Below are 104,617 nucleotides of genomic sequence, written 5' to 3'. Positions count from 1 at the left end.
GGAGCCGCACGTGCTGGTGTCGGCGCTGCCACGCTGGCCATATGCATGCGCTCATTGGCCACCGGTGCCGCTGAACGCGGCGCCGGCGCGGCTGGGCGAGGTGCGCTGCTTGCGGCCGGACGTTCCGCATGGGAGGAACCGCCGCCATCGGCGGGACGGAATGCCAGCATGCGCAGCATGGCCATTTCGAAACCGGTGCGCGCATCGGGCGCCAGCGTGAGATCGCGGCGACCCGTGGTGGCGATCTGGTAGTAGAGCTGCACGTCTTCCGGCGCCAGCTGTTGCGCAAGCTCGACCAGCTCGCTGTCATCGCTGCCGTTTTCTTCCGGACGATAGCCCGGCACGAGCTGGATCAACTGGATGCGATGGAGCACGCTGGAAAGATCGTCCAGCACGCCACCGAAATCCGGCGAGAAGGAGGCGATGCGCGTGCATTCCGCCATCAGCGATTCGCCATTGCCTTCGGCCAGCGCCTGCAACAACCCCAGCACCTGACCGCGCGCCACGCTGCCCAGCATGGCGCGCACGTCATCCACCTTCAGCGAGCCACCGCCATAGGCGATGGCCTGGTCGAGCAGCGACAAGCCATCGCGCAACGAACCATCGGCGCCGCGCGCCAGCTCGGTGATGGCGGCGTCTTCGTACGAAATGTTTTCCGCGCCCAGGATGTGGCGCATCTGTCCGGAGATCTGCTCCGGCAGCAGGCGCTTGAGATTGAACTTCAGGCAGCGCGACAGCACCGTCACCGGCAGCTTTTGCGGGTCGGTGGTGGCAAGCAAAAATTTGACGTGCGGCGGCGGCTCTTCCAGCGTCTTGAGCAAGGCGTTGAACGCCGGCTTGGAAAGCATGTGCACCTCGTCGACCAGGTACACCTTGAAGCGGCCGCGGGCCGGCGCGTACTGCGCGTTCTCGATCACCTCGCGCACGTCGTCCACGCCGGTGTTGCTGGCCGCGTCGATTTCCAGCAGATCCACGAAGCGGCCCTGGTCGACCGCCGTGCAGACAGCGCACTCGCCGCAGGGATCGGCCGACTCGCCGCGCTCGCAGTTGAGCGACTTGGCGAAGATGCGCGCAATGGTGGTCTTGCCTACGCCACGCGTACCGGTGAACAGGTAAGCGTGGTGCATGCGACCGGTGTCGAGTGCATTGGTGAGCGCGCGCACGACGTGCTCCTGCCCGACCAGTTCGGCGAACTTGCGGGGGCGCCACTTACGCGCGAGTACCTGATAAGACATACCGTGCCTATCTTTGGGCGAATGTCGATTGTGCCAAGTCACCGACGGCAAGTCAGTAACGCGCGGCTCATCCTGCAGTATGACGCGGGGCGGCGCCGCAGCGAGGCCCGAAAAGGCGGCGGCCCTGCCAGCCACACCCCGGCACCCGAATCATTCGCTACCGTTGCTCCCTTCCGGGCCTGGCGGAGTTTACGAACTATCGTCGCGGGGGGACCGACAGGGCCACCATAGAGACGTACATTGTGCGTCGGCTCAAGGCCGGCGCCCGGTTTCACTCACTGGCGGAGAGGGCGGGATTCGAACCCGCGATACGGGGATAAGCCGTATACACACTTTCCAGGCGTGCTCCTTCAACCACTCGGACACCTCTCCGCAATGGTGAAACCGCTTGCCAGGCCATCAGGCCCCGGCAAAGAGGCGAAAGGATAGCGGGACGGGGCCTTTCACACAAGATAGCCGCCCCCCGCCGGGCTTATTCCTGCGGCACGTCCCGCAGGAAAACCGGCAGGTCCGTGGCCGGCGGCTTCACCGGCACCTGATAGAACATGTCCGCCACGAAACCGCGGTGATAGGTGGCGTGATTGACCACGTGCAGCACCATCTCCTCGCGGCTCATACACCCTTCCCCGCCACCAATGAACTGGAAGTCGACCATCTCGGCGGCCTGCTCCGGCGTGAGCGCGCTGGCGTATGCCAGGTACCACGCATTCATGGCCTGCTGGCGCGTCCACAACTCATCGAAGGACAACGGCTCGGGCGTGATGCGACTGGCGTAACCATGCGCTCGCCCTTGCAGATGGGCCTGGAAGATGTCGTCGACCACCCAGCTATGGGTGAGCGTGCCCAGCATGTTGCCGAAGATGGTGGCGTGCGGCGCCGTCGAGGCGCCTTCCGGCAGGGCGGCGACCGCGTCGTAGATCCGCTGATCGGCCCAGGCGCGATAGCGCAGCAGCTTGCGAAGATGGAGCGTGGACATGAATCGTCAATCCAGAAGTAGCTATCAACCGGCGTCGGGGCGCGTCGGCGTGGGCCGTGGCAGCGCGATGCGTTCGCCCGTGCGCGCCACGGTGTAGCCCCGCGATACCAGTGCCTGTCCATCCGTTTCGCTGCCGTAGTGATAGAGCCGCAGGCGGGAGCGCCAGGCTTGCGGATATTCGCGCTCGATGTCGTCGATACCGGTATGCGAGGGGTTACCTACCAGACCGCAATCGTGGGCGATGAGTTCCGCGCCATCGGCCACGCGCGCAAGCACTTCGGGTATCGGCCGCGTGTCGCCGGTGTAGGCAAAGCTGCCTGCCAGAGCCACGCCGTAAGAAGTACCGGCCATGTGGTGGCGCGTACCGAATACGTCGAACCACAGGCCATCCAGCCAGAAGCCGCGCGTGCACGGCACCAGCCGGAACGCTTCCCAGAAATTGACGCCGCCCTCGGCCAGCACGTTCGGATAATCCGCCACGCGCGCCTGCAACCACGGCAGCAGGCCGGCATGCACGAACACCTGCGTGCGTCCGCGCCACTGCTCGTCGAACCACAGGCGGAAGAACAGGCGCTCCATGCCGCCGATGTGATCCATGTGCGTATGCGTGATGTACAGCGCACGTGGCGGCTCGCCGTACGCGGCGACGTAGCGATCCAAAGTGTCGGGGCCGCAATCGATCAGCAGCAACGGCTTGCCGTCGCGCTCGAGCACGACGGCCGAGGAACCCAGTTCCACGGCATGCGCCGCACCCACACCCAGGAAATGCAGGGACCAGTTCATGCTCTCAGCGTACGCTCGTAGCGATAGACAAGGGGTTTCCAGAGGCTCTCTTCGAATGCGGCCTCGCCTTGCGCGGCCGCGCCGAGCTTTACCAGCGAACGGCGCAGACGCAGCAGATTGGCCTGCTGCCAGCCGTCGGCAGGATCGCGTTGACGGCCGCGGTCGAAATCGATCAGGTAAAGCTCGTCGTTCGTCACCAGCACGTTGTGGGCGTTGAGATCCGCATGCCAAATGCCCGCCCGATGAAAACGCGCCACCAGCGCGCCCACCAGCTCGGCCATCTCGCCATCGAGTTGCCCCGACGCCAGGCATTCGGCCAGCGTCTGCGCGTTAGCGATGCGGCGCGTGATCAAATCAGCCGTGTAGAACAACCCCTGGCGAACGTAACGACAGGCCACGGGCGGCGCACTGGGCAGGCCCAGCGAGGCGATAAGCGCCAATAGGCGGAATTCGGCGAAGCTGCGCGTGTGGTCAGCGCCGCTCCAGAGATAGTGGTCGCCCATCAGCTTGGCCACCATGCCACCGCGTCGGTAATGGCGCAGCACACACACTCCGGCCGGCGTGTCGATGATGGCCACGCCGCCACGACCACCCGATTGCTGGCGCAATGCACCGCGTTCGCGCCACGCTTCGGGCTCGAACCAGTCATCCTCGACTTGTGGCGACACCGCGGCGTCGAACAGAATCGCACCAGCGGCGCCTTCGCGAATTCGTTCCTGCATCGCCATCGTTGCTTCAGACGCCCGCCCAGAGCCCTCAGTTTGGTGATTCTAGCCTAATGCCCACGCCTGCCTCGATCTGCCTGCTGCGCACCTCCGCCATCGGCGACGTCACCCATGTCGTGCCGCTGGTACGCACGCTGCAAGCCGCGTGGCCGCAAACCCGCCTGACGTGGATCGTAGGAAAACTCGAACGCAAGCTTGTGGGCGACTTGCCCGAGGTGAATTTCGTGACCTTCGACAAGGGCGCGGGCTTCGCCGGCATGCGCGCCGTGGGCGACGCACTGAAGGGCCAACGCTTCGATGCGCTGCTGCAGATGCAGGTCGCCTTGCGCTCCAACCTGCTCAGCCTGTTCATCAAGGCCGACCAACGCATTGGTTATGACAAGGCCCGCGCCAAGGACGGACACCGTCTGGTCGTGAACCAACGCATCCCGGCGCGCACCGGCGAACATGTGCTCGACGCCATGGGCAGCTTCTGCGAACCGCTGGGCCTGAAGCAAACGCAGGTGCGCTGGGACATTCCCATTCCCGATGAAGCCCATGCCTGGGCCGCCGAACAATTGCCGGGCGAGCAGCCGACGCTGCTGGTCAGCCCTACCTCCAGCCACGTGCTGCGCAACTGGCGACCGGAACGCTATGCCGCCGTGATGGACCACGCCGCGACGCGAGGTTGGCGCGTGGTGCTGGTCGGCGGGCCGTCGGAACTGGAGCGCCGCCTGGCGGACGCCGTCATCGCGGCCTGTCGCCATGCGCCGCTCGACCTGACCGGCAAGGACACGCTGAAGAAGATGATGGCCATGCTGGTGCGTGCGCCGATGCTGCTCACGCCCGACTCCGGCCCCATGCACATGGCCAACACGGTGGGCTGCAAAGTGCTGGGCCTGCACGCCGCCAGCAATCCGAACCGGTCAGGCCCCTACTCCGACCGCCGCTGGTGCGTGGACAAATACGACGAAGCGTCGCTGAAATACCTGGGCAAGCCCGCAAGCGAGATTCCGTGGGGCAGCAAGATCGAAAGACCCGGCGTGATGGACCTGATCCCGGTCGATGAGGTGATCGATCGCTTCGAGGCCTGCGCCGCGCACCTGGGCCTGGCCTAAGCCGTCACGCGGAAGCGCAACACCGCGCTCCCGCGTGACCCGGCGCGGGATTACTTCGCGCGGTAATCCTGGTACGACTTCTCTTCCACCAGCTGCGAGCCGAGCTTCACGTTGATCTCGCGCTTCACCGCCGCACGCTCGTCGTTCTGGAAGTACACCGAACGGGCCAGTTCGATGAACTCGGCGTCGAAGGCCTGCGCCTTTTCCTTGAGGCGGATGCGGTCCTCGATGTCCCACAGCGCTTCGTTCACGGCCAACAGGCGCGCACGCTCGGCGGCAATGTCGGTCTTCGATGCCGGATGACCGGCCCAGGTGGCGTTGAGCAGGTCCAACTCGGTGCGCACGTTGGCCACCTTGGCGGCGTCGGTGATCTGCTTGGACTTGATCTCCAGGATGGTGATCTTGTCGATCAGCTCGCCGTAGGAAACCGGAACTTGGATGAGGCTCATGACAACTCCGAGGGCTTGGCCTTCGCATCGTGCCGGAACGGTCACGGTGGCTGGCCGGAAAAGTGCACATGATAGAGCGTCTTTGGCGGATCATTCAGTCCGCCATTCAGTCTGCCTCGCTAGACTGGTAGCGCAACATTTCCCAATGGAGAGAGAGTCCATGTTCACCCCCCGTATTGCCGTGTTGTCCCTGGCAGCCCTGCTGGCTATCAGCCCCTTTGCCGCCAGCGCCCAGCAGGCGTCGCGCAACGGCGTGCTGGTCCGCAACGACGGCATCTACCTCCGCTGTGACCAGTGCGGCACGGTGGAATCCATCGACCAGAACATCACCCAGGGCAACGACCACAGCATGGCCGGCACCATCATCGGCGGCATCGCCGGCGGCGTGCTGGGCAACCAGGTCGGCAAGGGCAAGGGCAACACCCTCGCCACGGTGGCCGGCGCCGTAGGCGGCGGTTACGCGGGCAACCGCATCGGCGCCAACAGCGGCCGTCCCACGGCCAGCTATAGCTTGCGCATCCGCATGGGCAACGGCGCCTACAGCAACGTAACGGTGCCGGACGCCAGCGCCATCCGCACCGGCGACCTGGTCCAGATCGACCCGCAGGGCAACATCGTCCGCATCCAATAATTGGCGGACCTGAGGTTCAAAGAAAAAAGCCGACCTGCGAGGGTCGGCTTTTTTCGTGGCGAGATCAGCGCTTCGCGCGCTGCACGCGCGCTTCGACATCGTCAAAGAATGCCGGCGGCAACATGGCCCGAACTGGCACTGACCACCAATGCGGCTGGGCCAGCGCACGGCATTTCACGGCGTCCTTCTCGGTCATCAGCACCGGCTTGCCGTCGTTGAACGAGAGATCGCTCGCCACGAAAGCGTGATGGTCGGGAAAGGGATGCTCGATCACCTGCAGCCCTTGCGCGCGCAGGCTCGCAAAGAATCGCAGCGGGTTTCCAATGGCGGCGACCGCGTGCACGGCTTGCCCGGCGAAATCGGCCAGCGGCTGGGTGTGGTCATCGACCAGCGCTCGCACCGTGCCGCCTTTCAGCTCCATCGGAATATCGCCCGGCGCCACCACGCCGCCGTTGCACACGCGGTAGTCGACCTTCTGCAGGCGGGACATGGGTTCGCGCAGCGGACCGGCCGGCAGCAGTCTGCCGTTGCCGAAACGGCGAACACCGTCGATCACGCAAATTTCCAGATCGCGCGCGAGTGCGTAATGCTGCAGGCCGTCGTCGGCGATCACGACATCGCAACCTGCCTCAATCAGTAGCTTCGCCGCAGCCGGCCGGTCGCGCCCCACCGCCACCGGCACGCCGCTGGCGCGAATCAGGCAAGGCTCGTCGCCGACCAATGCGGGATCGGGCGATGCATCCAGCAGCACGGGAAGCTTTTGCGTGCCGCCATAACCGCGGCTCACCACGCCTGGCGTGTAACCGCGCAGGCGCAGCCCTTCGGCCAACGCAATGGTCAACGGTGTCTTGCCGGTGCCGCCCACGCTCAGGTTGCCGATCACGATCACCGGCGTCGACAAACGCACGCTGCGCAAAACGCCCATGCGATACAACAAGCGTCGCAACGCGATAACGGCGCCGTAGAGCCACGAGAGCGGCCCCGTCCACCACGGCGCGCGTGCCATGCCGTACCACGCCGATTCGAGGCGTTGGGCCAGCGTCATGCCGCGGCCTCAGTCACTGGCCTGGCTGTGGAACTGCATGCGGTGAAGCGCCGCGTAGTGGCCGCCCACGGCGAGCAGCTCGGCGTGCGTGCCGCGCTCGACGATGCGGCCCTGGTCCATCACGGCAATCTGGTCGGCGTGTTCGATGGTGGACAGGCGATGCGCGATCACCAGCGTGGTGCGGTCCTTCATCAAGCCCTGCAGGGCCTGCTGGATCAGCCGTTCGGATTCGGTATCGAGCGCACTGGTGGCTTCGTCCAGCACCAGGATGGGTGCGTTCTTGAGGATGGCGCGCGCGATCGCCAAGCGCTGGCGCTGGCCGCCCGACAGCAGGTTGCCGCCCTGGCCGATGACGCTGTGGATGCCCTGCGGCATCTTCTGGATGAACTCCCACGCGTTCGCCGCCTTCGCTGCGGCGATCACGTCGGCCTCATTGGCACCGGCGAGTTCGCCATAGGCGATGTTTTCCGCCACGGTACCGTCGAACAGCACCACGCTCTGCCCCACCCACGCAATCTGCCGGCGCAACGACGCCAGCGTGAAGCTCTCGTAGTTGGCACCGTCGACCAGAATGCTTCCGCTGGTGGGTTCGTTGAAGCGCGGCAGCAGGCTGACCAGGCTGCTCTTGCCGCTGCCCGAGCGGCCGACGAGCGCGGTCACCGTGCCTGGCGCGCAATGAAGGCTGATGTCGCGCAACGCTTCGAACTCGCCCCGCGGATACACCAGGCCCACATGCTCGAAACGGATGTCACCCTGCGCCCTTTCCAGCACGCGTTCGCCCGCATCCACCTCGGGCGACGTATCGATGATCTCGAACAGATTCTCCGCCGCCGAGATGCCGCTCTGGATATTCGACTGGATATTCGCCAGGCGCCGCAGCGACGGCATCATGCCACCCATCGCCGTGAGCACGGTGACGAACGTACCGGCCGACATGTGCTGGATCTCGAACGGTCGCGTCGCCAGGAACACCATCACCGCCAGCGCCAGCGCGGCGACCGTCTGGATGGCCGTACTGGATTGTGCGTTGGTGGAGGCAATCTTCAGGTTGAGGCGACGGGTGTTGTCGGTCACGTCCTTGAAGCGCGCTGCGGCCTGCACCTGTCCGCCATAGACGCGGATCTCGCGGTGCGCCTGCACGGATTCCTCCACCGTGCCGGTCACCGACCCCATGGTGCCCTGGATGCGCCGGCTGATGCTGCGATAGCGGCGACTGACGACGCTGGCGATCAGCGCGATCAGCGGCACCATCACGAACAGCGCCAGCGTCAGGTAGGGGCTGGTATTGAGCATCACGTAAAGCATGCCGATGACGGTCACGCCTTCGGTGACCACCACCTTGATCGCATCGGTCGACGCCACCGCCACCTGTTCGCTGGTGTAGGTGATGCGCGAGACCTGGTGGCCCGAATGTTCGCTGCCGAAAAACGTCGCCGGCAAACGCAGGTAGGCGGCGAACACGTCGCGCTGGAGCGCATTGACGACGTTGCGGCCGATGTAGGCCACGCCATAGCTGCTTGCAAACGTGCCCACGCCACGCACGAGAAACACCAGGATGATCCAGATCGGCATCCAGAAGATCAGCACCGGATCTTTCTCGACGAACAGCTTGTCGATCATGGGCCGGAGCAGCTGCGTGAAAACCGCCAGGCCACCGCCATCGATGATCATGCCCACGATGGCCACGACGCCGACCACCCAGAATCGCTTGGTGTAGTTGAGCAGTCGCTTGTAGACCCGGAGCGTCTGCGCGTCCCAGATCTTTACCTTGCCGTTGCTCACTGGGCGTTGTCCGCCTGACTGGGCGTCGTAGCGATGGACAGCTTGGTGAAGCCGAGCTGGCCCAGTGCGTCCATCGCAGTAACCACGTTCTGGTGCGGCGTCATCGCATCCGCGCGAATGGTGACCTGACGCTCGCGGTCGTCGCCGGCGACATTGGCGATGGCCTGCTTCAAAGGCTCGACGCCTTCGCCGCGCACTTCATCGCTGCCCACGAAGAAATGGCCGTCGCGATCCACCACCACGGTGAGCGCGGGCGCCTGCATGTCGCGTTCTTCCGCGCTGGCCTTGGGCAGCGTCACCTGCATCCGCGAGTGCTGGATGAAGGTGGTGGTAAGCACGAAGAACATCAGCAGGGTAAGCAGCACGTCGATCAGCGAGATCACGTTGATCTCGAAGTCGTCTTGCCGACGGTCGTTGCCGATACGCATGCGTCAGCTCGCGCTCGACTCGGTGGTGGCGGCCGTCGCACGCGGCGCGCGGGTGCGCGGGGCTGGCGCGGGCTGGTTCACGGTCAGCTCGTCGAGCAGCTCGGTGGCCTGCTTCTCCATCGCCACGCAATAGCCAGCCACCTTGGAACGGAAGTAGCGATGCAGCACGTACGCAGGAATGGCCACGATCAAGCCGGTGGCGGTACAGATCAGCGCTTCGCCGATGCCGCCGGCCATCTTCATGGGATCGCCCACGCCGCCGCGCATCACTTCCATGAACATGCGGATCAGGCCGATCACCGTGCCCAGCAGGCCGAGCAGCGGACCGATCAGCGCGATGGTGCCGAGCGTGTTGAGGTAGCGCTCCATGCGATGGACGACATGGCGGCCGGTATCCTCGATGCGCTCCTTGATGAGCTCACGCGGACGGTTGCGCACGGCCAGCGCCGAGGCCAGCAGTTCGCCCAGCGGCGAACCGTTCGCCAGGGTGTTCAGATGGTTCGGATCGAGCTGGCCCGAACGCGCCCAGTTGCGCACTTCCTCGCCTAGGCCGGGCGGCAGCACCGAGCTACGGCGCAGGGTCCAGCAACGCTCAAGCACGATCGCCAGTGCGACCGCCGAACAGATCAGGATGGGCAGCATCGCCCAGCCACCAGCCATCAAGATATCCAGCACAACGACTCCGAGCCACTTCGATCGTCAGGGAGGCCGCATCATAACAGTCTCGCCCGGTCGTTCCGCGGCACCGGTGGCAGTTGCGGAACGCACCTGCCGGGGCCGCGAACGGCGTCCGGCAAGGCCCCTAGTCTCATTCGCGCCAGTAGCGAGACTGGCGTTGGCGCCAGGTGGCCGCCACATGGGGCGGCCGGTCCGGTGGCGCGTCGATCTGGATGGCACCGGTGACCGCGGTATTCAGCCATGGCACGCCGGCCTCCTCATAGCGCTTCATCACGAGCGCGCTTGGATGATGGAAGCGATTGCGCCAGCCCGCGGACACGAGCGCCAACGCGGGCAGGCTCGACTGGATGAAGATGGTGCTGGACGACGTCTTGCTGCCGTGATGGGGAACGGACAGCACCAGCGGCGGCCCCGGTGACAAGGCCGCTGCCACCGTCGGCTCGACGGCCGCCGTGATGTCGCCCGTCAGCAGCGCGCGGCCACCCGTGCCTTCCACCAGCAACACGCACGAGCGGTCGTTGGCCGGCCCGTCTGCCGGGCCAGAAGGCAGCACGCGCACGGTCACGCCATCCCATTGCCATGTCTTGCCGGTCTCACACGCCGCCATCGCGATGGGCAATCGTTCCGGCTCGCCCGAGATGCGTTCTGCTTCCGGAAACATGGCGGCAACGGCGGGTGTGCCGCCTGCATGGTCGTTGTCGGCATGACTGGCGACGAGCAGGTCGAGATGTTCGATGCCGAGCGCGTGCAACGAGGGAAGTACGGCCGCCTCGCCCAAGTCAAAATCCGATGGGTAGCGCGCACCCGCGTCGTAGACCAGCGCGTGATGCCGGGTGCGCACCACCATCGACAAACCCTGCCCCACATCCAGCATCCACAATTGAAAGCCGCCCTGCGCGGGCAGATCGCGCGACGGAAAAAGCAGCGGCAGGAACAAGAGGCCGCCCAGCCAACGCATGGGCACGCCGCGCGGCGCGAACAGCCACAGCGCGCCGCAGGTAGCCAACCCCAGCGCCCACCACGTGACTTCGGGCAGATACCAGTGCGCGCCCGGCCAAGTAGCCATCCTTTCCAGCAGCCACCATTGCGCATGCGCCAGCCACGCCGCGCACCAGAACACCGGCTGCGCCAGCGGCGGACAGACTCCCAGCAGGATCATGCCGACCAGCGTGACAGGCACGATCACGAAGCTCACGAATGGCACCGCGATCAAATTCGAGAGCGCGCCCACCAAGGACGATTCGCCGAAGAACCAGATCGTCAACGGCAACAAGGAAAGCGTCATCACCAGCTGACCCGCGCTCAGCTCATGCAGAAAGCCACGCAGCCCTTTGCCCCGCGTCGTCATGCACACCATCAGGAATGCCACGCCGATGAAAGACAGCCAGAATCCCGCCGACAACACCGACAAGGGATCGACCAACAGCACTGCAAGCAGCGCCAGCGAGAGTGTCTGCGTTCCCGACGGATGCCGCCGCGAGCAATGCGCCAGCGCCACGATGGCGATCATCAGCAAGGTGCGCACGGTCGGCAGTCCAAAGCCGGCCAGCGCGCTGTACACACCAGCCACCACCAGGGCCGCCATGGCTTGCGCCAGTTCCCTGGGAAGTCGCCATCCCAGTCGCGGAAACAGCAGGTAGATGAGTCGGGCGAGCCACACGCCAAACAAGGCCGCCACGCCCACATGGAAACCCGAGATGGCGATGAGATGCGGAATGCCGTTGGCCCGCGCCACCTCCCAATCGTGCTGGCGCAGTCCACGCGTGTCGCCCACGGAAAACGCCTGCAGCAAGGCGGCATCGTGCGGATCGCTCACACGCGCAGCAACGCCGCGACTGATCGCCGCTCGAACGGCGTTGATGCAAAAACCCGCGCTTCCAAGCGGCACATTACCCGCGCCATCACGCACATAGCCTACGGCCACGATGCCGCGTTCGAGCGCGCTGCGTTCGCTGTCCGCGCCGCCGGGATTGATCATTCCGCGCGGACGCCTGAGGCGCAGGGTGAGTTGCCAGCGGCTGCATGGCAATACATCAGCGGCGCCGTTGTACCAGCTCACCCGCACGCGCCCGTGCAAGGGCACCGGCGTCCGGCCGAACGAAGCGTGCTCGATGCTGAGCAGAAAACCGGTGGCGTCCTCGCGCGTTTGCGGCAGATCGCTCACGCGGCCGACGACAGTGATGTCCTGCCCTTCGCGTTCACGCGGCAGGCGCGCATCCATCGCGGCGCCGCCGCGCCAGCACGCCCAGGCGATGCCCAAAAGACACCACGCCAACGCACGCCCGTACCTGCCAAGGCAAAGCACGACACAGGCGACCGCAACGAGCACGCCGCAGGCCCACGCCGGCGGCAGCACCACCAGCCATTGCACGGCGAGCACGCCGAGCAGCAGCATGATCGCCGGCACGAGTGCACCGTCCTTGCGCACGTTCCGTTCCCTTCCCTGCGGAAAGCCAACAGGTTAGTGCGAGCGACACAACGACGACGCCGAAAAACGTGTAGGCATGAACGAGAAAGGCCGCCTTGCGGCGGCCTTCGTCATCACGCGTGGATTTTCTCTATGAGGCTGCCGTTGTGCAGCTCGAGCGTGCGATCCATGCGCTTGGCCAGTCGGTTGTCGTGCGTGACCAGGATGAAGCTGGTGCCGATCTCCTGGTTGAGTTCAATCATCAAGTCGTAGACCTGCGCTGCATTGGTCTCGTCGAGATTGCCGGTGGGTTCGTCGCCCAGCACCACGGCCGGACGCGTCACCAGCGCACGCGCCACGGCACTGCGCTGGCGCTCGCCACCGGAGAGTTCCGCCGGCTTGTGATGCAGGCGCTGCGCGAGCCCCACGCGACCGAGCAGCGCTGTCGCCTGACGCTCCGCCTCGCCGATGGACACGCCACGTATCAGCAGCGGCATGCACACGTTTTCCAACGCGGTGAACTCCGGCAGCAGATGGTGGAACTGGTAGATGAAACCCATCGAGCGGTTGCGCACACGGCCGCGCTCGGCATCGGAAAGGCTGGACAGGTTGCGTCCCTCCACTTCCACTTCGCCACGCGTCAGCGTGTCCAGGCCACCGAGGATGTGCAGCAGCGTGCTCTTGCCCGAACCGGAGGCGCCCACGATGGCCAGCGTCTCGCCGCGATTCAGCGTGAAACTGACGTCGGAGAGCACATCCGTCTTCAAGTCGCCTTCTTCGTACGTCTTGGCGATATGGCTGGCACGCATCACCACGCCGTTGGCGGAATTGTTCGGCTTATTCATAACGCAGCGCCTGCGCGGGCTGGGTGCGCGACGCGCGCCAAGCGGGATAAAGGGTGGCCAGCAGCGAGAAGATGAAGGTGACCAGCGCCACCCAACCCACATCGCCCGCGTCGAGTTTGCTCGGCAGCTCGCTGATGTAATAGACGTCCGGCGACAGGAAGGTCACGCCCGTGACGTGTTCGATCCACTTCACGATGCCGGGCAACTTCCACGACAGCAGCGAACCCAGGCCCACGCCGAAGCCGATGCCCACGAAGCCCACCAGCACGCCCTGCACCATGAACATGCCCATGATGCTGCGTGGCGTGGAACCCAGCGTGCGCAGGATGGCGATGTCGGCCTGCTTGTCCGTCACCAGCATCATCAGCATCGAGATGAGGTTGATCACGGCCACGAGAATGATCAGCGAGAGGATGATGAACATCACCTTCTTCTCCATCGAAATGGCGGAGAAGAAATTGGCGTGGCTATCCATCCAGGTGTCCACGCGATAGACCTGGCCCAATTGATCGGCCAGCTCGCGCGCCACTTCGCGCGCGTTGAACATGTCGTCGAGCTTCAGGCGAATGCCCGTGGGCCCGCCAAGGCGATTGAGTCGTTCGGCATCGGTCATGTTGACCAGCGCAAGACCCGAATCGAATTCCTGCATGCCCATCTCGAACACGCCCGACACGGTAAAGGTTCGCAGGCTCGGGACGCTGCCGGTAATCGGCGACGACTGGAACGATGGCACCGCGACGATGACCTTGTCGCCCACCGCCACGCCCAACTGCATGGCAAGCTCACGGCCCAGCACGATGTTCCAGCTACCCGGCACCAGCGTGCCGAGCTTGCCTTCGACCATGTGCTGGTCGATGTCCGACACCTTCGGCTCTTCCGCCGGTTCGATGCCCCGCAGCAAGCCGCCGGTCGAGCGGCGCGCCTGCAGGAAAGCCTCGCTCTCGACGTACGGCGCGGCGCCCAGCACATGCTTGTTGGCACCGGCAATCTTCACCGCGCGCGGCCAGTCCTGCACGGCCTCGCCCGGCATGCCGGAAACCGTGGCGTGCGAAATGGCGCCGAGGATGCGCGAGCGCAGCTCGTCATCGAAACCGTTCATCACTGACATCACCGTGATCAGCGCAGTCACGCTGATGGCGATGCACACGATGGAAACCGTGGAGATGAAGGAGATGAACTGGTTGCGACGCTTGGCGCGGGTATATCGCAGGCCGATGAAAAGCTCTAGCGGTCGGAACATTAGGGCGGTCGCTTGTGGGATCGAAGGGGCTGGCCGCCCGAATGGCGTGGATTATCGCCTGTAACGCGGCTAAACCGTAGGACCGCGTTCAGCGGCCAGAGTGCCCGAGGCCTGCACCTGCGCCAGCCGCATGCGCAACCGGCGGCGGATATCGGCGTCACTGTTGTCCGGCGCCAGCAGCAGCGCGACAGCACCACGCCCAGGAATCGACAGGCGCAGCCACAGGGCGCTCTCCCCGATCACACGGAACGACGCCAGCGTAGCCGACGCGTCTTCACCTGCCCGCATCCGCAGGCTCCAGCCGCCATCGCGGCCCCAGCCCGCCGCTTGCACTGGCGTGCTCGACCAGCGAGCAAGCGTCCGCCACAAGGCGATCAGCATGATGATGGTGACGACAAGCTTGGCCAGCCACGGAATCGCACTTACCCAAACAGCGATCGCGGCCAGCAAGGAAACGAGCAGCAGCAGGCGGCCCAGCCAGCGCGAAGGCCGGTATTCAAAGCCGATGGCGGGCGCGGATGTCATCGATGATGGCCTGCCAGTCCGGGCGGGTTGCCTTGGCGTGACCCATCACCCAGTCCCACAGGTCCGGGTCCTGCACATCGAGCAATTCATCGAAGGCCTGGCGCTGGGCCTCGTCGGCGCTGGCGAAGCGTTCGTCGAGCCAGCCGCCGAACAAGGCGTCCAGCTCGCGGGTGCCGCGGCGGGTGCGCCAGCGGAGGCGCTTGATGCGGGCTTCGTCCATTGCGACACGCCTCCTGGCTTCTACTTCCTCTCCCCTCCGGGGAGAGGATTGAGGCATTGCCACCTTTACGGTGGTGAGGGGTCAATCTTGCCTCAGTTTATCTAGAGCGAGATTGGAAGTTCTTTCTCGAGCACCCCCCCCTCGCCCGACCCTCTCCCCAGAGGGGAGAGGGAAAAGGGAGCGTCAGGTCCGACGCTCGACGATCAACTTCTTGATCTCCGCAATCGCCTTCGCCGGGTTCAGACCCTTCGGGCAAGTACGCGCGCAGTTCATGATCGTATGGCAGCGGTAGAGCTTGAACGGATCTTCCAGATCGTCCAGGCGCGCACCGGTGTCTTCGTCACGGCTGTCGATGATCCAGCGATAGGCCTGCAGCAGGATCGCGGGGCCGAGGTAACGATCACCGTTCCACCAGTAGCTCGGGCAGCTGGTCGAACAGCACGCGCACAGGATGCACTCGTAGAGACCGTCGAGCTTCTTGCGGTCTTCCGGCGACTGCAGGCGCTCCTTGTCGGCCGGTGCCGGGCTCTGCGTGCGCAGCCAGGGCTTGATCGAGGCGAACTGGGCATAGAAGTGCGTGAGATCGGGCACCAGATCCTTCACCACCGGCATGTGCGGCAGCGGATAGATCTTCACGTCGCCCGAGGCGCAATCCTCGATCGCCTTGGTGCAGGCCAGCGTATTGGTACCGTCGATGTTCATCGCGCACGAACCGCAGATGCCTTCGCGGCACGAACGGCGCAGCGTGAGCGTCGAGTCGATCTCGTTCTTGATCTTCAGCAGCGCGTCCAGAACCATCGGACCGCACGACGCCATGTCGACTTCGTACGTATCGATGCGCGGGTTCTGGCCGTCGTCCGGGCTCCAGCGATAAATGCGGAACGTGCGCGGCTTCTTTGCGTCCTTGGCCGGAAAGTGCTTGCCCGGCTGGACCTTGGAATTCTTGGGTAGCGAAAACTCAGCCACGTTTGCCTCACTGATCTCGTGCTTGTCTCAACAGCTCGTCTAGCGAGCGCCGGTACAACAATGAAAGAACCTCTCGGGCACAGGGCCCGATCAGTAAGTGCGCTTCTTCGGCGGCACGACGTCGACGTCTTTCGTCATGGTGTACATGTGCACCGGACGGAAGTCGAAGTTGGCCTTGCCGTTCTCGTCGACAGAAACCATGGTGTGCTTCTGCCAGGTGGTGTCGTCGCGATCCGGGAAGTCTTCACGCGCGTGCGCGCCGCGGCTCTCGTGACGCTGCTCGGCCGAGTACATGGTGGCCACGGCCTGGTCGAGCAGGTTCGCCAGTTCCAGCGTTTCGATCAGGTCGGAGTTCCACACCAGCGAACGATCGCTGACGCCCACGTCCTTGAACGACTCGCGCACCTTGGAGATCTTCTCGCAACCTTCCTTCAGCGACTCGCCGGTGCGGAACACGGCCGCGTCGGACTGCATGGTGCGCTGCATTTCGGCGCGGATCTTCGCGGTCGGCAGGCTGCCCTTGGCATTGCGCAGGCCGTCGAAGCGGGCCAGTGCCTTGTCCAGCACGCTGGCCGGCAGATCCTTGTGCGGCGTATCCGGCTTGACGATCTCGGCGCAGCGGTGCGCCACGGCGCGACCGAACACCACCAGGTCGAGCAGCGAATTGGAGCCCAAGCGGTTGGCGCCGTGCACCGACACGCAGGCCGCTTCGCCGATGGCGAACAGGCCCGGCACGACGGCGTCGACGTTGTCGCCGCGCTTCTGCACCACTTCGCCGTGATAGTTGGTGGGGATGCCGCCCATGTTGTAGTGGACGGTCGGGATCACCGGGATCGGCTCCTTCGTCACGTCCACGCCGGCGAAGATGCGCGCCGACTCGGCGATGCCCGGCAGGCGTTCGTGGATCACATCCGCGCCCAGGTGCATCAGGTTGATGTGGATGTGGTCCTTGTGTTCGCCCACGCCGCGGCCTTCGCGGATTTCCATCGTCATGGCGCGGCTGACCACGTCGCGCGAAGCGAGATCCTTGGCGTTCGGCGCATAGCGCTCCATGAAGCGCTCGCCGTTGGAGTTGGTGAGGTAACCGCCTTCGCCACGCACGCCTTCGGTGATCAGGCAACCCGAGCCGTAGATGCCGGTGGGATGGAACTGCACGAACTCCATGTCCTGCAACGCGAGGCCCGCGCGCAGCACCATGCCGCCACCGTCGCCGGTGCAGGTATGCGCCGAGGTGGCGCTGAAGTACGCACGGCCGTAACCGCCGGTGGCGAGCACCACCGAGTGGCCACGGAAGAAGTGCAAGGTGCCTTCATTCATGTCCAGCGCGAGCACGCCGCGGCACACACCTTCTTCGTCGAAGATGAGGTCGATGGCGAAGTACTCGATGAAGAACGTGGCGTCATGCGCCAGCGCCTGCTGGTACAGCGTGTGCAGGATGGCGTGGCCGGTACGGTCGGCCGCGGCGCAGGTGCGCTGCGCGGTGCCTTGGCCGTAGTGCGTGGTCATGCCGCCGAACGGACGCTGGTAGATCTTGCCTTCCTCGGTACGCGAGAACGGCACGCCGTAGTGTTCCAGCTCGATGATGGCCGGAATCGCCTCGCGGCACATGTATTCGATCGCATCCTGGTCGCCGAGCCAGTCGGAACCCTTGATCGTGTCGTAGAAGTGGAAGCGCCAGTCGTCCTCGCCCATGTTGCCGAGCGCCGCCGAGATGCCACCCTGCGCCGCCACCGTGTGCGAACGCGTGGGGAACACCTTGGTGATGCACGCGGCCTTGAGGCCCTTCTCGGCCAGGCCGAAGGTGGCGCGCAGGCCCGCGCCACCGGCGCCGACCACGATCACGTCGTATTTATGCTGTTGGATCTTGTAGCTTTCCATCGAATCAGGCTCCCAGCGCCACGCGCAGCACGGCCATCAAGGTGGCCAACGTGCCGAGAACTGCAATGAACTTCACCAGCACCAGGAGGGATACCTCCACCCAGCGGGTATGCACGTAATCTTCGATCACCACCTGCAGGCCCAGCACCGCGTGCCAGCACATGGCGAGCACGAAGGCCACCAGCAGCAGCGCGTTCCACGGCTTGGCGACGATGGCGCGCGCGGTGGCGTAGTCGGCATGCAGTGCGCCCAGCACCGTCACGACGAACCAGATGCTGAGGAACACCAGCGCCGTCGCGGTGACGCGCTGCGTCCACCAATGGCCGACACCGGACTGCGCCGAGCCAAGGCCACGGGCGCGCTTCAGGGGGTTGCGCAACTCCTTGCGCACGTCGTACTGCGGACCGTTGGCGCTCATGCGGCACCTCCGGCGGTCAACACATAGGCCCACACGATGATGGTCAGCACGACGCTGCCGATGATCGAGGCCCAGCTGGAACGGATGAACTGCGGAATGGCGTAGCCCATGCCGCCGTCCTGGAACAGATGACGGATGCCGTTGCACAGGTGATAGAAGAGCGACCAGCTCCAGCCCAGCATGAGGATCATGCCGATCGGGCTGCCCATGCAGATCTTGAACTGGTTGTAGCTGTCTTCGCCGCTGGCGAGGGAGAACACACCCCACAACACGAGCAAGGTTCCGACGGAAAGGGCAATGCCGGTAGCGCGGTGCACGATGGAGGTCACCATCTGCACTTGCCACTTATATATGCCCATGTGGGGAGAGAGCGGTCGTTGCGTGTCTGCCATGGCGGCTATCCTGGGTGGAATCGCTGATGCCCTTTACCGCCCTTCCCGTTTCCGACGACGCCGGCGCAAGCTGCCGGCGCGGCGAATCAGAAGTCGATACAGCGCCCGTTCTTTTCCCAATCGCCGTAGCGCGTGGGGTCGGGGGCCGGCCGCTCCGTCGAAGTCTTTTCCGTTTTTGCCGGAACGGCAGGCACGGGAACCTGCTCCGTGGGAACGGAAGCGGGCGTGGACTCAGTTTGGGAGGACGTATCGGACATGGTGTATGAAAGCCGTAAAAGCGTAATACCTGCGTTAATGCAGTACAACCTTGACGACAGTGCGCTCGTCTGCCAGTAGGGCCCGGCCGCACTTGCAACCCGTTCGCCCCGCCCCCAACTCCCTTCCCTTATGACGACAGACCACCCGGCCCAGATCCTGTTGCTCGAAGGCACTGACGCCATCGCGTTTGCGCAAGCCCAGTTCAGCAGCAACGTCCCGTCGCTCGCCGTCGGCACATGGCAGTTCGGCGCATGGCTCGATGCACAAGGCCGAGTGCTTGCCGTGTTCCATCTTGCGCGACTCGCCGATGACACGCTTGCATTGCTGTTGCGTGGCGGCGAAGCCAGCGCCATGGCGCAATCGCTGCAACGATTCGTGTTCCGTTCCAAGGTCAAGTTGACCGTGCCCGAATCGCTTCCCCTCGGCACGGGCGACGCCGTGGAGACTTACGCCGCCTATCGTGAAGGTGACGCCTACGTGTTCGGCTGCGGCGACCACAGCATGATCGCTGGCGCTGCACACGCCGACGATGCATGGCGACTGCCGCAAGTGCGCGCGGGATGGCCGTGGCTTCCGAACCATGCGCTTGGTGCATTGCTTGCGCCCGCGATATCGCTCGAACGACTGCAGGCGGTTTCGTTCGACAAGGGTTGTTATCCGGGACAAGAGATCGTTGCGCGGCTGCACTATCGCGGTGGGCTCAAGCGGCATATGCATTGCGTCGTATTGTCGCAGCACATCGCCGGGGGCACCGTGCTGCACCGTAACGGTGATAGCAACATTCAGTTGCTCGACGTCGTGCATGGCGATGCAACCTTTCAGGCGCTCGCAGTCATAGACGATGGTCTAATGAATTCGCTTGAAGACGCATCACGCATCGACACGGATGAAGGCATTGCATTACACGTGACACAAAGCTGGTCAGCGTGATGAAACAAAACAACGCAAAGATTCACGATGCGAGACGGCAATGTGAGCGTGACGTGAACCTGAACCGCCAGGCACTTGCCAGATCGTAAATGCGCCACTAGTCTCGCCAGCCAATTCGACGACACCACCGAGCCCACAGGTGTCGACATACGCGACGAACCGGAGGGGTCCGGATCGGCGCGACCCGACAGAGATGTCGGTGTACACACCGCCCCTTGGCGCGGTTGAAGTTGCAGGCATGCGGTCGTAGTACCCGAGCAATGCCTTTGCAGCACACAAGTTTTGAGCGGCACCGGATCAGCCGTTCGACTGGCCACAATCCCGTGGCAAACCGCCTGACCACAAGTTTCGGTCGCGGCGATCAATCCAGGTGGAACGGCCTGCCCGCCCGTCCACCGCAACGGCGCGCGAAGTCAGCAGTAACGACCTCACGCGTACAGCACGTTGGAGGCAGACTCAATGAAACTTTCCATGCTGTTGTGGTTAGCGTCCGTGCTACCCCAGCCCCTCGCGGACCAGACCTGCCTGGCCACGACGGTGTATCTCGAGGCACGCAGTGAATCGACCATCGGCCAGTACGCCGTGGCCGAAGTTGCTCTTCGTCGTCGCGACCGCGGCACCTGGGGCGATAGCGTTTGCGAAGTGGTGACGTCGCCGCGTCAATTCGCGTTGACCACCACCGCAAGCACATTCGAAGTGACCGATCTCAACTCCTGGACCAAGGCGTGGAAGATTGCTGGCGATTCGATCAGCAATTGGAGCCTGCCGAAGGGAGAGCGCACCGTGTACGTGCCGCAAGCAGATCATTTCGCCACGCTGGCCGTAACCACCACATGGTCGACGAAGCGCGTAAGAACCATCGGTGAACACGCGTTCTACGCCGTCAGCAACTAACCCACACCCACCCCATAAAAAAGGCCCTCTTTCGAGGGCCTTTTCATTTGGACGTCCAGACGTCTTTACGTCAGAGACGATACACAAGGTTGTTGCGAATCTGCACGTAGTCGCCAGGACGAACCTGCGGATCGGCCGCCTGCGTCACCGTGGCATAGCGGCCATCGTCGAGCTTGACGGTGACCTGCCATGCGACATCGGGGCCACTATTGTTCTTGCCGACCTGGTTGCCAATGGCGCCACCCGCCACCGCACCAGCCACGGTGGTGAGGGCCTTGCCGCTGCCACCACCGAACTGGTTGCCGATCACGCCACCGGCAATGCCGCCGATGACCATGCCCAGCGGCGATGAATCCTTCTGCGTCTGAATCTGACGGACGTCACTGACCACGCCACACTGTTCACAACGATTGGAAGCGCCGCTGTAAACCACCTGGCGCTGCGGTGGCGTTTCGCAACCGGAAAGTAGCGCTACAGCGGAAACAAGTCCTACGACAGCCAAATGTCTAAGCAGTGTTTGCATGGCGTGAATCCTCAGTGAGCGTCGGAAACGGCTACCACACCTTCCTGTACCTGCAGCCTGTCACCCGGATCGTGATCCATTCGTACAGTGCGGGTCACGCCGTTGTACTCGTAACTCACATCGTACGCCACCACCTTGTCGCCGCCATTGCCGGCCACGGTTTGGCAGCGACGCTGCGTGCTTTGCTGGGTCGCGTTCTCCTGGTGGTTCTTCTGGATTTCATGGCCCGCATAACCACCGCCCACGGCACCGGCGACCGTTGCCAGCGTGCGCCCCTTGCCGCCGCCGACCTGATTGCCCAGCAGACCGCCGGCCACGGCACCAATGGCCGTGCCAGCGATCTGGTGCGTGTCCTGCACCGGCTTGTGCGTGGTCACGACCTCGTCATGGCACACCTGCTGCGGTGCGCTGGCGGCCTCACGGACGGGCGTGACGCTCACGACGCGCGCGTACTTCGCTCCATCCGAAGAAGCCCCTTGCTGCTGCGCGGCAGCGCCCACGCCACCGTCGGCGTTCGCGTCCCGATTGCACGCCGAAAGACCCAAAACCAATGCACCGGCGAAACCGACATGCAGCGCCGAAACGACCAACCTGTTCATAATGCTCTCCTGTCTGGATCAGGGGAGCGCCCCCGCTCCCGCTTGAATTCGATCTCAGCGCAATCATTGAACCTCTAGATCACTGAATATTCGCTTAGACCGAAGCCAGCCATTTTTCCAAATTCAGGATGCCCAATACTGTGCTCGAACTCACCGACAGCCACGCGCACATCGATGATGCGAGCTTTGCGTCCGACCGCGAGGCCATGTTCCGGCGTGCGCGTGAGGCAGGGATACGGCACATTGTGGTACCGGCGATCGACCAGGCATCCTGGCCAGGCATTGCCGAACTTTGCGCCGATCACACCCAAGCCCTTCCCGCTTACGGCATGCATCCGATCTACATCGACCAGCATCGCCCGGAACATATCCAACAGCTCGTCGCGTGGCTGAAAACGCATCGCGCCGTGGCCGTCGGCGAGATCGGCCTGGATTATTTCCTGCCCGAACTCGATGTCGAACGGCAGCGCGAATATTTCCTGCAGCAATTGCACGTAGCCCGCGATTTCGACCTTCCCGTGATCGTTCACGCACGACGGGCCATGGACGAAGTCACCTCCACCATGCGCCGCATCGGCGGCCTGCGCGGCGTGGTGCACAGCTTCTCGGGCAGCCTTCAGCAGGCAGAGCGCTTATGGGAGATGGGCTTTCATCTCGGTATCGGCGGGCCCGTCACGTATGAGCGCGCGCAACGTCTTCGCCACATCGTCGCGACCATGCCTATCGAGCGACTGCTGCTGGAAACCGATGCGCCGGACCAGCCTGGCGCCTGTCATCGCGGCGAACGCAACGAGCCTTCGAACATCGTCGAAGTGCTCAACGTGATCGCCGAGCTTCGCGGCGAAAGCCCCGAGGCCATCGCCGCAGCCACCACGCGTAACGCCCGGACACTGTTCCGGTTCGACTGACCCTTGCAGGCCGTTCGAGACCAGTGCTAGCCTAATTACTTCACTGGCGAACTATTCTTTGGTGAAATGAAGCGCATGCACGAATGCCTCGACCACATGGACGAGGGAATTGGCCGCGTCAGCGAAAACTTCCCGGAGCTGCCCCTCCAGGAAGTGGTGCTCACGCGCCTGTTGTTGCTGGTGGGCGGAACCCTGCTGAGCGAGCTCGAACGCCATCTCAAGCCGCATGGCTTGAACGACAGCGACTTCCGCACGCTGATGATGATCTACAGCAGCCCCACCGGCAGCGCCACGCCCACCGAGTTGTGCGAATACGCGCAGCAAGGCGCGACCAACATGACGCGCATTGCCAATGTCCTTGTGAAGGCTGGCCTGGTGACGCGCGCCACCAGCGCGGAAGACCGTCGCCGCATCGTGTTGACCATCACCACCGCCGGCAAGCGGCTGGTGCGAAAGATTCTTCCACCCCTGTTTCCGAACGTGCACGGCGCATTCGCATCGCTCAGTGCCACTGACAAGCGCACGCTCGATCGCCTGCTGCGCCAGGTCGCCGTCAACATCGATTCGCTCACCCAGCAGGACGCCCGTCCATGACCCCACGCCCTCCCTTCCGCAGCGGACTCGGCCGTCGTGCATTGCTCGCCTGCGCGGTCGCCATCGCCGTGGCGGGCTGCTCGATCCCTGCCAAATTGAATCGCCCACCGGTTCGCGACGACGTGCCGCTTGCCGGCCTCGATACCGGCCATCGCGCCGGCTGGCCCGACGCCGCGTGGTGGAAGCAATACAACGATCCGCAGCTCGATCAACTGATCGAACTGGCAACGAAGGATTCGCCGGATATCGCACAAGCCAGTGCGCGCGTGGATTCGGCCCAGCAGAACATTCGCGCGGCAACAGCGCAGGCGGGCCTGAGCGTCAACGGCAGTGCGCAGGTCGCACGCCAGCGACTGAGCGAAACCGGCTTGATCCCCCCGAAATTCCTCGGCTTCACCTGGTACAACCAGGGCGATATCGGCGTGCAGGCGCAGTACGACTTCGACTGGTGGGGCAAGAAGCGCAACTCCATCGAGGCAGCGGTTGACCAGGCACATGCGGCGGAAGCCCAGCACAGCGCCGCAGCGCTCGCCATCCAGAGCAATGTGGCAGACACCTATTTCGGCTGGCTGGCGGACGAGTCGCGCATCGCCATCGCCAAACAGGCCGTGCAAACCGCTGAGCAGCTTGAACAGATCGCGCAACTGCGCGTGAAGCAAGGCGTCGATCGTCCCGACACGTTGCAGTCCGCCAAGGCGCAAACCGCGTCCGCACGACAGATGCTGGTGACCATCGAAAGCTCCGCACGCATTCGCCTGGCTGCGCTCGCCAGCTTGTGCGGCGTGGCGCCGGCCCAGTTGCCAGCCTTGCAGCCGCGCGCATTGCCGGACGTCACCACGGGCCTACCGGACAACGTCGGCGTCGACCTGATCGCGCGCCGCCCCGACATCGCTGCCAGTCTCTGGCAGGTCGAGTCCGCGTTGCGCCAGACCGACGTGGCTCGCGCAGAGTACTTCCCCGACGTGAGCATCAGTGCGATGGCGGGCTTGTCGAGTATCGATCTGGACAAGATGTTCAATGCAGGCAGCCGCGTGTTCGGCCTGACGCCGGCCATCCATCTGCCGATCTTCACCGGTGGCCTGCTCGATGCGAACTACGGCGTGAGCAAGGCGCAACTGGGCGCCGCCGTGGCGCAGTACAACAGCACCATACTCAGTGCCGCACGTGACGTATCCACGCAAAGCCTCACCGCCGACCAGATCCAGGGCCGGCGCAAGGAACAGGCCCGCGAAATCGCCGCCAACCAGCAGCTGCTCGCCAATGCGCAATCGCGCGCGCAGCGCGGCGTAAGCGATCGTCGCGAAACGCTCGGCGCACAGGCGCAGTTGCTGCAGGAACAGGACAGCGACGTGAGCCTGCAGGCGCAGGCGCTATCCACCGATGTCGCGCTGATCAAGGCCCTGGGCGGCGGCTATCGCACCAGCACGCCGGAACAGGCTTCCACTGACCACCCCTCTTCCCCTTTGAACCTTTCCGGAGACGCCTCGAATGAGCGCCACTGAGTCCGACGTCAAGAAGAACAACAACGACGATAGCGGCATGGCAGCGAAGGATCCGGCCAAGCGCCGCCGCGCACTGTTCATCGTCACGGCCGCGTTCGTGCTGGCAGCGGTCGCATGGCTGCTGCTGTGGCTGTTCGTGTTCTCCAGCCGCGAGAAGACCGACAACGCCTATGTGGGCGGCAACCAGGTGGCCATTTCCGCCCAGGTGCCCGGCATCGTCACATCGATCCTTGCCGACGACACCCAGCGCGTGGAAGCCGGCCAGGTGTTGGTGAAGCTGGACAACACCGATGCCGACGTCCGCCTGCAGCAGATGAGCAGCGCACTCGCACAGACGGTGCGCCAGGTGCGCCAGCAGACCGAATCGGCCACCAGCGCGGATGCCCAGGTTGCCAAGGCCCGCGTGGACCTGAAGAAGGCGCAGGCGGATCTTGCCCGTCGCGCACCGCTGGTCGCCGCCCAGGCCGAAGCACCGGAGACGGTGCAGCACCTGCGTGATGCCGTGGATCAGGCGCAGGCGTCGCTCGATGCCGCGCAGGCACAGGCGGCCGCGTCGCATGCCGCCATCGAAGGCACGCAGATTGCTACCAATCCGGCGGTGGAACAGGCGCGCGCCAATTTCCGCTCAGCCTGGATCGCGGCACAGCGCAACAACATCTACGCACCGGTGACCGGTTACGTGGCGCAGCGCAGCGTGCAGGTAGGCAACAGCGTGCAGCCCGGCCAGCAGCTGATGGCGGTCGTGCCGCTGCACGACCTGTGGGTGGATGCGAACTTCAAGGAAAACCAGCTGCGCCACATTCGCGTGGGCCAGCCGGCCAAGATCGAGGCTGACGTCTATGGCGGCAGCGTCGAATTCCACGGCAAGGTGATCGGCCTGGGCGCCGGCACCGGCAGCGTGTTCTCGCTGCTGCCGGCGCAGAACGCCACGGGCAACTGGATCAAGGTGGTGCAGCGCGTGCCGGTGCGCATTGCGCTCGACGACAAGGAACTCGACCAGCATCCGCTGCGCGTGGGCCTGTCCACCGACGTCACGGTCGACATTTCCGATGACAAGGGCGCCATGAACGCGGCGCCAGGCAATGGCCAGCCGATCGCGCAAACCTCGGTCTACGACCAGATGGCCAGCAAGGCCGACGAGGAAGCCGAGAAGATCATCAAGGCCAACCTCAGCCAGCACGACGCGAACTGACGAACCCGCCCATGGCCAATCCCACCGAAGACAAGCCGCTACCGCCGTTGCACGGTACGGCGCTGGTCCTGCTGACCATCGCCGTCGCCTTCAGCACCTTCATGGAAGTGCTGGACATGACCATCGTCAACGTGGCCGTGCCGCATATCGCGGGCAGCCTGGGCGTGAGCGCGAGCGAAGGCACCTGGACGATCAGTTCGTACTCGCTCGCCAGCGCGATCATGCAGCCTCTCACCGGCTGGATCGCGCGACGTTTCGGCGAAGTGAAAACCTTCGTCGTCTCCGTGGGTCTGTTCGTGGTGTTCTCCATGATGTGCGGCCTCGCCACCTCGATGCCGATGCTGGTGTTCGCGCGGCTGATGCAGGGCGCCGGCTCCGGCCCGATGGTGGCGTTGTCGCTGACCCTGTTGCTGGCGAGTTATCCGAAAACCAAGCAAGGCATCGCGCTCGCGCTATGGGCGATGACCGTGGTGGTGGCGCCGATCTTCGGCCCCATCCTCGGCGGCTGGCTCACCGACAACTTCTCGTGGCCGTGGATTTTCTACATCAACCTGCCGGTGGGCATCCTGGCCGGCGTGATCACCTGGACCCTGCTGCGCAAGCGCGAAACCAAGACCTTCCAGTCGCCCATCGACGTGATCGGCCTGGTACTGCTGGTGGTCGGCGTGGGCTCCCTGCAGTTCATGCTGGACAACGGCAACGACCACGACTGGTTCTCCTCGCCGATGATCATCACGCTGGGCCTGATCGCGCTGATCTGCCTGGTGTTCCTGGTGGTGTGGGAACTGCACGCCAAGCACCCGGTGGTGGAGCTGGGCCTATTCAAGGAGCGCAACTTCACCGCGGGCGTGGTGGCGCTGTCGCTGGGCATGTTCGCCTTCTTCGGCATCAACGTGGTGTTCCCGCTATGGCTGCAGACCACGCTGGGCTACACCGCGACCTGGGCGGGCCTGGCGACGGCACCGGTGGGCATTCTCGCCTTCCTGCTCTCGCCCATCCTCGGCCGCAACATGCACAGGCTGGAACTGCGCGCGGTGGTGACGTTCGCCTTCGTGGTGTTCGCCGCCACCTCGTACTGGTTCTCCACCTACGACAGCTCGGCCTCGTTCAATTCGCTGGTGTGGCCGCGCTTCGTGATGGGCATTGCCATCCCCTGCTTCTTCATCCCGCTCAACCAGATCTACCTCGCGGGTCTGCCTGCGCACGAAATTGCCAGCGCCAGCGGCCTGGCCAATTTCTTCCGAACCCTGGGCTCGAGCGTGTCGACGGCGGTCACCGTGACGCTGTGGCAGCACCGCGGCATCCTGCACCACGCCACGCTGACCGAGAACGTGACCAGCGCCAGCCAGCCGGCCACGCAGGTCCTTTCGCAGCTGACGCATGGCGGCAGCAGCCAGACGCAGGCGCTGGGCATCGTAGATCAGCTGGTGAACCGGGAGGCGCTCACCCTGGCCGTGAACGACATCTTCCTGCTCTGCGCCATCCTGTTCATCGTGCTGATCCCGGTGATCTGGCTGGCCAAGCCGCCGTTTGGCTCCGCAGGAGGCGCCGCCGGGCATTGACCCTGTGCCGGAACGTTTCCAATCCGGCACAAACCGGCAACAACAAGCAGGTATTTGATCTAACAGGAATTGCTGCAACTGGCCAGTGCAGCAATTAATACCACTTGGGCGACTGGTGCGCCGCAATACCTTCTGTTAGTTTGTGTGCATGGCACAAACGATCCGCACCATCAAGAAGTATCCGAACCGTCGGCTCTACGACACGGAAATCTCCAGCTACATCACGCTGGAGGAAGTCCGTCAGTTGGTGCTGGACGGCGAAACCTTCGAAGTCCGCGACGCCAAGAGCGGTGAGGATCTCACCCGCTCGGTCCTGTTGCAGATCATCTCCGAGCACGAGGAGAAGGGGCAGCCGATGCTCTCTCCCCAACTGCTCAGCCAGATCATCCGCTTCTATGGCGACTCGCTGCAGGGTTTCATGGGCCCCTATCTGGAGCGCAGCCTGCAGGTCTTCCTCGACCAGCAGCAGCAATTCCGCACCCAGCTCAACAGCCTGCTGGGCCAGACGCCCTGGTCCATGCTCAATGATCTGACCGAGCGCAACATGGATGCCTGGCGCAACATGCAGCGCGGCCTGATCGACGCCGCCACGCAGGGCCAGCCGCCGCGCGCCGGCACCACCAGCCCCAAGAAGCCGGGCTGATCCCGTCCGGCCGGCGTTCGCACGCCGGCCACCCTTACGTCTCATCCGCCGCTGCAGCACAACACGTGCTGCCCTGCGGCATGTGCACGAGTCCTTCACATGAATTCGCAGCATCGCACTCCACGCGTCGCCATCGTCACGGGCGGCATTGGCGGTCTCGGTACCGAAATCTGCCGCCAGCTGGCCCAGGCCGGTCGGCAGGTCATCGCGGTTGACCTGTCAGGACGCGAAGAAAGGCTGCACGCGTTCCAGCGGGAACTGGCCGATCTCAATGGTGCGGTGAAGTTCGAACACGCGGACGTCAGTCAGTTCGACAGTTGCGCCGAGCTGATCGGCCGCGTCGAGCAGCAGCACGGCAGCGTGGACATCCTGGTGAACGCCGCCGGCATCACCCGCGACACCAGCCTGCGCAAGATGACGCCGCAGCAATGGCATGAGCTGATGCGCGTGAACCTGGACGGCGTCTTCAACATGTGCCGCAACGTGGTGGAAGGCATGAGCACGCGCGGCTTCGGCCGCATCGTGAACCTGAGCTCGGTCAACGGCCAGACCGGGCAGTTCGGCCAGACCAACTATTCCGCCGCGAAGGCCGGCGTGCACGGCTTCGGCATGGCGCTGGCGCGCGAAACCGCGCGCAAGGGCGTGACCGTGAACACCGTGTCGCCCGGCTATTGCGATACCGCGCTCGTGGCTGCCGTGCCGCAGGACATCCGCGACCAGATCATCTCGGACATTCCCGTGGGCCGCCTCGGTTCGCCGGGCGACATCGCCCGCGCGGTGACCTTCCTCACCGCCGACGATGCCGGCTACATCACGGGCGCCAACCTGCCGGTCAACGGCGGGTATTTCATGAGTTTTTAGGGTGCTGTTCGGCCCTCCCCTGCTCGTCATTCCGGCGCATGCCGGAATCCAGTAGCGATCACGTTGGGTTTTCGCGGCGGGGCGTCCATGTGTAATGCCTCGCGAAAACCCAAAACCGCGTCTACTGGATTCCGGCATGCGCCGGAATGACGGAAAGGCTGACGCCACCACCTGCGCCGCTAATGCACCAAACGTTGCCGCACTGCGCATCGCCCGCCTCCCTTGGACCCGCTACTCTTGGCGTTTTACGCGGTTGCCACTCACAGCGGGACTCCATGGCGAAGCACATCACTCTTATCGGCGGCGGCCTGGTCGGCGCCTTGCTGGCGCAGCAATTGGCGGGACGCGGTTTCGCTGTCGACGTCTACGAAAAACGCCCTGACCCGCGCATCGCCGGCTTCACCGGCGGCCGCTCCATCAATCTCGCGCTGGCCGAACGCGGCCTGCAGGCGCTGCGCAAGGCCGGACTCGCGGACGATGTGCTGCAGCGTGCGGTGATGATGCGTGGCCGCATGGTGCACACGCGCGACGGTCGCTCCGGCCTGCAGCGCTATGGCGTGGACGACAGCGAGGTGATCTGGTCCGTCTCGCGCGGCGCGCTCAACATGTTGCTGCTGGATGCGGCGGAAGCGGCGGGCGTGAACTTCCATTTCGGGCAGTCGCTGGACCATGCGGATTTCGATCGCCAGCGCATTCGCCTGGTCGACGAAGATGGCGTATCACGCGAAATCGACGCGCCCATCGTGATCGGCGCCGACGGCGCGGGCTCCTCGCTGCGGGCCGCGATGAACGCGTACTCGCCGCTGGGCGAGCGCGTGGAATCGCTGGGCCATGCGTACAAGGAGCTGGAAATTCCGCCGGCCAGCGGGCTGGCTGCGGAACTGATCCAGCGCAGCGGCGGCCACGACCAGTTCGCGCTGGAGCCGCACGCGCTGCACATCTGGCCGCGCGGCGGCTACATGTGCATCGCCTTGCCCAACACCGAGGGCAGCTTCACCGTCACCCTGTTCCTGCCGGCGCAGGGGCCTCATCCCAGCTTTGCCACGCTGGGTGATGCCAGCCACGCGCGGGCGTTCTTCCAGGAAGATTTCCCCGACCTGCTGCCGCTGATTCCCGATTTTGCCAGCGACTACGACGGCCACCCGGTCGGCACGTTGTCGACGCTCTATCTGCAACGCTGGCATCTGGATGGTCGCGCACTGCTGATCGGCGACGCCGCGCACGCCATCGTGCCGTTCCACGGCCAGGGCATGAACTGTGGTTTCGAAGACACCGTGGTGCTCGCCTCGCTGCTGGCCGAATCGCCGGACGACACGGCCGACGTGTTCTCCGAATTCCAGCGTATCCGCCAGCCGAACAGCGACGCCATCGCGGCGATGGCGCTGGAAAACTACGTGGAAATGCGCGACTCCGTGGCCGACCCGCACTACCTCGCCAAGCGTGCGCTGGGCGCCCTGCTGGCCGAACGCGCGCCCGAGCATTTCATGGCGCGCTATCGCATGGTCACCTTTACCCATCTGCCCTACGCGTATGCGTTCGAGCGTGGCCGCGCGCAAGACGTGCTGCTCGAACAATTGCTGCGCGGTTCGGCCGACGCCACCTCCGTCGACCTGACCGCGGCCGTCGACGCCTTGCGCGCCACACTGCCCGCCCTGCCCGACCTGCGGCATGGATGAGGCGCTGCTCGCCGCGTACCGGGCCACCGAGTATCGGGTGCGCCTGGCGCGCGGCGGCTGGGCTGTTATCCACGTCGATCAACCGCTGCCGGTGGAACTTCACCCGCTGGCGCAAACGTTGCCGTGGGGCTTCATCACGGCCTGGAACCCTCGATCCGAACTCGCGCCGCGCGCGACGAACCGGCAGGCTCAACACGCATTGCTAGCCCACCTGCGCGCCTTGCCCGAAACCATGGCCATACGGCCGGGCGTGGGCGTGAGCGGCGACGGCGGTTGGAAGGAACCGAGTTTCTGGGTAGTCGGACCCACCGCCGCAACACTCGATCCACTGGCTCGCCGCTTTGGGCAGCTTGGCTATGTGCATGGCGAAGGCGCCTCGCCGGCGCAGCTGCGGCTCACCCCGGCCACCTGAGCTGCACATGCCCGGAACGGATCTACCCACTCGCCAACCACCTGTTTCGACTGGCGGCACAGCGCCGCATGGACAAGCCCGTCGGGCTTTGCGGACAATCGGGAAATGACTGCCTCCATCGCCGTCGCCCCACCTCTTCTGGAGGCCCGGGCGCTCACGTTTTACCGCCAGGACGAACCCGTGTTCGGTCCGCTGGACTTCTGCCTCCACGAAGGCGAAGTGGCGCTGGTGGAGGGCGACAACGGCAGCGGCAAGACGACCTTGCTGCGCATCCTCGCCGGTTTGCTGCACATCGACGAGGGCTCGCTGGATTGGCGCGGCCAGCCATGGCGGCGCGACGATCATCTCGGCGACACGCTGTTCCTGGGCCATCACCTCGGTCTCAAGGCCGATCTCAGTGCGCGGGAGAACCTGGCGGTCGCCGCCGGCCTTTACGGCGCGCGCGACGGTTACACGGTGGATGGCGTGCTGACCGATGTCGGTCTCGCCGGCTACGAAGACGAACCCGTGCGACGGCTCTCCGCGGGCCAGAAAAAGCGCGCCGCGCTCGCGCGCCTGCTGCTGTTGCCGGCCACCTTGTGGCTGCTCGACGAACCGTACGCCAACCTCGATCGCACCGGCATCGAACTGGTCAACCGCCTGCTCGCCCAACACGCCGCCCACGGCGGCGCCGCGCTCGTCACCAGCCATGGCGCCGTGAGCTTCCTCAACGGCGAGCCGAAACGGGTGCGCATGCACGCATGAATCACGCGCCGCTCGGTTCCGCCTGCGTCGCCGTGCTGCGCCGCGATCTCACCCTGGCCTGGCGTCGCCGTGGCGACATCGTCATGCCGGTGCTTTACGCGCTGATCGTCATCACCCTGTTCCCGTTCGCGCTGGGGCCGGAGGAGGCGCTGCTCCAGCGCATTGCCGGCGGCGCGGTGCTGGTGACCATGCTGCTGGCCATGCTGCTGGCGCTCGATGCGATGTTCCGCAGCGATATCGAAGACGGATCGCTCGAACAACTCATCCTTTCACCCCAGCCGCTGGCACTCATGCTTGGCATGAAAATACTTGCGCACTGGATCACCACGGCTTTGCCGCTCATCGTCATCGCGCCGCTGCTGGCGGGGATGCTGCATTTGCCGACCGCGGTGATGCCCGTGCTGGTGTACGCCTTGCTGCTGTCTACTCCGCTGCTGAGCCTGCTTGGCGCCGTGCTGGTGGCGCTGACGGCCGGTACGCGACGCTCTGGTATGCTGCTGGCGCTGATGCTGCTGCCGCTGTGCGTACCCGTGGTGATCTTTGCCGCAGGCGCTGTCGCCGCGGCTCAACAAGGGCTGCCGTGGCTCGCGCCCATCGCCTGGCTCGGTGCCGCGCTGGTCATGGCGCTGGTGCTGGCTCCGCTGGCTTGCGCCACCGCCCTCCGCATAGCCTTGGACGCATAAGACGATGGCCAATTGGATCCCACTCTGGGTTCACAAGCTCAGCTCGCCACCGAATTTCTATCGCTTCGCCGGCGCGGTTCGTCCCTGGGCCCTGGGCTTCGCGCTGTTGCTTGGTGCCATCGCGCTGTACGGCGGCCTGGTGCTGGCGCCCGCCGATTACCAGCAGGGCGATGCGTATCGCATCATCTTCATCCACGTGCCATGCGCTTGGATGAGCCTGTTCGTCTATGGCCTGATGGCGGTCGCTTCCTTCATTTCGCTGGTGTGGCGCATCAAGCTCGCCGAAGTGGTGGCGATGGAATCGGCACCCATCGGCGCCGCTTTCACCTTCGTGACGCTGGTGACCGGTTCGCTATGGGGCAAGCCGATGTGGGGCACCTGGTGGACCTGGGATGCCCGTCTCACCTCCGAGCTGGTGCTGCTGTTTCTGTATCTCGGCGTGATCGGCCTTTATCACTCGTTCGAAGACCGTCGCCAGGGTGCGCGCGCCGCGGCGTTCCTCGCCATCATCGGCATCATCAACGTGCCGATCGTGCATTTCTCGGTGAACTGGTGGAACACGCTGCACCAGGGTTCCACCATCCGCATCCTCGGCCCGTCGAAGATCAGCGGCGCCATGCTGTGGCCGCTGCTCACCATGATGGTCGCCACCAAGTTCTATTACGTTGCCAGCCTGTTTGGCCGCGTGCGCACCGATCTGTTGTCGATGGAAAGCGGCAAGGACTGGGTGCGCCAGATTGCGGAGAAGGAGAGCCGCCCATGAACGCGGAACACTTCTTCGCCATGGGTGGATACGCCATGTACGTGTGGCCGGCCTACGCGGTGTTCTTCATCGTGCTGATCGCCGACTACGTCAATCCGTGGCTGCGTCGCCGCCGCAACCTGCGCGAGTTGCGCGGGCGCATGGCGCGCCAGGCGGCACGGCAGCAACGCAACCCTTCGGCACCGTAAGGCGCACTTACGCGAATGAGCATGAACCCCACCCGCAAGCGCAGGCTCACCATCGTTCTTCTCGTCGTCGCCGCAGCCGTGGTCGCGATTGGCCTGATCGTGTTCGCCCTGCAGCAGAACATGAACTACCTGTTCACGCCGAGCCAGGTACAGACGGGGCAAGCGAGCAGCTACAAGACGTTCCGTCTCGGCGGCATGGTGAAGTCCGGCTCCATCCAGCGCAGCAACGATACGCTGAAGGTCACTTTCACCGTGGTCGACGCCAGCGGCTCGATGCCGGTGGAATACAACGGCATCCTGCCGGACCTGTTCCGCGACAACCAATCCGTGATCGCCACCGGGCACATGGACAACGCGCGCTTCATCGCCACCGAAGTGCTGGCCAAGCATGACGAAACCTACATGCCCAAAGAGCTGAAGGACGCCATGGCCAAGGCCCACCAAGGCAAGAACGTGAACGAGGAAGCCGGACAGGACAAGCCGCAATGACACCCGAACTTGGCCAACTCGCGCTGATCCTCGCCCTGCTGCTCGCGCTTGCGCAGGGCGTGCTGCCGCTCATCGGCGCGTGGAGCGGCAATCGTGCACTGATGTCCATCGCCCGCCCCGCCGCCGCGGGACAGGCCGTGTTCGTCACGCTCGCCTTTGCCTTGCTGACCTGGGCGTTCCTGTCGTTCGATTTCTCGGTGCAGTACGTCGCCGACAATTCCAACCTCGCGTTGCCGTGGTACTACCGCATCGCCGCCGTGTGGGGCGCGCACGAAGGTTCGCTGCTGTTGTGGATCTTCATCCTCAACCTCTGGACGCTCACGCTCGCCACCTTCAGCCGCAACTTGCCGGAAGTCTTCGTGGCCCGTGTGCTGGGCGTGCTCGGGCTGGTGGCGCTGGGCTTTCTCGCTTTCATCATCTTCACCTCCAATCCGTTTGCCCGCCTGTTGCCGATGCCGCCCGATGGCGGCGATCTGAACCCGGTGCTGCAAGACCCGGGCATGACCTTCCATCCGCCCGTGCTCTACATGGGCTACGTCGGTTTCTCCGTGGCGTTCGCGTTCTCCATCGCGGCATTGCTGGGCGGCGAGCTGGAACAGGCCTGGGTACGCTGGGCACGGCCGTGGACGAACGTGGCGTGGGCGTTTCTCTCCGCCGGCATCGTCGCGGGCAGTTGGTGGGCCTATGCGGAACTCGGCTGGGGCGGCTGGTGGTTCTGGGATCCGGTCGAGAACGCGAGCTTCATGCCGTGGCTGGTTGGCGCGGCGCTGATTCACGCACAAGCCGTGACGGAGAAGCGTGGCGGCCTGCGCGCGTGGACCATCCTGCTTTCCATCTTCGCGTTCTCGCTGTCGCTGCTGGGCACGTTCCTGGTGCGCTCGGGCGTGCTTACGTCGGTGCATGCGTTTGCCTCTGATCCGCGCCGCGGCCTCTTCATTCTCTGCTTCCTTGCTGTGGTGGTCGGTGGCTCGCTGCTGCTGTACGCCTTGCGTGCACCGAAGGTGGCGGGTGGCAAGCCGTTCGCGGTGGTGTCGCGCGAAACAGCCATCCTCATCGGCAACCTGATGCTCACCGTGGCCGCGGCCATGGTGTTGCTCGGCACGCTGTTCCCGCTGCTGGGCGATGCGCTGAACCTCGGCAAGATTTCGGTGGGCCCGCCGTACTTCGGTTTCCTGTTCACGCTGCTGATGATGCCGGTGGTGCTGCTGTTGCCGTTTGGCCCGTATCTGCGCTGGGGCAAGAGCGATGTGCCGGTGCTGAAGAAAGTGATGTGGCGTGCCGGTCTTGCGGCAGTCGCCTGCGCCATCGTCGCAGCGCTCGTCACCAGCGGCGAAACCAAGGCCATTGCCGGCACGGCCGCCGCCGTGTGGTGCGGTTTCGGCACCCTGCTCTACGTGTTCAAGCGTTGGCGCGAGATGCCGGCGGGCCGGCGCTATCCCGCCGAGATGGCCGGCATGTTGCTTGCGCATTTCGGCGTGGGCGTGTTCCTTGCCGGCGTGCTGCTCACCAATGCGCTCAGCGTCGAACGCGACGTGCGCGTGGCGCCGGGCGAGACGCAAAGCATCGGCGGCTACGACTTCCGCTTCGATGGCGTGCAGCACACGCAAGGCCCGAACTGGCAAGGCGACCAGGGCACGGTAGTCGTCATGCGTAACGGCAGTGAGGTTGCCGTTATGCATCCGCAGAAGCGCACTTATCTGCGTGGCCAGGTGCAGACGGAATCGGCGATCAACCCCGGCCTGTTCCGCGATCTCTACGTGGCACTCGGCGAACCGATGGATGCGAAGCAGCCGGAAGGTGCGTGGGCACTGCGTCTCTACGACAAGCCCTTCGTGCGCTGGATCTGGGCGGGCGGCCTGCTCATGATGTTGGGCGGGTTCTTTGCCGCCGCCGATCGCCGCTTCCGCACGAAGCGCGTGGCCGATGCGGAAACGCTGCCAGCCACCGCGCTGCAGGAGTCGCGTGCATGAGCCGCCTGCTTCCCTTCTTCGGTTTCCTGCTGCTGGTGGCGTTGTTCGGCTTCGGCATCTGGTGGAACACGCAGCACGATCAGCGTGAAGTGCCGTCGCCGCTGATCAACAAGCCGGCGCCGGCGTTCGTGCTGCCGAAGCTGGATGATCCCGCGCAAACCGTGAGCCGCGACGCGCTGCTCGGCAAGCCTTATCTCATCAACGTGTTCGCCAGCTGGTGCATTGCCTGCGGCGAGGAACACCCCGTGCTGATGAGCCAAGGCAAATCCATCGGCGTGCCGGTGATCGGTTACAACTACAAGGATGCGCCGGACGATGCCAAGGACTGGCTCGCCAAGCACGGCAACCCGTACGACATGATCATCGTGGATCGCGAAGGCCGCACCGCCATCGACTTTGGCGTGTATGGCGCGCCGGAAAGCTTCCTGGTCGATGGCAAGGGCGTGATCCGCTACAAGCGCATCGGCCCGCTCACGCCCGAAGCGATCGAGAAGGAACTGAAGCCAGCCATCGCCGCGCTGGCGAAGGAGTCGCCATGAAGCGCGCGCTTCTTCTCGCCTCGCTGTTCCTGTTCGCGTGCATCGCCTTTGCGCAGGCCATCGATCCGCTGCCGTTCAAGGATCACGCGCAGGAAGTGCGTTTCCAGAACCTTACGCGCGAGCTGCGCTGCCTGGTCTGCCAGAACGAGAACCTTGCCGATTCCAACGCCGACCTGGCGCGCGACCTGCGGCACGAAGTGTTCAACCTGATGCAGCAGGGCAAGAGCGACGAGCAGATCAAGCAATACCTCGTCGACCGCTATTCCGATTTCGTCTTGTACGACCCGCCGGTGAAATCGAGCACCATGCTGCTGTGGTTCGGGCCTCTATTGATCTTGCTGGCCGGCGCGGCGGTGGTGGTAGTGACGGTGCGTCGACGCGGTCGCGCGGCGGTGGGTGTAGCCAACGAAAAGCCGACCGATGAAGGGGATGACTGGTGAGGCTGGCTTTTTATCTGATCGCCGCAGCGATGATCATTGCGGCGCTGCTCCTGGTATTGCTGCCGCTGGTTCGCCATGGACGCCAACAAGGGCGTCCACGCGGCGTATTTTTGCTGGCGATGATTGTCGCGTTCTGCCTGCCGCTGGCCGCCATCGGGCTGTATCTCGCCGTGGGTACGCCGGTGGTGCTCGATGGCGTGCCCAAGTCCGACGCGGGCATGAGCATCGACCAGGCCGTGGATGAGTTGAACGCACACCTCGTGCAGAAGCCCGATGATCTCCAGGGCTGGATGCTGCTGGGTCAGACCTACAGCGTGATGCATCGCGCCGCCGATGCGCGTCATGCGTATGACGAAGCCTTGCGCATCGACCCGGACAACAGCGTCGCCATGGTGGGCTGGGCCGAATCCGATTCCCTGCTGCGCGACGACCATCGCATCGACGGTCGTGCGCAGGAACTGCTCGAACGCGCCGTGAAAATCGACCCGCAAAGCCAGCGCGGCCTGTGGCTGCTCGGCATCAGCCAATTCCAGCACGACGACTACGCGAAAGCGGCTGCCACCTGGCGCCAACTGCAACCGCAGCTCGATCCGGATTCCAACGTGGCCAAGGCCGTGGCCGAACAGATCGCCGTGGCCGACGCGCGAATCAACGGCGCCGGCAAGACGGCCCCGGAAACGCCCACCGCCGAAGCCACGCAGCCCTCGCTGCAGGTGCAGGTGGCGCTCTCGCCCACGCTCACCAGCAAACTCGCCAAGGGCGATACGCTGTTCGTCTATGCTCGCGCCGAACATGGCCCGCCGATGCCGCTGGTCGTGGCCAAGATGGACGCCAACGCCCTGCCCGCCACGGTGACGCTCAACGATGCGATGGGCATGACACCGCAACTCAAACTATCCTCGGCATCGCGCGTGTTCGTCGGCGCCCGCATCAGCAAGAGCGGCCAGGCCATGGCCCAGCCGGGTGACCTGGAAGGCGATGCCGGCGTGGTCGACGTGAACACGCGCGTGCCCATCAAGATCAGCATCGACAAGGTTCACGAATGACACATGATGCCCGCCGGTACTGCGCCCTTCCCTCGCCCTTTGCGATGAAACGGGGCGGAGCACTGCGCGAGGCCCGTGTGGCGTACGAAACCTGGGGCGAGCTGAGCGCCGCGCGCGACAACGCGGTGCTCATCCTCACCGGTCTCTCGCCGAGCGCCCATGCGGCGTCCAACGCGGAAGACCCTTCCGAGGGCTGGTGGGAAGCGATGATCGGCCCCGGCAGGGCCATCGACACGTCGCGCTGGTTCGTCATCTGCGTGAACTCGCTGGGCAGCGACAAGGGCTCGACGTGCGCCGCGTCAATCAATCCGGACACGGGCAAGCGCTATCGCCTCGACTTTCCCGAACTGTCGCTGGAAGACGTGGCCAACGCCGCACACGTGGCCGTGAAAAGCCTCGGTATCGATCAACTCGCCTGCCTGATCGGCTGCTCCATGGGCGGCATGAGCGCGCTCGCGTACATGGTGCTGCACCCGGGCAGCGTACGCGCGCACATCAGCGTAGATACCGCACCGCAGGCGCAGCCGTTCGCCATCGCCATTCGTTCGCTGCAGCGCGAGGCCATTCGCCTCGATCCGCACTGGAACAAGGGCCAATACGCGGACGATGATTATCCCGTCGACGGCATGAGCATTGCGCGCAAGCTCGGTGTGATCACCTACCGCTCCGCCATGGAATGGAACGGACGCTTTGCGCGCATCCGGCTCGACCCCGAGCGGCGCGACGACAACCCGTTCGGTCTCGAATTCGAAGTGGAGTCCTACCTCGAAGGCCACGCGCAGCGCTTCGTGCACACCTTCGACCCCAACAGCTACCTCTACCTTTCGCGCGCCAGCGACTGGTTCGACATCGCCGAGTACGGCAACGGCAACGTGATGGAAGGCCTCAAGCGCATCAGCGTGGAAAAGGCCATGGTGATCGGCGTGAGCACCGACATCCTGTTTCCGCTGGAGCAGCAGGAGCAGATTGCCGACGGCCTGCGCGCCGCCGGTGCCGCCGTGGATTTCGTGGCGCTCAATTCGCCGCAGGGACATGATGCATTTCTGGTCGACATCCCGAACTACAGTCGTGCCATAGGTGGCTTCCTCGGCGGACTCTGAACGGGGTTGCCTGCGCCTCCGGGCCGGCGCTGCTAAGATGGCCCGGCAGCAAGAACTTCGAGAAGACCATGCTTACCCTGGATTTCCCCGGCTCCCGCAAGCTCATTGACGCCATCGATGCCGCCGTGTCTCAGGACACCACGCGCGCCGTCACTGATAGCCTCCGCAACAGCCTGTGCAGCCTCATCCGCAGCCAGACGGTGAAGCTGCCCGACTGCGTCTTCGAGACCGCCGAAGGCCGCTACGCGCGCCGCGAGCTCTACCGCAGCGAGGATCACGGCTACTGCGTTGTGGCCATGACCTGGGGCCCCGGCCAGGGCACCCCCATCCACGACCACTGCGGCATGTGGTGCGTGGAAGGCGTATGGAGCGGCGCGCTGGAAGTGGTGCAGTACGAGCGCCTCGCCGACGAAGACGGCAACTACTGTTTCCAGCCCGTGGGCTCCATCCAGGCCGGCCCCGGCTCCGCCGGCAGCCTGATCCCGCCGCACGAGTACCACACCATCCGCAACCCCAGCGACGACGCCGTCGCCGTGAGCCTGCACATCTACTCCGGCGCCATGACCCACTGCGCCGTGTTCCAGCCCCTGGGCCACAACCAGTACCAGCGCACCGACCGCCAACTGGGGCTCGACCCGGTCCACTGAACCCGGCATAATGTGCCGCTGCAATGCCGGTGTGGCGGAATGGTAGACGCGGTGGACTCAAAATCCACTGGCAGCGATGTCGTGTAGGTTCGAGTCCTATCACCGGTACCAGGTTTCAAAAGAAAAGGCCTGACTATGTCGGGCCTTTTTTTGTTTGCTTGATGCGTTCGCCTGGAGTTCTCCTTCCAGGACTCCGGAATCGCTGGGGCAAAAGTGCACTCTGACCCCAGTTCTCTGACCCCAGTTCTCCGTTCGCTAGCGCGCCAAAGAAAAGTGCACTCTGACCCCAGTTTTGCCAACCCCAGTTTTGCCAGTTTTGCCAGTTTTGGCTTTCGAATCCGAATAGAAAACTACGTATAGGAAAATCCTCTTTCCAAGTAAGACCCAAAACCCAGAAAGATGCTCCTTCGGCCTTCCACCGCGGGGCGACCGTCGCGTGCCTAAAGGCCAAACCCGCCTAGCCATTTGGGGTAATTGCTAACTCCCAAGGCCTGAGTAAATTCCCCTTTCATCATCAGGGGGATGATGTATGAGATTTTCTGCCCTTTTTGCGGCGGCTCTATTGAGCCTATGCCCTTGGTCTGCCTCGGCCCAAGCCGCGCAGAGCCATGCCCTTTACCGATGCACAGCCAGTGACGGAAGCATTGTATTCACCTCAATGCCTCAAACTGGTTGCGTGGTCATCGCCGTTGCCCGCACTCCAGGCAACCAGCAAACCTCCACTCAAAGTGCCAAGCCAGATGCCACACTGGTGGAGCACGGCGGTTATACGAATCACGACGGTGTAGCAATCCATCGACCAGCACATACCGTTTCCGGCTCAGCGCCAGCAGGAGCGAGCGCCCAATGCCGCGACGGCTCCTACAGCTTTAGCACCCACCACAGCGGAACATGCTCGCATCACGGGGGCGTGGCGCAGTGGCTTTGAACCCAAATTCAGGCCGATCAGAATCAATTACTCTGGGAGCGCTAGCAAAAATGTCGATCCTTATTCGCATGATGGTCGCCGCAACCTCGTTCGCGTCCGCCGCAGTTCTCGTTGGATGCTCCCCGGCTCCTGCCGATACCACTGCAGCCAACAATAAGGTTCAGGCGCTAGAAGCGCAGGTCACCTCCCTACAAGCACAGGTCCAAACACTTCAGAAAAGCTTTGAGGACGAGAAGCAGCGCCAGACATTTGCAACTCTAATGGGCAATGCAGAGAAGATCGCCTACCTGACTCCCGGCACAGATGGATATTCTGTGATCCACTACGATCTTGGGACGCTTACCGTCCAACTGGCGGATGTCGAGCCCTACGCCAACGGCTCAAGAGTGATACTGAGGTTTGGCAATACGATGGCAGCCGTTGTAAACGGTCTAAAGCTCACTGTGGATTGGGGAGTCGTCACCGAACAAGGTCCCGATAACCAGCACCAGCATTCCAAAGAAATTACCTTTTCGGAGCAACTGCGTTCGGGTGCTTGGACTTCGGTGCCAGTCGTCTTGGATGGCGTACAGCCCGCCCAACTTGGGTTTGTGAGAGTGCACGATGTGGCCCACTCGGGAATCGTCTTGCTGACTAGATAAGCAGTGAGCCTAAAGAATTACACGCATTAGCGTCGATCCGGTTGAGCGAAAAACGGGGCCATCTCAGGTTCACTTCTCGTCCTCTAAGAAGTGCCCACCAGTGAAAGGTGCCAGGGACAATTTCATGGGTCTGCGTGCACGTTTTTGAGAGCGCACACTGCTTTCAGTTCTTCAAAGGGATGGTGCTGACATTCGGTAGGCATAGTGCCGTCATGCTCACCCGCAGCCCGGCTGACACTCATCTCGCCCAACCCTGGTAGACGATCCAAACCCTGCTCGTTAGGGTCGGTTTGTCATTCGCGCTGTCTGTCTGATGGGCTTCGCGAATGACCATGACGATCAAGTCATGAGGCGCGGGCCGTGAGTGCTTCGAACACCCACGACCCGCTAACCATCACCAACTTACAGAGAGTTGATCATGGCTATCCGCGATCATACGGTACGCATTCGCTCGTCCGTTCCCCCTGACGACACCTTCACTCCGCCGCTTGGCGACGCAGCACGCACGCGTGCGGCGTGGCCTGAAACCCTGCGCTTACGCACTCGTGGTGACATCGCTTTGGCGGTGCTCGCCCTCACACGCTTGCGTGTCGATAGCGAGCAGTGCCGCGACGCGCAGGCGCTGGGATTTCCCGGCAGGCCGCGGCCTTGGCCGCTTCCTGCGGCCGTCGCAGCGAGCCTGGGCACGGCCATCCACGGCCTCGCCCGCCTGCTCGGTGACGAGCCACGAGTGACTACCTCACGCCTCCGATGATCGCCGTGGCGGCGCATCGGCCAACAGCGCGATGCGCCGCTCTCGGACGATCACCGACGACGCTGCCAAGCATTCACTGACACGGAGCGCTGTAAGCGCCTATCCGCCGCGCGGCCGTGCCCGACAAGGGAAGACCACCATGGAACTGATCCAGCTCACCCCGCATTCGGATGTGGACCCCTCGCAACCCCTGCGAGCCCCCGGCGACATCCTGCTGCACGCCTACCTGATCCCCAACGCCCTCAACCCCGCGCAACTCGCCCGCCGCACCGGCATTCCCGCCACCCACATCAAAGCCTTCATCGCCGACACCCATCCCATCACGCCCAAGATTGCCCTCCGCCTTTCCCTGGCCTTCGACACCACCGCCTTCTACTGGCTGGCCCTTCAGGCGCGGTATGACTTGGAAAGGGCGAAGCCTGTGGTGCGCGCTTATCGTCCGCTCGTTGATTAAGCGGGGTTGGGGCACAGGAGTCCGCACAGGTACGAAAGCGCAAAACAGCGGAAGAACTGGGTCAGTTTCACTTCTATCCTTCCGAGTGCGAGAAATGAACCCACTCGGCTGTGGAGCTCTAGCGCTTTTCCATCGAACACCTCCGTGCAAGGATCGCCCTCGCTTTGCGGTGTCCGAGAAATAGGGGGCGGTCCCAACCCACCCCGTTTCTTTCGGCATTTTAGGGCGCCCGTGTCTCAACGTGCGCTAAAGCGAGCTGCCATAATCGCGCCACTCAGCCAAAGGACGGAACGATGGGTGATCTTCTAACGATGCTGCGCGAATCTGGTTGCGAGTCAGTGCCATCCTGCCCACTGTGTCACGCCCCAGGCATTCCCGACGCTCGGTGGAGTGCCCTGCTATCTCTGCGCGAGCCCTTTGGCGTAGCTCGCTGCGACGCGTGCCGCCATCGCTGGCTTACGCCCAGGCCAAGCCCCGCCGGAGTGGATCGTCTTTATAGCGCCGAGTTCTACTTCGAACCCAATGATCTTCCGGAATACGCACTGTTCGCCGAGCAGCGTGCCGATCACTTTCGTGATCGCGCCAAGAAGATGACCGACGCAAAGCCCGGACTATCTCTGCTTGATTACGGGGCGGCGACGGGCGATTTCGTTGCCGCTGCATCATCTGCTGGTGCCCAAGCGCACGGCATAGAGGTATCCGCCGATGCAAGGGCCATTGCCATGGAGCGCGGCATACGGCTCCTCGCGCCGCATGAAGATCATCTGCTGCCTGAAAGCTTCGACGCCATCCACATGAACCATGTGCTTGAGCACATGCCGGATCCCGTCGAGCACCTCAAGTGGTGTCACGTGCGCCTAGCGCCTGGCGGCCGCATCTGCATCGAAGTTCCCCATCAGTTCGACAACGACACGGATCGTTTGCGGCGCGCCATGGGTGTCGGTGGACGGCAAGACAAATTTGATGCCTTCTCCGTCCACCACACACAATTCTTCACGCCGAAAAGCCTGCGGCGCGCCGTCGAATTGGCAGGGTTTCGAATTCAGCAGCTCAGGACACCCATCGCGCCGACCAATGGCCCCGCCTCACTGAAACGCCGCGTTATTGGCGCGGCGCTCCGTGCGGCGAATGTCTTCCACCATGGCGGCGATGTCATCGAACTATGGGCTGCCCGTCAGTAGACCCTGATGTCGCTGATATAGGAGGTCTGAGTCCAGGCCGATGCCGCCGGATACAGCGTGGCCGAGGCGCTGGACGTCATGTCCGACGTGATGGTTGTCCAGAGGATCGAAAGCGGGGTCCGTAAACGGGGGAGTCCAGGCTCGCTTCTCTGGCACCGCTCGCGTGGTTTGTCGCGGTACCGCCTCCGCCGTCCAAGAAATTCACGCGCCCCAACTCGCAAGAGAGTAGTGTGAATTCGCACGAGTTGCGGAGGGCTTCATCATGGCTGACGTCGCCGGGATGACCAGTAATGGTTTCAACTACACGGCCGAGTACATGGCTGCCGTGCATGACAGTGTGTGCTGGGCGGCGACGTTCCGCCTGAATGGTATTTACCGGGGCATGCGCCACGGCAGGGTTTTCGATGTGGCGGCGCTGTCGACGACGGAGCTCGAGCTGGCCGTGCAGGACGATATCGAAGACACCTGGGTCAATGAGCACTGACGGCCAGCACGCTGTTATTCCCGCCATGCAGCCGGCTCGGATTAGAACAGCGCTGACGCATCTTCCCTTTCGCACCCAGGCGCACCATGGCCACCATGTGGACGTGCATCCGCTGTAAAACCGAGTTGACGACGAAGGACGCGCTGCCGTCCATCGACAGCTTCGGTGGCTATGTGATGTGCCCCGTTTGCGGCAGGCGGAATGGTCTTCGCAGCATCAGTGATCGTCGTGATGACGTTCCCGTGGCGCTTGAGCAGGTGGACGAGCCGGAATGATTGCGGCGCGTTCGATCTGCCTGAAGTGATGGCGTCGATCAATGCAGGAAGGCGAACTGCCTTTGCTCGCGCCACCGGCGATTTTCGTTCACCAGCAACGACATCGATTCGCACCAGCCATACACGGGGCCATGGTCGGCCAGTCGCGCTTCCAGTTCGTTGATGACGGCGGCCTTCTCGTGTTGCACGTGACGCGCCACGGAAAGATGCGGAACGAAATCGGGAAACGCGCCGCCACCCTTGGGATGGTCGGGAAACGCGCGTTCCAGCGCGGAGGCGATCTGGATGATGGGTTTGGCCGGTTCGGGGGCCAACCACACGACGGAGGGAAAGGTGTCTACGTGCGCGAGGCGGAACATCGGCGCAGGCATGTCGGCCACCACGTCGCGCAGACGCGCCAGCAGGCCGGGCGTGAGCAATTCGCTGTCGATGAAGGGATAGATGAGGGTGATATGCGCGCCAAGTCCACGGCGCGCCGAGGGGTCGTATTGGTCGCGGAAGCTGCCGACCACGGCTTCGGCCTCGGGCACCATTAGCGCTAGCAGGGTACGCGCCATGGTTGGCCCGTCGCCTTCCTCCGGTTCGGCCGCTGGCCGTGCCTTGCCATTATGGCGCTGCCGATGACGGTGGCGACACTCGACGAACGGCCGGGAAAAAACCGCTTACCGTGTGCGAGGGCCGGACTGCCTGAAAGCCCGGCAGATGGTCAGCGCCAGCCGCCCGCGCGTTTGAGCGGCTGCGGCATGGCCAGCGCCACGTCGGGCCAGGTCACGGGCTCCAGGCCATCGTCGCCTTGCAGTTCGCGAGCAAAAGCAACACCCGTGTCCTCACCCGCCTGCATGGCCGGCGCGGAGGATCCGAAGATGGCCGAGGCCTCGCCGCTGGTCAGTGCTTCCCAGTCGGCGCGATTCATCAACGGGGAACGAAACAGCGTCCATGTTCCAGTCCAGAGCGTCTTGCCCTCGCGCACGACGTCGAACGCGCCGCCCTGCACCAGGTAAATGCCAACGAGTACCGCCATGAAGAACTCCCTTTCGCTCTCTGCGTCATGCGGGGGAACCGTCGGCGGGGAAGCCGACCGGCAACATGGAACGCTGAAGGCCCTCTTAGGGAACGCAGCTTACGGAGAGCTGACGACGGATGAGCGTGGCAAAGGTCATACTCCACAACCGCATGAATTTGCGACGTTTTTGCCCCGGGAGAACGGCCCCATCATCCGAGGACCACGTCGGACGGTGCCGACCATTCGACTGCCTGCAGCGAATGGTCTTCATGACGCGGCTCTCCGCGACATCAAGGTTGGGCACACCCGTATCACGGCAGGTTGAGCACCTCGGCACCCTGCTCACCGAAGAACACCAACCCATCGCCCAGCATGGCGTAGCCCTGCACCACGGCCATGTAGTGCGGTGAGGCGTTGGCGATGCGATCGACATAGCCGGGGGTAAAGATGCGCTTCCATTGCGCAGTCAATTGTTTGGCATCGCGCACCTGCTCGTGCCTGTCCGGGCCGTGATTCACGCGCAACGGGAAATGCACGTAGCGCGCGGCCTGCACACTGTCGCCGTTGATCACCGCATCGCGAAACCCTTTCGCGCGGGCTTCGAATACCTCGTCGGTCTGGTCGGTGATGGACGCGTACCAGTGATCCTTTGGTGCTGCAGCGAATAGACCGCCACCCTGCAGCTTCACCGGCAACGTCTGCTTGCCATCCGTCCAGGTACCTTCAAGGCCAATGCTGTTGTCGAAGTCCAATGGCTGGCCATGCTCGCTGCCATTGCCCACGAAATGCAGGGTCATGGTGGCGCCCTGTTCGTGCAGCACGAACGTGCCGTCGTGGCGTTCGCCGGTGAGTGGAATATCGGTGAGATGGCGCAGGTAGTAATAGCGGCTGGGCGCCACGTGTTCGCCTGCCATGTCGAGGATGAGCCCGATGCGTTGCGTGCCGAGCGTGCCGGCGTAGGTGGCCTGTCGCACTGCATCGGCCATGGCGGAATGCCACGCTGCCAACCAGAGAACACCGCCCAGCACGAGGCTGGTCAGCCAGCGATTCGGGTGTATCCGCATGCGTACGTCCCTGCTCGGCGCATCGAGGCGTTGATAGCGCAGCCTAACGCGCGGGCTGTTGCGCCGCATGCAACGCGATGTGCCCGTTCGTGCGTGATAGCGCAATCACCTGTCGCAAGGCCCATGGCACGTTCCTTGATTGTCTATGGCCCGACACTTGGCGCCTCGAAGAACAAGAACGACTCGATGAGGCCTGGGTGATGGCATTCCCCGTCACCATTCGTTTGACCGTTTCGCGGGCGTCAGGGGCGCTCACGCATGAATATGAACTTCTGTGTTGTGGACGAGGCAGAGCACGAACTTCAGGTGCTTTGTGAAGTTGACCAACTGCCGGGGCGGGTTGCCTGGCGTGCCCATATCTATGGCACTGTATCGTTGCAAGAGGAACTCAGCGGCGAGGCGGTGGACCAGGATGCGGTCGCCGGACACGTGCAGGCCGAGGTGCTCGACAGGGGCATTTTCGCCAAAAGCTGACCTACAGCGTCATGGCGCTGACGAGGAACGACATTCCGTCCTTCCACCCGCATAGGGAGTGTGCATACCGACTTGAGCTGCTGCATGAGTGTGGTGATGGCTTTTTCGACAGAACGCATCGTGCTGGCCTGGGTGGAGGACTTGGAGCAAGGGCTCGAAGAACTCTCGCGCAGTCACCGACAACTTCATCAGGACGCATTGCTGAAGGATCTGCTGCAATCGGCCTGCAGTCTGTTGGCACTGTCGCAGACCGAACTTCGCGAACTTTCAGGTGCCGATGTCCGCTTGCTCGACAACGGCGCCGGCAACATCACGTCAGCACAAGACATCAAGCAGCTGTGCGCTCGCATCCGCCATGTTTTCAGGGCAGGCACCGGCGACAACGCCTGCGAGTCGACTGACTGAAGCCTGCCCGGCGCCGCCATGGCGCTACTCAACCACCTTTCGGACAGAGCGCCGCCTGGCACAACCGGGAGATCGCTACCCCGCCCCCGAAACGCAAAGGCCGGCATCGCTGCCGGCCTTTGTGCATGTGCGCAATGGTGCCCCCGATACGAGACGGGAATGGCTCAACCGCGCCGTTTGCTGGCAATTCTGGGGAATTTCTGTGCAGTCCCCAAAAAATCTGCAGGGAGGCGTGGTCGAGCGTGGCCCAGGACAGCCAGCGGAATCGAACGGGCGTTACCTATTTCCCCGACGGCCCGAGATCCTCGCGGTACTGCTGAAGGTGTTCCTCGGTGGCCACGAATGGCTCCGGCCCGTACCAGCCCATCATGTCCGCGTACTCCGCAAACATCAGCTTGCAGGCTTCGCACCCACACTCGCCCGCACAGCGCGACTTGCATGCTGGTGTGCAGGTGCACGGCACGGGTGGCTCGAACGCAGTGTTGTAGCCGGCCGGATAGCTCACGGGCGGCTCGACCTCGCGGTCGGTGAAACTGGGGTAGCGGCGCCGTCCTTCGGCGGTGGGGCTGTCGATGGATTTGTCGTTGCTCATGGCGGCATGGTACGCCGCGGCCCGCTCCGCCTAAAGGAGCATGCCCTGCAGGGTGCTGGCATTGCGCTGCCCCTGGTCTTCGAAGTTGTTGTTGAAGACGACCTGGACCAGCTCAGCCTGACGCCGCAGGAGCTGGATCTGACTGGCCAGCTCACCCAATTCCTGGTCGGAATAGTCGTAGTTGAAGCGGTCGCTCGCTGCCGTCGCGCCCTTCACGTTCCAGGTTGCGCGATTCCGGCCGTGCAGCCGAACGATGGCGCGGTGTGGGGTCGTCACCTCCCATATCTGGGGGAGGCTGTTCTTGAACCCCTGCGGCATGTCCACGATGACGTGTGCAGCAACCAGTTGGCGCTCGAAATCCAGGGTGGCCGCTCGGTGCTCGCCGTCGAACCAGCGCTCCTGGCGGAACTCGGTGGAGATGTCCCACCCGGCCATGCGATCGGCGCATTCGTTGATGTGGGCATACCACGCCTGGGTCGGCACGACCCAAGGTGGAAACTGGAAGTGAACGGCACCCAGCTTGCCGGCGTCTCGCAGCGGCTGCAGCGCCCCCTTGAATTGACGCCACATCTCGTCGACCAGCTCGCCGGGCATGTCCGAGTAGTAGATGTGCCGGTTGGAAACGAAGTGGCCCTGCACTTCCTTTGCGATTGCCGGCGGCAGCGACTTGGCTTCGGTCTGATGGCCGGTGAGGAGGCGGAAAGCCTTCACGTTGAAGGTGAAGCCCTTCGGGGTTCGCTCGGCCCACAGCATCGAGTTGCGCATCGAGGGCATCGCGTAATAGCTGGAGTCGACCTCAACCATTGGGAATTGGGAGGCGTAATAGCGGAGGCGGTCTTCGGCGCTGCTGCAGCCTCTAGGATAGAAGCGCTTGGACGAGATTAGGGTCTTGTCCGTCCAGCTGGCTGTGCCTACCTGGACGCGGCCGGTCACGGCGACTGGGGCGGGAGCGGGATGTTGTGTTTTGCCAGCAATGCGTCGATTTGCTGGTTGACCCACTCGTAGTCTTCGGCCGATGCATCGTCCAGAATCACGTCCGACTCACCCGCGAAGGCGGCCCAGAAGTCGCCCGACACTTCACCCGACGGGTCGGGCTCGTCCTCTCGGGTGTCCTTGACCAGATCGGGAATCGCCCGATCGAGCGCGGCGAGGAGCTGCTGAAGTTGTTCGCGGGTCTTGGCCATGGCCCCAAGGTTACATGCCCGATGTCAAGGCCGCGCCAAGCGGCGCGCCCGCTGCATCTCGAAAGAGTCGATCAGTAGCGGCGGCGTTGGCGGACTTTACGCTTGCCCACCCATGGCAAGTCCTGATGGGATGGCTCCGCAGCTACGGCGTCATTCCCCTGGAGATGCCCAACGGGTTGCCCGTTGGGAAGCGCGTAGCTACCGCGCTCCTGCGGCAAGACGAGCCGATGCATCCTGGACCGCAGGAAACCGGTTACCTGCCTCTTCGCCCAGGGCAGCGAGCCCGGACCGTGCGGACCAGGGTCGCGCGCGCCCCGCTCAAACGTGAACACCCAGCCGCCGTCCACTTTACGGAGCGTCGCCAAGGTGACGTGCCCATTCGCGCTCTGCGCCAGCAGAACGTCATGATTGCCAGGTGGCGGGCAGACCCATATGAGCATGCCGCCAGCCTACGCCGGCGGCGTCTCAGGTCATGCGAATCGCGTGGACCCCTGTAGAATGTTACGACCTGACGTGCGGTACTCGGAGTAACAAATGGATTTTGTAGTCGACATCGGCGGCAAGGACCACGTCCTTGATTCAGACGATCAGTACCTGTCGCAGGTTGGACGGGTGTTTGAACCCCAAACGGTCGCTCTGTTTCGTGTGCTCGCGCCGCAGCCCCGAACCGTCCTTGACGTCGGCGCCAACGTCGGTTGTACGGCGCTCCTCTTTGCAGACATGTCCAAGCGCGTTCACGCGTTTGAACCGTCGACATCGACCTTCAGTTTTCTCGCGAAGAATACCTCTTCCGTGCCCAACATCAGCATCCACAATCTCGGGCTGGGCGCCAAGCATCACCGAAGCCAGATCACCTTCAACGAGCAAAACCGATCAGGCGGGTTTGTGTCCATGGGGACGACGACCAACGAAGGTCACGTTACGGAAACGATCGAGATCGAGACCCTAGACCGCTTTGCTCGAAGGCACCAGGTGGGCGACATCGATTTCATCAAGCTCGATGTCGAGGGATACGAAGCTCACGTGATCAAGGGCGGCAAGAAGACCCTCCGCAAAAACCGGCCGACAGTCACCCTCGAATTGAATCACTGGTGTCTAAATGCGTTCCAGAGGACGTCCGTGCCGGACTTCTTCGACTACCTTCGATCGGTATTTCCGGTGCTCTACGCCGTTGAGCGTGGAACCTATCTAAACCTTCACGATGCTCGGGAGGCTTATATCGCCATGTACTTCCACATCGTCCATGGGCAATACAAGTCGCTCGTGGGAGCCTATTCGACTGATCAGCTGGCCGCCTTCCTGGCAAGACATGAGCATCGGAGCATCAATCACTAGGCTGATCGCGCTTCATCCAGGCGAAGGAAGATTCCGCTGCGAATTTGGCGCGAAAGAATTGTAGAAGGACGCCCATTGGGGATCGCTAGTCGCAACGGTCCCGAGGTTCTCGTAAGCGCCAGCGTCCTGGGGGCTTGCGAAATACGTGATGACGACCGAATTCGTGGCATCAGCGAACTGGACATTGACGTCCATCATCCCTCCTAGATCGAGTAGCCATTGATGATGATGCCGGCAGACGTAAACGTGCCGGAAGAGACATTGCAATTCCACCAAAAGGTCTGCGGCGTCAATAGGGCGATGCCGTTGACTTGAACATTGAGCTGCCCGATAGATCCGGAGTTACCCGCGGCCTGAGCGCCCAGGATCGATCCGGTTGATGTGATGTATAGATTGACGAGAGTGTTTTGCGCGCTTGCCCCACCCTGGCACTGCATAGCAGTATTAATTTTTCGAGCATTTTTCGGAACGATGGTTGCGATGTTAACCGCCGCAAACGTTCCTTGAGGGATCGCGGTCGTCGTCGTCACCGCGTTCGTTCCAGCAGTGAAAAAGTCTCGATCGATCTGCGCACCAATGACGAACTGTCCGCTGCCATTGGTTGGCCACACGCTGACGAGGCCGCTGGCCGTGTATCCCGATGGCATATTCGCGCCGCCATAGACGGCTGGGGCTGCCGCACTCGTCGCGTTGACCGCGAGCAGCGCTGATGTGCCTGTCGTCGGGTTGTAGATCGCGTATAGGGCAACGAAACCGCTGACGGGCGCGCTACCGGTATCCATGCCACCAGCACCGGTGGTCGCTAGATTCACGGTCTTGTTGAACGACGGCAGCACGTAGGTCAGCCCCGTTAGGCCAGTTCCGACCACGATCTGGTCAGCCGTCATCGTCAAGCTGCTGGATGCCGCGGTCTGATTTACTGCGAGGTTCCTTGCCTGCCCAATGACCGCAATCGACTGTGCATGAATTGCGGCCTTCAGGTTGGTAAGCAGCGTTGTCGTCGTCCCGTCATCGGTGGCGTTCTGGCCAGTCGAATCGACGATGAGCTGAGCGACGACAGCGGCCATGATCGAGCCCTGGCGCCATGCCTTGTTGCACGCGGCTGACTGAGCAACGCCCGAAGCAAATCCAGGCCCTAGAGCCGCGAGAGCTGCGTACGCGGCCTGCGACAGGACATTCGCTCCCGACCCCGCGGCGAACGGGAGAAAGTCATTACTTGCCATGTGTGGTGATCTCCAGAAACGAGAAAGCCGCCCGAAGGCGGCTTGGTTGGAATGCTTGTCGAGAAGGTTAGAGCTGAGTTGCCCAAGCCCCTACGTCCCAGCCCGACACGTATTGGTTTTCCATGTCGAAGCCGAAGATGGGCGCACCGGATGAACTGGTGACGATGTACGAATTGACGAGAACGCCCTCGGGTTTAAGTGGGATATAGCCGCCCTTAAGAAGCGCAAGCAGCACAGCTGACGGAATGACCCCGGACACGCCGAAGGTCATGGTCATGTCCTGGTTGTCTTGGATGAAAACGTTTGTGCCGTTGTCGAAGATCTGATTGAGAATCGCGGCCGACGTGCCCAGCGTTCCATCCCAGTGATTGGCGCCAATCTTGGCGCGTATCAAAATCCGGTATGTGCCGTCATCCAGCAGCGTCACGCCCGTCGACGGGTCGAATGGTCCTTGCCACACGCCCTGGTCGAATCCGACGCCAGCGATGTCGAAGGAGAAGTAGACGCCCGTCAGGGGCGTATTCACGCGCCGGCTGACACCTACCCAAAGGCCGATAATATCGAGCTGGTCGCCTACGGCCTGATCCAGATCGAAGGCTGGGATTAAGCCACCAAGCGCGTTCTGTTGGTCAACAAAGCACTGCGCAACGGCCGCAACCATTGCGCTGAACTTAGGCTTGTCGGCGTGTTCTGACGTGATCAGGCCGACATACTGGGAGACGTCAGCCATCAGGACACCGTGAGCGTGACAGCGGACGGCGTGCAGGTCGACACTTGGTTGAAGGCCAGCGGCACATCTGGAACGCCAGCGCCCCCCGGACCTGTAAGCGTCAGCGCCGTCAGCTTGAACGTATTGCTGTTCGGTACGCTATTGGCTGCAGTGATGGCATCAGCCCACTCCACCGTACCACTCGATCCGCCACCAATATCCACGCCGTTCACGTAATCGGAGACAGCCTGCTGCACCGCCTGGCCGATTGTCGTGCTGTATCCGGCCAGGGCCTTAAGCGAAATGGCCACAGTGATCGGTTGAGCGGTAGGTCGGAAGAACCTGATGGTGATCGGTCGTCCATAGATGTCCGTGACGGACACGGAGGTCGTGCCGTAGGTTCCGGCCCCTGGTGTCTTCTTTGTGGCGATGGCATTGGCGATAGCAGTCGCGTCGCCACCGTCAATCACCATGGAGATCGAGTGGGAGGGAATGCCATTGCTGTCCGTCGCGTTGGTATCGTTCTCGTAGGCGCGCAACCGATCGACGCCAGTGATCGAGGCAACCGAACCAACGATGCCATCCAAAACGGTCAGCGAAGGAATGGCTGTGGATACCGTTTGACGATAACGAAGATCCGCATCGGACTCGACCGGCTCTCCGGGTGTCGCGTCAGAGGGATTGGTCACCGACTGCCAGCCCAGCGTCGGCGTCTTGATGACGGTCACTGAGCCCGCTGGGGCATCGATAGCACCGATGACCGAGCTTGTGGCTGTCACTGTGATCTGGCCGGCGGCCGGGATGACAACTGATGGAGGAAGCGCCCACTGGTTACCGTTCGAGTCCTGCACGATGCCATTGGTGATCGTCACGCCAGCCTGTCCGGTGATCAGGACATCTACCGTGGAGAAGCTCGATACGGCACGCGCAATGCCGTTCAACTTCACATTGTTCGACAAGGCCGCACCCTGCGATGTGGCCGGGCTCATGCTCTGGTAGATCTGGATAGCTACTGCATTGGCGTCGTTGATGGCGCTGGCCACAATGCCTAAGAACTGGCCGTCCTGGCTGTCTGGGTCCAAATAAATGTCAGCTCCGTAAATGGACTGAAACTGACTTTGCAGATATGCCAGCACGTCGGCGTAGGACGGCGCGCTGATGCCCGTCGACGAAATGATGGGAGCGGTCGTGGTAATCACAGTGTCGTCTCTACCGTAGCCGGTCCATAGATGGTGGTTATGCTTGCCGAGACGCTGAAGCGTCGCGTGTTGGGGTCGACAGAGCTGCTATACGAATCCAGGGATTGGACGCCCTGCGTATTGACGATCTGTTGCTTGATCACGAAGTCCCTGATGTTCTGCGTGTACTTGCCAAGGACTTGTGTCCGCCATGGCAAGCCCGCGGACGTATCGAGGAACCACTCCCCAGAAAACAGCTCAAGACGCGTCTGCACAGCCTGTGCCACCGCTTCGGGTTGGTCTCGATAAAAGTCTGATTGCCCATGACCGAAGACGTAGTCGCCGTTGGCGTCGAGCTTTCGATAGCGCACGGATGCTCCTAAACGAAAAACCCGCCTTGCGGCGGGTTTGGGATCACTTCAGGTCGGGCCTGTCTTTGGCTAATCGCAAACATTGGTTGTAGGTATGCAAATCCAGCGTTTGACGAAATCCGGTTTCGTAGTCGCAGCGCTCCCATACCATCTGGCTTACTGAAGGGTCGGCATACAGGTCATACCAGGCCTTCCATTCGCCCTTCTGATACGTGATGCATTTGTCGTAGAGATCGGGCTTTGCTTCAGATTTCGCGAGGCCTGCGCACTGATCCTTGATGCCTCGCCAAATGTTCTTGAGCTGCTCATCCGTGTAAAGGACGTGCTTGCCATCTGCATGCGCGAGTGAGCACAGAACGAACAACAGTCCAACAAAAATTGCGGGGCTCAGTTTTTTCATCAGTTCACCGGTGTGGTGATAGCCGTGGCGCCCTGCGCCGTGTGCGTGTGGGTATTGTCGATTCGCTTGCCGTTCGCCGATACGGTTCCGGTGAACGTCGTGTTGCCATTCACATTGACCGGACCCGTCAGATTGATACCACCTGGGGCCACGATGTTGACAATGTGTCCCACCGGGTCTAGCTCAATATGCGACACCCCATCATCCGACCTAAGCTGCACAGTCGACGTGCTGATCGAGCTGAGCATCTTCGCTTGCGACATCGGTCCGACATGACACACCGCATCCGACAAATCATGCCTGCGGCTATCGTTTGGCGGCTGTATTCCACCGGACTGCTTCCAACCACCAATCGCGCGGCAAGCAAACGATACCCAGCACTCGTCGCCAGGTGCAATGGGAAAAGTGAGCGTTGCCCCACCGCCACGCGGAAAAATCACAGGAACGCCAGAAAGTACTGGGTAATTGACACTTTTCGGGGCCTGATCAGGCCCTGCAATCTGACCTTGCACACCAATCTGGACAGTCGCGGTATTTGTGCTCGCGTCGTAAGCAACGACGTACCCAGGCAGGGATGTCCAGACTTGAGAGAGCAGGCCTTCGATAGCGACGCGAAGCATTTCCTCTTCGTCGTTCCAACGCTGACGGTTATCCATTCTCTGGAACCTGTTCGTTGAAATTGCTCGTCAGAGGTGCCGTTCCATCAACCGCTGCGCACACGCAATCGGTGTACCAAGTATTCCCGCGCGTGTCGCCCGCATGAACAACTTGGAATGTCCTGTAGAAGCCGTCAGCATCGAAACTGGGAACGACCTCAGCTTTCTGATATTTGCTCGTCAATGTCAGTGACGCGATATCACTGTCGTTGAGCTGGATCTTGCTTCCAGCCTTGATCGCTGGGTTGAGCAGCATCTTCACGACCAAACCGCCGATGGTTTGCTGCGGCGTGCCGATCATTCCGGATGCCGCATTGATCTGCGGAACGGCGCCGGGAAGATAGCCCTTGATAGGGACGAAGTTGAGCTTTCCGTCCTCAATACTCCAGGTGCAGTTCTGTTGATCGGCGAGCGTCCTTAGGACGTCACGCGTCTGTCCATGCACCGTCTTGGCATCGGGAGCCGGGTTATTCGTGAAGTCAGGCTTGTAACCCGCTGTCACGCCAAATGCAGAAAGATCCTTGAGGCATCGTTGGTAGATATCGTCCGCGCTGTAGCCCTTGTCGATCGTCCAACTCGAGGTGGCCCAGCCGAATGCTTTGTCACCGTCCTGAGCCTGGATATCGATGAACGTGTCGGTCGCCGATTCCTTGCCGCGGCGAACCATGGTGATCTCGCCCGTAAAGATTTGCGCGATGTTGCCTTGGTATCCGGCGCTCAGCTTCACAGAAGTGAACTCATTCTGGATCAGCTTGGCAAGATCGTCGGAGACGTTGAATACCCGTGCTTCCAGCGTTTTAAGGGTTTGCACTGTGGCATTTTTTACCTCAAAACGGATGTGCAGGTCGGACAGATCAAACGCCTGCGTTTGGTTTCCGACGATGAGTGAGCAAGCACGAAGGTACTGCTGCGTCACGGCGTCACCACATACAGATGAGACTGTGTGCCGAGATTGGAATAGGTGGGCACTGCATCAGGATCGCCGTCAGTGGATACCCAAAGCTGGAAGCCAAGGCCCAAATAGGCATACTGCCCAATCAGATCGCACCCGGTGACCAGGGGAATTCCTTGCACGATGGGATTGCTGTTCACGTCGGCGATGTCGAGTACCCATTCAGAAGCGGCATCGCGCCAGATCAACGTGAAAACGTAGGTGACGGTGAGGATGACTACCTGGAACGACTGCGACTTCCCAGACGTCGGGATTTCGTTGATGGTCATGAACCACTTCCAAGGAATCCAGCAAACGACGAAAGAACGCTCTGCGACACGGGTTTGGGCTGCACCGTTCCGTTGTTCACGACGGGGGCGGTCTGCTCTGGGCTGGCCTGGTTGGACGGGTCGACCTGAACCTCCTGGACGTTGACGATGAAGATCTCCTTAAAGGTGATCGTCACGCTCAGGATGTTCTCGCTGTTCTTGTCGGTGATTTGTTCAATCGCCTGAATCAGCATATTGCTGTATGGCCGCTTCCCCGTCTGGAGGGTGAATGGCTGCCGGGAAGCCTGCAAAGTCAGTAGCTGGTCGTAGATGTCCTGAGGATCGCTGCTGATGATCCCGCCGCCACCGATGTCAAAGATGGCCCCGCTATTGCTCCATCCGTATCGCGCAGTAACCGTCGATGGAATCTTGTAGGCGTGGTCCGTGATCGCGGCGCCGTTCTGGATAGGGTGCTCGGTGATCGCCAGTTCATCGCGCGCGCGCTCTTCGATCGTGCATTGAGGGATGATGGTCCCGATTGCGCGCGACGTGCGCAGAAGGATGTCCTCGACCTCGCCCGCGATGACCAGGCCAACCGAAGAAAGGATGCTCACATCGCCGCCGTTGTCTGGAAGTTGCGTACAAGACGCTGGTTCACGGTGTCTTGCTCACGACCAACCGCCGATGCGGTTTCTTGGGCATTGCCAGAGCCGTAAACGTTGATCGTTGTCTGGGCGCTCAGATTCGCACCTGCTGCCTGCTGATACATGGCATCGCTGTACGGATTGCGCCCCTGCTCGTGCAACGTGATGGCCTGCATGAGCTTTGCCTTGGTGGCCACGTCGTTGAGGTTCAACTGCGCATCGGGGCTTACGCCCAGGCGCCCGGCGACATCAGCGATATAAGCACTGGTGTTGTTCTCGTTCGACGGCGCGTAGGTCGACACGATGTCGCGCACCGTTTGAAGCTTCTTGTGCCCAGCAGCTGCCGACTGACCCGTGAAGTACAGGCTCAGCTGGTTGCTGAGTGCATTGAGGCCATCTTGCGGCGTCGCGTAGGACCCAAAGGTGCCACCCGGGCCGGTACGAAGGTTTCCTGGATTGTTCTGGCGAAGGCCTAGCGGCTGTGATCCATCGGTCGCCGGAGCGGCATCGGGCTTCCCGTGCTCATAGGACTGCCCCGTGATCTGGTTCCACAGCTGCGATGCGGCCGCGCCAAAGGATGACGCGTCCTTCTTGACATCAGGCGTGATGCCACCACTGATCTGGTTCTTCAGCCAGTCGTAGCCCTTGGCATAGGCCGCCCCAACGGCATCGCGAGTTCCTTGCGTCTTCTCCAGCACCCACTGGACGGCTTTGCTGTTTTCGACCGCATGCACGACTTTCATCACCCACTCATAGGCCTCTTTCACGGCCGCGGTGAGTTCGTGCCAGCCTTCCACGATATGAGGCCACGCAAACTTGGCAGTGGCCCACAGATTGTTGAGGCCGTCGCCGATGAGATCGATGCCCGCCTTTGCCAAGTCGATCTCAGGCTTCCATTTGCCCCAGTCGATCAGGCTCTTGCCGCCCTCCTTCCAGACTTTGAAGTCATCCCAGAGCAGCGCCACAGCAGCGGCGAGCGCGCCGATCCAAGCGACAGGACCGCCCATGATGACGGCGGTTCCAGCAAGTAGGGCCGCACCCCATTCGGCAACGGTCTTGATGTTCTCCTTGGTGGAGTCGTCCAGCGAGTTCCACCGGTACTCAAGCTCGTCCAGAACGCCGATGATGCGCGTCCCAACCACCGTGCCGAGCACTTCGAAATTCGCCTTCATCTCTCGCAGGCGGATATTAAAGTTGTGGGACAGCTCCGTGGCACGCGTGACGTCGAGGCCGTATCGGCGAAGAATGGCGCGATACCGGTCGCTGAATTCGTCGGTTCCCTTGATCAGCGCCTGTAGCGTCTTCTCGTCGATGCCAAGAACGTTTGCCCGGGCATAGGCCTGGGCGTAGGGCATGGACCGGAACAGCTTGCCGAGGTCAGTCAGAAGAACGGTGGTATCGCGCAACTCGCCATTCGCATCGCGCGTCTGGATGCCCCAGGACTTGAGTAGGCTCTCCCCGCCGGGGTTAATGCGAAGGAACTTGGCCAGCGCCTCAATCGAACCTCGTGCCGCGTCAGACGAACTTCCGAGATTGTCGGCGGCGAAACCGAGGGCTTGGATGTTCTCTGCGGATGCCTTAGTGCGCTGGCTCGTGAAATACAGCTCTTCCAGACCATTGGCCATCTTGGACACGGCTGCCATCACGGCAGTCGCAGTAGCCACGGCAGCGAAACCGAGCGCCGCTACTTCCTTGGATACATTTTTGATGCCGTCGACGAACTTGCGCTCACCGGACGTATCGACCTTGTAGCCGAGGGAGACCAAGAATTCTCTGATCACCTCGGTGCTCATCGCCTCATCCTTTCCGCTTTGATTGCGTTTTCAGCAGCTACGTCGATCGCATCGTTAGCCCATGCGATGGCCTCAAGGTCTAACGTCCCGTCAATCAGGCTTTCCAGGCGGCAATAACCCTTTGTCACCGGCCTCATGAGCCAATCCTCACCATCAGGCAAGGAAGCCCAAACTACGCCGCCGTCGTCGGGGTATTCAGTAGGGACGCGGCGCTTCCTTGAAAAAAACTGCCGAGGTTCTCCGTGATCACTTTGGAGGCGATCTGGAGCATCACGCCCATGTCGATGTCATCGAACATCTGCGCCTTGTTGACGAAGATGTTGGCCCACGACGAGCCCTGCTGACGCTGGACGATGGCGAGGCAGGTGTCCAGGACGTAATCACAATCGGCGTCGGACATGCCGGCGATGGCATCCGCGATGGGCTGGAGAAAAGTCGCGAAGTCGTCGGTCTTACCCTGCGATGCAGTAGCCAGTCCGCCAAGCACCGGCGCAAGGCGCCGGGCGACGTGGAACTGCTGTCGGGCATTGAGCTTGCCGCTCCTGTACTGCTGGCCATTGATCTCGAAGTCCATCAGTACGTACCCAGGATCTGATCGATGTAACCGGCGTCAAAGACCCATTCCATCGTGCCGCCGTCTTTGGCGTACGTGTTTTTCGGCTGCTTCTTGAAGGCCACCGCACGGCAGCCGTCGTTGTCGCCACTGGCCGTGTTGTTGATGGTGATGATGTTGTTGCCCCACAGCGCGGATGAGGTGCTCTGCAGATCGTACATTGCCTGCAACTGGGCATTGACCGGCGATGTCTTGAGCAAGCGAACCGTGACGGTGCCCGACTTGCCAGCATGAAGGCTGTGCATCGGCGTGCCATCGGCACCCACCGTCATGTTGTTCTTGTCCTCGGTCATCTCAATGTCGATGCCCTCTTCAGCAGCACCAGCACCATTGCCGAGGTTGAACGAACCGCCCGGGCCCGTAATGGTGGCCTGGACGTCGAGAAAACTATAAGCGCGGCCCATGGCGGCTCCTTAGCGGTTGACAGAGATGAGGACGTCGGAGAAATGCACGGCGCCGGCGAGCTTCACAGCAACCTGCGCGGTGGGTGCCTTGCGAGCTTCGCGGTCGGACTGGCTCTGGGTGGCCACCGGTGGCATATAGACGTAGTAGCCCTTGGTCAGGGTCTGGCCCTGCGAGATCGCTCCGAAGCCTGGAGAGTTCCACACGCCAGGCGCCATCAGCCCGTTGTTGACGCCTTCCTCGCAGGCCTGCTCGATCGCACCGGCAATCTGGTTGGTGCCCGCGTCGGTCTGAGGGATTTTGGTCGGGCTCGTATACAGCAGGTTGTAAACGTTCGTCTGGACGGCGTTTTGCAGCCAATCGAGGCCATGGCGCTCGTCGAAGAAGTCACCATTGCACATCACGCCCTGCTGGACGATGGCCGTGGAGTTGTTGAAGTTCACGAAGACGTTGCAATCCTTCGCATCAATCGTGGCCGCCTGCGTCTCATTGAGCGTCTCAGCCGCAACCGACGGCTCCTGCTTGAACTTCAGCGTGATCGTGCTGTTGTTGGCGGTGAAGTCCACTGTGAAGGCGCGACCGTAGAGAGAGGCCACGGCATAGGGGTTGCTGCTCGAATACTGAATAAAGGTGCGCGAGAAGTTCGCAGCCTGCAGCTTCGATGCAATATCCGTCGTCTGGGTCGGATCGAGAATGGCGCTCGACGACGAGGTGATGCCGTAGATGCGGCTAGGCGAAGAGGCCTCAATGTAGGTAGCCACCGAGATGTGGTCGCTATCGACCACCGAGGCATCAGCGACCATGAGCCCGTACCAGTCGCCATAGGGCGCGCAGGCCTGCACACCGGCCAGAAGGCTTTCGGCAACGACGCCCTGCACCGGCACCGAAGCGACGCCGGTGACCAAGCCCATCAGTCCCGAAATGTCTGTGCCCGAGCCCGGATTGCTTGCGTAGCTGACGCTGGACGATGCGCCGGTGGTCGAACTGACCACATCGAAGCGGTTGTAACTGGCGTTCCAGGTGACCGTCGCTGCACCGGCGAGCGCTGTGGTCACCGCCGATGCGACGCCGTTGAGGTTGTTGACCGCGGACAGGTTGATCGCTGTCAGCGTCTTCAGCGTGCCGTCGATGGTGATCTTCATTCCGCCGGAGCTCACAGCGGTGAAGTTGGCGATAGCCTGCTGGGCTACCGAGAGAACGCCGCCATGCAACACACCAGAGGTGGCCGTCTTGGCCCAGCGACCGATGTAGAGAACGGAAGGCTGCGGCGACTGCGAGAAGAACAGACTGGCGGCCAAGTATTCGGGCGCCGTCGAGCCGAAGTCGGCGACAACGCCATTGATGGTCGTGTACTGACGCACGCGCTCGTTGGTATCGATGACGGCCGACGATCCGAGAATCAGCAGCGCACCGAAGTTACGCACCGCCGCCGCCAGTGGATTGAGCGTGACCTGTACGTTGACGACATCGCTGACGGAAAGACCTTTCGACATGGGGATGCTCCGTTAGTCGTGAGTATCCGTGTCGATCTCGAAGGGAGCCGACAGGATGTTGAGAATGGGATAGCTACGTTCCACCTTTCGGCGGAAGCGGATCGCGACGTCGAAGCGGCGGACCCATTGCTGGTTGATGAGTTCGGGCGCGGCGATCGGTTTACCGACGTCGGTAACTGCGATCCCCTGCGGCGTGAGCTGCTCGCGGTTCTGGGCGATGTACAGGCCATCGCGCATGACCTTCGCGTTCATCATGCTGTTCGGGCCGTAGAAGCTGGCCAAAACGATCAGTGTTTCGTGGACGGCGTAGTTATCGTGGCCGTCACCGGTGCCGTCGTGCTGCTCCACCGGGTAGTCGTCCGGGTCCATGTTGGTTACACCAATGGCGCACCAGTCCGTGGACGGCTCGGGCTGCTTTGGAACCGTGGCCTGCCAGCGAGGGCGGACCATGGATCCTGGCAATCCTGTCACACCAACAACCACCTGTTGCAACAGCGCGTCAAGCGCATCGCCTTCCAGTGGCTCAGGACTGCCCGCCGGCAGGATGTAACCGCCGGTCGAGGAATCGTTGGGCACTACTTAGCCTCCGGAGAGCTTCACTGGCGTACAAAGCGCGGCCGTGAAGCCGGCGCCGTACGTCGTCCAGTCCGAGATGTTGAACACCGTGTACCAGTCGCCTTTCCACTGCACGAGGTCAGCATCGATGCCATCTGACCCCGCGGTGAGCGGGAACCGCGAATGGACCATGATCGACCCAGTGACGTACGAGCCTTCCGGGAAGCGTTTGAGGATGTCGCCCTGGTCGTTTGTCACCACGCCAGAGAAAGGCGTGTCCGTAGGGGTGTTCGTTGCCATGCCGCCATTGCTCACCGTCTGCGCATTGCGGCGACAAACGAGCGTGCGATCGACGAACTCGCGCGAGAACAGCAGGTGAGTGACGTTGAGTCGAGGCATGGGCTACTTCTTCCGAAGGACGTAGGTGATGGCGTTTCGAAGCGATCCGGTGTCAATCAGTGGCGTCGTTCCCGTGCGCCCCCGACGGCGGCGCGCGGCAAGCGTCGAATGTGCCAGCTCAGGAGCGATACCGGAGTTGATCTTTGCCTTCACCGCGTTTGAGGCAACGATGCCGGCCCTATGCAAAGCCTTGTCCGCAGCCTGCGCGTTACCATCCATGGCGTCGCTTGCACCCTTCTTCAGCTCGTCCGTGGCGGCCTTTTGAGCCGACTCCACGCCAGGCACGAGAAACGGACGCGCCGGAAGGTTGTTCACCGGCGAGCCCGTTTCCTGAATATATCCAATCGTGGCGTTGTTGATGGGCTCCCCGTCCTGACGCTCAGTCGTGGATGCTGGGATGCCGATCAGGACTTCGTTGGACGCGAGCTGCTGAATCGACCTCAGGACAACCGACACGTTGTCCTTGGTCATCTTCACGCCCATGGCTTAAAACTGCCGACCGCCGGCGCCGATCATCCGCGCGAACTGCAGGAACTGGATGCCATAGCGGCTCATGTTCCAGAAACCGCCATCCGTGAGGCTGACGGTGCTGGGGTCATAGCTGACCGAAACCTTGTCGACCGCCTTGGCCGAAGTGGCGCCGGTGACCTCGCCGGGCGTATTCCCATCGGCCACGTCTTCCGAGGCCTGCGCGGCGAGCACGAGATGATGACAGGCGAACAGCTCCTGGCCGATCACCCACCACGCACCCCAGAGATCCTCCGGAAGCGTGACGGCGGCAAGGCCAAGCCACAGATTGACGCCCGAGTCCGGATACGCAGTGGTATCGGCGAACTCGGGGAAATCAGTGCGCAGCTGGTCGGCGGTGACGGTCATGCTCAGCTCTTGGCGGCGGCCTTCGCGGCCGCAGCGTCTGCCTTGGCCTTGGCGGCGGCCTCGGCCTCTTCGTCCGTCTGGGTCACGCCCTCAGGAACGTCGGCCGAGTGTGCCTGCGTGTACCAGTGCTCGGCAATCTCTTCTTCCAGGCGCTGGATGCCGGCTTCGATCTTCTCCTTCACCAGCTGACCATCGCGAACGATGGTCAGGGTGAAGGCCTTCACGACGTTGACGAGTTTGCTGGCCATGGGTCAGATCCCGTCCACGTAGCCGAGGGTCTCGCCGTACACCACTTCCACCACACCCAGGCGGCCGAAATAGGTGGTCAGCTGGTGGATGCCGCGGTACTCCAGCGGGGTGCGCTGCAGCGGGACCAGCGGGAAGCGGACCAGGTTGCGGTCGTTGGTGTAGGCCACCATGCGGTTCTTGTTCGACGCACCGCGATTGGCGAGCCACTTCAGCGGCTGGATATCCAGCGGACGGCCATTGATGCTGTTGCAGATGGAGTTGTTCTTCAGGAACTCCAGGATGCTGATGTTGCCGGCCGAGCTGATCAGCGTGCTAACCAGGTAGCTGAACTGGATGGGCGGCAGCAGCAGCTTGTCCGGGCAGCGGGCGAAGCCAGACGACTGCCACACCGCTTCGAGCAACGTGTTGACGTCCGCCAGGATCTGCGCCGGCGTGGTGGTTCCGTTGTTCCAGTTTCCCGTGACAGCGTTCGTCACGCTCACTCCCGCGTTATTCACCAGGCCACTAAAGCCAAGCGTGGTATCACCGATGTAAACCTGCTCATCGATGTCCATGTTGTACTTCAGCTGCATGCCTTCGAACTTCTGCTGGTCGACCGGGCGGCCAAGCTTCTGTGCGGATTCCAGCTCAGGAATCGTCCAGCCCAGCTGCATACCCCAGAGGGTCAGCGGATTGGCCGTCTTGCCAATATCCAACTGAATACCGGTGATCGCGTTGGCATCCTTGCCGATCCAGCTCTTGCCGCTCGGCGAGGGACCGCCGGCCGCAGCGAAGCTGGAGTTGGTGAAGCTCGATACCTCATCAGCGATCGAAACGTCCTCGCGCAACTGGATGTCACGGCCCCAGGTCACTGCCGCAAGCGGCATGTGCAGAGTTTGGTCGAGCCGTTCCAGCTCGCCGATCAGGAACGAGCCCGAGCTGTCGATGGTGGCCGCGTCGAAGGTCATCAGACCGTCGCGCGTGTAGGCGCGCTTCACAGAGCGCGGAAGAATCAATTCTTTCATGGTGTTCGGTCTCCGAATCGCGCCCACAAAAAAACCGCCCGGAGGCGGTCTCAGTGCGTGGCAGCTTGTGGGTGGGATCAGATGTTGTAGGCGATTTCGACGTTACCGCTGGCGTCAGCCGGACCCATGAAGGTGCAGTTGGCGACAAGGATGGTATTGGTGGTGTCCGAGGCGGCCTCGATGCCACCGATCGGCTTGCCGGCAGAGGCATTCGCGACGCGCACGTACACCGGGCCGTTCAGCGCGGCGGTGCCTGCATTGAGCTGCACGGTGGCATAGCCGCGGCGCAGGACGTTGGCCGGTCCCGAGGTCGGCGGCACGGCCGTGCCGAGGCCTTCCTGGCTGGAATTGGCCGGGAACGGTTTCACCAGCAGGCCATAGATGGCGGTCGCCGCGTCACCTGCGCCGACCGGATCGAGCTTGCCGCTCACGATCTTGCCGAAAAGGCCGAAAGCCGAGAACGGGGCGGCCGAATCGAACGGCACCGTCTCAATGGTCTTGTTCTCTTCGCGGGACACCATGCCGGGAATGCCCGACGGCATGCGGAAAAGGTAAGCAGTCATAGTCGGATAGTCCTCAGCGCTTGGAGTAGAACTCGCGGTTGCGAGCGTTGATGTCGGACACGGACGTCTGGCGGCCGAAATCCTTGGTGGAGAGGCTGGCGCGGTGATTGCCGTCGTTATTCTTGGCGCGCATGACATTGGCCGCACCGATGAACGCGGCGTTGAGAACGGCCAGAGGAAGCTTGCCGAAATCCGCTTTGTGCCCGCCCAGGAACGGCGTGATGGCATCGCGGCCAGCGTCGGTTTGGTAGGCGGCGTCGAGGGCCCTGCGCTGGCACTTGCACAGCCACAGCGCGCGCTGCGCGTCCGTGGTCTTGGCGTCGAACGTCGGGATCTTGGTGCCAGGCGCGAGGATCTCGGCCAGGGCCGGGATGTTCTTGGCGCTGTCGCCCGTGTATAGCTTCACGCCCGCATCGCTCAGCTTGCCCGCGGTCTCGGCTCCGATGACGGTGTCCATGGTTTCGTCACCATCCTCATCGTCGTCTTCGTCGTCACCGTCTTCATCCTTGGCTTCGAGCTTGTCCATGCGCTTGCCAATGTCTTCAAGGGCGTCGAGCACCTTCTTCAGACCATCCTCTGTCTTCTTGTCCTTCTTTTCCTTGTCGTCCTCTTCGGACTCTTCGTCCATGGACTCCGCCTCTTCGGCGATCTTCTCGACCTCGTCGGCGTCCTTGGATTTGAATGCCGCACGGATGCGATCCGCGAACGAGAGCTTCTTCTTGCTTGCCATATCTTCGTCTCCGATTGCGCACCGCGGGCCGCAACGGCCTCGTTCAACCAGTGCGACGTGGTTGCCTAGGATGTTGCGCTGTGCCGCGCGCCCCGGTTGCTGCTGTTCGTAGTCGGCTTCGTAGCCGTTGCTTACTTCTTCGATCCCGTCTTTCTGGATGGCATCAATGGCTTCCCGATCCGTGATGAGGAGATCGGCGAACATGAGGTCATCCTCGATGCCCTCTCCGCGCCGCACGTTGGACATGGTCCCCACGCGGTACTGCTTGATGTTGTCCGGTGTAACGAACTCGTCCGGGTGTCCCAGGGTGACCGGCTTACCCTCGAAGCTCGCGATGGTTTCCGGTCGGAACAGGTCTTCCGGACCGCGCGAGACGCGGATGAGCTTGTCAGGACCGCCGGTGATGGACTCGCCATCTTCGCCGGCGATCTCGCCCTCGGCGTATAGCATCTCGCCGGTGCGCGCCACCGGCACGTCCAGGCATAGCAGATAGCCTTCGGGCGTGAGAGACCGCTTCTCGCCGAGCTTGGCCACGGTGTAGTACCGCGAGCTACCGGCCGAGTTGAAGTCCGTGGTGCGCATCGACATTTCATTCGCCCATAAAAAAGCCCCGCCGAAGCGGGGCCGGTTTTGATTTTCTGAGGCCGTAGTTACGACTTACCAGCCTTGTCGATGATCTCATTGGCAATCCGGACAGCACCAAGGATTACTTCTTTAGTGTGCCCAGTAAGCTCAGCACGATTCGCCGTAGCGTACCCCTCAGGTAGCTGAGCAGCGACTATCTTTGCTGCAATGTCGATCCGCAGCTTCTGAATTTCCGTCAGTCCCTGTGACATCTGCGATCCTCGTCATGTTGGAGACCAAAAACTACCCCCGGTAAGGTCACTCTGGCAACACCGGCTCTGGGTAACACCTGCAGTTGTATATCTGCCCGGCGTGCGTGGTGGTTCCATCGGAAAGCGTCGGTGGGTCATCCCACCTGACGAACTTCCCGTTCATTTGCTTGTGGCTGTGGCGGACATCCGAGTCACCGGAGGTGCGCCATATGTAGCCCTCTGAACCGACATGCTCCGCGCGCGCCTGGGTAAGGGTCGATGCGGTACGTGCCACTTCGGTCCGCGCGATCAAGTTGGCGCGGCTCGTGGCCACCACACCCGATCGCGCGATCTCCTTGGCGAACTCGCTGGCCCGGGTCGAATCCTCTAGGCCCTTGATCGTCAGATCGTGCACGCGCTGAGCCGCCTCCAATGGAAGCGACTTGATCAGCGTGACTTGCTCGGCCAGAAGCGCCTGGAACAGCTCGCCCGTAGGCGCCGTCTGTATCTCCCGCCGAAGCTCGCGCGACATGTCCGCAGCAAGTTCAGCCCAAGACATCCGGTCGCGAGCATCCACCTCCATCAGCATCCGCGTGGCCGTGCGCGTCGCCCAGCCAGTGAGTGCTTCGGAGTACTTCTGCATCATGTCGGTGATCGTCGGCACCGCCGATGGATCACCAGCCGGAAAGGCGTCAATGAGATGCCCGACCTGCGCTGCTACCCGCCTAAGCTGCGCGGCGTACTGGATCTCCGCTTTCCGGCTTCGTACCTTCCCCCGGTTCTTGCGTCGATCCGTCGTCCGGAGCCGCTTCAGTGGGGTCCGGAAGAGCATCTTCAGCCTCGTTGATCAGGTCGTCGGTGACGTTCGTCCAGATGCCAGTGACCTCGCTGGACTGTTTCAGCTCCTGCAGGGCGGTCTTTTGGCTGATCAGGCCGGCGTCGTAGGCATCCAGGACAGCCGCCGTGGTCTTTTGGTTGATGTCCGCCTTGTCGCCATCCGACATCTGCTCGAGCGAATTGAACTCAAACGTGAAATCGTCGGGAGGTGCGATACCCAGTTCTGAGCGACACACAACGTCAAGAAGCTTGGTCACGCCAGGGCGAAGGCGGCGCTCCTGTTTCGATGTGATGCTCTCATGGTACTGCCGCATTTCTCCGTCACCGGTCGAGTTGAGACCGGCCGGCGACTGTCCGAATAGGCGGGTCAGCGGCGTTTCAGCGGCTCCTGATAGCTGCTGCCCAAACTGAAGCAACACATCATCAAGGCCGGCGAACGTGTACTGATGCGCATCGAACTCGTCTTCCGAGTCCAATAGCGTCAGGCCCTCGTTGGACTGGAACCGGCGAATCATGTCGATGTTCTTGGTGAGCGCATCAAGCGCCGGCCCACCCATCGCGATGATCTCGCGCAACCCCTTTACCTTCACCGTACGCAGATGTGCCTTGTAGACCAGCTGCGCGGCTCCCTGCGTTGTGCTGTCGAACGCCAATAGGCGATCAAAAAGCCGCTCAATAACCGACTGCCCCCACAGGTTCTCGGCGATCTTCTGCCAATACGGCAGGTCCACGCCGTCCATACGAATGACGCGGCTGTGGTGAATCCTCTGGCGCTTAAGCGCCATGGAGTCAGCAACCACGTCGTAGAACTTCGGCATGCCCATGTCAGGGCCGTATTCTTCGATCAACAGGTTCAGCGTTGGCTGCACTAGCCATCGATCGAGCACCAGCAGGCCCTTGAACTGCCCCTTACCAATGGAGTCGACGTTCAACGGCGTTTCCATCTTCTGGCCGTCAATGAGCATCACGGCTAGCGATCCGCCATACAGGCGAGCCCACTTCGTGTTATCGCAGAGACGGTCCCAAAGGTGCATCCGCTCGAACGCGGCGATGATCTTGGTCTGCTGCTCGGGCTTGAGCGACGAATTCAGGTCAATGCCTGCGCGCGTCATATCCTCCGCAATGCAGTCGACGACCGCGCCAACAATCCAGCTGGAACGGTACATCGCCTCCATCTGCACGCGGTTGCGGCTGATGAAGTCGAAGCCATATCCACCAGCCGACGACTGGTTGTTCGTGCCGATGCCGACGCGGGCCTCGAAGTTGGCGAAGCTGTCGCCCACAATGAAACGCTTGCCGGAACCGGCTTGCGCCTGCGCCTGAACCTGCGCGGCTTGATGTCGGCGCTGCCGGTTCTTACTCATGCTGCGAGCCTGGTCCAGACGTCCAGCGCACTGGCGCCAGGGTTGAATTTGATCATCACAGCATCAGCCAAGTTCGGCGATCGAGTGCCTTCCGGCGCTTTGTCGATCACGATCTTGCCAACGCCATTGATGGTGTAGGTGGGCTGCGACAGCTCCATGATCAGCTTCTGCAGCAATGGCAGGCGGCTGGAAATGGAGATGATGCTGTCCGGGTCAACGGTCATGCCCTCAACTACGGCGCGATAAGTCTGCTGAAACCGAATACGCAAAGCCCACCAGGACTGTGCCTTACGGTTGGCGAATAGGTCTTTGTTCTTTCGCTTCTGGACCATCTCGCCGTCCGGGTCATGGACTTCTCCCGAACCACGGAATGGCTCGGCGCGTCGCTGCGGTTCACCGCGCTCACGCCGTCCTTCGTTGATCACTCGCGCATCACCTCGCGCCCCGGCGCCAAGACCGTCAGCGTCATAGTCGAACGCCAGATAGTCGTGGGCATCGCAGAGTGCGAACGCTTGCTGCACCGTGCTGAAGATGTCACCACCCTTACCAGACCATTCCTCCAGCACATCCAGGAGGATGCCCTGGCCGCCGGCAAAGGCGTTCTTGTCGATTCCTTCGTCAGCGACGTCGAGCGCGCCGCGGCTCAGCCCCGTAACAGGGATGCCGAGCTTCGTGTGCGCGTCGATCGCTGCCTGCACCCAGGCCGAGGGAATCACCACACCCTCCACTGAGGCGGCGTAATCGATGTCCACTTCCTGTGCCAATGTCACCGGGTCCAGCTTGTTCCGCTGTGCCTCGTACCAGGCTTCATCCTTGCGCGGATCATCGCGCCAGTGAAACGTGAAGACCTTGGTCTTGCCGCTGAACCGTCGATTGGCAAACGAGTTGCCCCGACCATTCGGCGTGGAGATGTCCTGCCGGCAGTTCGTCGTCGCCGATAGCGACGCGTCCACCAGCTGCGGGCGAGCGAGGAAGGCCGACTCGTCCACGATGTAAAAGCTTGACCGGCCGCCGCGGCCAATACCGTCGCCCGCCTCGCCCGTCATGATCGAACCCGTCTCCGGGAACTGGATCTTCATGTACGAGGCGTGGATGCCGCGCTGCCAACCGCCGCGGAACTCCGCAGGCAGACCGGCCAAGAACATGCGTCCCTTCTCGAACAGCGAATCCGGGTCGCCGATGACGTCGACGTATTCCTCTTTGCGCGATCCGCAGCCCACGGTGATCTGTGGACGGAACAGGCAGACCGTGCAAGCCAGCGCCATCGTGAGCCACGACATTCCCATGTCGCGGGTCTTTTCGGTGATGCCGTTTTCCTGCTTGACCCAGCGCTCCAGGAACCACGTCACCCACTCTTCCTGCTTGGGGAAGAGGAGAAACGGGATGGTCGATGGCAGGCCGCGCTCAGGGTTTCGCGGGTCAAACGTCACACCCCAGTCGATGATGAACTGCGCCGGGTTGTCTCGGTAAAACGCCTTCAGTGCAGGCAGCTTGTCGGGCTGCTCGCGGATCCGACGCAACCGTTCCATCCGCCATTCGAAGACCTGGACGTAATCCGGGTTCTTGAAGTCGAAGGGAAACGGGATCGGCATTAACTCGTGCCGGCCATCAGCTCCTGGTAGGCCTTGGCCGCCTCAATGGGATTCGTCGGCATCGCGCCCGGCGGTGGAAGGGTCACTTCCACCTTCTTCGGGTCGGCGATGTTGTAGGCCTCGCGCTCAAGCGTGATGAGCTTGTGCAGCGTGTCGCCCAGGTCTTTCATGGTCTTGGTGCGTCCGGGAAGGCTAGTCACCGCCCGGTAGAGGTCCATCATCTTGTCAGGCAGCGCTACCTGGTCTTCCTCAGTGCCGCCGGACAGCATCTCGGCCACCTTCGCGAAGAGTTCGCGGTCAGCGGTCTGAGCCTCCAGCTCAGCGAGCAATGCCATGGCGAGCGTTCGGGCCCGGCCAATGTCCTTTCGGTGCCCCAGCCTGACCTTGGCAATTACTTCAGCGTTCGCTTCAACCAGTTCGCGTTCCGAGATGGTGTTCTCAGTGCGAACCTGACTGCGAACCTCCGCGGTGCGAACCAGAGCGTCCGCCTTGGCTTTGATCTTGGCGCCAAGGTCGCGCTCCCACCCGTCACGCTTGGCGCGCTTGCGGATGGCGGTATCGGTGACGCCTTGCGTTGAAGCGATCTCACGAATGGAAAGCAGCCCTGCCCGGTACTCCGACTCGATCCGCTCCCAATCGGTTGCCTTCTTGCCCTCAGCCATACATCACTTGCCTAGTGAACGGATCGCGTCCAGCTGCTTGTTGCACTGCGTTAGCGCATCCTTGCGTGCACGGGCCACCCTGACGGCTTCCGACACCGTACGGGACTGCGGCTGCTCGATCGGGCATGCCGTGGTCAGCTCTGCCGGGACAGACACGTACTGCGTCACCGTCTGGGTCACAACCTTAGGCGTCACCGGTGCAACGGGCTTGACCTGTTGGGCGCAGCCGAACTGGGCCAGCAGCACAGCGCACAGGAGAAGCAACAGCAGCGTCCGGATGATCCAGTGCCTGACCATCAGTAATCGCTCAGTGCGGGACATAGCTCCTCCTTCAGCGTGCCTGCGCATGCCGTGGTGGTGGATGCCTGTTTGAACTTGGCCTGCCAAGCGGCTGCATCGGAATGGGCGGCGGCCTTGTCCTTGGCCAGCTGCTCGACAGCCGCCTCGGCCTGACCCTTCTGGATTGCTGCCTTCTGGGCTTCAAGGGCGCTATTCGCGTTCACCTGGGCCAGCGCCTGAGCCGATGCATTCTTCTGGGCGATGGCGTTGTCACGTTCGGTGTGCGCGTTGTCGATCTCGACCTTATCGTCTGCCGCTTGCAACGCGCGGCCGTGGTCAATGACCTTGTCGTACCCATACCAGCCAAGGCCGATCAATAGCAGCAAGAGAAGGCCGTAGGCGTAGAAACGCAGAGGAATCGTCACTTGGCCTCCGGCGCGGGCACGGTCGGCGGAGGATTATCCGGCTGATCGAGATTGGCCTGCTTGACCACCACGGCGACCGTGGCAGCCATACCTGTGAACAGGGATGCGTATCCGAGGCCACCCAGCAGCCACGTCGGCAAGTGGGCGGCCCAATCAGCATGCATGTTGCGGTAAGCGACGTCCGCGCCCTTCAGTGCAGCGGTGGCGATACCAAGGCGGATGCTCCAGAGCTTGTGCCAGAGTCGGGCATGGCTGACGAGTTTCACCGGAGCTTCCTCACCTGTTGCAGCTCATGGATGTCCTGGCTGTTTCGCTCGGTCTGAACTTTGAGCTCTGCCATCTGCCGTGTGAGCCCGGGGACGTCGGAAAGCTGTTGGGACAGTGTCGTCAACTGAGCATTCGTCACTGCCTGAGCGGTGACGACCTTGTTCATCGTCTCGTTCTGAGCCTGCAGGCGACTATCGAAGTTTCGGAACACCCATCCCAAGAGGAAGACGAGTAGCGCCACCACTCCGCCTACGACCAGCTTTTCAACCGGGCCGAGGCGAAGGTGCAGATGACCGTCTTGGGAGTTCTGCAGGTCCATAGGTTCTGGGGCCGTCACGTAGTCACCGAGTCGGATAGAAAGAGAGCCGTCTCGGCAGCCCTTCGCTTTACAAGCCCGGGCATCACCTGCCCTGCCGCCAAGGTCCAGAACTTGAACTGCTGAGCGGCCGCTTGGTAATCGCCGCGGTTGAGTACGCGCAGCAGGGTCGAGTCACGCAGGCGGGCGAAGCCGAGGTTGAACGTGAAATCGGTGAGCGCGTCGAACTGACCTTGCGTCAGCGGAACACTCACCAGCTTCTCTACGTGACCGCCTGCAATGTCCAGGTCATCGGCCAAGAACTGGTTGGCCTGGTCCTCGGTGATGACCTGTCCCATCTGCACTCCGGCCGTGTGGCCATAGCCGATGGTTGGAACGCCACCAACATCGCGGTAGGCCGACAGGCGCAAGCCCTCGGACTCCTTCACGAGGTTGATGGCGTTCTGGCTAGGCAGCATTACTGCGCCGGCTGCTCGGCGGCCGGCGCCGGTGCGGGCTCCAGCGAAGCGGTCTCGGCGTTCAGCTGTTCGATCAGCGCCTGGATGTCGGCGTTGGCCTGCACGACGTTCGGGTCGTCAGGAAGCGCCGCGGACAGCTTGGCCGAGATGGCGGTGAGTTCGTTGGCGACGGCCGTCTTCAGTGCGGCGACGTTGTTGACCAAATCTTCAGATGCGGACATGGTGACTTGCTCCAATTGGGCGATGCGATCCAGCACCGGCTTGAAGAACCAGTGGAGAATCGATCGCATGGGAATTCCAAGGGTGGAGCGAGCCGTGGGACTTGAACCCACATCTTCGGCCTTGGAAGGGCCGCGCCTTGCCGTTAGACCAGGCTCGCGTAAACGAAAAAGCCCCACCAATGGCAGGGCTTTTATATAGGGGTCGAGTTTGACGTTGCCAGAATCTACGGAATCAATTTATAAATCAACAGGCGATGAGATATTCCATCATCGCCACACGTTCGCCCTCGTCGAGCGGCTCATCGAATGGAATCCTAAGCCAAGCCGCCACGTGGATTTTAGCCATCCGAAGGTGCTGGCTATAGCGCGAGTTGTCCATCGACGCGCCAACCTTTCGGACACTGCGGATCTTCTCTTCCCGTGTGTACGAAGTGGCCATGTACTCGCAACGAAGTACACATGCCGGCACGTATCCCTTGTCCTGCGCCTGCAGCGCGCGCACCGCATGCTCTACTTCATCAGCCGATCCGTTGACCTCTAGCCGCGATGGATTGAGGCCTTGCGGCGCGCGTCCGTGATATTTCATCAGGGTGGCAATCGGTGAAATGCCCAGCCAGCCGATGTTTTCATGCCGGCCGCCGCCATATTCCTTGCCCCACTCGGCGAGACGGGCCTCAAGCGTGGTTGCTTTGCGCATGGTCATTTCCCCTTGTTCGCTTCTTTGATGGCACGACGGAGCAAGTTCCGCCGCCGCTTCTGTTCTCGTTCCAGCCTGTCGGCCATGCCCTGCGCGTATGTGGCGCGCTGACGCATCACCTTCGCTTCGTGTTCGAGTTCGTCGTTCGTGAGGGCGCGGACAGCGATGCGGATGGCTGCCGGTTCCGTAGGCGTCTCGCCTGCGCGCGTAACCACGGCTCGCATTCCGCTCTGGCCTCCTGGCTCAGCTTGTCCAGCTCGGCCATCCACTGGTTGCCTGGCAGCTTCAGAATGCGCAGCGCGTGAGCCAAATGGTAATAGACGGGCATTCATGCCGCCTCCGATTCGATCCGCACGCGGACGGCGTATCGCTTGGGCTTGGCAATCTCCTGGGTGTAACGCCATTCGACAGCGGGATCACGGTCATCCACGCCGAGGCGATCCGCGATACCGTCGCGCAGACCCTTGCAGGCACTCTGCAGGTTGTCGCCGTCCAGCATTCGTGGGCCGATGCGCGTGATGGTTACGACGCACGGCACAGCGTGCTTCGGAACTGCAATGGCGGCGCGGCGATGGGCCTTGGTGCGCGCCGCCTTCTGCTGCCAGCACTCGCGGACATTGGCGACAGACACGAGGCGAAGCGGGAGTTCAATCTCGATCATGCCGCGATTCCCTTCACCACGATCAACCCCTTCTCGATCATCCGGCGCTGCGTGCGGACAAGGCCGCGCGCGGCGTAAAACAGGCGCTCGTCGTAGGGATTGGTGCCATTCCTGTTATCGATCCAGTCGTGGCACGCGTTGCAGCCGTAACAGGCGCACAGATCCGTGGCCTTCTGGCCCATGCCGGCGCTCTCGATGATCGGCAGATGGCAAAGGACCGTGGTCGACGGATCGTAGTTGCAGACGCCGGCCACATTGAGCGTGCAATCCTCTCCCTTAGCTGACTTTCGCAGCGGAGTCAGATGAGTGACCATTCAGGCCCTCCTTCCTTCCGACCATGAAACGCCGTGCTCGGCCCCGAAGGCCTGCGCGAGCTCGATCAGCTCGCACATCTCGCCGATGCTCATCTGACTGGTGCGCTGCCCGAGGATCACGAAGCCGCCGTCAACGCCCTGGGCAACGCGCTGGTGACGCTTCAGGCCGGCGCTCAGGACGTGCTTCCAGTCTTCGGGCTCAATGAACTGCATCTTCCCGTCGACCGGCCATTGCACCTGACGCGAGATGTCGGTCAGCACAGCCCACATCTTGTCGTTCTGTTCCAGCGAGCGTGTCGACTTCTTTTCATCGATCCGCACGCGCACCGACTTGCCCTGGGAAAGCATGTCGCAGGCGTAGCGCCAGGCATTCGCCATACGCTCGCGTGCGTGGTCGCTGTCGAGGAATAGGGTTCGGGCGGTCATGCGGCCTCCGCTTGCGCGCTGACGCAATCGGCGATATTGATCAGCGTGAGCGAACGACCAAACACAGCGCCGGTATCGATGTAGACGACATTGCCAAGGCAGAGCGGCTTCTCCACCGGCGTATGACCGACGAACATGGCATGCAAGTCGCTGACCGAAGATGTTGGATACCCAGATTGATGCGCCTGAATACGCGATCGAGACCACAGGGCCACTTCTACAAGCTTGTGACGCTTAGAATTTGACAGGTCGGACTGCATATCGCGAAGGAACCCGTCCCACGATTCACCCCAGATGTCCGCATGAACAAGACCGATGCGGCCAACCGCGTGGTCAATCTCGATGGCGATCGGAAGCGTGTCAAAGACCGCGGCAACCAGCTTTTGCCGATCATCTCCAAGCGATAGAAACCATCCACCGCCATTCCTGAGGTAGTTGTCATGGTCGTGACGTCCTTGGGCGACGCCAATCGCCATTTGCTCATGATTGCCTCGCACAGCGTGGAACCATGGCTGTGCGATCCAGTCGATTGCCTCGTGAGATGACGGGCCACGGTCAACTAGATCGCCAACACTGAATAGACGGTCACAGGACTCGTCGAAGCCGACGGTATCCATGGCTCGGCTCAGGAGATCAAAGCAGCCATGGATATCCCCTACAACGAAGTCCCGACCAACTCGATTGCGTTCGAAGCGCTGGATGATGTTCATCCCCTACTCCCGAGAACCTTCACGCCAACCACGCACAGCACGATGATCGCAATGGCCATAAGGACGGCCACGCGCTGTGCGAACTTCGATGGCCGATTCGGATACTGGTCGTCCCGGCGGCGCATGTGGGCTTCCTCGCATGCGTTGCAGGAATCGCCATACCAGTTCAATTCGCCCTGCGTCAGACGGGCGCGGCAGTGGTGGCAGCGGATGGTCATGCCTTCTCTCCCTTGGCTTTGGAGATGGCGGCTTTGATCTGCTCGATCGCCGCGGCGTGCTTGGGATGGAAATCCTTCAGACCATGGTTGTGCTGGTACACGCCAGCCCACGCCGCGACGAACGCAAGGCTCACTTCGAGCGCATCAAGAAGATCAGGCGCGGCTGCGATCAGACGTGCGTCTTCTGGCTTCACCTCGATATCAGCCATGCCATCGGAGCAACGGATTGCGCTCAGAACGCCGCCGTTCCGTCCACGCTCGGCGGTCAGTCGCTTGACGCTATTGCTTGTCCACCAGCTCCACGGGCCGGGCGTAAAGTCAGTCGAGCCTTTGACGATCATGCTGCGCACCTCATAGGAACAGCACGAGTTCCGCGCGCCGCATGCCAAGCGGATAGCCAGTTGTAGGCAGTCGCGCGTGATACACCGAACTGGCGCATCACGTCGTGGAAGTTGGGAACGATCGGCCTTCCGTCGCACCAATCCGCGAAGCGGATGGCCTGTTCGAATGTGCTGCATACGCCAGCGGTCAGTTCGTAGTTCTTCATGCGGCATTGCCTTCCGGTCCGCTGGGGTGGACAAGGTGTCCATGCAGCTCTGCCATCTCCGCCTTGCACGCGTCGCACACAGGATGTTCACGCGTACCGTTCTCGCAGCAGCGCGGGAAGTCGTCAGTCTTGACTTCGCCGGGCCGCTTGTTGGTCTTCGGCGTGAAGTCGACGTGGAATAGCTTGCCGATCTTGGCCAGCTCTCCCTTGGCAATCCTTTCGGACTCGGCGCTGGTCAGGCGGCGGCTGACATCGATGGCTTCGGGTGCGCGGGCGGGCGGAAGAGCTTCGATCAGGTCGCGCGGAACAGGCCACGTACGCTGCCGGCCAGCCAGGGCGATGAACGCGGCACGGAAGCGCCAAGCGTCCCGCTCGCGGTCGAACTTGCGGCCATGCGTTAGCGTCTCGAACCATGTGGCTACGGTCCCCGGGATCACTTCAGCCGCCGGCTGACGCTCCAATCCGAGCGTAAGCAGTTTCTGAAATCCGGTCAGCAGTTCGTGCTTCATCCAATCCATCTTTCATGCCCTCAAGTGCCATGATTGCGCCCATCGTTTTCCCGTGGGATTGGGCTGGGCCGGCGCGTGCGTTCGGAACGATCAGCCGTGCCGCGCCCTCGGCGTGCCGGCTTCGGGCCGTGGTCATGGCCCATGCAAATGGATTGCGTTTGTTCGTGGCGATCGCTTCAGCAGCGGTATCAGCCAGGGTTTCCGGCGTTACGCCTTCGACCAATGCAGCGAGAAGTTCGGGGTGGCTCGGGTTGGCATGAATGCAACCAGCCTGTTTCATCAGGAGGCACGCCCGCCCTGCATCGGTCGGTGTAGTCCCCTGTGTGCTTGCTTCAGTACTACCTACGGAGTTATTGGGGTTTGGGGTTTGGGGAGCTTTCGCGCTGGGTTCGTTATGGGTTTCATTCTGAAAACCCAGTGGGTTTTCGTTTTGAAACCCAGTGGGTTTTTCCTTGCGCGGCCTTCCGCCAAGCTTTCCGTTCTCTCGGGCGGCATCGATCTTCGGTGCTGCCTTGTGCAATTCCTTCTCGATGCGCTCGTGGATCCACGCATCGCCCTGGCGACAGAAGAACTCCGACAACACATGGTCAACGGCGTCACGCTCGCGCTTCGACTGGCAGCGAGCAATCGTGTAGCGCTTGTCGTGCGGGATGGCACGCTCCTCGGAGTAGTACCAGTCCATCAGGCGCGTGTACGCGCCATCTTGCTCAAGGGTGAGCAAGATAGTCTTGGCCAGGTAGTGAGCCGGGTAGCGGTTGTAGTAGTTCACGCAACGGCCTCAGCAAACAGGCCTTGACGCTGTTCTAGCGCCGCCACGCACGAACTATTGATCCATGCGCATTCGGTCCGCTTGCCTGTGCCACGACCCGCGCTTATCCGGGCCTCTGTTTCATAGCGGGCCCAGCCGCCAAGGCGACGGTTGTACATCTCGGATTGGTATCCAGACAGGACGACCATCCCTTCCAGCTCGAGTACCGCGTCAAGCAGACGCTCGTGATCTGCGTCCGTCATCTCGTGGCGGTAATAGCCAGCCTTCCCGGCATCCAGAACGCGAGTGCTGTGGAGATATGGCGGATCCACAAAGTGCAGGGTGTCTTGGCCATCGTGCTGAAGCATCACCTCGATCGCCGGACGGTTCTCAATCAACACGCCAGCCATGCGCTGGCCAGCGGCCGCAATCGCGGCGGGATACTCGGCCCATAGTTGCTGGGCAGTCCCATAGGCCCGCTTTGAGTCGATACGAAAGCCAGTCTTGCCCTTGCTTGCACCAGCGGAACCAAAGCCCATCTGTGCACGTATGGCAATGCGCCTAGCACGCTCAACCTTGTCCTGCGTCGGCTCCCAGGCTTCATCGAAGTCCGCGCGGGAGTAAGGCGTAAGCACGCAAGACTCAATCAGCTTCGCTCGCAATTCCTGATCGCGGAGCACCTGAAAGAAATTGACCACATCGCCGTCCAGGTCGTTGTAGACCTCGCCATAGGCGCGCGGCTTCTGCAGGAGCACGCCGGCAGCACCGCCGAATGGCTCGACGTATGTCCGGTGCTCGGGGAAGAACTGCATCACCCAGTTGGCCAACCGGAACTTGGCGCCGTGGTAACGCAGAGCCGGACTCGTAACGGTCATGCAGCGGCCTTCATGCTCGGATCAACCGCCCACCAAGTCAGGGCCAGCTTGCCGGTGACGGAACAGGCCCTCTGTTGGCCCTTCACGATGGCGCCCGCGGTCACTGCCTCGGGCAAACGGCGAGCAATCACATAACGGTCTTCGCCAGTCATGGCAGCCAGTTCCATGCTGGTCATGCCAGGGAACTTGCGGACCATATTGATCACCATGGCGATCTGCTGCTGACGACGACCGCTGGCTGTGATCTCGGCGGCGGCACGGTGGCTCGATTCGGGATCATTGGTGCGCGCTATCGGCGTTTCCACCAGGCGCAACGATTGCTCCCTATCCCAGAACACTTCTTGGCGGATCAGACTCATGCTTTTTCTCCTTTCCCCAAGGATGGACGTGCGCTTAGGACTCTGCCGGCGAGAAACCGGGCATAAACGCCGGTTCCGCGTGCAAGGGTGGATAACCGTTCTTCTGTCGCCATTCGCGGGTTCGCATGCGAATGCGCAAAGCCATCTCTTCGTCCACCGTGAAATCGAGCGGCGCGTCTTCGCGCTGCTCGTGCTCGTCCTGGGTGCGGAAGTCGATGACGGTGTGCATTACTTGGGTGCCTTATTGAGGGCCCTTATGGGCGTCACCTGGGCCTGCGTGGATGGCAACAGGAAGCGACGTCGAATCACTTCCTTCGAAAGCTGGAGCGCAGCCTCTTCAACAGAGATGCCGCGCTCGACTGCTACAGCGCGAATGCGCTCGTGTTCCTTCGCGGTCAGGAAGACCGTTGAGTCATCAATCAAAGGGCCTCCCCGGGACCTCGAATGGGTCCTTCAAGCAGCGCGCTTCGTTTCGTTACTCTGTTCGAACATCGCGAGACCCTGGAGAACAAGGTCGCGCAGAAGAACGGCCGGCTGTCGCTTGTTCATTCGCGCCAGTACAGCCACCAGCTCGCGCTCGTCGTCATTGAGGCGAACCTTGATCACCTTGTTACGCAGGTGGGTCGGGTCTTCGTAAGACATGAGTCAATCCTTTGGAGAATCACTTGGCAGTGGGTTTGGGTGGAGCGTTACTACGACAGAGGGTGATAGGCCGGCTCAGCCAGATCCCCCAACAAGGGGAAACCTATGCCCATCACGTTCGCGGAATGGGAAATCACGCCCTCTCGCATGATTTGCCAGGAAGATGTCACTGTGGCCGACAAGCAGTTGACCAAGAACCGGGACGTGCCCCGCCCTGTCCATGGCGCCATCACGCGCGTAGAGGTGTGGAGCTTCCACAGATAGTGGGATCGCTTAGCACAAATGCTGGACTGGCTCTGAGGGCGCATGGGCTAGGCAGCTCTATTGCGATCTTTGGCCATTTCATCCGCGAGAAGCTCCTGCGCGCTAACGCCGGTTTCCTTCTCAATGGACTCGAAATGCCGCGTGGGTATGCGGGCACCGTTACACCACTGCCAGACCAAGCCTTGGCTGACGCCTACCTTGGTTGCAAGCGAGGTTTGTCCACCTGCAAGACGGACTGCCCTGTGAATCGCGCTTTCGTGGTTTTTCCGGGTCATGGCCGGATACTAGCCCAGCTAGTCAGTGGATTACAAGCCCCGCTAGTTGCGGCTCGATGCCTCGGCTAATAGCGTCGCTATTACATGAGCAAAAAACGCCCCCTCAACCCTCAAGAGATCGCCTGCTCGGACTTTCTTAAGAAGGCCATTTCCGAGACTCCGCTGACGCAGCAGCAGATCGCTGACAAGGTTGGCGTGAGCCAGGGACAGCTTTGGCAGTGGGCGAACAGACGATTGCCTGTGCCAGCGCGGCGCGCCCAAGCGTTGGCAGATGCCCTATCGTTTCTTGATCCCGTTGACCCTTCGTCGATAAGTGCAGAGTTCGCCGAGCGCATGAGCGAGATCCGAACCCAGCTGCAGAAGGAAGACGAAGAATGGGCCCTAGCTGAGCTTGAGCACATCCGACGCAATCCTCCACCTTATGACGCACTATTCGACGGTCCTACCCCGCCTACGGCCCAACCGGACGGCGGTCTCTCTGAATCTGAGACACCAGAGGGCTACGTTCGATTCCCGTTGTTGGAAGGTTTTGCCGGCATGGGAAGGGGTGATTACGTGGGTGACTATCCAGAGATCGTGGACTTCGTTGAGGTGACCAGGGAATGGGCCTCTCATCGCCTGCGCGGGGTGCCGCTTGAGGTGGTACGGGTGATTACTGGTCGCGGTGACAGCATGCGCGGTCAATACGATGACGGCGATCTGGTTTTCGTTGACTCACGAACCCGTCAATTTGAGGCAGATGCCGCCTACGTCTATCGATGGAATGGACGCGTCCAGATCAAGCGACTACAACTGGTCGGAAAGGATCTAGTTCGGATCTTGAGCAAGAATTCGGAGTACCCGCCGATCGATGTCCCGCTCGGCGATTTGGAGATCGGTGGGCGCGCCCTGGCCGCATGGACTCTCAAGGAATTTTGATCAATGGGGAGCAATCCATGGTGGCTTCGCTACTGTGCGGGACCAAGGTTCATCAGAAATCCGATTCAACCACCCAGCCGTGACTATTGACTGATGCCTGAGGAAAAGAACGACAACCCGGAAAACTTCCGTATCGATACTGATGACATATCAGTTGTCGACAAAGCACATCCTGGATCGGATGAGTGTCCTATATGTAGAAATGAGACTTGGTGGGTAATGCAGCTACCCAATCAAGTCATCCCAGTTTTTCCAATGCTACCAATCCATGCGGTGGGTATTGATACGCCATTCAACCCGAACAACGGCATCAAGATGGTGCTACTCGCGTGTCAGCGTTGCGGGTACGTAAGGAGCCATGTTCTGCCTATTTTTGAGGAATATGTGAAGGAATTACGTAATGGCAGCTAACCCGGCAGATTTTGCGAAATACCGCTCATCGGTTGGCGCCCTTGTTTCTGGTGGAGAGCCACCCCAAGATGGTGGAGTGAACGAACGCGTCGCCGCCTTAGAGGCCAAACTTGAAGCCACCCTGCCGAATTTGGCAACCAAGGGTGATATCGAAGGGGTGCGCGGTGACATCAAAGGTTGGATGTTGGCTACGGTGCTCACAATCATTGGCTCGATGCTCGCCATAGGATTGTTCATAAAGCCTTCGGAATCCCGGCCAATTTCTCCACCAGTGGCTGTGACAGCTCCGGCCCCAGTGATTGTGCAGGTCCCCTACCCGGTTCAGGCGCCCCCCGCTGCGGCACCATCTGTGCCTGACAACAGCAAACGCCCGAAACACTGAGCCCGCCGCAGCGGGCTTTTTTTGTTACGCCAGTAATTACTGCACTCTATCGTTGCATAATGTTACTAGCCCAGCTATTTACATCCATTACTAGCTGGACTAGTATTCCTCCATCGCCAGCCCAGCGACGGAGACCCCATGAACGCACTGCCTTGCTTTGCCGAACGCGCTGCCCATGAGTACCAGCGCATCCAAGACCTGGCTGACCACCAGGAGCGAGCCGAGCTCGACGCCCTCGAACACATGCGCGGCGACCTCCGCTCGGTTGATGACTTCCTGATCGACACGCGTGAATCGCCCGACCTCACGGGCTTGATCGCCCTCTTCCTTGATTACGGCTTGCCGCTGCGTTCCAAAACGCCGAGCGACGACAAGTTGCTGACGAAATACGAAGACCGGCGCGAAGTGCTCATAGCGCAGTTCGATGCGTGGGCCCGCAAGCGCTCGCCGCTCACGGATAGCTCGCCTCTCTATCGCTGGATGGAGCTGCGCCATGACGTGTGAACTGTATCCCTCCGACCTCTTCCGTCTCCGCCGCGACGTGCGCGATTACGGCAAGTCTGCCCAGGCGACGCGCGAACTGATCGCCAGTGCTGAGCGCATCGCTGTCCAGACGGCTTGCAAGGGCGTGTCCATGTCGCAAGCACTGACCAATGCGCGGGCGCATCTGTGGAGTTACACGTCGCATGGCGGGAGGGTCGCATGACCGCCTCCATCATCACCAAAACGGCCATGGCGACGCGTGGCGCAGCCAAACTCGGTGAGACATGCGTCGATCTCCAGGCGATGTATGGCCTCGCTCCCGCCGTCTTCGTGCACCTCAACAGCGGTGCCTACACCGGACTCAGCGTCACGATCCACGGCTCGGTCGAAGAAGTCCGCAACCTGGCCGTGCAGCTGATGAGGCACGCCAAGGCCGCCGAGCGCGCGCAGCAGGTGCCAGCGTGAGCTTCCTCTCCATCACCGACCTTTCCGAATCGCAGATCGAAGCGATGCGTAGCGACTTGCTGAAACGCCAACGCTTGTTCCTCGCTGACTTCGATCTGTCCCAATTGCCGGCCACCAGCCCGGACCCTCTACCGGGTGGCGTTACCCCTGGCGCCGCGGTGGCCGGCGCCTCTTACATGGATCAGCACGCATGAGCCGCACACCTCAAAACAAGCCCTGCGCTGTGAAGGATGGCCTGACTTTCTGGCCTATCCCGGCCACGTCACGCGCTGAGGCTGCCTTCGGTCTCGATGAGAGCGCTTATTTCGACCGCCGCGCGCTGCCTGATGTTCCGCGCGAGTTGGAACACACCGTGCAGAAGCTGTTCTTTGAGGGCGGACGCATGCCTCAACTTGCGAATGGCGTGGACCGAGAGGCCGCGAGCTTGCGCTTGAGGGCCATGCTCGCATCGTTCGCGCCATCCCACGAGTCCAAGGTTGCGACGGCCGCATATGCGCTGTGGGTGTGGTCTACGCCGGAGATCGTGCAGGTGGCGGCATGAGCCTGCTCTCCATCACACGCACGCGTCCCAAGAGCTTCGAAGGCTGCACGCCACTGGACAACGACCAGCGCCGCGCCGAATGGGCCGCGAAGTTTTACGGCGGTGGCCACCACCACCGTCAGCGCAAACAGCGCATCCGCGTGAAGCCGCGCATCCGCATCGTCAACGACTGATTTCACCGGCGGCAGGCGCTTGCTGGGCAGCAAGTCGAAGTTGGTACGACAGCCTGCCGCCACCTCATTCCACACACCATGCCAGCCGGTAGCTGGCAGAGGATTCGCAATGAATGCCCTGACTCAGGCTGTCGCCGTCCGCGAGGATTTTGGTAGCACCAGCTCGACCCTCGCCGTACAGGAAACAGCATCGTCGGCCGTTGCCGCTCAAGCTAAGGCGATGGTTGAAGCGCGCTACGTCATGGCGCTTCGCCGGCCGCGCCAGTGGGACCAGGTGCGCCAGGATCTCCTCAAGGAGTGCCGTCGCCCGAGCTTTGCCAACAACAAGTCAGCCTACTACCGCAAACCCATCGGCAAAGGCGTGGAGGGCTTGGGCATTCGCTTTGTGGAGGTCGCCCTGCGCTGCATGACCAACGTGCTCGTCGAGACCACCATGATCTTCGAGGACGAGTCCAAGGAAGTGCATCGCGTGTCGGTCACCGACCTCGAGTCGAATGTCACCTACCCGCTCGACGTTCGCGTCACCAAGACGGTCGAGCGCTCTAGCCCGAGTGACGACGGCAGTTACATCAGCGTCCGCAAGAACAGCTGGGGCAAGAACACCTATACGGTGCCTGGCACTGAGGACGACATCCTCAACAAGCGCGCTGCGCAGGTGTCCAAGGCCATCCGCACCCTGGGCCTTCGCATCATCCCTGGCGACCTGCAGGACGAGGCCGAGGAAATCATTAAGGCCGTGCGTCTGAATGAAGCCGCCCGCGATCCGGATGCCGAGCGAAAGCGCATCGCTGACGCATTCGGCGAGATCGGCGTCAAGGCTGCAGACCTTGCCTCTTACCTAGGCCATTCGCTGGACACATGTTCGCCAGCCGAGTTGGTCGACCTGCGTGGCATCTATGGCGCCATCCGTGACGGCGAATCGTCTTGGAAAAGCGTCATGGAGAACAAGGCCGAGCAGTCCGGAAAGGCCAGCGCCACGGCCGACAGCAAGACTCTGCCGACGTGTAGCGACGAGTCCTTCGACAAGAAGAAGGCCGGATGGCGAAAGACGGTTGAAGCCGGTAAGCCCGTCAACGACCTGATCGCCATGATTCAGACCAAGGAACTGCTCACTAACGATCAAAAGATCGAGATCGCTTCGTGGGCCAACAAAGGGAGCGCCGAGTGATGAAGATCCATGAACTTGTTCAGGGTAGCGACGAGTGGGCGGCATTCCGCCTTACCCGTCACGGCGCCAGCGAAGCCGCGGCCATGCTCGGCCTATCGAAACTCACCACCCGTTCGGAACTGTTGCGCGTCAAGCACACGGGAAATCCGAAGGAGTTCAGCGATTGGGTGCAGGAGAACATCCTCGACTACGGCCATCACGTCGAAGCCCTCGCTCGCCCGATCGTCGAAGAAATGATCGGGGATGACCTGTATCCCGTCACCTGTTCGAACGAGGACGTGGGCGGCCACCTGTCGGCATCGTGCGATGGCCTGACTATGGCTTTCGACACCGCCTTCGAGCACAAGCAGTGGAACGAGGAACTGGCCGCGTCTGTCGCCGCTGGCGTGGTCCCTGACTCGCACATGCCGCAGTGCCAGCAGATCATGATGATCACTGGCGCCAAGCGTGTGATCTTCGCCGTCTCTGATGGCACGCCTGAGAACTTCGTGTCGACCGAAGTGCATCCGGACACCGTATGGTTCGAGCGCATTGTCGATGGCTGGGCACAATTCGACCGCGACTTGGCTGATTACGTCGTGCCCGAAGTTAAGCCGATCCTCGTTGCTGAAGCTGTCCAGGCGCTTCCCGCCGTGGCCGTGCAGATCACGGGACAGATCTCCGTCCGCGAAAACTTCAACGCCTTCGAAGTTGCACTGCGCGACTTCCTCGACAACAAGCTGATCCGAGAGCCTCAGACGGATCAAGACTTCGTTGACCTAGATCAGCAGATCAAGGCCATGAAGAAGGCCGAGGACACCCTCGACGCCGCCGAGGCCATGATGCTCGCGCAGATTGAGAGTGTCGACCAAGCCAAACGTCAGAAGGACATGCTCGCCAAGCTTGTGCGCGACAACCGCTTGATGGCCGAAAAGCTGCTGGAGAGCGAGAAAACTCGTCGCCGGCAGGAACGGATCGAAGCGGCGCGAAAGGCTTTCGCTGATCACCTCTTTGAGGCCCAGTGCGACTTGGACGGTATACGCCTGGACATCGCGACGCCTGACTTTGCCGGCGCCATCAAGGGACTGAAGACCCTCACGAGCATTGACGACAAGATCGCCACTGCCTTGGCGAATGGGAAGATCGCGGTCGATCGCCACGCGAAGGACGTGCGCGCCAAGCTGGTGTGGATCAATGAGAACGCTGCGGATCACCGCGCGCTCCTGGCCGACCTGCAGCAGTTAGTTGCCAAACCGTTCGACGACTTCCGGCTGGCCGTCGCGTCTCGCATCGATGCCCACAAGAAGGCAGAGGAAGCCCGACTCGAAGCGCAGCGCGAGAAAATCCGTGAGGAAGAGGCCGCGAAGCTCAAGCAGGAACAAGAGGCTGCGACAGCCGCGCAAGTTACGGAACCCGTCGCGCAAGTGGATTTTCCGCCAGAGGCGCAGGCTCCTGCCACCAGCGCACCCATCGTCCGCACCGAGGCTGAGCCCTTCGGCGTATTCGCACCCACCGGGATTCGCCCCGCAACAAGCAAGACGATCAAGCTGGGCGAAATCAATGCGCGCATCGCGCCGCTGTCCGTCACGGCTGAAGGACTTGCCTCAATCGGCTTCCATCCCGTCGGCACTGAACGCGCCGCGAAGCTCTACGCCGAGAGCGAACTGCTGGCCATCTACCGCGGCCTTTACTCGGTGATAACCAACGCAGCCAACGAGCTGAAGAAGGCCGCATGAATTCGGACCTCTTCACCGGCTGGTACGACAACACTGTCACCAGGCAGCGTGAGTACTGGGACAACGGCAAACGCGGACGGTACGCGGCGAAGAACTGCTGCGGATATCCCTCTGCCGTGTGGCCAGAGCTGCGGGCGCCATGGGGTCACTACCCCGATCTCCCCACCAATGCACAACAGCAAGCCGCCTAGTTCACCCACCGCCTACACAGGCAACCACTGGAGCATGCAATGAGTCACCAACGCGCGAAGTTCGGAATGCTGTCCAACGTTGTGATCGACCTGACGAACACGGAAGCCAAGGTCATCGCTATCTACGAGTACTACAACTCGGAGCCCGCGTATCGCCTTCGCTACATCGGTGCGGATGGCAACGCCACGGAACGTGCGTGGGCTGAGTCGGCACTTCGCGAAGCGTAATCACAAGGCCAGCGCCTGCGATGCGGGCGTTGTCCTGGTGATTACGGGAGAAGGCGATGAACACCCAATCCATGAAGGCACGTATGAACGCCAAGGAGAAGTGTGATGGATGCTAAGAAGGTGGATGTGTTGGCGGTTTTGAATGAGTTCGCCTTTAGAGTCGAGCCGTTCGGTGATGAGATTGAGGCTGAAGCGCAATACATAGCAGCACGTGATGCTATTTCTGACTTGATCAGGTCAGCCGAAAAGCTAACCAACTGTTGCGATCCTGAAACTACGGGATGGGCAGAGACCGTTAGTGCGCTCGCCCGCATCGGAGAACCCTCATGACCACCCAACCCCCTGACCTGAAGAAGCTGCGGGAATTGGCGGAGAAGGCGACGCCACAAAATTTCGATTCCGCACAAATTATTGACACGGATGGATGGGTCGAGTGTCCGTGTTGTAGTGGCGAAGGTTCGATCGAGCTTTCTGCCGATTACTGCAACTACGACGGCGAGCCGCTAGGCGTTCAGTTCTACGGCATCGGTGACGCGCCTGCTAACGCTGAGGCGTTCTATCGGGCCTTCAACCCCCAAACCATCCTCGCCCTACTCGACGCCTACGAGGCCAGCGCTAGGGATGCGGATGTTCTTCGCGGCCATGTGAATGTGCTGGTCAATGCCGGGACGTACTTAGTCAACCGTGTCGTTGAAACCAAGGGCGTGAAATGCATGGACGATATGACTCACGCCATCGACGGCGCCCGCCACGCCACTCAGGGAGACTGATATGAGCCTCATGCAATTCCTTGAAGCCATGTCCGCCGCAGATACAGCTATGCAGCGAGCAGCGAGGCAATCGGAACTTCGAATTGAAATAGCGCGCATAGGAACTCGGTGTGGCCATTGCGATAAATGGATGAAGTCGAGAGAGTGTCCAGCAGAACGAAATATCAACGGCATGTCTCGCGGCCCATCTTGCGAAGGATTCAAGTGCTCACAATTTTTCGAGTCTAGCTTCGCTACCAAGTTCCGCGAACAGAAGGTGGCCGAATTACGATCCATGGAGGAACTGACATGACCGACGAGACGAAGGTTGATGGGATGACGCTAGAAACAATGCTCCATCGCGTTACGTGGATAAAAGACGTCACTTGCGACAAGACGCAGCCTGTTACGGAATTCGACCGTAACCGTATTCACCTATTCGCCACCGAACTGCACGCCCACCTAGCCGCCCAATCCGCGATGCGTGTGGATGAGGAAGATTGGCGCATCGGACATTTCGAACGCGCGCGTGATTTAGCTAGGGAGCTTGGGTTTTCTGGCATCACCGGTGCGCTGACTGAACTTGCTGCGTTACTGTCGAAAGGCAAGCCCCAACCCTAACCCGAGTTCTAGGAGGATGTGTGAAACTAATAGATTGGATCTGCCTTTATGTTTCTCTCTTCTCTTTATGGAACAGTGTCAGAGCTTTCGTTTCCCTACGGAGAATAGAAAAATCTCTAGGCAACCCCACCGCCTAACCATCGGAGAAAGTGAATGAAGACGTATAGCAAGGATGAGGTGTTGGCTTTAGCTGATTTGCTAGATGACTCTGTAGTTTTCATTATTGCAGACAAGCATTTAAGTGAAGCAGCAAAAGCACTACGCGCCTTCGCCCAGACGCTTGGCGAGCCGGTGGCTGTGCCTGACGGGTGGCAGTTGGTGCCCATCGAACCGACCGAAGAAATGCTTGAGCAGGCCACCACGCACGACTTGAACAAGCGCACTTCGGAAACGGATCAATGGAACCGCGATACATGGTCTTTCATGCTATCCGCCGCCCCTAACCACCCAACCACGGAGAAGGGATGTGAATGACGAGACGATGCGGGAGGCTTTTGAGAAGTGGGCTGACTTAGAGGGCATGTCCATCGAAGTTTGGAGTAACGGTCTTTATTACGAACCTTCCACTCATGAGGCGTGGGTCATATGGCAATCCGCCTGGAACCGCGCCCAAGCGTCTGCGCCGGAGGGTGAGGCGGTGGCGTGGATTACCCCGCAACACCTGGCGCAGCTTCGAACAGATGACAAGAAGAATCCGATAGGCGTGGTAGGCGCGCTTGTCTACTCGCGAAATATCCTTCATACGAACTGTCAAGAAATTCGCATTCCTCTATTCACCCGCAGCAACGCCAAGGCGGGAGAGGTGGAGTTTGCCTATGCGATGGGATGGCGGCGTGCCGCGATATGGGCTGATCGCGACGATCTGATCTGCGACATTGATAGCCCCGCGTACGAGAAAGAGATGCAGGCTGCCCTATCCACCCACGACAAGACGAAGGCGTAAGGAGGGGTGATGGGTGATCCAGGTAACGCAGGCGTGAATATCTACCGGCGTCAATTTGTCAGTGTATGCCCCGCTGACGGCGACGCCATCGTCTACACGCTTGAGATCCACTCCGCGCATATGGTGCGCGTCGAACACATAAATATTGCGCTAGCGCTGGAAGCAAATGCCTTCCACGAAGATATCGCAGACAGACTTTTTGAACGTTTTGGTGGTGAACAGCGCGTCACCGCGACGCACCAAGGCGTTGAGATAGAAACACGCAGAGGCTTTTCATGATCCACTATCACGGCACGCCTATAGGAGGTTCACGACTGGATGCATCCCGCTTCCTGTCTGGCCGCCATGCGCTTGTGCCGTTCGCAAGGACCGATGATCTGGGGGTAGCGCTGGCTGTTTGTCAGAGCGTTGTTCTCGACAACTCTGCGTTCTCGCTCTGGCGTGCAGGCGGCGGCGATGTGGACGTTTCTGGCTATCACGCCTGGGTGGAATCTGTAGCAGGTCACCCTGCCATTGATTGGTGCCTTATACCGGACAAGATCGACGGGACGGAGCAGGACAACGTCGAACTCGTAAATCTATGGTTGCGGATAGGGTGCCGCGTTGAAGGCGTTCCCGTTTGGCATATGCACGAGTCCATCGACTGGCTGGACTATCTGGTCACGCACTTCCGTACGGTCGCCCTGGGAAGCTCTGGCCAGTGGGCGACGCCAGGGACTGCGGCGTGGTGGCAGCGCATGGGCGACGCCATGCGCGTGGCCTGTGATGATCTTGGGCGGCCACGCTGCCGCTTGCACGGCCTGCGCATGCTCGACCCAGCTATCTTCTCTGATTTGCCTCTGGTGAGCGCGGATAGCACCAACGCGGCAGTTAACGGCGGCAGCATCAAACGCTTCGGAACTTACCCAGCTCCGACGGCAGGACAACGGGCGGATGTAATCGCCAGTCGCATCGAGAGCCACCAGAGCGCAGCCATTTGGGCAGGGCACGCCGAGCAGGCCGGTCTTTCTTTGGGAGCATGCGCATGACCACTACTCCACAGCGTCAGCGAGGCGGCGTGATGTTAGTCGACGTCCGGCAGTCGAACAACTTCAATGCCGCCATCTATAACCTTCCCAATGGCAAGGCAAACGGACATCTCGACCACGGAGTCACTCGTATCTCCCCAGATATCGAACTGGAAGCTGGGCGTACCGCACCACTCACCATTTTTATCGGTCACTCGGACCTTCCACCAAACCTGACTTGGCGTGATCAGTTCCCAGCTTCCCTCGTAGTGGTAGCCGCCTCGATAGCCGGAAATACTTGCCATGCATGATCTCCCCTCAACATTTGTTGCGAAGCTAGTGCTGCCCTTTTTCAAATGCAAGGAGGTAACCCGTGAAAGCCGATAACGACCATACCTTTGCCATGATCGCGGCCCTGGTGGCCGGCGACCGCTGGCTCTCCGCCGATGCCTGTGCGGTCTACCTCGGAATGGTCACACCTAAAGGTGACCCAAACCGCCGCGGCTTCCTGGAGCGCGTGGCATGCCGTCCCGACTTTCCCAAGCCGAACCAGGTAACCCGGTCGTGGAAGAAGTCGGAAGTGGACGACTGGGCCATGAACCAGCGTCGCTCAGCCTAGCTTTTTGGCGAGCTCGGAAGCGGTCGACCTGTAGTAGATCAGCAGGCTGTTGATGTCCCGATGACCGATCACTCGCGCCAGCTCGAGCACGTCGAATTTCTTCGACAGCCGGAAGATCGCCTCAGCGCGCGTGTCATGGAAGTGCACCTCCCGATGGGGGGTGTTGTCACGGGCCTTGCGGAATAGAACATCGCGCACCTGGTCCGTCAGGCCGAACACCGGCCCGTCGCCCCTCGGTAGCGCCTCTAGGATCTCCTTGGCGCGCGGCGACAGCGGAACGTCGCGAGACTCCCCGTTCTTCGTCTTCGGCAAAGTAACGTAACGGGACGATAGGTACACGCAGTCCCACGTCAGCGCGCAGATCTCACCGGAGCGCATTGCGGTCTCCAGGGCAAACAGGAACGCCAGGCCGATGCGGTGGGTAGGCGTCTGCGCCTGTAGCTTTCCGCGCTGACCCAAAGCCAGCGTCAACTCCCGTTCCTCGGTTGCCGTGATGCGACGCGCCCTGCCCTTTGGCTTCTTTGGCGGCGTCACCTCAGCCATGGGGTTGTCCCGCATCCACCGCAGCTCCCTCCGCGCGTACTTGAGAACGGCCTGCAATAGGTTCATCTCACGCGCAGTCGTGGCCGGCTTCACCTTCCTGTTGCGCTCGTCGCGCCAGTTGATGAAGTCGTCGGCTCCGAGGCTGGCCAGCTTGCGCCTAGCGAGTGCCGAGGCCATGAATACCTTCAGGCGAGTCAGCTCCCACCTAGCGCCACCACGATGCGTTGCAACATTGCGCTCGTATTCCTTCATGGCATCGCCGAAGGTCTTGTCAGGCAGCTTCTTCCCGCCAAGCTCGGCCTCGCGGTTCAGTGCCCACGCGGACGCTTCCTGTTTTGTGCGGAAGGACGAGGAATCGCGCTGGCCTTTTACGTAGACCTGCACGCGCCACTTGCTGCCCGATTTCTGGATGCTCGCCATGGAAGGAGCATATGGGGAAATCCTGGGGAGTTCATCCGGGCAGATGGGGGAATTGACGGGCAGATATGCAGATACGAAAACGCCCGCAGGCCTAGTGGCGCGGGCGTTTCGTGGCATTCACGGGCAGATAGACGAATCGCCCGGAATTGTCGAATGGTGCCCCCGATACGATTCGAACGTACGACCTTCCCCTTAGGAGGGGGACGCTCTATCCAACTGAGCTACGGGGGCAACGGGCGGAATTCTGACATGGAACGGGGGCGGCGCGAACCCGTTTAACAGCCCCCTGCTAGAATAGTCGTTTTCTTCCCGGCGCCTTTGCGGCGCCACGGTCTGGAGTGAAGCATGTCCCACGAAATCCTCACCGCCCTTGGTCTGGGCCAGTCGCATTCGGGTACCTACCTGGGCCAGGGCGAGTGGTCGAAGACGACCGACGCCGGCACGATCAACCCGGTCAACCCCGCCACGGGCGAGGTGATTGGCGCGGTGCACGCATCCAGCGCCGCCGACTACGAGGTGATCGTCAAGCGCGCGCAGGAAGCCTTCAAGGTGTGGCGCACCACGCCGGCGCCGCGCCGCGGTGAAGCGGTTCGCCTGTGCGGCGAAGCGCTGCGCAAGCACAAGGATGCACTGGGTTCGCTGGTGGCGCTGGAAATGGGCAAGATCAAGCCCGAAGGCGACGGCGAAGTGCAGGAGATGATCGACATCGCCGACTTCGCGGTGGGCCAGAGCCGCATGCTCTACGGCTACACCATGCACTCGGAGCGTCCGGGCCATCGCATGTACGAGCAGTACCAGCCGCTCGGCCTGGTCGGCATCATCAGCGCGTTCAACTTCCCCGTGGCCGTGTGGGCGTGGAATGCATTCCTTGCCGCCATCTGCGGTGACATCTGCATCTGGAAGCCTTCGCCGAAGACGCCGCTGTCGGCCATCGCCACCATGAAGATCTGCAATGAGGCGCTGAAGGAAGCCGGCTTCCCGGACATCTTCTTCCTGTTCAACGATGCCGGCACCGAGCTTTCGCAGGCCTTCGTGGACGATCATCGCATTCCGCTGATCAGCTTCACCGGTTCCACCAAGGTGGGCCGCCAGGTGGGCGAGCGCGTTGCCAAGCGCATGGGCCGTTCGCTGCTGGAACTGGGCGGCAACAACGCCATCATCGTGGACGAAACGGCCGACCTTAAGCTGGCCATTCCCGCCATCGTGTTCGGCGCCGTCGGCACCGCCGGCCAGCGCTGCACCACCACGCGCCGCCTGTTCGTGCACGAGTCCATCATCGGCGACGTCACCGACAAGCTGGTCGCTGCGTACAAGCAGGTGGAAGGCAAGATCGGCGATCCGACGCTCGCCACCACGCTGATGGGTCCGCTCAACAGCGCCGACGCGGTGAAGGCGTACCTCGCTGCCGTGGAAAAGGCCAAGGCCACCGGCGGCAAGGTGCTCACCGGTGGCGCCGCGCTCAGCGACCGCAAGGGCAACTTCGTGCTGCCGACCATCGTCAGCGGCGTGAAGAACAGCGACGAAGTGGTGCAGACGGAAACCTTCGCTCCGATCCTCTACGTGATGCCGTTCAAGACGCTGGACGAAGCCATCGAGCTGCAGAACGCCGTGCCGCAGGGCCTCTCCTCCGCCATCTTCACGCAGAACCTGAAGTCGGCCGAGCAGTATCTGTCGGCGGCCGGTTCCGACTGCGGCATCGCCAACGTCAACATCGGCACGTCCGGTGCGGAAATCGGCGGCGCATTCGGCGGCGAGAAGGAAACGGGCGGCGGTCGCGAGTCGGGTTCGGATGCATGGAAGGTCTACATGCGCCGCCAGACCAACACCATCAACTACTCCAACTCGTTGCCGCTGGCGCAGGGCATCAAGTTCGATCTGTAACATGCAACAACCATGCATCCCGGTGAACGCCGGGATGCATGCGGCACGGAAGTAGCTGCGCGTATCGGCATCAACAACAGGGGATGTGATGATGGAAAACGCTCACGTAGTTTCCGCCACGCCGGAATTCAGCACGCCGGCCATTTTCAGCCTGATCTTCGCCGTGCTCGCCTGGACGGTCCTGCCGTTCATGGGCATGCTTATGGCGACCATGAGTCCGGTGAACATGTTCGGCATGCCGCTGACCGGGTCGGTGATTGCATCGGTGTGTGCCTGGATCGCGCAACGAAGGATCCGTCGCTCGGGCGGCACGCTGCGCGGTGCCGGCCTGGCCAAGGCGGCGCGCATCATGACCATCACCCAATACGTCCTGTTCGCGATCGTGCTGCTATTCGGTGGGCTGTCCCTGTGGACGAACCCTGTCCTTGAACATCATGTCACGGTGTCCATACCTCGATGACGAGCTCACCTGCCGCCCTTCTGGATTTTCGCGATTACCGCGTCGTCGTGGCGGGTGGCAGCAAGGGTATCGGTCGCAGCATCGCATTGGCATTCGCGCAAGCCGGCGCCTCGGTGTCGGTGTGCGCGCGTGGCGAGACGGCGCTCGACGCCGTGCGTCATGAGCTAGCCTCGTTCGGCGTCACGGCGCATACGCGATCTTGCGACCTTGCCGATGCCGCATCCATCGAGGGCTACATCCGCGAAGCGGCCGAAACGCTCGGCGGCATCGACGTGCTGGTCAACAACGCCAGCGGCTACGGTTTCAGCGACGACGACGAAGGCTGGCTCGCTGGGTTCAACGTCGACCTGATGGCGGCGGTGCGCGCATCGCGCCACGCCCTGCCCCATCTCAAGAAGTCGTCGCACGGATGCATCCTGCACACCTCGTCGATCGCCGCGTTTCATCCCGGCGTGCGCGGCCCGGCCTATGCGGCGGTGAAGGCGGCACTCAACCAGTACGTCACCTCGCAGGCCTTGCAGCTTGCCGAGTACCGCATTCGCGCCAATGCCATCGCGCCCGGCTCCATCGAATTTCCGGATGGGCTATGGGACCGACGCAAGACCGAGGCGCCGGAGCTCTACCAACGCACGCTTGCCAAGATTCCTTTCGGCCGCTTCGGCACGCCGGAGGAGATCGCGCACACCGCGCTATTCCTCGCCTCGCCATTGGCCAGCTGGATTACCGGCCAGACACTGTGCGTCGATGGCGGACAATTGCTCACGGGCTAACGTCATGACCGACCTCAAGTCCACCGAACGTTTCAGCGACCGCGTCGCCGACTACGTGCGCTTTCGACCCGACTATCCAGTGGCCATGCTGCAATGGCTGCAGAGCGAATTCGGCGTGACGCCGCAGTGGCTGGTGGCCGATATCGGCGCAGGCACCGGCATTTCCAGCAAGCTGTTTCTGGACGGCGGCTACCACGTGATCGCGGTGGAACCGAATGCACCGATGCGTGCGGCAGCCGAGAGCTGGCTGGGCGATGACGAACGCTTCAAGGCCATCGACGGCCGCGCCACCGCCACGGGCCTCGACGATGCCAGTATCGATCTCGTCGTTGTCGCGCAGGCGTTTCACTGGTTCGACCACACGGCCACGCGCGCCGAATTCCAGCGCATCCTGCGCCCCGGTGGACTGGCGGCGATCATCTGGAATTCGCGTCGGCTGGTCGGCACGCCGTTCCTGGAAGGCTACGAGGCCTTGCTCAAGCAATACGGCACCGATTACACCAGCGTGGCCGAACGCTACGGCGACGAACCGACCATGCGCGCGTGGTTCGGCGACGGCTATCTCGGCATGGGTCGCTTCGACCACGGCCAACGCCTCGACTACGAAAGCCTCAGCGGGCGGCTGCTTTCTTCATCGTACGCGCCGCGAGAAGGCCATCCCAACCATGAGCCGATGATGCGCGCGCTGCGCGAGTTGTTCGATCGCAGCGCGGTCAACGGGCGCATCGGCTTCGACTACGACACCGTCATCTACGTGGGCCAACTGTCCTGACTATGTACGACCTCATCCGCCCATTGCTGTTCGCGCTCGATGCGGAAACGGCGCATCGCGCCACGCTCTACGGCCTCGACGTGGCCCACCGCAGCAACTTCCTGCATCGGGTGGCCAAGCCGCCGGAGGACCTGCCTACCACCGCATTCGGCATTCGTTTTCCCAATCCAGTCGGCCTCGCCGCCGGCCTGGACAAGAATGCCGATCACCTCGACGCGCTGGGTGCGCTGGGCTTCGGCTTCGTGGAAGTGGGCACCACCACGCCGCGGCCGCAGCCGGGCAACGACAAGCCGCGCATGTTCCGCCTGCCGAAGCACGAGGCGGTGATCAATCGCCTGGGCTTCAACAACGCCGGTGTCGATGCGCTGGTGCGCAACGTGCAGAAGTCGAGCTATCGCGGCGTGCTCGGCATCAATATCGGCAAGAACAAGGACACGCCCAACGAGAAGGCGGTGGACGATTACCTGTTCTGCCTGGAACGCGTCTACGCGCTGGCCAGCTACATCACGGTCAACATCTCCTCGCCCAACACGCAGGGCCTGCGCGACCTGCAGGAAGAGGCCACGCTGCGCCGCTTCATCGAAACCCTGCGCGAAGCACAGGAACGCCTGGGCTCGCAGAGCGGCGCGCGCAAGCCGATGCTGCTGAAGATCGCGCCGGATCTCAGCGAGACCGAACTCGATGCCATCGCCGATGTATTGCTGGCCGCGAAGGTGGACGGCGTGATCTGCACCAACACCACCATCGATCATTCGTCAGTGGCAGGCGATCCGCATGGCAACGAAACCGGCGGCCTTTCCGGCAAACCGCTGTTCGAGCGCTCCACGGCGGTGCTGCGCGGCATGCGCCAGCGCGTTGGCAACCAGCTGGGCATCGTCGGCGTGGGCGGCATTCTCGACGGCAGCGATGCGGTGGAGAAGATCAGCGCCGGCGCGTCGCTGGTGCAGCTCTATTCGGGCATGGTCTATCGCGGTCCCGCGCTGATTGCCGAATGCGTCAACGAAATCCGCCGCCAGCAGGAAAACATCCATGCTGCCTGAACGCATCGACATGGGTGGCTACACGCTGATCGAGAATGCATCGCTGGCGTCGCGCAACACGCTGCGCGTCAATGCGAAGGCCCGGTTGCTTGCCGAGATCCACGATGCATCCAAGCTCACCGAACTGCTGGATTTCCCCGCCGTTCGCGACGGCAAGCTGCTGGTGCTCGGTGAAGGCAGCAACGTGCTGTTCACCGGCGATGTCGATGGCACCGTGCTGGCCATGGCCACGCGCGGCGTGCAGGTGGAGCAAGACGGCGAAGTCGCGCGCATCGCGGTGGCCGCAGGCGAACGCTGGGACGATTTCGTGCGCTGGACGCTGGGCCAGGGTTTCGCAGGGCTGGAAAACCTGATCCTGATTCCCGGCACCGTGGGCGCCGCGCCGATCCAGAACATCGGCGCGTACGGCACGGAAGTGGCCGAGTTCATCGAAAGCGTGGAAGCGTGGGACACCAAGGAGCGTCGCGTTGCCGTGCTCGATCGCGCCGCCTGCGCCTTCGCCTACCGCGACTCGGTGTTCAAGCACGAACCGGGACGCTACATCGTCACCGCCGTGCGTTTCGCCCTGCCCCGCTCCCGCGAGTTGCGCCTGGACTATGCCGGCATCCGCGAAGAACTGGCGCGGATGGGCGTCGACAAGCCCGCGCCATTCCACGTGGCCGAAGCGGTGATCCACCTGCGCACGAAGAAGCTGCCCGACCCGGCGGTCATCGGCAATGCAGGCAGTTTCTTCAAGAACCCCATCGTCGACGCTTCCCTTGGCGAGGCGATCAAGCGCGACCATGCCGAACTGGTGTCATGGGTCGGCAGCGACGGACGCTGGAAGCTCTCGGCCGCGTGGCTGATCGAAAACAGCGGCTTCAAGGGTGAGCGCGAAGGCGATGCGGGCATTTCCAACCGACACGCCCTGGTGCTTGTGAATCACGGCCGTGCCACGGGCGGCCAGTTGTGGGCCTTTGCGCAGAAAGTGATCGATGGCGTACACGCGAAATTCGGCGTGAGGCTGGAGCCGGAGCCGGTGGTCGTCTGACCACCGTTCGCCGACGCGCTTTATCGGCGCGTCGTTCTTCCCGAAAAATTTTCTGATGCGCTAGCCTCGGGAACATCTCCCTTGCCGGATTTCCTGCATGCGCATTCGCCATCTGCTGGTTCGCATCGCTTTTGCCATCACCTTGGCGTTTGCCGCCGTTGCCCAGGCAGGCAACCCGGTGTTTCCTGGTTGGTATGCCGATCCGGAAGCGGCGATTTTCCAGAACCAGTACTGGATCTACCCCACGACCTCCGAGCGTTACGCCGAGCAGACCCGCTTCGATGCGTTTTCCTCCAGCGATCTCGTGCACTGGACGAAGCACGAAGGCGTACTGCGCATGGCCGACGTGCCGTGGGCGAAGAAGGCGATGTGGGCGCCCGCGATGGCGCAGAAGGACGGCAAGTACTACTTCTTCTTCGCTGCCAACGACATTCAGAGCGACAAGGAATTGGGCGGCATCGGTGTGGCGGTAGCCGATCATCCGGAGGGCCCCTACAAAGACCTGCTCGGTCATCCGCTGATCGATGCTTTCCACAATGGCGCGCAGCCGATCGATCCGTTCGTGTTCCACGACGATGATGGCAGCTGGTACATGATCTACGGCGGCTGGAAGCACGCCAACATCGTCAAGCTCAAGCCGGATTTCAGCGGCGTCGAAACCATGCCGGACGGCAAGGCTTATCACGAGATCACGCCCTCGCCGGAATACGTGGAGGGCCCGTTGATGTTCAAGCGCAACGGCAAGTACTACTTCATGTGGTCCGAGGGCGGCTGGACCGGCCCGGACTATTCGGTGGCCTACGCCATCGGCGATTCGCCCATGGGTCCGTTCAAGCGCATCGGGAAGATCCTGCAGCAGGATCCGAAGATCGGCACGGGTGCGGGGCACCACTCCGTGTTCCATGTCGCGCGCGACGACAGTTGGTTCATCGTCTATCACCGCCATCCGCTGGGCGACACCGATGGAAACCATCGCGAGGTGTGCATCGACCGCATGGTGTTCGATGCGGATGGAAACATCCTGCCGGTGAAGATGACCCGCGAGGGCGTGCCGCCGCACGCCCTCTGATGTCTCAAGCTGCCTTGCGTTCGAGGTTGGGCAGGAAGGCGGTGATGATGCCGATCAAGGGCAGATAGGCGCACAGGCCGTACACGTATTCGATGCCACGCGCATCGGCGATGTGTCCCAGCACGGCGGCCCCGATGCCGCCCATGCCGAACGCGAAACCGAAGAACAGGCCCGACACCATGCCCACGCGGCCGGGAATCAATTCCTGCGCGTAGACCAGAATGGCCGAGAACGCCGAGGCCAGGATCAGGCCGATGATCACGGTGAGTACGCCGGTCCAGAACAGGCTGGCGTGCGGCAGGATCAGCGTGAACGGCGCGACGCCGAGAATCGATGCCCAGATCACCCACTTGCGGCCGATGCGGTCGCCCACCGGTCCGCCGATCAGCGAACCGGCCGCCACGGCGAACAGGAACACGAACAGGTGCGTCTGCGCGTTCTGCACCGACACGCCGAACTTGTGGATCAGGTAGAACGTGTAATAGCTGCTGAGGCTGGCCAGATAGAAATACTTGGAGAAAATCAGCAGGCCCAGGATCAGCAGCGACCACGACACCTGCGCCTTGGTGAGCACCATGTGCGAGGCACGCTTCGCCTTTGCCTTGCCGCGCACGGCGTGGTGATCGCGATACCAGCGGCTCACCTGCAGCAGCACCACCATGGCAAGCAGCGCCGCCAGCGAGAACCACGCCACGCTGCCGCGCCCGCGCGGCACGATGATCCACGCAGCGAGCAGCGGGCCCAGCGACGCGCCGGCATTGCCGCCCACCTGGAACAGCGATTGCGCCAGACCATGGCGTCCGCCGGAAGCCATGCGCGCCACGCGCGAGGATTCCGGATGGAACACGGACGAACCGGTACCCACCAGCCCCGCAGCCACCAACAGCATGGTGAAGTTCGGCGCGGTGGCAAGCAGCAACAGGCCGCACAGGGTGAAGCCCATGCCTACTGGCAACGAGTACGGCATCGGCTTCCTGTCGGTGACCAGGCCTACTGCCGGCTGCAGCAGCGAGGCGGTGATCTGGTAGGTCAACGTGATCAGGCCGATCTGCGCAAAGCTGAGGTTGAAGCCGCTCTTGAGGATCGGATAGATCGCCAGGATCAACGACTGGATCATGTCGTTGAGCAGGTGCGAGAAGCTGATCGCACCCAGGATACGGAATTCGGTGCCGTGCTCGGCGGTGGTGTCGGCGCGGACGCTGGACGGCGCAGCCAACGGCATGTCTTCGACGCGGGTTTGCATGGGGACTCGCAGGGGCGGATGTGGCAAGACGACGCGGTTGCGCCGCCAGGATGCACACCTTAAAGTGGCCGATGTCGGCCCGCAAACACCATTGGGTCAGTTTCCGTCGAAAATGGGCCAAAGCCGTGCGTAACGCCCGCGCCGAAACGTATGACCGCACGCCCCGTGACGTGATCGCCACGGGCAACGAGTATCCCCCACACCACGTGCTTCCGCCGCACTCGCACCGCCGCGGCCAACTGCTTTACGCCTCCACCGGCGTGCTCACCACCATCACCGGCGAAGGCAGCTGGGTGGTGCCGCCTCGTCGTGCGCTGTGGATTCCCCCTGGCGTATCGCACGAAGTACACATGAGCGGGCCGGTCTCCACGCGCAGCGCATACGTGACGCCGGAAGCCGTGGCGCAGGCCGGACTTTCCTTGCGCTGCCAGGTCATCAGCGTCTCTCCCTTGCTCCACGAGTTGCTGATGGAAGCAGTGGATCTGCCCGCCGAATATGACCTCGATGGTCGCGACGGTCGTGTCATGGCGCTGCTGCTGGATGAAATCCGCCGCATGCCGGTGCTGCCGCTCAGTACGCCGCTGCCGCGCGAGAAGCGCCTGGCCGTACTCTGCCGCGATCTGCTCGAACAACCGTCGCAGGAAGTGAAGATCGACGACATGGCGCAGCGTGCCGGCATGAGTCGGCGCCATTTCACGCGCACGTTTCGCGAGGAAACGGGCATGAGCTTCACCGCCTGGCGGCAACAGGCATGCCTGCTCTCGGCGCTGACCCGACTCAGCAACGGCGAGGCAATCACGCAGGTGGCGGTGGATCTTGGCTACGGCAACCCCAGTGCTTTCACCGCGGCCTTCCGCCGCGTGCTCGGCATGGCGCCGAGCCGTTATCTGGCGACGCCGCAGGCCTGAGCGGGCACTCCCACCACGCATGAGCTGCATCACGGCCCCATAACATTCGTGTATGCACTGTCACAGACTCGTCAGATGCGGCGGGCAACATGTCGAACATGTGACGGCGCACATCCGCGCTTTCCTGCCATGGCCCGGTCGCAATCGGCGGCTTACCATGCTTTCCATTCGCGGATAGCGCTGCCTTGCGCGCGCCCGCCCATCGAACGGTGAAACGATGAGTACCGATGTTGTCCGAACCAGCGCAGAGCGCGACGCCTCCCTCACCGACAAGGCGCCTGTCGCGCACGTCGATGCGCCCGCCGCCAGCGTCCCGCCAGACCTGAACGATCCGTCCCTCTACATCAATCGCGAACTGTCGCAACTGCAGTTCAACATCCGCGTGCTTGAGCAGGCGCTGGACGAAAGCAAGCCGATCCTCGAACGGCTGAAGTTCCTGCTGATCTTCTCCAGCAACATGGACGAGTTCTTCGAGATCCGCGTGGCGGGCCTGAAGAGCCAGATCGCCTTCGATCACGAGATCGTCGGTTCCGATGGCGTGGCGCCGCGCAAGGCGCTTGCCGAGATCAGCGAGATCACGCACAAGCAGATCGAGCGGCAGTACGCGATCCTCAACGACAAGATCCTGCCGGTGCTGGCCGAGCATGGCATCCGCATCGTGCGTCGCAACGAGTGGTCGCACAAACAGAAGCTCTGGGTGCGTCGCTACTTCCGCCATGAGGTGGCGCCGCTGGTGACGCCGATCGGCCTGGACCCCACGCACCCGTTCCCGCTGCTGGTCAACAAGAGCCTCAACTTCATCGTGCAGTTGGAAGGCACCGATGCGTTCGGCCGCGATTCGGGCCTGGCCATCGTGCCAGCGCCGCGCGTGCTGCCGCGCCTGATCCGCCTGCCCGACGATGTGTGCGAAGGCGGCGACAACTTCGTGCTGCTGTCCTCCATCATCCACGCGCACGCCGAAGAACTGTTCCCCGGCATGTCCGTGCGCGGCTGCTACCAGTTCCGCCTCACCCGCAACGCCGACCTCACCATCGATCCGGAAGACGTCGAGGACCTGGCACGCGCACTGCGCGGCGAGTTGTATTCACGCCGATTCGGCGACGCCGTGCGCCTGGAAGTGGCGGACAACTGCCCGGTCGAGCTCACCGATTACCTGTTGAAGCAGTTCGGCCTCACTGCCGCCGAGATGTACGAGGTGAACGGCCCGGTGAATCTGGCGCGCTTGTTTGGCCTTGCCAGCAAGATCCAGCGACCGGAACTGCAGTACCCGCCGTTCACGCCGTCCATTCCCAAGGCGTTGAAGAAAGCCGAGGACCTGTTTCAGGTGATCGGTCGCCAGGACGTGCTCCTGTTGCACCCGTACGAATCGTTCGCGCCGGTGGTGGATCTGCTGCATCAGGCCGCGAAAGACCCGAACGTGCTGGCGATCAAGCAGACGCTGTATCGCAGCGGCGCCAATTCCGAGATCGTCGACGCGCTGGTGGACGCTGCACGGGCCGGCAAGGAAGTCACCGTGGTCATCGAGCTGCGCGCGCGCTTCGACGAAGAGTCGAACCTGTCGCTCGCCTCGCGCCTGCAGCAGGCCGGCGCCATGGTGATCTACGGCGTGGTGGGCGTGAAAACGCACGCCAAGCTGATGCTCATCCAGCGCCGCGAAGGGGAGGAACTGGTGCGCTACGCACACCTTGGCACCGGCAACTATCACACGGGCAATGCGCGCCTCTACACCGACTACAGCCTGCTCACCTCCGACCAGGCGCTATGCGAGGACGTGCACAAGCTCTTCAGCCAGCTCACCGGCATGGGCAAGTTGCTGCAGATGAAGAAGCTGTTGCATGCGCCGTTCACGCTGAAGAAATCGCTGCTGGAAATGATTGCGCGCGAGACCGCGCACGCGGCGGCGGGCAAGCCCGCGCAGATCATCTTCAAGATCAATGCGGTCACCGACGCCAAGATGATACGCGCGCTCTACAAGGCCAGCATGGCCGGCGTGAAGATCGACCTGATCGTGCGTGGCATGTGCTGCTTGCGTCCCGGCGTGGCGGGCATCTCGCACAATATCCGCGTGCGTTCCATTGTGGGCCGCTTCCTGGAACACAGTCGCGTGTACTGGTTCCTCAACAATGGCGACGAGCAGTTTTATCTGGCCAGCGCCGACCTGATGGAGCGCAACCTCGACCGTCGCGTGGAAACGGGCTTCCCGGTGGAAGGCAAGAAGCTGCACAGCCGCCTGAAGAAGGAACTGGAGCTGTATCTCTCGGACAACACCAGCGCGTGGTTGTTGAACACCGAGGGCCGCTACTCGCGCAGCCGCCCCGCCACGAACCAGACGCCACGCAATGTCCAGACGCAGCTGCTGGAGAAGCTCTGCGGCTCGGGTGCCGGCGGGGACGTGTAGTTCGCGGACATCGCTCTCCGATAGCTCTTGTAGGCCTATTCTCAGAAGCGGCGACGAAAGCCGCGCAGCGATTGTAGTGGTTCACCTTCGTTGTCGAAAAACCTTCGCCTACTTCGCCGCCTGTAGCGGATTCGTATGGTAGCTCCGATATCCATTGGCCAACCCGGCCAGCATCTTCGGAGCTTTCCATGCGCAAGATCATCGCAGCCATCGTCATGACCGGCCTGGTCGGACACGCCTTCGCCCAGAATCAGCCGCAGGCCGATCAGGATCAGAACAAGAAAGGGGCTGCAGCCGTACCTTGCATTGCCGGTGGCGCCGGTTCTCGCCAGGACGACCAGCAGCAGAATGACGACGATGATCGCCGCCGTGGCGGTGCCGTCCTGATGCCATGCGAGGGCGCAGCAGGCGCCAGCGCAGCTGCCGTGGGCAACCTCACGCCGCTGTATGTCGGCGCGGGCGTGGTCGGCGCGGCCGTCATTGCCGGCGCGATGAGCGGCGATGGCCACAGTCACAATGACCGCCCCCCGGCCGGTGGTGGCGGCGGCACCGGCGGTACGGGCGGGACGACCGGCACCACCGGCACGCATTGATTCCCCACCGAGCACAAGGTCCCTCGGTCGAGAATGGTTGATCCCCCATCACCGACCACACCCTGAGGTGCACCTGGGCCGCATGCGCCGACCCTGTCCTGGCAGGGTCGGCGCATGATGTTTGATAAAGCCATACCGTGTGAAAGCTAGCCGTGTCGCCTTACCCAGGCGACATAGCGATCGACGAAATCCTGCAGGAATTTCGCGGTGCCCTCGTTGCCGATCCTGCCATCGGCGTCGAACAGCCCTTCCTTGTTCTGGATGAACACTTCCGGCTGTGCGAGCGTGGAAACGTCGAGATACGCCAGCACATTGCGCAGATGCTGCTGGGCAAGCGCCGTGCCCTGCGCCCCCACCGAAACGCCGATCACGGCCGCCGGTTTGCCCGCGAACGAATTGGTGCCCCACGGGCGCGAGGCGATGTCGATGGCGTTCTTGAGCACGCCGGGAATCGAACGGTTGTATTCCGCGGTGACGAACAACAGCGCATCGGCGGCTTTGATCTCGTCTTTCAGCCGCTGGCATTCCGCGGGATAGTCGGGATCGAAATCCTGGTTGTACAGCGGCAGGTTGTCGATGCGAACGTGGTCGAAACTGAAGTCGTCCGGTGCCAGCCTTTCCACCGCGCGGGCCAGCTGACGATTGAACGAATCCTTGCGAAGGCTGCCGACCAGCAGCGC

The 104,617-nt window shown here is 62.2% G+C and carries 144 protein-coding genes, 4 tRNA genes and 1 other RNA gene (2 of these 149 only partly in view); 65 read left to right on the top strand and 84 right to left on the bottom strand.

The window, feature by feature from the left end; all coding sequences use genetic code 11:
* The 6 genes from dnaX to ABIC75_RS19310 form a co-directional block, all read right to left on the bottom strand.
* On the bottom strand, positions 1-1,235 hold the 5' portion of the coding sequence (dnaX, locus tag ABIC75_RS19335; protein ID WP_354015533.1) for a DNA polymerase III subunit gamma/tau. 454 nt of this gene lie to the left of the window's left edge; only the first 1,235 of its 1,689 coding nucleotides appear in the window; its start codon is at positions 1,233-1,235; the stop codon falls past the left edge of the window.
* Between the two features lie 122 nt (positions 1,236-1,357).
* An RNA gene (gene ffs / locus ABIC75_RS19330) (signal recognition particle sRNA small type) lies at positions 1,358-1,454 on the bottom strand.
* Positions 1,455-1,514: 60 nt separating this feature from the next.
* Positions 1,515-1,607, bottom strand: a tRNA-Ser gene (locus ABIC75_RS19325).
* Between the two features lie 100 nt (positions 1,608-1,707).
* Positions 1,708-2,211: a DinB family protein gene (locus ABIC75_RS19320; protein WP_354015532.1), complete on the bottom strand. Its 504-nt coding sequence runs from the start codon at positions 2,209-2,211 to the stop codon at positions 1,708-1,710.
* A gap of 24 nt (positions 2,212-2,235) precedes the next feature.
* Positions 2,236-2,994 (bottom strand): MBL fold metallo-hydrolase, encoded by a 759-nt coding sequence (locus ABIC75_RS19315; RefSeq protein WP_354015531.1) that lies wholly within the window; start codon positions 2,992-2,994, stop codon positions 2,236-2,238.
* Positions 2,991-3,722, bottom strand: a complete 732-nt coding sequence (locus ABIC75_RS19310) for a 3-deoxy-D-manno-octulosonic acid kinase (protein ID WP_354015530.1) — start codon at positions 3,720-3,722, stop codon at positions 2,991-2,993. The genes ABIC75_RS19315 and ABIC75_RS19310 overlap by 4 nt, the downstream gene beginning before the upstream one ends.
* A 50-nt stretch (positions 3,723-3,772) precedes the next feature.
* On the opposite strand from ABIC75_RS19310, the gene ABIC75_RS19305 reads away from it, so the two are divergent.
* Positions 3,773-4,816, top strand: a complete 1,044-nt coding sequence (locus ABIC75_RS19305) for a glycosyltransferase family 9 protein (protein ID WP_354015529.1) — start codon at positions 3,773-3,775, stop codon at positions 4,814-4,816.
* A 50-nt stretch (positions 4,817-4,866) separates the two neighbouring features.
* Here ABIC75_RS19305 and ABIC75_RS19300 read toward each other — a convergent pair whose 3' ends face one another.
* On the bottom strand, positions 4,867-5,265 hold the full coding sequence (locus ABIC75_RS19300) for a DUF6165 family protein (RefSeq protein WP_354015528.1): 399 nt from the start codon (positions 5,263-5,265) through the stop codon (positions 4,867-4,869).
* 160 nt (positions 5,266-5,425) lie between these two features.
* Here ABIC75_RS19300 and ABIC75_RS19295 point away from each other — a divergent pair, with 160 nt between their 5' ends.
* Complete coding sequence (locus ABIC75_RS19295; RefSeq protein ID WP_354015527.1) at positions 5,426-5,896, top strand: glycine zipper 2TM domain-containing protein; 471 nt, start codon at positions 5,426-5,428, stop codon at positions 5,894-5,896.
* A gap of 64 nt (positions 5,897-5,960) precedes the next feature.
* Here the strand turns inward: ABIC75_RS19295 and lpxK are convergent, their stop codons facing one another.
* From lpxK to ABIC75_RS19225, 14 genes are all read right to left on the bottom strand, one after another.
* A complete protein-coding gene (gene lpxK / locus ABIC75_RS19290) occupies positions 5,961-6,941 on the bottom strand; it encodes a tetraacyldisaccharide 4'-kinase (protein WP_354015526.1) in 981 nt (326 codons plus the stop codon).
* 9 nt (positions 6,942-6,950) lie between these two features.
* On the bottom strand, positions 6,951-8,723 hold the full coding sequence (msbA, locus tag ABIC75_RS19285; RefSeq protein WP_354015525.1) for a lipid A export permease/ATP-binding protein MsbA: 1,773 nt from the start codon (positions 8,721-8,723) through the stop codon (positions 6,951-6,953).
* Positions 8,720-9,151 (bottom strand): ExbD/TolR family protein, encoded by a 432-nt coding sequence (locus ABIC75_RS19280; RefSeq protein WP_354015524.1) that lies wholly within the window; start codon positions 9,149-9,151, stop codon positions 8,720-8,722. Before ABIC75_RS19280 ends, msbA begins: the two co-directional genes overlap by 4 nt.
* A gap of 3 nt (positions 9,152-9,154) precedes the next feature.
* On the bottom strand, positions 9,155-9,826 hold the full coding sequence (locus tag ABIC75_RS19275) for a MotA/TolQ/ExbB proton channel family protein (protein WP_354015523.1): 672 nt from the start codon (positions 9,824-9,826) through the stop codon (positions 9,155-9,157).
* 133 nt (positions 9,827-9,959) lie between these two features.
* The gene (locus ABIC75_RS19270) at positions 9,960-12,257 is read right to left on the bottom strand and encodes a DNA internalization-related competence protein ComEC/Rec2 (protein ID WP_354015522.1); all 2,298 of its coding nucleotides are present in this window, start codon (positions 12,255-12,257) and stop codon (positions 9,960-9,962) included.
* A 113-nt stretch (positions 12,258-12,370) separates the two neighbouring features.
* Positions 12,371-13,081 (bottom strand): lipoprotein-releasing ABC transporter ATP-binding protein LolD, encoded by a 711-nt coding sequence (gene lolD / locus ABIC75_RS19265; protein ID WP_354015521.1) that lies wholly within the window; start codon positions 13,079-13,081, stop codon positions 12,371-12,373.
* Positions 13,074-14,321, bottom strand: a complete 1,248-nt coding sequence (locus tag ABIC75_RS19260) for a lipoprotein-releasing ABC transporter permease subunit (protein ID WP_354015520.1) — start codon at positions 14,319-14,321, stop codon at positions 13,074-13,076. The genes lolD and ABIC75_RS19260 overlap by 8 nt, the downstream gene beginning before the upstream one ends.
* A 69-nt stretch (positions 14,322-14,390) precedes the next feature.
* Complete coding sequence (locus ABIC75_RS19255) at positions 14,391-14,846, bottom strand: protein YgfX (RefSeq protein ID WP_354015519.1); 456 nt, start codon at positions 14,844-14,846, stop codon at positions 14,391-14,393.
* Positions 14,818-15,066 carry a succinate dehydrogenase assembly factor 2 gene (locus ABIC75_RS19250; RefSeq protein WP_114823390.1) on the bottom strand — a complete coding sequence of 83 codons (249 nt, stop codon included), beginning with the start codon at positions 15,064-15,066 and terminating at the stop codon, positions 14,818-14,820. The genes ABIC75_RS19255 and ABIC75_RS19250 overlap by 29 nt, the downstream gene beginning before the upstream one ends.
* A gap of 183 nt (positions 15,067-15,249) precedes the next feature.
* On the bottom strand, positions 15,250-16,032 hold the full coding sequence (locus ABIC75_RS19245; RefSeq protein WP_109125947.1) for a succinate dehydrogenase iron-sulfur subunit: 783 nt from the start codon (positions 16,030-16,032) through the stop codon (positions 15,250-15,252).
* A gap of 90 nt (positions 16,033-16,122) precedes the next feature.
* On the bottom strand, positions 16,123-17,910 hold the full coding sequence (sdhA, locus tag ABIC75_RS19240) for a succinate dehydrogenase flavoprotein subunit (RefSeq protein WP_354015518.1): 1,788 nt from the start codon (positions 17,908-17,910) through the stop codon (positions 16,123-16,125).
* Positions 17,911-17,914: 4 nt separating this feature from the next.
* Positions 17,915-18,328 carry a succinate dehydrogenase, hydrophobic membrane anchor protein gene (gene sdhD, locus ABIC75_RS19235; protein WP_354015517.1) on the bottom strand — a complete coding sequence of 138 codons (414 nt, stop codon included), beginning with the start codon at positions 18,326-18,328 and terminating at the stop codon, positions 17,915-17,917.
* The gene (gene sdhC / locus ABIC75_RS19230) at positions 18,325-18,720 is read right to left on the bottom strand and encodes a succinate dehydrogenase, cytochrome b556 subunit (protein WP_354015516.1); all 396 of its coding nucleotides are present in this window, start codon (positions 18,718-18,720) and stop codon (positions 18,325-18,327) included. The genes sdhD and sdhC overlap by 4 nt, the downstream gene beginning before the upstream one ends.
* 86 nt (positions 18,721-18,806) lie before the next feature.
* Positions 18,807-18,977 (bottom strand): DUF1674 domain-containing protein, encoded by a 171-nt coding sequence (locus ABIC75_RS19225; protein ID WP_354015515.1) that lies wholly within the window; start codon positions 18,975-18,977, stop codon positions 18,807-18,809.
* 283 nt (positions 18,978-19,260) lie between these two features.
* Here ABIC75_RS19225 and ygfZ point away from each other — a divergent pair, with 283 nt between their 5' ends.
* Positions 19,261-19,908, top strand: a complete 648-nt coding sequence (gene ygfZ, locus ABIC75_RS19220; RefSeq protein ID WP_354015514.1) for a CAF17-like 4Fe-4S cluster assembly/insertion protein YgfZ — start codon at positions 19,261-19,263, stop codon at positions 19,906-19,908.
* 459 nt (positions 19,909-20,367) lie between these two features.
* Positions 20,368-20,802, top strand: coding sequence for a cell wall hydrolase (locus ABIC75_RS19215; protein ID WP_354015513.1), 435 nt, complete (start codon positions 20,368-20,370; stop codon positions 20,800-20,802).
* 70 nt (positions 20,803-20,872) lie between these two features.
* Here ABIC75_RS19215 and ABIC75_RS19210 read toward each other — a convergent pair whose 3' ends face one another.
* Entirely contained in the window at positions 20,873-21,325 is a 453-nt protein-coding gene (locus ABIC75_RS19210; RefSeq protein WP_354015512.1) for a glycine zipper 2TM domain-containing protein, read from the bottom strand.
* Positions 21,326-21,336: 11 nt separating this feature from the next.
* Positions 21,337-21,924 (bottom strand): glycine zipper 2TM domain-containing protein, encoded by a 588-nt coding sequence (locus tag ABIC75_RS19205; RefSeq protein WP_354015511.1) that lies wholly within the window; start codon positions 21,922-21,924, stop codon positions 21,337-21,339.
* A gap of 128 nt (positions 21,925-22,052) precedes the next feature.
* Between ABIC75_RS19205 and ABIC75_RS19200 the strand changes: the two genes are divergently transcribed.
* The 27 genes from ABIC75_RS19200 to ABIC75_RS19070 all read left to right on the top strand — a co-directional run bounded on the left by ABIC75_RS19200 (position 22,053) and on the right by ABIC75_RS19070 (position 44,600).
* Complete coding sequence (locus ABIC75_RS19200; protein ID WP_354015510.1) at positions 22,053-22,832, top strand: TatD family hydrolase; 780 nt, start codon at positions 22,053-22,055, stop codon at positions 22,830-22,832.
* Between the two features lie 96 nt (positions 22,833-22,928).
* Positions 22,929-23,426 carry a MarR family winged helix-turn-helix transcriptional regulator gene (locus tag ABIC75_RS19195; RefSeq protein ID WP_354015509.1) on the top strand — a complete coding sequence of 166 codons (498 nt, stop codon included), beginning with the start codon at positions 22,929-22,931 and terminating at the stop codon, positions 23,424-23,426.
* Positions 23,423-24,928 carry an efflux transporter outer membrane subunit gene (locus ABIC75_RS19190; RefSeq protein ID WP_354015508.1) on the top strand — a complete coding sequence of 502 codons (1,506 nt, stop codon included), beginning with the start codon at positions 23,423-23,425 and terminating at the stop codon, positions 24,926-24,928. The genes ABIC75_RS19195 and ABIC75_RS19190 overlap by 4 nt, the downstream gene beginning before the upstream one ends.
* Positions 24,915-26,120, top strand: a complete 1,206-nt coding sequence (locus ABIC75_RS19185; RefSeq protein ID WP_354015507.1) for an HlyD family secretion protein — start codon at positions 24,915-24,917, stop codon at positions 26,118-26,120. The genes ABIC75_RS19190 and ABIC75_RS19185 overlap by 14 nt, the downstream gene beginning before the upstream one ends.
* Positions 26,121-26,131: 11 nt before the next feature.
* Complete coding sequence (locus tag ABIC75_RS19180) at positions 26,132-27,682, top strand: DHA2 family efflux MFS transporter permease subunit (RefSeq protein ID WP_354015506.1); 1,551 nt, start codon at positions 26,132-26,134, stop codon at positions 27,680-27,682.
* A 148-nt stretch (positions 27,683-27,830) separates the two neighbouring features.
* On the top strand, positions 27,831-28,325 hold the full coding sequence (phaR, locus tag ABIC75_RS19175) for a polyhydroxyalkanoate synthesis repressor PhaR (protein ID WP_354015505.1): 495 nt from the start codon (positions 27,831-27,833) through the stop codon (positions 28,323-28,325).
* Between the two features lie 99 nt (positions 28,326-28,424).
* Positions 28,425-29,186, top strand: a complete 762-nt coding sequence (gene phbB, locus ABIC75_RS19170) for an acetoacetyl-CoA reductase (RefSeq protein WP_354015504.1) — start codon at positions 28,425-28,427, stop codon at positions 29,184-29,186.
* A 275-nt stretch (positions 29,187-29,461) separates the two neighbouring features.
* A complete protein-coding gene (locus ABIC75_RS19165; RefSeq protein WP_354015503.1) occupies positions 29,462-30,862 on the top strand; it encodes an FAD-dependent oxidoreductase in 1,401 nt (466 codons plus the stop codon).
* Entirely contained in the window at positions 30,855-31,274 is a 420-nt protein-coding gene (locus ABIC75_RS19160; RefSeq protein WP_354015502.1) for a DUF3293 domain-containing protein, read from the top strand. The genes ABIC75_RS19165 and ABIC75_RS19160 overlap by 8 nt, the downstream gene beginning before the upstream one ends.
* A 105-nt stretch (positions 31,275-31,379) precedes the next feature.
* On the top strand, positions 31,380-32,018 hold the full coding sequence (ccmA, locus tag ABIC75_RS19155) for a cytochrome c biogenesis heme-transporting ATPase CcmA (protein ID WP_354015501.1): 639 nt from the start codon (positions 31,380-31,382) through the stop codon (positions 32,016-32,018).
* Positions 32,015-32,701, top strand: coding sequence for a heme exporter protein CcmB (gene ccmB / locus ABIC75_RS19150; RefSeq protein ID WP_354015500.1), 687 nt, complete (start codon positions 32,015-32,017; stop codon positions 32,699-32,701). Before ccmA ends, ccmB begins: the two co-directional genes overlap by 4 nt.
* Before the next feature lie 4 nt (positions 32,702-32,705).
* Positions 32,706-33,464: a heme ABC transporter permease gene (locus ABIC75_RS19145; RefSeq protein WP_354015499.1), complete on the top strand. Its 759-nt coding sequence runs from the start codon at positions 32,706-32,708 to the stop codon at positions 33,462-33,464.
* Positions 33,461-33,652, top strand: coding sequence for a heme exporter protein CcmD (gene ccmD, locus ABIC75_RS19140; protein ID WP_354015498.1), 192 nt, complete (start codon positions 33,461-33,463; stop codon positions 33,650-33,652). The genes ABIC75_RS19145 and ccmD overlap by 4 nt, the downstream gene beginning before the upstream one ends.
* Positions 33,653-33,673: 21 nt before the next feature.
* On the top strand, positions 33,674-34,141 hold the full coding sequence (gene ccmE, locus ABIC75_RS19135; RefSeq protein WP_354015497.1) for a cytochrome c maturation protein CcmE: 468 nt from the start codon (positions 33,674-33,676) through the stop codon (positions 34,139-34,141).
* Complete coding sequence (locus ABIC75_RS19130) at positions 34,138-36,111, top strand: heme lyase CcmF/NrfE family subunit (protein WP_354015496.1); 1,974 nt, start codon at positions 34,138-34,140, stop codon at positions 36,109-36,111. Before ccmE ends, ABIC75_RS19130 begins: the two co-directional genes overlap by 4 nt.
* Positions 36,108-36,650 (top strand): DsbE family thiol:disulfide interchange protein, encoded by a 543-nt coding sequence (locus ABIC75_RS19125; RefSeq protein ID WP_354015495.1) that lies wholly within the window; start codon positions 36,108-36,110, stop codon positions 36,648-36,650. Before ABIC75_RS19130 ends, ABIC75_RS19125 begins: the two co-directional genes overlap by 4 nt.
* Positions 36,647-37,090, top strand: a complete 444-nt coding sequence (locus tag ABIC75_RS19120; RefSeq protein WP_354015494.1) for a cytochrome c-type biogenesis protein — start codon at positions 36,647-36,649, stop codon at positions 37,088-37,090. Before ABIC75_RS19125 ends, ABIC75_RS19120 begins: the two co-directional genes overlap by 4 nt.
* A complete protein-coding gene (locus tag ABIC75_RS19115; protein ID WP_354015493.1) occupies positions 37,087-38,136 on the top strand; it encodes a tetratricopeptide repeat protein in 1,050 nt (349 codons plus the stop codon). The genes ABIC75_RS19120 and ABIC75_RS19115 overlap by 4 nt, the downstream gene beginning before the upstream one ends.
* Positions 38,133-39,236: a homoserine O-acetyltransferase MetX gene (metX, locus tag ABIC75_RS19110; protein WP_354015492.1), complete on the top strand. Its 1,104-nt coding sequence runs from the start codon at positions 38,133-38,135 to the stop codon at positions 39,234-39,236. The genes ABIC75_RS19115 and metX overlap by 4 nt, the downstream gene beginning before the upstream one ends.
* 68 nt (positions 39,237-39,304) lie before the next feature.
* Complete coding sequence (locus ABIC75_RS19105; protein ID WP_354015491.1) at positions 39,305-39,883, top strand: cysteine dioxygenase family protein; 579 nt, start codon at positions 39,305-39,307, stop codon at positions 39,881-39,883.
* A gap of 25 nt (positions 39,884-39,908) precedes the next feature.
* Positions 39,909-39,994: transfer RNA gene (locus ABIC75_RS19100), tRNA-Leu, on the top strand.
* A gap of 418 nt (positions 39,995-40,412) precedes the next feature.
* Positions 40,413-40,811: a DUF3761 domain-containing protein gene (locus tag ABIC75_RS19095; RefSeq protein ID WP_354015490.1), complete on the top strand. Its 399-nt coding sequence runs from the start codon at positions 40,413-40,415 to the stop codon at positions 40,809-40,811.
* A 50-nt stretch (positions 40,812-40,861) separates the two neighbouring features.
* On the top strand, positions 40,862-41,452 hold the full coding sequence (locus tag ABIC75_RS19090) for a DUF3251 domain-containing protein (RefSeq protein ID WP_354015489.1): 591 nt from the start codon (positions 40,862-40,864) through the stop codon (positions 41,450-41,452).
* An 893-nt stretch (positions 41,453-42,345) separates the two neighbouring features.
* Positions 42,346-42,660, top strand: a complete 315-nt coding sequence (locus tag ABIC75_RS19085) for a HigA family addiction module antitoxin (protein WP_354015488.1) — start codon at positions 42,346-42,348, stop codon at positions 42,658-42,660.
* Positions 42,661-43,142: 482 nt separating this feature from the next.
* Positions 43,143-43,841: a class I SAM-dependent methyltransferase gene (locus ABIC75_RS19080; RefSeq protein WP_354015487.1), complete on the top strand. Its 699-nt coding sequence runs from the start codon at positions 43,143-43,145 to the stop codon at positions 43,839-43,841.
* Between the two features lie 262 nt (positions 43,842-44,103).
* Positions 44,104-44,325, top strand: a complete 222-nt coding sequence (locus tag ABIC75_RS19075; protein WP_354015486.1) for a TonB-dependent receptor — start codon at positions 44,104-44,106, stop codon at positions 44,323-44,325.
* An 86-nt stretch (positions 44,326-44,411) separates the two neighbouring features.
* Entirely contained in the window at positions 44,412-44,600 is a 189-nt protein-coding gene (locus ABIC75_RS19070; RefSeq protein ID WP_354015485.1) for a hypothetical protein, read from the top strand.
* A gap of 38 nt (positions 44,601-44,638) precedes the next feature.
* Here the strand turns inward: ABIC75_RS19070 and ABIC75_RS19065 are convergent, their stop codons facing one another.
* From ABIC75_RS19065 to ABIC75_RS19055, 3 genes are all read right to left on the bottom strand, one after another.
* Positions 44,639-45,157 (bottom strand): 2'-5' RNA ligase family protein, encoded by a 519-nt coding sequence (locus ABIC75_RS19065; protein ID WP_354015484.1) that lies wholly within the window; start codon positions 45,155-45,157, stop codon positions 44,639-44,641.
* Between the two features lie 149 nt (positions 45,158-45,306).
* The gene (locus ABIC75_RS19060; protein ID WP_354015483.1) at positions 45,307-45,621 is read right to left on the bottom strand and encodes a hypothetical protein; all 315 of its coding nucleotides are present in this window, start codon (positions 45,619-45,621) and stop codon (positions 45,307-45,309) included.
* A 293-nt stretch (positions 45,622-45,914) separates the two neighbouring features.
* On the bottom strand, positions 45,915-46,667 hold the full coding sequence (locus ABIC75_RS19055; RefSeq protein ID WP_354015482.1) for a hypothetical protein: 753 nt from the start codon (positions 46,665-46,667) through the stop codon (positions 45,915-45,917).
* A 258-nt stretch (positions 46,668-46,925) separates the two neighbouring features.
* On the opposite strand from ABIC75_RS19055, the gene ABIC75_RS19050 reads away from it, so the two are divergent.
* Complete coding sequence (locus ABIC75_RS19050; RefSeq protein ID WP_354015481.1) at positions 46,926-47,141, top strand: hypothetical protein; 216 nt, start codon at positions 46,926-46,928, stop codon at positions 47,139-47,141.
* 84 nt (positions 47,142-47,225) lie between these two features.
* Entirely contained in the window at positions 47,226-47,546 is a 321-nt protein-coding gene (locus ABIC75_RS19045; protein WP_354015480.1) for a hypothetical protein, read from the top strand.
* A 280-nt stretch (positions 47,547-47,826) separates the two neighbouring features.
* Here the strand turns inward: ABIC75_RS19045 and ABIC75_RS19040 are convergent, their stop codons facing one another.
* Genes ABIC75_RS19040 through ABIC75_RS19030 form a run of 3 tightly spaced genes read right to left on the bottom strand, consistent with a single transcriptional unit; the run spans position 47,827 to position 49,322 of the window.
* Positions 47,827-48,138, bottom strand: a complete 312-nt coding sequence (locus tag ABIC75_RS19040) for a hypothetical protein (RefSeq protein WP_354015479.1) — start codon at positions 48,136-48,138, stop codon at positions 47,827-47,829.
* A 30-nt stretch (positions 48,139-48,168) separates the two neighbouring features.
* A complete protein-coding gene (locus tag ABIC75_RS19035; RefSeq protein WP_354015478.1) occupies positions 48,169-49,071 on the bottom strand; it encodes a DUF72 domain-containing protein in 903 nt (300 codons plus the stop codon).
* Positions 49,068-49,322, bottom strand: coding sequence for a hypothetical protein (locus ABIC75_RS19030; protein ID WP_354015477.1), 255 nt, complete (start codon positions 49,320-49,322; stop codon positions 49,068-49,070). The genes ABIC75_RS19035 and ABIC75_RS19030 overlap by 4 nt, the downstream gene beginning before the upstream one ends.
* 534 nt (positions 49,323-49,856) lie before the next feature.
* On the opposite strand from ABIC75_RS19030, the gene ABIC75_RS19025 reads away from it, so the two are divergent.
* Positions 49,857-50,657 (top strand): FkbM family methyltransferase, encoded by an 801-nt coding sequence (locus ABIC75_RS19025; protein ID WP_354015476.1) that lies wholly within the window; start codon positions 49,857-49,859, stop codon positions 50,655-50,657.
* Between the two features lie 203 nt (positions 50,658-50,860).
* On the opposite strand, the gene ABIC75_RS19020 is transcribed toward ABIC75_RS19025, so the two are convergent.
* The 50 genes from ABIC75_RS19020 to ABIC75_RS18780 form a co-directional block, all read right to left on the bottom strand.
* Positions 50,861-51,880 carry a hypothetical protein gene (locus ABIC75_RS19020; RefSeq protein WP_354015475.1) on the bottom strand — a complete coding sequence of 340 codons (1,020 nt, stop codon included), beginning with the start codon at positions 51,878-51,880 and terminating at the stop codon, positions 50,861-50,863.
* A 67-nt stretch (positions 51,881-51,947) separates the two neighbouring features.
* The gene (locus tag ABIC75_RS19015; protein WP_354015474.1) at positions 51,948-52,610 is read right to left on the bottom strand and encodes a DUF2612 domain-containing protein; all 663 of its coding nucleotides are present in this window, start codon (positions 52,608-52,610) and stop codon (positions 51,948-51,950) included.
* Positions 52,610-53,788, bottom strand: coding sequence for a baseplate J/gp47 family protein (locus ABIC75_RS19010; protein ID WP_354015473.1), 1,179 nt, complete (start codon positions 53,786-53,788; stop codon positions 52,610-52,612). Before ABIC75_RS19010 ends, ABIC75_RS19015 begins: the two co-directional genes overlap by 1 nt.
* A complete protein-coding gene (locus tag ABIC75_RS19005; protein ID WP_354015472.1) occupies positions 53,785-54,138 on the bottom strand; it encodes a hypothetical protein in 354 nt (117 codons plus the stop codon). The genes ABIC75_RS19010 and ABIC75_RS19005 overlap by 4 nt, the downstream gene beginning before the upstream one ends.
* A 43-nt stretch (positions 54,139-54,181) precedes the next feature.
* Complete coding sequence (locus ABIC75_RS19000) at positions 54,182-54,538, bottom strand: hypothetical protein (RefSeq protein ID WP_354015471.1); 357 nt, start codon at positions 54,536-54,538, stop codon at positions 54,182-54,184.
* Positions 54,538-55,194, bottom strand: coding sequence for a Gp138 family membrane-puncturing spike protein (locus tag ABIC75_RS18995; protein WP_354015470.1), 657 nt, complete (start codon positions 55,192-55,194; stop codon positions 54,538-54,540). Before ABIC75_RS18995 ends, ABIC75_RS19000 begins: the two co-directional genes overlap by 1 nt.
* Positions 55,187-56,110, bottom strand: coding sequence for a phage protein (locus tag ABIC75_RS18990; protein ID WP_354015469.1), 924 nt, complete (start codon positions 56,108-56,110; stop codon positions 55,187-55,189). The genes ABIC75_RS18995 and ABIC75_RS18990 overlap by 8 nt, the downstream gene beginning before the upstream one ends.
* A complete protein-coding gene (locus ABIC75_RS18985) occupies positions 56,107-56,415 on the bottom strand; it encodes a phage baseplate plug family protein (RefSeq protein ID WP_354015468.1) in 309 nt (102 codons plus the stop codon). Before ABIC75_RS18985 ends, ABIC75_RS18990 begins: the two co-directional genes overlap by 4 nt.
* Positions 56,412-57,008 carry a phage baseplate protein gene (locus tag ABIC75_RS18980; RefSeq protein ID WP_354015467.1) on the bottom strand — a complete coding sequence of 199 codons (597 nt, stop codon included), beginning with the start codon at positions 57,006-57,008 and terminating at the stop codon, positions 56,412-56,414. The genes ABIC75_RS18985 and ABIC75_RS18980 overlap by 4 nt, the downstream gene beginning before the upstream one ends.
* The gene (locus ABIC75_RS18975; RefSeq protein ID WP_354015466.1) at positions 57,005-58,831 is read right to left on the bottom strand and encodes a hypothetical protein; all 1,827 of its coding nucleotides are present in this window, start codon (positions 58,829-58,831) and stop codon (positions 57,005-57,007) included. Before ABIC75_RS18975 ends, ABIC75_RS18980 begins: the two co-directional genes overlap by 4 nt.
* Entirely contained in the window at positions 58,828-58,968 is a 141-nt protein-coding gene (locus ABIC75_RS23105; RefSeq protein WP_436407945.1) for a DUF6889 family protein, read from the bottom strand. The genes ABIC75_RS18975 and ABIC75_RS23105 overlap by 4 nt, the downstream gene beginning before the upstream one ends.
* A gap of 35 nt (positions 58,969-59,003) precedes the next feature.
* Positions 59,004-59,405: a phage tail assembly chaperone gene (locus ABIC75_RS18970; protein ID WP_354015465.1), complete on the bottom strand. Its 402-nt coding sequence runs from the start codon at positions 59,403-59,405 to the stop codon at positions 59,004-59,006.
* Positions 59,405-59,848, bottom strand: a complete 444-nt coding sequence (locus tag ABIC75_RS18965; RefSeq protein WP_354015464.1) for a DUF3277 family protein — start codon at positions 59,846-59,848, stop codon at positions 59,405-59,407. Before ABIC75_RS18965 ends, ABIC75_RS18970 begins: the two co-directional genes overlap by 1 nt.
* Positions 59,849-59,857: 9 nt before the next feature.
* Positions 59,858-61,339, bottom strand: a complete 1,482-nt coding sequence (locus ABIC75_RS18960) for a DUF3383 domain-containing protein (RefSeq protein ID WP_354015463.1) — start codon at positions 61,337-61,339, stop codon at positions 59,858-59,860.
* A gap of 12 nt (positions 61,340-61,351) precedes the next feature.
* The gene (locus ABIC75_RS18955; RefSeq protein WP_354015462.1) at positions 61,352-61,915 is read right to left on the bottom strand and encodes a phage neck terminator protein; all 564 of its coding nucleotides are present in this window, start codon (positions 61,913-61,915) and stop codon (positions 61,352-61,354) included.
* Positions 61,916-61,918: 3 nt separating this feature from the next.
* Complete coding sequence (locus tag ABIC75_RS18950) at positions 61,919-62,293, bottom strand: hypothetical protein (protein WP_354015461.1); 375 nt, start codon at positions 62,291-62,293, stop codon at positions 61,919-61,921.
* A gap of 3 nt (positions 62,294-62,296) precedes the next feature.
* Complete coding sequence (locus tag ABIC75_RS18945; RefSeq protein WP_354015460.1) at positions 62,297-62,776, bottom strand: hypothetical protein; 480 nt, start codon at positions 62,774-62,776, stop codon at positions 62,297-62,299.
* 3 nt (positions 62,777-62,779) lie between these two features.
* Positions 62,780-63,169, bottom strand: a complete 390-nt coding sequence (locus ABIC75_RS18940; RefSeq protein WP_354015459.1) for a DUF4054 domain-containing protein — start codon at positions 63,167-63,169, stop codon at positions 62,780-62,782.
* A 2-nt stretch (positions 63,170-63,171) separates the two neighbouring features.
* Positions 63,172-63,417, bottom strand: a complete 246-nt coding sequence (locus tag ABIC75_RS18935; protein ID WP_354015458.1) for an STY1053 family phage-associated protein — start codon at positions 63,415-63,417, stop codon at positions 63,172-63,174.
* Positions 63,418-63,420: 3 nt separating this feature from the next.
* Entirely contained in the window at positions 63,421-64,422 is a 1,002-nt protein-coding gene (locus tag ABIC75_RS18930) for a DUF2184 domain-containing protein (protein WP_354015457.1), read from the bottom strand.
* A 77-nt stretch (positions 64,423-64,499) separates the two neighbouring features.
* The gene (locus tag ABIC75_RS18925; protein WP_354015456.1) at positions 64,500-64,985 is read right to left on the bottom strand and encodes a structural cement protein Gp24; all 486 of its coding nucleotides are present in this window, start codon (positions 64,983-64,985) and stop codon (positions 64,500-64,502) included.
* A gap of 13 nt (positions 64,986-64,998) precedes the next feature.
* A complete protein-coding gene (locus ABIC75_RS18920) occupies positions 64,999-66,303 on the bottom strand; it encodes a DUF2213 domain-containing protein (RefSeq protein ID WP_354015455.1) in 1,305 nt (434 codons plus the stop codon).
* Between the two features lie 62 nt (positions 66,304-66,365).
* Positions 66,366-66,551, bottom strand: a complete 186-nt coding sequence (locus ABIC75_RS18915) for a hypothetical protein (protein WP_354015454.1) — start codon at positions 66,549-66,551, stop codon at positions 66,366-66,368.
* A gap of 46 nt (positions 66,552-66,597) precedes the next feature.
* Positions 66,598-67,176 (bottom strand): phage head morphogenesis protein, encoded by a 579-nt coding sequence (locus ABIC75_RS18910; RefSeq protein WP_354015453.1) that lies wholly within the window; start codon positions 67,174-67,176, stop codon positions 66,598-66,600.
* A 79-nt stretch (positions 67,177-67,255) separates the two neighbouring features.
* The gene (locus ABIC75_RS18905) at positions 67,256-68,731 is read right to left on the bottom strand and encodes a DUF1073 domain-containing protein (RefSeq protein ID WP_354015452.1); all 1,476 of its coding nucleotides are present in this window, start codon (positions 68,729-68,731) and stop codon (positions 67,256-67,258) included.
* Positions 68,728-70,323: a TerL protein gene (locus ABIC75_RS18900; protein WP_354015451.1), complete on the bottom strand. Its 1,596-nt coding sequence runs from the start codon at positions 70,321-70,323 to the stop codon at positions 68,728-68,730. The genes ABIC75_RS18905 and ABIC75_RS18900 overlap by 4 nt, the downstream gene beginning before the upstream one ends.
* Positions 70,323-70,985: a hypothetical protein gene (locus tag ABIC75_RS18895; RefSeq protein WP_354015450.1), complete on the bottom strand. Its 663-nt coding sequence runs from the start codon at positions 70,983-70,985 to the stop codon at positions 70,323-70,325. Before ABIC75_RS18895 ends, ABIC75_RS18900 begins: the two co-directional genes overlap by 1 nt.
* Before the next feature lie 3 nt (positions 70,986-70,988).
* Positions 70,989-71,306 carry an Rz1-like lysis system protein LysC gene (gene lysC / locus ABIC75_RS18890; RefSeq protein ID WP_354015449.1) on the bottom strand — a complete coding sequence of 106 codons (318 nt, stop codon included), beginning with the start codon at positions 71,304-71,306 and terminating at the stop codon, positions 70,989-70,991.
* On the bottom strand, positions 71,282-71,689 hold the full coding sequence (locus ABIC75_RS18885; protein WP_354015448.1) for a hypothetical protein: 408 nt from the start codon (positions 71,687-71,689) through the stop codon (positions 71,282-71,284). Before ABIC75_RS18885 ends, lysC begins: the two co-directional genes overlap by 25 nt.
* Positions 71,686-71,955: a hypothetical protein gene (locus ABIC75_RS18880; RefSeq protein ID WP_354015447.1), complete on the bottom strand. Its 270-nt coding sequence runs from the start codon at positions 71,953-71,955 to the stop codon at positions 71,686-71,688. Before ABIC75_RS18880 ends, ABIC75_RS18885 begins: the two co-directional genes overlap by 4 nt.
* Entirely contained in the window at positions 71,952-72,275 is a 324-nt protein-coding gene (locus tag ABIC75_RS18875; RefSeq protein ID WP_354015446.1) for a hypothetical protein, read from the bottom strand. Before ABIC75_RS18875 ends, ABIC75_RS18880 begins: the two co-directional genes overlap by 4 nt.
* A 14-nt stretch (positions 72,276-72,289) precedes the next feature.
* Complete coding sequence (locus ABIC75_RS18870) at positions 72,290-72,730, bottom strand: lysozyme (protein ID WP_354015445.1); 441 nt, start codon at positions 72,728-72,730, stop codon at positions 72,290-72,292.
* Positions 72,730-73,020: a hypothetical protein gene (locus ABIC75_RS18865; protein ID WP_354015444.1), complete on the bottom strand. Its 291-nt coding sequence runs from the start codon at positions 73,018-73,020 to the stop codon at positions 72,730-72,732. Before ABIC75_RS18865 ends, ABIC75_RS18870 begins: the two co-directional genes overlap by 1 nt.
* Positions 73,021-73,034: 14 nt before the next feature.
* Positions 73,035-73,109: transfer RNA gene (locus ABIC75_RS18860), tRNA-Gly, on the bottom strand.
* A gap of 86 nt (positions 73,110-73,195) precedes the next feature.
* Positions 73,196-73,648 carry a hypothetical protein gene (locus ABIC75_RS18855; protein WP_354015443.1) on the bottom strand — a complete coding sequence of 151 codons (453 nt, stop codon included), beginning with the start codon at positions 73,646-73,648 and terminating at the stop codon, positions 73,196-73,198.
* Between the two features lie 2 nt (positions 73,649-73,650).
* On the bottom strand, positions 73,651-73,863 hold the full coding sequence (locus ABIC75_RS18850; RefSeq protein WP_354015442.1) for a hypothetical protein: 213 nt from the start codon (positions 73,861-73,863) through the stop codon (positions 73,651-73,653).
* Between the two features lie 113 nt (positions 73,864-73,976).
* Entirely contained in the window at positions 73,977-74,309 is a 333-nt protein-coding gene (locus ABIC75_RS18845; RefSeq protein ID WP_354015441.1) for a hypothetical protein, read from the bottom strand.
* Positions 74,306-74,623, bottom strand: coding sequence for a nuclease domain-containing protein (locus ABIC75_RS18840; protein WP_354015440.1), 318 nt, complete (start codon positions 74,621-74,623; stop codon positions 74,306-74,308). Before ABIC75_RS18840 ends, ABIC75_RS18845 begins: the two co-directional genes overlap by 4 nt.
* Positions 74,624-75,049: a recombination protein NinB gene (locus ABIC75_RS18835; protein ID WP_354015439.1), complete on the bottom strand. Its 426-nt coding sequence runs from the start codon at positions 75,047-75,049 to the stop codon at positions 74,624-74,626.
* Positions 75,046-75,759: a metallophosphoesterase gene (locus ABIC75_RS18830; RefSeq protein WP_354015438.1), complete on the bottom strand. Its 714-nt coding sequence runs from the start codon at positions 75,757-75,759 to the stop codon at positions 75,046-75,048. The genes ABIC75_RS18835 and ABIC75_RS18830 overlap by 4 nt, the downstream gene beginning before the upstream one ends.
* A complete protein-coding gene (locus tag ABIC75_RS18825) occupies positions 75,756-75,977 on the bottom strand; it encodes a hypothetical protein (protein WP_354015437.1) in 222 nt (73 codons plus the stop codon). Before ABIC75_RS18825 ends, ABIC75_RS18830 begins: the two co-directional genes overlap by 4 nt.
* Positions 75,974-76,318 (bottom strand): hypothetical protein, encoded by a 345-nt coding sequence (locus tag ABIC75_RS18820; RefSeq protein WP_354015436.1) that lies wholly within the window; start codon positions 76,316-76,318, stop codon positions 75,974-75,976. The genes ABIC75_RS18825 and ABIC75_RS18820 overlap by 4 nt, the downstream gene beginning before the upstream one ends.
* Positions 76,315-76,524, bottom strand: a complete 210-nt coding sequence (locus tag ABIC75_RS18815; protein ID WP_354015435.1) for a helix-turn-helix domain-containing protein — start codon at positions 76,522-76,524, stop codon at positions 76,315-76,317. Before ABIC75_RS18815 ends, ABIC75_RS18820 begins: the two co-directional genes overlap by 4 nt.
* Positions 76,521-77,033, bottom strand: coding sequence for a hypothetical protein (locus tag ABIC75_RS18810; protein ID WP_354015434.1), 513 nt, complete (start codon positions 77,031-77,033; stop codon positions 76,521-76,523). Before ABIC75_RS18810 ends, ABIC75_RS18815 begins: the two co-directional genes overlap by 4 nt.
* Complete coding sequence (locus ABIC75_RS18805) at positions 76,963-77,802, bottom strand: YdaU family protein (RefSeq protein ID WP_354015433.1); 840 nt, start codon at positions 77,800-77,802, stop codon at positions 76,963-76,965. The genes ABIC75_RS18810 and ABIC75_RS18805 overlap by 71 nt, the downstream gene beginning before the upstream one ends.
* Complete coding sequence (locus tag ABIC75_RS18800; RefSeq protein ID WP_354015432.1) at positions 77,799-78,656, bottom strand: DNA adenine methylase; 858 nt, start codon at positions 78,654-78,656, stop codon at positions 77,799-77,801. Before ABIC75_RS18800 ends, ABIC75_RS18805 begins: the two co-directional genes overlap by 4 nt.
* Positions 78,653-79,015, bottom strand: a complete 363-nt coding sequence (locus ABIC75_RS18795) for a winged helix-turn-helix domain-containing protein (protein WP_354015431.1) — start codon at positions 79,013-79,015, stop codon at positions 78,653-78,655. Before ABIC75_RS18795 ends, ABIC75_RS18800 begins: the two co-directional genes overlap by 4 nt.
* 34 nt (positions 79,016-79,049) lie before the next feature.
* Positions 79,050-79,244, bottom strand: a complete 195-nt coding sequence (locus ABIC75_RS18790; protein WP_354015430.1) for a hypothetical protein — start codon at positions 79,242-79,244, stop codon at positions 79,050-79,052.
* Positions 79,245-79,468: 224 nt separating this feature from the next.
* A complete protein-coding gene (locus ABIC75_RS18785; RefSeq protein ID WP_354015429.1) occupies positions 79,469-79,657 on the bottom strand; it encodes a hypothetical protein in 189 nt (62 codons plus the stop codon).
* 311 nt (positions 79,658-79,968) lie between these two features.
* A complete protein-coding gene (locus ABIC75_RS18780; protein ID WP_354015428.1) occupies positions 79,969-80,196 on the bottom strand; it encodes a transcriptional regulator in 228 nt (75 codons plus the stop codon).
* A gap of 84 nt (positions 80,197-80,280) precedes the next feature.
* On the opposite strand from ABIC75_RS18780, the gene ABIC75_RS18775 reads away from it, so the two are divergent.
* From ABIC75_RS18775 to ABIC75_RS18680, 20 genes are all read left to right on the top strand, one after another.
* Entirely contained in the window at positions 80,281-81,114 is an 834-nt protein-coding gene (locus ABIC75_RS18775; RefSeq protein ID WP_354015427.1) for a LexA family transcriptional regulator, read from the top strand.
* Between the two features lie 93 nt (positions 81,115-81,207).
* Complete coding sequence (locus tag ABIC75_RS18770) at positions 81,208-81,525, top strand: hypothetical protein (protein WP_354015426.1); 318 nt, start codon at positions 81,208-81,210, stop codon at positions 81,523-81,525.
* On the top strand, positions 81,515-81,907 hold the full coding sequence (locus ABIC75_RS18765) for a hypothetical protein (RefSeq protein ID WP_354015425.1): 393 nt from the start codon (positions 81,515-81,517) through the stop codon (positions 81,905-81,907). Before ABIC75_RS18770 ends, ABIC75_RS18765 begins: the two co-directional genes overlap by 11 nt.
* Positions 81,908-82,045: 138 nt before the next feature.
* Entirely contained in the window at positions 82,046-82,411 is a 366-nt protein-coding gene (locus tag ABIC75_RS18760; protein ID WP_354015424.1) for a hypothetical protein, read from the top strand.
* Positions 82,401-82,613 (top strand): hypothetical protein, encoded by a 213-nt coding sequence (locus ABIC75_RS18755; protein WP_354015423.1) that lies wholly within the window; start codon positions 82,401-82,403, stop codon positions 82,611-82,613. Before ABIC75_RS18760 ends, ABIC75_RS18755 begins: the two co-directional genes overlap by 11 nt.
* Positions 82,610-82,855, top strand: coding sequence for a hypothetical protein (locus tag ABIC75_RS18750; RefSeq protein WP_354015422.1), 246 nt, complete (start codon positions 82,610-82,612; stop codon positions 82,853-82,855). The genes ABIC75_RS18755 and ABIC75_RS18750 overlap by 4 nt, the downstream gene beginning before the upstream one ends.
* Positions 82,852-83,049 carry a hypothetical protein gene (locus ABIC75_RS18745; protein WP_354015421.1) on the top strand — a complete coding sequence of 66 codons (198 nt, stop codon included), beginning with the start codon at positions 82,852-82,854 and terminating at the stop codon, positions 83,047-83,049. The genes ABIC75_RS18750 and ABIC75_RS18745 overlap by 4 nt, the downstream gene beginning before the upstream one ends.
* Complete coding sequence (locus tag ABIC75_RS18740) at positions 83,046-83,396, top strand: hypothetical protein (protein ID WP_354015420.1); 351 nt, start codon at positions 83,046-83,048, stop codon at positions 83,394-83,396. Before ABIC75_RS18745 ends, ABIC75_RS18740 begins: the two co-directional genes overlap by 4 nt.
* Complete coding sequence (locus ABIC75_RS18735; RefSeq protein WP_354015419.1) at positions 83,393-83,569, top strand: hypothetical protein; 177 nt, start codon at positions 83,393-83,395, stop codon at positions 83,567-83,569. Before ABIC75_RS18740 ends, ABIC75_RS18735 begins: the two co-directional genes overlap by 4 nt.
* A gap of 109 nt (positions 83,570-83,678) precedes the next feature.
* Positions 83,679-84,737 (top strand): hypothetical protein, encoded by a 1,059-nt coding sequence (locus tag ABIC75_RS18730; protein WP_354015418.1) that lies wholly within the window; start codon positions 83,679-83,681, stop codon positions 84,735-84,737.
* Positions 84,737-86,452: a YqaJ viral recombinase family protein gene (locus ABIC75_RS18725; protein WP_354015417.1), complete on the top strand. Its 1,716-nt coding sequence runs from the start codon at positions 84,737-84,739 to the stop codon at positions 86,450-86,452. Before ABIC75_RS18730 ends, ABIC75_RS18725 begins: the two co-directional genes overlap by 1 nt.
* Positions 86,449-86,643, top strand: a complete 195-nt coding sequence (locus ABIC75_RS18720; protein ID WP_354015416.1) for a hypothetical protein — start codon at positions 86,449-86,451, stop codon at positions 86,641-86,643. The genes ABIC75_RS18725 and ABIC75_RS18720 overlap by 4 nt, the downstream gene beginning before the upstream one ends.
* Positions 86,644-86,709: 66 nt before the next feature.
* Positions 86,710-86,871 (top strand): hypothetical protein, encoded by a 162-nt coding sequence (locus ABIC75_RS18715; protein WP_354015415.1) that lies wholly within the window; start codon positions 86,710-86,712, stop codon positions 86,869-86,871.
* Positions 86,872-86,976: 105 nt separating this feature from the next.
* The gene (locus tag ABIC75_RS18710; protein WP_354015414.1) at positions 86,977-87,201 is read left to right on the top strand and encodes a hypothetical protein; all 225 of its coding nucleotides are present in this window, start codon (positions 86,977-86,979) and stop codon (positions 87,199-87,201) included.
* Entirely contained in the window at positions 87,198-87,641 is a 444-nt protein-coding gene (locus tag ABIC75_RS18705; RefSeq protein WP_354015413.1) for an ead/Ea22-like family protein, read from the top strand. The genes ABIC75_RS18710 and ABIC75_RS18705 overlap by 4 nt, the downstream gene beginning before the upstream one ends.
* 288 nt (positions 87,642-87,929) lie before the next feature.
* Complete coding sequence (locus ABIC75_RS18700; RefSeq protein ID WP_354015412.1) at positions 87,930-88,241, top strand: hypothetical protein; 312 nt, start codon at positions 87,930-87,932, stop codon at positions 88,239-88,241.
* A gap of 153 nt (positions 88,242-88,394) precedes the next feature.
* Positions 88,395-88,715 carry a hypothetical protein gene (locus ABIC75_RS18695; RefSeq protein WP_354015411.1) on the top strand — a complete coding sequence of 107 codons (321 nt, stop codon included), beginning with the start codon at positions 88,395-88,397 and terminating at the stop codon, positions 88,713-88,715.
* A complete protein-coding gene (locus tag ABIC75_RS18690; protein WP_354015410.1) occupies positions 88,708-89,184 on the top strand; it encodes a hypothetical protein in 477 nt (158 codons plus the stop codon). Before ABIC75_RS18695 ends, ABIC75_RS18690 begins: the two co-directional genes overlap by 8 nt.
* Before the next feature lie 9 nt (positions 89,185-89,193).
* Positions 89,194-89,463 (top strand): hypothetical protein, encoded by a 270-nt coding sequence (locus ABIC75_RS18685; RefSeq protein WP_354015409.1) that lies wholly within the window; start codon positions 89,194-89,196, stop codon positions 89,461-89,463.
* On the top strand, positions 89,460-90,212 hold the full coding sequence (locus tag ABIC75_RS18680) for a hypothetical protein (protein WP_354015408.1): 753 nt from the start codon (positions 89,460-89,462) through the stop codon (positions 90,210-90,212). The genes ABIC75_RS18685 and ABIC75_RS18680 overlap by 4 nt, the downstream gene beginning before the upstream one ends.
* A gap of 35 nt (positions 90,213-90,247) precedes the next feature.
* Here the strand turns inward: ABIC75_RS18680 and ABIC75_RS18675 are convergent, their stop codons facing one another.
* Positions 90,248-90,496 (bottom strand): hypothetical protein, encoded by a 249-nt coding sequence (locus tag ABIC75_RS18675; protein ID WP_354015407.1) that lies wholly within the window; start codon positions 90,494-90,496, stop codon positions 90,248-90,250.
* 68 nt (positions 90,497-90,564) lie between these two features.
* Between ABIC75_RS18675 and ABIC75_RS18670 the strand changes: the two genes are divergently transcribed.
* Positions 90,565-90,810 (top strand): hypothetical protein, encoded by a 246-nt coding sequence (locus tag ABIC75_RS18670; RefSeq protein ID WP_354015406.1) that lies wholly within the window; start codon positions 90,565-90,567, stop codon positions 90,808-90,810.
* Here ABIC75_RS18670 and ABIC75_RS18665 read toward each other — a convergent pair.
* Both ABIC75_RS18665 and ABIC75_RS18660 read right to left on the bottom strand, forming a co-directional pair.
* A complete protein-coding gene (locus ABIC75_RS18665) occupies positions 90,802-91,773 on the bottom strand; it encodes a tyrosine-type recombinase/integrase (protein WP_354015405.1) in 972 nt (323 codons plus the stop codon). The genes ABIC75_RS18670 and ABIC75_RS18665 overlap by 9 nt on opposite strands.
* A gap of 154 nt (positions 91,774-91,927) precedes the next feature.
* Positions 91,928-92,004, bottom strand: a tRNA-Arg gene (locus ABIC75_RS18660).
* A 114-nt stretch (positions 92,005-92,118) separates the two neighbouring features.
* Here ABIC75_RS18660 and amaB point away from each other — a divergent pair.
* The 7 genes from amaB (at position 92,119) to ABIC75_RS18625 (ending at position 98,795) form a co-directional block, all read left to right on the top strand.
* Complete coding sequence (amaB, locus tag ABIC75_RS18655; protein ID WP_354015404.1) at positions 92,119-93,654, top strand: L-piperidine-6-carboxylate dehydrogenase; 1,536 nt, start codon at positions 92,119-92,121, stop codon at positions 93,652-93,654.
* Between the two features lie 88 nt (positions 93,655-93,742).
* On the top strand, positions 93,743-94,114 hold the full coding sequence (locus tag ABIC75_RS18650; RefSeq protein WP_354015403.1) for a hypothetical protein: 372 nt from the start codon (positions 93,743-93,745) through the stop codon (positions 94,112-94,114).
* A complete protein-coding gene (locus tag ABIC75_RS18645) occupies positions 94,111-94,884 on the top strand; it encodes an SDR family NAD(P)-dependent oxidoreductase (RefSeq protein ID WP_354015402.1) in 774 nt (257 codons plus the stop codon). The genes ABIC75_RS18650 and ABIC75_RS18645 overlap by 4 nt, the downstream gene beginning before the upstream one ends.
* Before the next feature lie 4 nt (positions 94,885-94,888).
* On the top strand, positions 94,889-95,656 hold the full coding sequence (locus ABIC75_RS18640; protein WP_354015401.1) for a class I SAM-dependent methyltransferase: 768 nt from the start codon (positions 94,889-94,891) through the stop codon (positions 95,654-95,656).
* A 2-nt stretch (positions 95,657-95,658) separates the two neighbouring features.
* Positions 95,659-96,696, top strand: a complete 1,038-nt coding sequence (locus ABIC75_RS18635; RefSeq protein ID WP_354015400.1) for a quinone-dependent dihydroorotate dehydrogenase — start codon at positions 95,659-95,661, stop codon at positions 96,694-96,696.
* Between the two features lie 10 nt (positions 96,697-96,706).
* Positions 96,707-97,726 (top strand): UDP-N-acetylmuramate dehydrogenase, encoded by a 1,020-nt coding sequence (gene murB / locus ABIC75_RS18630; RefSeq protein WP_354015777.1) that lies wholly within the window; start codon positions 96,707-96,709, stop codon positions 97,724-97,726.
* 97 nt (positions 97,727-97,823) lie between these two features.
* Entirely contained in the window at positions 97,824-98,795 is a 972-nt protein-coding gene (locus ABIC75_RS18625) for a glycoside hydrolase family 43 protein (protein WP_354015399.1), read from the top strand.
* A 4-nt stretch (positions 98,796-98,799) separates the two neighbouring features.
* Here ABIC75_RS18625 and ABIC75_RS18620 read toward each other — a convergent pair whose 3' ends face one another.
* The gene (locus ABIC75_RS18620; RefSeq protein ID WP_354015398.1) at positions 98,800-100,038 is read right to left on the bottom strand and encodes an MFS transporter; all 1,239 of its coding nucleotides are present in this window, start codon (positions 100,036-100,038) and stop codon (positions 98,800-98,802) included.
* A 125-nt stretch (positions 100,039-100,163) separates the two neighbouring features.
* Between ABIC75_RS18620 and ABIC75_RS18615 the strand changes: the two genes are divergently transcribed.
* The 3 genes from ABIC75_RS18615 to ABIC75_RS18605 all read left to right on the top strand — a co-directional run bounded on the left by ABIC75_RS18615 (position 100,164) and on the right by ABIC75_RS18605 (position 103,937).
* A complete protein-coding gene (locus ABIC75_RS18615; RefSeq protein ID WP_354015397.1) occupies positions 100,164-100,946 on the top strand; it encodes an AraC family transcriptional regulator in 783 nt (260 codons plus the stop codon).
* Positions 100,947-101,163: 217 nt separating this feature from the next.
* On the top strand, positions 101,164-103,344 hold the full coding sequence (gene ppk1, locus ABIC75_RS18610) for a polyphosphate kinase 1 (protein WP_354015396.1): 2,181 nt from the start codon (positions 101,164-101,166) through the stop codon (positions 103,342-103,344).
* A 188-nt stretch (positions 103,345-103,532) separates the two neighbouring features.
* Positions 103,533-103,937 carry a hypothetical protein gene (locus ABIC75_RS18605; RefSeq protein ID WP_354015395.1) on the top strand — a complete coding sequence of 135 codons (405 nt, stop codon included), beginning with the start codon at positions 103,533-103,535 and terminating at the stop codon, positions 103,935-103,937.
* Positions 103,938-104,083: 146 nt separating this feature from the next.
* On the opposite strand, the gene ABIC75_RS18600 is transcribed toward ABIC75_RS18605, so the two are convergent.
* Positions 104,084-104,617 carry the 3' portion of an NADPH-dependent FMN reductase gene (locus ABIC75_RS18600; RefSeq protein ID WP_354015394.1) on the bottom strand. The gene runs 18 nt beyond the window's last position, so 534 of the gene's 552 nt are visible here — the last part of the coding sequence; its start codon lies beyond the right edge, outside the window — the gene reads right to left on this strand; its stop codon occupies positions 104,084-104,086.

This window comes from Dyella japonica, assembly GCF_040545895.1.
GTDB classification, from domain to species: domain Bacteria; phylum Pseudomonadota; class Gammaproteobacteria; order Xanthomonadales; family Rhodanobacteraceae; genus Dyella; species Dyella japonica_D.
The sequence above is the reverse complement of the archived record's forward strand: the minus strand, read 5'-3'. Positions and strand labels throughout refer to the sequence as shown.

Excerpts from the sequence above, each read along its gene's own strand:
- ABIC75_RS18905 (WP_354015452.1), bottom strand. The coding sequence starts at position 68,731 with ATGAGTAAGAACCGGCAGCGCCGACATCAAGCCGCGCAGGTTCAGGCG.
- ABIC75_RS18800 (WP_354015432.1), bottom strand. The coding sequence starts at position 78,656 with ATGACCGTTACGAGTCCGGCTCTGCGTTACCACGGCGCCAAGTTCCGG.
- ABIC75_RS18925 (WP_354015456.1), bottom strand. The coding sequence starts at position 64,985 with ATGACTGCTTACCTTTTCCGCATGCCGTCGGGCATTCCCGGCATGGTG.
- ABIC75_RS19075 (WP_354015486.1), top strand. The coding sequence starts at position 44,104 with ATGGCTGACGTCGCCGGGATGACCAGTAATGGTTTCAACTACACGGCC.
- ABIC75_RS19030 (WP_354015477.1), bottom strand. The coding sequence starts at position 49,322 with ATGGCCAAGACCCGCGAACAACTTCAGCAGCTCCTCGCCGCGCTCGAT.
- ABIC75_RS19195 (WP_354015509.1), top strand. The coding sequence starts at position 22,929 with ATGGACGAGGGAATTGGCCGCGTCAGCGAAAACTTCCCGGAGCTGCCC.
- lpxK (WP_354015526.1), bottom strand. The coding sequence starts at position 6,941 with ATGACGCTGGCCCAACGCCTCGAATCGGCGTGGTACGGCATGGCACGC.
- ABIC75_RS19120 (WP_354015494.1), top strand. The coding sequence starts at position 36,647 with ATGAAGCGCGCGCTTCTTCTCGCCTCGCTGTTCCTGTTCGCGTGCATC.
- ABIC75_RS19295 (WP_354015527.1), top strand. The coding sequence starts at position 5,426 with ATGTTCACCCCCCGTATTGCCGTGTTGTCCCTGGCAGCCCTGCTGGCT.
- ABIC75_RS18985 (WP_354015468.1), bottom strand. The coding sequence starts at position 56,415 with ATGACCATCAACGAAATCCCGACGTCTGGGAAGTCGCAGTCGTTCCAG.
- ABIC75_RS19045 (WP_354015480.1), top strand. The coding sequence starts at position 47,226 with ATGAGTGTGGTGATGGCTTTTTCGACAGAACGCATCGTGCTGGCCTGG.
- ABIC75_RS18960 (WP_354015463.1), bottom strand. The coding sequence starts at position 61,339 with ATGTCGAAAGGTCTTTCCGTCAGCGATGTCGTCAACGTACAGGTCACG.
- ABIC75_RS18795 (WP_354015431.1), bottom strand. The coding sequence starts at position 79,015 with ATGAGTCTGATCCGCCAAGAAGTGTTCTGGGATAGGGAGCAATCGTTG.
- ABIC75_RS19145 (WP_354015499.1), top strand. The coding sequence starts at position 32,706 with ATGGCCAATTGGATCCCACTCTGGGTTCACAAGCTCAGCTCGCCACCG.
- ABIC75_RS19320 (WP_354015532.1), bottom strand. The coding sequence starts at position 2,211 with ATGTCCACGCTCCATCTTCGCAAGCTGCTGCGCTATCGCGCCTGGGCC.
- phbB (WP_354015504.1), top strand. The coding sequence starts at position 28,425 with ATGAATTCGCAGCATCGCACTCCACGCGTCGCCATCGTCACGGGCGGC.
- ABIC75_RS18700 (WP_354015412.1), top strand. The coding sequence starts at position 87,930 with ATGACCGACGAGACGAAGGTTGATGGGATGACGCTAGAAACAATGCTC.
- ABIC75_RS19055 (WP_354015482.1), bottom strand. The coding sequence starts at position 46,667 with ATGCGGATACACCCGAATCGCTGGCTGACCAGCCTCGTGCTGGGCGGT.
- amaB (WP_354015404.1), top strand. The coding sequence starts at position 92,119 with ATGTCCCACGAAATCCTCACCGCCCTTGGTCTGGGCCAGTCGCATTCG.
- ccmD (WP_354015498.1), top strand. The coding sequence starts at position 33,461 with ATGAACGCGGAACACTTCTTCGCCATGGGTGGATACGCCATGTACGTG.
- ppk1 (WP_354015396.1), top strand. The coding sequence starts at position 101,164 with ATGAGTACCGATGTTGTCCGAACCAGCGCAGAGCGCGACGCCTCCCTC.
- ABIC75_RS18635 (WP_354015400.1), top strand. The coding sequence starts at position 95,659 with ATGTACGACCTCATCCGCCCATTGCTGTTCGCGCTCGATGCGGAAACG.
- ABIC75_RS18665 (WP_354015405.1), bottom strand. The coding sequence starts at position 91,773 with ATGGCGAGCATCCAGAAATCGGGCAGCAAGTGGCGCGTGCAGGTCTAC.
- ABIC75_RS19280 (WP_354015524.1), bottom strand. The coding sequence starts at position 9,151 with ATGCGTATCGGCAACGACCGTCGGCAAGACGACTTCGAGATCAACGTG.
- ABIC75_RS18835 (WP_354015439.1), bottom strand. The coding sequence starts at position 75,049 with ATGACCGCCCGAACCCTATTCCTCGACAGCGACCACGCACGCGAGCGT.
- ABIC75_RS18900 (WP_354015451.1), bottom strand. The coding sequence starts at position 70,323 with ATGCCGATCCCGTTTCCCTTCGACTTCAAGAACCCGGATTACGTCCAG.
- ABIC75_RS19090 (WP_354015489.1), top strand. The coding sequence starts at position 40,862 with ATGTCGATCCTTATTCGCATGATGGTCGCCGCAACCTCGTTCGCGTCC.
- ABIC75_RS18895 (WP_354015450.1), bottom strand. The coding sequence starts at position 70,985 with ATGGCTGAGGGCAAGAAGGCAACCGATTGGGAGCGGATCGAGTCGGAG.
- phaR (WP_354015505.1), top strand. The coding sequence starts at position 27,831 with ATGGCACAAACGATCCGCACCATCAAGAAGTATCCGAACCGTCGGCTC.
- ABIC75_RS18965 (WP_354015464.1), bottom strand. The coding sequence starts at position 59,848 with ATGGGCCGCGCTTATAGTTTTCTCGACGTCCAGGCCACCATTACGGGC.
- ABIC75_RS18830 (WP_354015438.1), bottom strand. The coding sequence starts at position 75,759 with ATGAACATCATCCAGCGCTTCGAACGCAATCGAGTTGGTCGGGACTTC.
- ccmA (WP_354015501.1), top strand. The coding sequence starts at position 31,380 with ATGACTGCCTCCATCGCCGTCGCCCCACCTCTTCTGGAGGCCCGGGCG.
- ABIC75_RS19215 (WP_354015513.1), top strand. The coding sequence starts at position 20,368 with ATGAAACTTTCCATGCTGTTGTGGTTAGCGTCCGTGCTACCCCAGCCC.
- ABIC75_RS18875 (WP_354015446.1), bottom strand. The coding sequence starts at position 72,275 with ATGGACCTGCAGAACTCCCAAGACGGTCATCTGCACCTTCGCCTCGGC.
- ccmB (WP_354015500.1), top strand. The coding sequence starts at position 32,015 with ATGAATCACGCGCCGCTCGGTTCCGCCTGCGTCGCCGTGCTGCGCCGC.
- ABIC75_RS19025 (WP_354015476.1), top strand. The coding sequence starts at position 49,857 with ATGGATTTTGTAGTCGACATCGGCGGCAAGGACCACGTCCTTGATTCA.
- ABIC75_RS19015 (WP_354015474.1), bottom strand. The coding sequence starts at position 52,610 with ATGGCTGACGTCTCCCAGTATGTCGGCCTGATCACGTCAGAACACGCC.
- ABIC75_RS18755 (WP_354015423.1), top strand. The coding sequence starts at position 82,401 with ATGACGTGTGAACTGTATCCCTCCGACCTCTTCCGTCTCCGCCGCGAC.
- ABIC75_RS18725 (WP_354015417.1), top strand. The coding sequence starts at position 84,737 with ATGAAGATCCATGAACTTGTTCAGGGTAGCGACGAGTGGGCGGCATTC.
- ABIC75_RS18825 (WP_354015437.1), bottom strand. The coding sequence starts at position 75,977 with ATGACCATCCGCTGCCACCACTGCCGCGCCCGTCTGACGCAGGGCGAA.
- ABIC75_RS18815 (WP_354015435.1), bottom strand. The coding sequence starts at position 76,524 with ATGAAGAACTACGAACTGACCGCTGGCGTATGCAGCACATTCGAACAG.
- ABIC75_RS19315 (WP_354015531.1), bottom strand. The coding sequence starts at position 2,994 with ATGAACTGGTCCCTGCATTTCCTGGGTGTGGGTGCGGCGCATGCCGTG.
- ABIC75_RS18650 (WP_354015403.1), top strand. The coding sequence starts at position 93,743 with ATGATGGAAAACGCTCACGTAGTTTCCGCCACGCCGGAATTCAGCACG.
- ABIC75_RS18695 (WP_354015411.1), top strand. The coding sequence starts at position 88,395 with ATGAAGACGTATAGCAAGGATGAGGTGTTGGCTTTAGCTGATTTGCTA.
- ABIC75_RS18605 (WP_354015395.1), top strand. The coding sequence starts at position 103,533 with ATGCGCAAGATCATCGCAGCCATCGTCATGACCGGCCTGGTCGGACAC.
- ABIC75_RS19250 (WP_114823390.1), bottom strand. The coding sequence starts at position 15,066 with ATGGACGAAGCCCGCATCAAGCGCCTCCGCTGGCGCACCCGCCGCGGC.
- ABIC75_RS19095 (WP_354015490.1), top strand. The coding sequence starts at position 40,413 with ATGAGATTTTCTGCCCTTTTTGCGGCGGCTCTATTGAGCCTATGCCCT.
- ABIC75_RS19210 (WP_354015512.1), bottom strand. The coding sequence starts at position 21,325 with ATGCAAACACTGCTTAGACATTTGGCTGTCGTAGGACTTGTTTCCGCT.
- ABIC75_RS19185 (WP_354015507.1), top strand. The coding sequence starts at position 24,915 with ATGAGCGCCACTGAGTCCGACGTCAAGAAGAACAACAACGACGATAGC.
- ABIC75_RS18840 (WP_354015440.1), bottom strand. The coding sequence starts at position 74,623 with ATGGTCACTCATCTGACTCCGCTGCGAAAGTCAGCTAAGGGAGAGGAT.
- ABIC75_RS18720 (WP_354015416.1), top strand. The coding sequence starts at position 86,449 with ATGAATTCGGACCTCTTCACCGGCTGGTACGACAACACTGTCACCAGG.
- ABIC75_RS18785 (WP_354015429.1), bottom strand. The coding sequence starts at position 79,657 with ATGTCTTACGAAGACCCGACCCACCTGCGTAACAAGGTGATCAAGGTT.
- ABIC75_RS19160 (WP_354015502.1), top strand. The coding sequence starts at position 30,855 with ATGGATGAGGCGCTGCTCGCCGCGTACCGGGCCACCGAGTATCGGGTG.
- sdhD (WP_354015517.1), bottom strand. The coding sequence starts at position 18,328 with ATGAGCGCCAACGGTCCGCAGTACGACGTGCGCAAGGAGTTGCGCAAC.
- ABIC75_RS18920 (WP_354015455.1), bottom strand. The coding sequence starts at position 66,303 with ATGTCGATGCGCACCACGGACTTCAACTCGGCCGGTAGCTCGCGGTAC.
- ABIC75_RS19205 (WP_354015511.1), bottom strand. The coding sequence starts at position 21,924 with ATGAACAGGTTGGTCGTTTCGGCGCTGCATGTCGGTTTCGCCGGTGCA.
- ABIC75_RS18930 (WP_354015457.1), bottom strand. The coding sequence starts at position 64,422 with ATGAAAGAATTGATTCTTCCGCGCTCTGTGAAGCGCGCCTACACGCGC.
- ABIC75_RS18870 (WP_354015445.1), bottom strand. The coding sequence starts at position 72,730 with ATGCTGCCTAGCCAGAACGCCATCAACCTCGTGAAGGAGTCCGAGGGC.
- ABIC75_RS18975 (WP_354015466.1), bottom strand. The coding sequence starts at position 58,831 with ATGAGCACCGAGGTGATCAGAGAATTCTTGGTCTCCCTCGGCTACAAG.
- ABIC75_RS19060 (WP_354015483.1), bottom strand. The coding sequence starts at position 45,621 with ATGGCGGTACTCGTTGGCATTTACCTGGTGCAGGGCGGCGCGTTCGAC.
- ABIC75_RS19085 (WP_354015488.1), top strand. The coding sequence starts at position 42,346 with ATGGAACTGATCCAGCTCACCCCGCATTCGGATGTGGACCCCTCGCAA.
- ABIC75_RS18760 (WP_354015424.1), top strand. The coding sequence starts at position 82,046 with ATGAACGCACTGCCTTGCTTTGCCGAACGCGCTGCCCATGAGTACCAG.
- ABIC75_RS18810 (WP_354015434.1), bottom strand. The coding sequence starts at position 77,033 with ATGAAGCACGAACTGCTGACCGGATTTCAGAAACTGCTTACGCTCGGA.
- ABIC75_RS19040 (WP_354015479.1), bottom strand. The coding sequence starts at position 48,138 with ATGAGCAACGACAAATCCATCGACAGCCCCACCGCCGAAGGACGGCGC.
- ABIC75_RS18730 (WP_354015418.1), top strand. The coding sequence starts at position 83,679 with ATGAATGCCCTGACTCAGGCTGTCGCCGTCCGCGAGGATTTTGGTAGC.
- ABIC75_RS19305 (WP_354015529.1), top strand. The coding sequence starts at position 3,773 with ATGCCCACGCCTGCCTCGATCTGCCTGCTGCGCACCTCCGCCATCGGC.
- lolD (WP_354015521.1), bottom strand. The coding sequence starts at position 13,081 with ATGAATAAGCCGAACAATTCCGCCAACGGCGTGGTGATGCGTGCCAGC.
- ABIC75_RS18640 (WP_354015401.1), top strand. The coding sequence starts at position 94,889 with ATGACCGACCTCAAGTCCACCGAACGTTTCAGCGACCGCGTCGCCGAC.
- ABIC75_RS19105 (WP_354015491.1), top strand. The coding sequence starts at position 39,305 with ATGCTTACCCTGGATTTCCCCGGCTCCCGCAAGCTCATTGACGCCATC.
- ABIC75_RS18995 (WP_354015470.1), bottom strand. The coding sequence starts at position 55,194 with ATGGATAACCGTCAGCGTTGGAACGACGAAGAGGAAATGCTTCGCGTC.
- sdhC (WP_354015516.1), bottom strand. The coding sequence starts at position 18,720 with ATGGCAGACACGCAACGACCGCTCTCTCCCCACATGGGCATATATAAG.
- lysC (WP_354015449.1), bottom strand. The coding sequence starts at position 71,306 with ATGTCCCGCACTGAGCGATTACTGATGGTCAGGCACTGGATCATCCGG.
- ABIC75_RS19260 (WP_354015520.1), bottom strand. The coding sequence starts at position 14,321 with ATGTTCCGACCGCTAGAGCTTTTCATCGGCCTGCGATATACCCGCGCC.
- ABIC75_RS19180 (WP_354015506.1), top strand. The coding sequence starts at position 26,132 with ATGGCCAATCCCACCGAAGACAAGCCGCTACCGCCGTTGCACGGTACG.
- ABIC75_RS18705 (WP_354015413.1), top strand. The coding sequence starts at position 87,198 with ATGACCACCCAACCCCCTGACCTGAAGAAGCTGCGGGAATTGGCGGAG.
- ABIC75_RS18620 (WP_354015398.1), bottom strand. The coding sequence starts at position 100,038 with ATGCAAACCCGCGTCGAAGACATGCCGTTGGCTGCGCCGTCCAGCGTC.
- ABIC75_RS19225 (WP_354015515.1), bottom strand. The coding sequence starts at position 18,977 with ATGTCCGATACGTCCTCCCAAACTGAGTCCACGCCCGCTTCCGTTCCC.
- ABIC75_RS23105 (WP_436407945.1), bottom strand. The coding sequence starts at position 58,968 with ATGAGGCCGGTGACAAAGGGTTATTGCCGCCTGGAAAGCCTGATTGAC.
- ABIC75_RS19190 (WP_354015508.1), top strand. The coding sequence starts at position 23,423 with ATGACCCCACGCCCTCCCTTCCGCAGCGGACTCGGCCGTCGTGCATTG.
- ABIC75_RS19300 (WP_354015528.1), bottom strand. The coding sequence starts at position 5,265 with ATGAGCCTCATCCAAGTTCCGGTTTCCTACGGCGAGCTGATCGACAAG.
- ABIC75_RS18680 (WP_354015408.1), top strand. The coding sequence starts at position 89,460 with ATGATCCACTATCACGGCACGCCTATAGGAGGTTCACGACTGGATGCA.
- murB (WP_354015777.1), top strand. The coding sequence starts at position 96,707 with ATGGGTGGCTACACGCTGATCGAGAATGCATCGCTGGCGTCGCGCAAC.
- ABIC75_RS18710 (WP_354015414.1), top strand. The coding sequence starts at position 86,977 with ATGGATGCTAAGAAGGTGGATGTGTTGGCGGTTTTGAATGAGTTCGCC.
- ABIC75_RS18865 (WP_354015444.1), bottom strand. The coding sequence starts at position 73,020 with ATGCGATCGATTCTCCACTGGTTCTTCAAGCCGGTGCTGGATCGCATC.
- metX (WP_354015492.1), top strand. The coding sequence starts at position 38,133 with ATGACACATGATGCCCGCCGGTACTGCGCCCTTCCCTCGCCCTTTGCG.
- ABIC75_RS19020 (WP_354015475.1), bottom strand. The coding sequence starts at position 51,880 with ATGGCAAGTAATGACTTTCTCCCGTTCGCCGCGGGGTCGGGAGCGAAT.
- ABIC75_RS18750 (WP_354015422.1), top strand. The coding sequence starts at position 82,610 with ATGACCGCCTCCATCATCACCAAAACGGCCATGGCGACGCGTGGCGCA.
- ABIC75_RS18645 (WP_354015402.1), top strand. The coding sequence starts at position 94,111 with ATGACGAGCTCACCTGCCGCCCTTCTGGATTTTCGCGATTACCGCGTC.
- ABIC75_RS18970 (WP_354015465.1), bottom strand. The coding sequence starts at position 59,405 with ATGGACTTCGAGATCAATGGCCAGCAGTACAGGAGCGGCAAGCTCAAT.
- ABIC75_RS18915 (WP_354015454.1), bottom strand. The coding sequence starts at position 66,551 with ATGTCACAGGGACTGACGGAAATTCAGAAGCTGCGGATCGACATTGCA.
- ABIC75_RS19200 (WP_354015510.1), top strand. The coding sequence starts at position 22,053 with ATGCCCAATACTGTGCTCGAACTCACCGACAGCCACGCGCACATCGAT.
- ABIC75_RS19000 (WP_354015471.1), bottom strand. The coding sequence starts at position 54,538 with ATGAAAAAACTGAGCCCCGCAATTTTTGTTGGACTGTTGTTCGTTCTG.
- ABIC75_RS18910 (WP_354015453.1), bottom strand. The coding sequence starts at position 67,176 with ATGATGCAGAAGTACTCCGAAGCACTCACTGGCTGGGCGACGCGCACG.
- ABIC75_RS19050 (WP_354015481.1), top strand. The coding sequence starts at position 46,926 with ATGAATATGAACTTCTGTGTTGTGGACGAGGCAGAGCACGAACTTCAG.
- ABIC75_RS18675 (WP_354015407.1), bottom strand. The coding sequence starts at position 90,496 with ATGGCAAGTATTTCCGGCTATCGAGGCGGCTACCACTACGAGGGAAGC.
- ABIC75_RS18765 (WP_354015425.1), top strand. The coding sequence starts at position 81,515 with ATGGCAGCTAACCCGGCAGATTTTGCGAAATACCGCTCATCGGTTGGC.
- ABIC75_RS19130 (WP_354015496.1), top strand. The coding sequence starts at position 34,138 with ATGACACCCGAACTTGGCCAACTCGCGCTGATCCTCGCCCTGCTGCTC.
- sdhA (WP_354015518.1), bottom strand. The coding sequence starts at position 17,910 with ATGGAAAGCTACAAGATCCAACAGCATAAATACGACGTGATCGTGGTC.
- ABIC75_RS18855 (WP_354015443.1), bottom strand. The coding sequence starts at position 73,648 with ATGCGCAAAGCAACCACGCTTGAGGCCCGTCTCGCCGAGTGGGGCAAG.
- ABIC75_RS19065 (WP_354015484.1), bottom strand. The coding sequence starts at position 45,157 with ATGGCGCGTACCCTGCTAGCGCTAATGGTGCCCGAGGCCGAAGCCGTG.
- ABIC75_RS18790 (WP_354015430.1), bottom strand. The coding sequence starts at position 79,244 with ATGCACACCGTCATCGACTTCCGCACCCAGGACGAGCACGAGCAGCGC.
- ABIC75_RS18780 (WP_354015428.1), bottom strand. The coding sequence starts at position 80,196 with ATGACCCGGAAAAACCACGAAAGCGCGATTCACAGGGCAGTCCGTCTT.
- ccmE (WP_354015497.1), top strand. The coding sequence starts at position 33,674 with ATGAACCCCACCCGCAAGCGCAGGCTCACCATCGTTCTTCTCGTCGTC.
- ABIC75_RS18740 (WP_354015420.1), top strand. The coding sequence starts at position 83,046 with ATGAGCCGCACACCTCAAAACAAGCCCTGCGCTGTGAAGGATGGCCTG.
- ABIC75_RS18940 (WP_354015459.1), bottom strand. The coding sequence starts at position 63,169 with ATGACCGTCACCGCCGACCAGCTGCGCACTGATTTCCCCGAGTTCGCC.
- ABIC75_RS19165 (WP_354015503.1), top strand. The coding sequence starts at position 29,462 with ATGGCGAAGCACATCACTCTTATCGGCGGCGGCCTGGTCGGCGCCTTG.
- ABIC75_RS18775 (WP_354015427.1), top strand. The coding sequence starts at position 80,281 with ATGAGCAAAAAACGCCCCCTCAACCCTCAAGAGATCGCCTGCTCGGAC.
- ABIC75_RS18770 (WP_354015426.1), top strand. The coding sequence starts at position 81,208 with ATGCCTGAGGAAAAGAACGACAACCCGGAAAACTTCCGTATCGATACT.
- ABIC75_RS18950 (WP_354015461.1), bottom strand. The coding sequence starts at position 62,293 with ATGCCTCGACTCAACGTCACTCACCTGCTGTTCTCGCGCGAGTTCGTC.
- ABIC75_RS18625 (WP_354015399.1), top strand. The coding sequence starts at position 97,824 with ATGCGCATTCGCCATCTGCTGGTTCGCATCGCTTTTGCCATCACCTTG.
- ABIC75_RS19310 (WP_354015530.1), bottom strand. The coding sequence starts at position 3,722 with ATGGCGATGCAGGAACGAATTCGCGAAGGCGCCGCTGGTGCGATTCTG.
- ABIC75_RS18715 (WP_354015415.1), top strand. The coding sequence starts at position 86,710 with ATGCTGTCCAACGTTGTGATCGACCTGACGAACACGGAAGCCAAGGTC.
- ABIC75_RS18820 (WP_354015436.1), bottom strand. The coding sequence starts at position 76,318 with ATGATCGTCAAAGGCTCGACTGACTTTACGCCCGGCCCGTGGAGCTGG.
- ABIC75_RS18735 (WP_354015419.1), top strand. The coding sequence starts at position 83,393 with ATGAGCCTGCTCTCCATCACACGCACGCGTCCCAAGAGCTTCGAAGGC.
- ABIC75_RS19125 (WP_354015495.1), top strand. The coding sequence starts at position 36,108 with ATGAGCCGCCTGCTTCCCTTCTTCGGTTTCCTGCTGCTGGTGGCGTTG.
- ABIC75_RS18945 (WP_354015460.1), bottom strand. The coding sequence starts at position 62,776 with ATGGGCGTGAAGATGACCAAGGACAACGTGTCGGTTGTCCTGAGGTCG.
- ABIC75_RS18845 (WP_354015441.1), bottom strand. The coding sequence starts at position 74,309 with ATGATCGAGATTGAACTCCCGCTTCGCCTCGTGTCTGTCGCCAATGTC.
- ABIC75_RS19070 (WP_354015485.1), top strand. The coding sequence starts at position 44,412 with ATGGCCACCATGTGGACGTGCATCCGCTGTAAAACCGAGTTGACGACG.
- ABIC75_RS18685 (WP_354015409.1), top strand. The coding sequence starts at position 89,194 with ATGGGTGATCCAGGTAACGCAGGCGTGAATATCTACCGGCGTCAATTT.
- ABIC75_RS18935 (WP_354015458.1), bottom strand. The coding sequence starts at position 63,417 with ATGGCCAGCAAACTCGTCAACGTCGTGAAGGCCTTCACCCTGACCATC.
- ABIC75_RS19255 (WP_354015519.1), bottom strand. The coding sequence starts at position 14,846 with ATGACATCCGCGCCCGCCATCGGCTTTGAATACCGGCCTTCGCGCTGG.